Here is a 115,343-nt window from a genome sequence, read left to right as displayed (position 1 = left end):
TTAGCCAGAAAGTTAGGCGCATCTGTGACCTGTTTCCTGATTTCTTCTTTAAACTGCTCCAATTTGGGCGGCACACTCGTTCCAGGTGGTAAATTCCACATTTTGATAAATTGCTGATTGTAATATTCCAGCCGATTTTCCAAATCAACAACCAAAATCCCGTCTGCGGTTGACTCGAGTGTCGACTTGGTAAGCGCCAATGATTTTTCCAATGCCCCGGTTCGTTCAGTCACGCGCTGTTCCAGCAATTGGTTTAACAGATCCAGGTTGATGTTTTTATAACTTAAAGAGAGTGATGTGGTTAAAAACTGATTGGAATAATAACAACTGGCCAAAGCCACCAGAATATAAACAATGGCGCAGAAGCCCAGTAAGGTATATATATCCCCCTGAATGAACATCCAGATGGTTAGAGGAATAAACGAACCTAAAAGATAAAGGGCATAGACAGTCAGAACAGGTGAAAAGAAGGGAATCGCGCCTGCAGTCATGCCGATTTCAATAATAATCACAAAAGCCTGATGGATTATGCTTTGCGCAGGCATTAACATACTGGTCGCATAACCCCATTCCAGACCAGATAAAAAAGTCATTGCTGCTGTTGCAATAAGCCAGCCGCGGTCAGTCAACAGTGATTTTTTGCTACGGTGTAAATACCAGCACATTAGCCAGGCAAGAATGCTGCCGATGACGATCAGGAGCCAGATTACCAGTTTTTGATTATCTGAGACGTTCCATAGTCCGTATACCAGACAGCTCGCAACAATCAATTGGGCGCTCACACCGACTGGAATCTGGTCATATAATAACCGAACCTTATCGGAGAAGATTTTCTGAGTCAGACTGTTATCATCGTTGTCCGCTGGCAAATCAGGCTGAGAGCGATGGTTATGTATATCCATATTCATATTGCGAATGCTTATTTTTAATCCCCATCTAAAGTATAGTGCATATATAAGCTTTCCAAACATAACATAGCATTCCTAACTTTATTAAGTATATGATTGGAAATATAAATGACTGACAAGGTAGTTATGTTTAAAAAAATACTGATAGCCAACCGCGGTGAAATTTCACTGCGTATCGTGCGGGCCTGCAAGGAAATGGGTATTGCCGCAGTCACTATCCATAGCGAGGCAGATCGCTACGCTTTACATGTCAAACGTGCTTCCCACTCGCATTGCCTGAGCAAAAAACCGCTTGAAGCGTACCTGAACGTCCATAGAATCATCGAATGCGCCAGGGCTGCCCGCTGTGAAGCCATACATCCTGGTTATGGTTTTCTTTCGGAAAATCCTGACTTTGCCGCAGCATGTGAGCAGGCTGGTATCGTTTTTATTGGCCCTTCAGCTGCTGTAATTGCGACCATGGGCTCCAAGATTGCGGCCAGAACGGCAATGCAAAAAGCCGGTATCCCGGTTATTCCAGGCAGTGCTAGCAGTATCGCAAGCATTGATGCAGCAATAAGCTGTGCAGAAAAAATTGGCTACCCTGTGATGCTGAAGGCAACTTTTGGCGGCGGCGGGCGCGGTATCCGGATTTGCCATAACAGCGCACAAGTCCGCCAACAATTCGCCCGGGTCAGGTCAGAGGCAGAAAAATCATTTGGCAACAGTGAATTATTTATTGAAAAAATGATAGTTAACCCGCGCCATATCGAAGTGCAGATCATGGCTGACAACTATGGCAATATTCTTCATTTGTTCGAGCGTGACTGCTCGATACAAAGACGCCATCAGAAGCTGGTGGAAATTGCCCCGGCAGTTCATCTCGATCAATCGGTGCGTGAGAGGCTGTATCAGTACGCTATAAAGGCAGCACAGACAGTGGGTTATACCAATGCAGGAACAGTCGAGTTTATTGTTGATGAATATAACCAGCCTTATTTCCTGGAAATGAATACCCGGCTCCAGGTAGAGCATCCGGTAACCGAGGAAATTACCGGCATTGATATTGTACAGCAGCAGATCCGTATTGCTGCCGGTGAAAAATTGACATTAAAACAGAAAGATATCACTCAGCGTGGGGTTGCGGTTGAGTTTCGCATTAATGCCGAAGATCCGCAGAATGATTTTTTACCAAGTTTTGGCCGCATCACCCGCTATTACGCACCCGGAGGCCCCGGAGTCAGAACAGACAGCGCAATTTATACTGGCTATACCATTCCGCCTGACTATGATTCGCTCTGCGCCAAAGTAACGGTATGGAATCTCGATTGGCCATCAGTATTACCTCGAGCCCGACGAGTGCTGGAGGAAATGCGGGTGTTCGGCATAAAAACCACCATTCCTTACTATCTTGAGATGCTGAAATCGGAGGCTTTTCAGGCCGGTGAATTTAACACGTCATTGATTGAAAAACACCCGGAGTGGCTGCGTTACTCCAATAAATCACTGCCGCAACATAAAGCAGCTGTAATCGCCGCCGCATTAGCACTGACAAAAGAATGGACTGAAACTATTTAAACAACGTTGGGCTGTAAACCCAATTTTTTGTATTGCGTGTAGATTGGGTCGTTTTGACCCAACATTACTAATCTTCAATCACTTTCTCAGGCCTGGGCGCTTGATTAAAAAGCTTGTTGGGTCAAACGACCCAACAAAAATTGTCCGGTACAAAGAAAGCAGACCTGTATTAAACCAATCTCTTAATCTTTTCTTAAGAATTCTCCCCTAAAATATTAGTAACTCCAAAATTTTCTATAGTTGCTTTATGACAATCCACAAGCTTTACAATGAAATCCAAAAAAAAGAAATTACAGTACTAAAAACGTTTGTCGAATTTTACCGGGAAAGTGTAAAAATAATCAGTGAATTAAAAGCTAAAAACAAGCTCGATCAAGCGCAACAATGGGAGCGTTATATAGACCCCTATCAAAAAATTTATTCATTAATTGGCGATGAGATAGAAGAAGCTGTTTTCAACATCCCCGGTGTAACATTTGCTCCTGATGACTCTGAAGATAAGTTAGCCGGAAAACTGCTTAGGTATGTTGCCTCCGATGTTTATCTGCAGGTACGTAAAGCGGCGGCCATTGCCTCAAATCAATATGAAGAGGCTAATAAACTCTCTGTGCAAATATCTGAAACACTGCATTGGTCTGAAGTGAAATTTAACCGTTTTCAGGCTATACATATTGTCTATGTACAAATGTTTATGCAATTTGATCTCCAGGGAAAAGAGTTGAAAAAACTCAATAATAATGGTGAGCTTATTGATGCAATTGAATCTGTCAGCAAGATCCTTACAGCCGCGGCGAATTATGCAAATGCTGTAAAGGCTTTAGATCGTACCCATATCCGGATGATTGAGACTATGAATTCGCTGAGGGACGAACATGAGGCTGAGAGAGCAAAACTCGAACGAGAAAAGCCAACGCCTGAAAACCTGGCTAAAACGAGTGAATTACTAAATAAAATAAACAGTATCGATGACACAATGGCCAGGAAAATGCCTGAGACGACAACGGCATTTATTGCCTTAAGCGATGCGCAACGGAACGCAAGAGAGCTGCTTCAAACGCAATTTAGGCAGGCTCCGGTAAACATAACGCCAAAGTTTATTCCTGCCGATCATGCAGAAGGCTCCCAAAGCCCCAGTTCGCCCAAAGAAGGTATCATGAAGCGAGTCAGAAGCCTGAGTAATCTTCGTGGTAAAATAGTACAGTCTGGTTCCAAGGATGAATTAAAACCGAAATCAGAAGGAACAGAAGGCAAGATTATTGCCAGCTCCAGTAAGGAATCTGTCACTTTGTCTCCACGACAACGAACTGCTGCGTCAGCAAAAAAAACCGGCAAAGAAGCAGAGAGCCCAAGACCTAAATTTTTTGACAGCACAACAAGCCCTACGCTTGAGGAACGAAAAAAACGCCTTACAGAAACAGGCCATTTTCATCCCGGGATGGGTAAAAAATAAATTGTATGGTGGAAAGTGCAGCGTCGGGAATTAAAAGTCATATCCGTTCGGCCTGAGGAAAATGCGGAGCATTTGTCTCGAAGGCTTGGTACTGTACCACAGGCTTCGAGACAGCGCTAAAGCGCTTCCTCAGCCCGAACGATGTTGTGAAATGTAGAAATTTAATTCCTTAATTTGAGGGCTATGGGAATTAAAAGCCCAACATTCCTTTGATTGAAGAAATCTATTGCAAATTCTTGCCTGATTAACGGATACTGTGTTAATAAATATAACAAATATTCGTTAAAGGTAAATGGATTTCATGATCAGGCTGTTTAAACGATTTATCTGGCTAGCCATAGCTGTCACAGGCGCTGCCTTACTCGGCGGCATCGCCGTCAATCGCGGTGAAACAATTAATGCCATGTGGTTTATTGTAGCGGCGCTCTGCGTTTATACCTTGGCCTATCGTTTTTACGCCGCCTGGATTGCGGCCAAAGTCTTGGTCATTGACAGCAACAGGGCAACGCCGGCCGTGCGCTTTGATAATGGCCGTGATTTTGTGCCGACCAATAAATGGGTTGTTTTTGGCCATCATTTTGCTGCGATAGCAGGGCCTGGCCCATTAGTTGGACCAACACTGGCAGCGCAATTTGGCTACCTGCCCGGAACCTTATGGATCCTGTTTGGCGCAGTCTTGGGCGGCTGCGTCCAGGATATGGTGACGCTTTTTCTCTCAACTCGCCACGATGGCAAAAGCCTGGGGCAGATTGCCCGGGAGCAGTTAGGACGTCTCGGCGGCGCCGCTGCGATGATTGCCACCTTTGCCATTATGATCATCCTCATTGCCGTACTGGGATTGGTCGTGGTTAATGCGATGAAACATAGTCCTTGGGGAGCCTCGACGGTTGCGGCAACTATTCCAATTGCCATGATTATCGGCATTTATATGCGTCATATCCGGCCCGGAAGAGTACTGGAAGCGTCGACAATCGGCGTAGTCCTGCTGGTTCTTTCGGTTATCGGCGGTAGCTGGATTAGCAACAATCCGGCGCTTAAAGGATTTTTTAACCATGACGGACTGACTTTGGCATATTCCGTCATTGCCTATGGTCTGGCAGCAGCGATTTTACCAGTCTGGCTATTACTCGCCCCACGGGATTATTTATCCACCTTTGTTAAACTGGGAACAATTGCTCTACTCGCAATCGCCATCCTTATTTTAAATCCTCCGCTTAAAATGCCGGCGTTAACGCCGTTTATTAATGGCGCAGGCCCAATATTTGGCGGTAAATTATTTCCTTTCGTTTTTATTACTATCGCCTGCGGTGCGATATCAGGTTTCCATGCACTAATCGCATCTGGCACTACCCCCAAGCTGCTCACCAATGAGCGTGATATCCGCATGATTGGTTATGGCAGTATGCTGCTGGAGTCTTTTGTCGCATTGATGGCAATGATTGCGGCAACCGTACTGGAGCCAGGTGTATTTTTTGCCATAAATACCCCTGCAGGCGTTCTCCCTCCTGAAACGGCAATGGTTCTTGCAAAGCTGTTTCCAGTCTCAGCCGAACATATGCAGGCTCTTGCCCGGCAAATGGGTGAAGCAAGTCTCTATGCCCGCACTGGCGGAGCGCCTTCATTGGCAGTTGGGATGGCAAGCATTCTTGGCAGTGCATTTGGTGAACATTTACTGGCTTTGTGGTATCACTTTGCCATCATGTTCGAGGCGATTTTTATTTTGACAACGCTTGATGCCGGAACCCGGGTAGGCCGTTTCATGCTGCAGGATATTTTGGGTAATATCTGGCCGAAAATGGGCCAGACCTCATGGATGCCATCCGTCGTTCTTACCAGCAGTCTGGTTGTCGCCGGCTGGGGCTACTTCCTTTACATCGGTGTGATTGATCCGCATGGCGGCGTTAATATTCTGTGGCCTATGTTTGGTATTGCCAATCAAATGCTGGCAGCCATTGCATTGAGCGTTGCAACCGGTGTGCTGGTAAAAACAAACAAGCTTAAATATGCCTGGGTAACCGGATTACCCTTATTATGGCTGTTGATTATTACAACGACAGCCGCTTGGGAGAAGGTAACCAGTGATGATATCCGTATCGGTTTTTTAGCGGCAGCCAATGATTTATCCGGCAAGCTTGCAGTAGGTATGTTGAGCCCGGAAAAATCAAGCATAGCCTCCCAGTTAATTTTTAATCTCAAGCTTGATGCCTGTCTGACAATCGCTTTTATCGCATTGTTATGGATGATCGTATTCGATATGCTTCGTATCTCTGCACTTCATATCTGGCGCTCATACAATCTCCCGACAGTCTCCTCCTGCAGGGCAGGATGAAGCGATGTTCACAATGCTATGGCGGTTTATCCGACAAGTATCCGGTGATGATGCCTATGAGCGCTACCTGGATCATCATAAGCGCGCACATCCCGATATCAGGCCGCTCGATAGAAAACTGTTTTTCAAGCGCGAGCAGGAAAAGAAATGGAGTGGTATTAACCGCTGTTGCTGAGATAATGTGTCATCCCCGCTTCGTGGAATGACATCCGTAACTTAACAGCAATGAATTGTAGCCTGGGTGAAACGAAGTGAAACCCGGGTTTCGGCCCTGCGGACCATTACCCAGGTTACATTGGCTTAAAAGTAGAAGCTACAAAGGATAATTATCAATCAACCTGACATCACCAATAGTCACCGCAATAAACCGCCGGCCCTGATGTTCCTCCAGGTATTCAACTGCAATTCCCGCTTGTTCCAGTTCAGTCTGGATGGCAGCACAGGGTTTTGCTTGCTGGAATATACCAGCAAACTGCTCAGCGATTAATCGCTGCTCAGGCGTTAATCGATTATTACGAGAGCTATACGCTAGCCCGCTTGATTCACGAATGGTCGGGCAGGGAATCACCTGAATATCCATGAAAAAGGCAGAAACCATATCCCGAATCAATAAAAACTGTTGATAATCTTTTTCTCCAAAATAAGCTTTATCAGGTTTGGTCAGATTCAGCAGTTTCATGACAACAGTCAGTACGCCGTTAAAATGGCCGGGCCGATGTTTGCCCTCCATTTGCTGGCACAGTTCTGTTTCCTGCAGTTGATATCGATAGCTATCAGGATACATAGCCTGCTCATCCGGCAGCAGGCAATAATTGACTCCAAGATTTCGCAATAAAGTCAGATCCGCTTCCAGCGTCCTGGGATAATTTTGATAATCATCACTGCGATTAAACTGAGTAGGATTAACAAACAGGCTGGCAATCGTTATATCATTTTCCTGTCGGCAGCGTTGGTAAAGAAATGCATGCCCCGCATGCAAATTCCCCATGGTGGGTACAAAACCAATGGTTGATTGAGAAGGAATTGATTTTCTGACCTGTTGCCATTCCTGCATATTATGAAAAATCTGCATAGTCGTCTCCCTTAAAATGCATGTTCTTCTTCAGGAAAATGAGCGGCCCGAACCTGTTCGACATACGCATTAACGGCAGCAGCCATATGCTCTTTCAGCTGTGCGTATTGTTTAACAAAGCGCGGCCTGAACTCATTTTGGATGCCAAGCATATCGTGCCAGACCAATACTTGACCGTCAGTATGAACACCTGCTCCGATGCCTATAGTCGGTATCGTCAGGCTGACGGTAATCATTTCCGCAACAGACTGTGGAACGCACTCAATCACTACCGCGCAGCAACCGGCCTGTTCAAGCTGGTGAGCCTGTTGCAATAACTGCTCGGCCTGCTCCTTATCCTTACCTTGTATTTTAAAACCGCCTAATTGATGCACCGATTGCGGTGTCAGGCCTATATGCCCGATTACCGGTACGCCCGACGCTACCAGATGCTGAATCGTCTGGCACGTATCAGGATCGCCGCCTTCAATTTTTACTGCATGGGCGCCTGCTTGCAGCAGCCGTTTTACGTTATTAACCGTTTCAGCCTGTGATGCGCGATGGCCAAGAAAGGGCAGGTCAGCTATCAGAAATTGCTGGGTTAATCCGCGGGCAACAGCCTGAGTGTGCATCGCCATCATTTCCATCGAGGCCATAATGGTATTATCGTAACCATGTACCGCCATTGCTACCGAATCGCCAACCAGAACGCAATCAATGCCGGTTTCAGAAATGATGCGTGCAGATGGATAATCATAGCAGGTTAATACGCAGATTTTTTCCTGCAGCTGCTTTTTGCGTTTGAAATCAGTTGCTTTCATGCCGCCTCTCCTGTAGTGAAAGACGGAAAAACAGGTACCTGTCTCATCGATCAAGTCCTCCAGATGTGAATGTTAGATTGTAAGTCGCCGCTGCCAGAAGCAGTCGGCGCACTTCTGATCTTATAAAGGACGGGCATTAAATTGCAAGATCGGTTATTATTTTTGTTTATCCTGAATTAGTGAAAATCATTATGTTACCTATTGAGCAATTGACCAGCCCGGGTGAGCATGGTTTTGTGTTTCAAGGCGTAGTTGGCCAGCTTGAAGCAATACTGACCGTTCCGGACGCTATTACCAGCCAGACCATTGCATTGTTAGGGCACCCGCACTCGCTACAAGGCGGAACGATGAATAATAAAGTGGTCACCACAATGGCCAGAGCGTTCCGGGATGCCGGTATTCCCTCTGTTCGTTTTAATTTCCGCGGCGTGGGAAACTCAGAAGGTCAATACGATGAAGGGATAGGCGAGAGTAAGGACATGCTGCAATTAATGACGCTCTGGAAAGAGCGTCAGCCTGATAGTGAATTTGTGTTTGCCGGTTTCTCATTTGGCTCTTATGTCGCCTGGCGCTCTGCGGCTCAGGCTGGTACCAGGCTGTTGCTAACGATAGCGCCGCCAGTACATCATTATGACTATCAGGAATTTGAGCCGGTACCGTCCTGGTTCATTATCCAGGGTGATGACGATGATGTGGTGCCCTTGTCGTTAGTGCAGGCATTTAGCGAGAAATTTTCACCGCCGTTGCCGATTACCCGCTTTGCCGGTACTGGTCATTTTTTTCATGGCAAATTACTGGAATTAAAAGAAGCGATAGCGGCAATAATCAGGCAGGCAGGTTTTTCTCAATGACATTGTTTGATCAATATGATGCCGCCGTAGCAAACGCCGAAATTGAAAATGATCCGGTCCAGCGTGAGCAGCTTTCCTCATTACAACGACTGGCGGTGCAATTAACCGCACCGAAAAAACGCTGGCTGCCCTGGCTGCGTCAGGAGGAAATCAAAGGGGTTTATCTGTATGGTCAGGTCGGTGTCGGCAAGACTTTTCTGATGGATTTGTTTTTTGATTATGTGGCCATTGAGCAGAAAAAACGCTTTCACTTCCATCACTTCATGCAGCAAATAGATGCCCGGCTCCGGCGCTTACAAGGCCAGAAAAACCCGCTGCAACGTATTGCGGAAGAGCTGGCTGCCTCAACCCGCTTGCTCTGTTTTGATGAGTTTTTGGTGGAAGATGTCGCCTATGCCATGATCCTGGCAGAACTGCTGCAAGCCATATTTGACAAAGGCGTTGTTCTGGTTGCGACCTCCAATACGCTCCCGGATAATCTCTATCTGAAAGGCGTGCAGCGCGCGCGGTTTCTGCCTGCTATTGCTGCTATTAAAGCACATTGCGAAGTATTAAATTTGGGCGAAAAGCGTGATTACCGTCTGGGACGGGAAATTTTACTGGAAACGTATCTCACTCCGCTCGATGAAGAAGCGGCGTTGACTATGGACAGGCAGTTTGTATTAGTGACCAAAGGGGAGGCAGTACAGCATGATGGTTTAATCACTGTCCAGAATCGTGAGATTGTTTATAATCAATGCAGCGGGCGTTCGATCTGGTTTGAGTTTACTATCATTTGCAACAAGCCTCGCAGCCAGCTGGATTATCTCGAAATTGCCGATCGTTTTGATACGGTCTTTGTGAGTAATATCCCTGCGTTGGGAAAAAATGACACAATGGCCGCGATTTTATTAATTCATTTTATCGACGTAATGTATGATCGCGGCATTCGTTTAGTGATTTCTGCAGCTGTACCTGTGGAGGAGCTTTATACGGATGGTGAAATGCTGCAGACTTTTCAACGAACTTATAGCCGTTTGAAAGAAATGCAGTCTGTAGATTATCAACGCCGCCATCCGAGAAGGATTTCACAGAGCTTGTAGAAAATTTAAATACCCTCTCCCCAACCCTCTCCCGGTACGGGAGAGGGGGCTTTAGTGGCGGTGGGGGTAAATTCCCTCTCCTCAACCCTCTCCCGGTACGGGAGAGGGGGCTTTAGTGGCGGTGGGGGTTTAAATTCCCTCTCCCCAACCCTCTCCCGATACGGGAGAGGGAACTTCAGTGGCGGTGGGGGGGTAAATTCCCTCTCCTCAACCCTCTCCCGGTACGGGAGAGAGGGCTTTAATGACGGTGGGGGGTAAACTCCCTCTCCCCAACCCTCTCCCGATACGGGAGAGGGAGCTTTAGTGACGGTGGGGTTTTAAATCCCTCTCCCGTATCGGGAGAGGGGTAGGGGAGAGGGAAAAACAGGTTAGAAAGCCAGATCCAAAATAACCTGCAGAAACCACTTCCAAATGAGAATGATTCTTGATATCATTTATAATATTTCCGTTTTGCTTTTGTGATTCAACCATGCGCATTAATGAATTAGTGAAAGGCGACCGTGTCCGTCTGATAGACTTCGGGGCTACCGATATACTTTATCGGAAGCGTCTGTTGTCGTTAGGTATTACCCGCGGTGTAGAGTTTTCAGTAATTCGCCTTGCCCCTCTTGGTTGCCCGCTGCAAATCGAAGTGCGGGGCACAGCACTGACTCTGCGTAAGGAAGAAGCTGAAAATCTTGAGCTGGAGCGAGTATGACCCATATATTACTTGCAGGCAATCCTAACTGCGGCAAAACAACCTTGTTCAATGCCTTGACTGGCGATAACCAACGGGTAGGAAACTGGCCCGGGGTTACGGTTGAAAAGAAAACCGGCAGATTCAGCATTGGCCATCAGCATATCCTGGTAACTGATTTACCGGGTGTTTATTCCCTGACCGCAATTGGCCAGGGCTCAAGCCAGGATGAGCGGATTGCTGCCAGCGCAGTCAAGGATTTGCCGGCTGATATGATTATTAATGTTATTGATGCCTGCCATCTTGAGCGCCATTTATACCTGACCAGCCAATTGCTGGAGTTAGGCAAGCCGGTTGTTATTGCATTGAATATGATCGATATCGCCGAACAGCGCGGAATTTCTATAGATGTCAATCGATTATCGCGACAGTTGAATTGCCCGGTTATTCCTATCCAGGCCCATAAAAAAACCGGTATTTCAGCCTTGCTGAAAAGCATCGCCAGCCATCAGGATGTTGCTGAGCCAATGCCTCTTGCCGTTTCTGAGCAAATTAGCCGGATTCAATCGCTATTACAGACCTATCTGGTTAATAATCAATCCGCCTTGCCGGCAGTTGCCGATTATACCAGCTGGCGGGCGATTGAAGGCGATACGGCGCTGCTGGATGATGGCGCTGCAGAATACCTCTCAGCGCTGGACTGTCCGGCTGATGCTGATATCAGTATTGCGGATGCCCGTTATGGTTATATACACCAGCTGGTCAGTGCAGTACAAAAGAAAAACAGTGATGCCAGCGAGCATTTTACCGCTCGTGTTGATCGTATTGTGTTGCACCGTTATTGGGCATTGCCGATCTTTTTGGGCGTGATGTATTTAATGTTTTTATTTGCCATTAACATAGGCGGCGCATTCCAGGATTTTTTTGATATCGCCACCGATGCCGTCTTTGTACAAGGCAGCGCCTGGTTATTGTCTCAAATCCATACCCCACAGTGGATTATTGCCATCGTTGCAAATGGTATAGGGGTTGGAATTAATACCACGCTGACCTTTATTCCGGTCATTGCCGCCATGTTTTTCTTCTTATCGCTGCTTGAAGCATCGGGATATATGGCGCGGGCGGCGTTTGTTGTGGATAAGATTATGCGGGTGCTCGGCTTACCCGGTAAGTCTTTTGTACCTATGATCGTTGGGTTTGGCTGCAATGTACCTGCGATTATGGCAGCGCGTACGCTGGATTCCGAGCGTGATCGCCTGTTAACAGTATTGATGGCGCCGTTTATGTCATGCAGTGCGCGTCTGGCCATTTATGCGGTTTTTGTTGCGGCATTTTTCCCGGTCGGCGGCCAGAATATTGTTTTTTCGCTTTATTTAATTGGCATAGCCATGGCAGTACTAACCGGTTTTCTGTTACGAAAAACCTCAATGCGCGGTCAGACTTCGCCGTTAATCCTGGAGTTGCCAGCCTACCACCGACCCTCTTTAAAACGCCTGTGCCGGGAAACTGGCTTAAGGCTACGTCACTTTATTATTCGCGCCGGGCGATTAATTATTCCAATTTGTGTTTTGTTAGGCGGTCTTAACGCACTGACTATTGATGGCGGTTTCAGCGCTGATAAGGCGAATACGCATTCAGTTCTATCTCTTGCAGGACAGTGGCTGACTCCGATTTTTTCTCCGATGGGGTTACATCAGGATAATTGGCCGGCAACCGTTGGTTTGTTAACCGGGATGCTCGCCAAGGAAGTTGTCGTTGGCACGTTGAATTCCCTGTATGCCCAGTTAGGGCATTTAAGTCACGCGCAAGCGGTTGCCTTTGATTTCTGGGGTTCGCTTAAAGAGGCTTGCTGGTCGGTGCCGCACAATTTTGCCGAGTTAGGGCAGGCTTTAATTAATCCCATTCAGGCCAGTGCGCCTGACAGTGAGGTGTCGAAATCAGTCTATGGCATGATGGCTGCGCGCTTTGATGGTAAAATCGGCGCTTATGCCTATATGCTGTTTATCTTATTGTATATTCCCTGTGTATCAACTATGGCAGTGATTCGACAGGAAGCGAGCCGCCGGTTAATGTGGTTTTCAGTGGCCTGGTCGCTGCTGCTTGCCTATGCCTGTGCGGTAATTTTCTACCAAATCGGCACCTTCAGCCAGCACCCGGAACAATCATTACTATGGTGCGGGCTAATGATTACAGGGGTTGTGTTATTTATCGCATGGCTCCGTAATCGCAGCGCACCTGATGGAGGGCCTTATGCTATATCGCATCCGTGATTATCTGGTACGTGAAAAAGTGGCCAGTAACCAGCAATTGGCCCGGGAATTAGCCATTGATATCCAAACCCTGCAGCCCATGCTTGATCTCTGGATGCGAAAAGGGGTGATTGCCAAATGCGATGAAAAAAATAGTTGCCGCAGCAGCTGTTTTAAATGTGCGGCTTTGCCGCCGGTTTTTTATCGCATAATTTCTCCTGCGTAGGCTATATATCCAACCCCAGCTACTCATTTTACAATTTTTTCCTTATAATACCTTGAAATAACAATCAATTTGCATGGAATAGCTTTGTCTGCATTGTATAAAACAAGGATCGCTTTATTGCTCGCAGGGTTGCTTTCCCATAGCTGTGCCCAGAGTTGGGTATTAAATAACCCCTATCCCGCAGAAGATGCCGATAAAAAAATTTATTATTCTTCCTTCACCGAACAACCTAAAACCCTGGATCCGGCGCGTTCTTACTCATCGAATGAATACCAGTTTATTGCCCAGATTTATGAACCGGTTTTGCAATATGATTATTATATCAGGCCTTATAAACTCGTTCCTTCAACCGCCGCCGCAATGCCGGAAATCCGCTATCTGAATAAACTCCATCAGCCTGTCGCTGCCTCAGACGATCCCAATGTCGCTTATAGCGTATATACCATTCACATTAAACCAGGACTTTATTATCAACCGCACCCGGCGCTGGCAAAAGATGAACAGGGGCAATACCGCTATCTGGATTTGAATGAGGATTATCTGGAAGAAAACGATATTTCCCAGTTAGCTGATTTTAAATATACCGGAACCCGTGAGGTTGTGGCGGATGACTATATTTATGAAATCAAACGTCTGGCAAGCCCGGCAGTTAATTCATCAATCTATGGCCTGATGAGTGAGCATATTACCGGTTTTCGCGAGTTTGCCGCCAGCCTGCCTGAAGCCAGAGAAGGCGAATACCTCGATCTTAAGCGCTATTCTCTGGCTGGCGTGTTTAAAATTGATGATTATACCTTTGAAATTACCCTCAAGGGCGTCTATCCCCAGTTTATGTTTTGGCTGGCCATGCCATTTTTTTCACCAATCCCTTGGGAGGCTGACAAGTTTTATTCTCAGCCCGGCATGGAAGATAAAAATTTAACTTTTGACTGGTATCCTATTGGCACAGGGCCTTTCATGCTGACCGAAAATAATCCTAACCGGCGCATGGTATTACATAAAAATCCCAATTTCCGTCAGGAATTTTTTCCCGGACATGGCTCCAGTGATGATATCAGTAAGGGATACCAGCATCAGGTTGGCGAACGTTTGCCTTTGATTGAGCAGGCAGTTTATACCCTTGAAAAAGAATCAATCCCGCGCTGGAACAAGTTTTTACAGGGTTATTATGATTTGTCGGGTATTTCTGCTGAAAGCTTTGATCAGGCTATACGTATTAATCAGGCTGGCAAGCCGGTACTGACCCCTGAAATGCGGGCAATGAATATCCGCCTGACCCAGACAACCGATCCAACCGTGTATTATCTGGGATTTAATATGCTTGATCCAGTGGTCGGCGGCCGCAGTGAACGAGCCAGAAAATTACGTCAGGCGATTTCCATTGCTGTTAATTACGATGAAAACATCACTATTTTTTTTAATGGCCGCGGTTTACCTGCTCAGGGACCAGTGCCTCCCGGCATTTTCGGTTATAAGGAAGGGAAAGCGGGTATAAACCCCTATGTCTATCGTTGGGCGGACGGCAAGCGCAAGCGGCGCTCAATTAATGACGCCCGTCAGTTAATGAAAGCAGCAGGCTATCCGGGCGGACATGACCCTAAAACCGGACGGGCGTTAATTTTACATTATGATGTTCCGGTGACAGGCGGCCCTGATGATAAAACCCAGTTAGACTGGATGCGTAAACAATTTGCAAAAATCGGAATTGATTTAAATATTCGCGGCACTCAATACAATCGCTTTCAGGAAAAAATGCGCAATGGCAATGCTCAGATTTTCAGTTGGGGCTGGAATGCTGATTACCCTGATCCGGAGAATTTTCTGTTTACCTTGTATGGCCTGAACGGCAAAGTCAAACACGGTGGGGAAAACGCAGCCAATTATGACAATCCTGCTTATAACAAATTATTCGATCTGATGAAAAACAGGCCTAATGATCCGCAGCGGCAGCAGCTGATTGACCAAATGGTAGAGATTGCGCGCCATGATGCGCCCTGGGTATGGGGTATTAATACCCAGAGCTTTATCTTAAGTCAACAATGGATCTCAGCCGTTAAGCCCAACACGATCAGTTTAAATACTCTGAAATATATCTCTGTTGATGTGGAAGAACGTAATCGCTTGCGGGCATTATGGAATAAGCCGGTGCTATGGCCGATTGGCGTGTTTGTGTTGCTGCTTCTGGTTTTGCTATTGCCGTTATTTTTTGCCTGGCGCTCACGCCAGAATCAGCCGGCGTTAAGGAGTAAGTCATGATCTACTACCTGTTAAAGCGGATTATTTATGCTATCCCGATTTTGTTCGGAATTAATATCATTACCTTTGCTCTTTTCTTCATGGTGAATTCACCTGATGATATGGCGCGTATGCAATTAGGGCAAAAACATGTCAAACCTGCAGCGATTATGCAATGGAAAAGCCAGCATGGATACGATCTGCCGTTATTTTATAATCCGGCAAAGAGAGGTTCCGAGCAATGGACGCAAACCCTGTTTTATCAAAAATCGTTAAAATTGTTTGCGTTTGATTTTGGCGTTTCTGATGGCGGCCGCGATATTGGATTTGATATTTCGCATCGCATGTGGCCAAGCCTTGCTATCGCCGTTCCGGTACTGATATTCAGTATCTTCGCCAATATTATTTTTGCGATGGTTATGGCGTTTTTTCGAACCAGCTATATTGATTTGACCGGTGTGTTTTTTTGTATCGTTCTGATGTCTATCTCAAGCCTGTTCTATATTATCGGCGGTCAGTATATTTTTGGCAAAATCCTGAAACTGGTTCCAATTTCCGGTTATGATGATGGTCTGGACAGTCTGAAATTCGTTTTTCTGCCAGTATTGGTCGCGATCCTTGGCGGCCTGGGCGCGGGTTCACGCTGGTACCGGACATTGTTTCTGGAGGAAATTAACAAGGATTATGTTAAAACCGCCCGTGCTAAAGGCTTAAGCGAATGGCGGGTGTTATTTTCTCACGTATTGAAAAATACCATGTTGCCAATCCTGACCGGTGTGGTGGTTATTATTCCTTCTTTGTTTATGGGTAGTCTGGTGCTGGAGTCATTTTTTGGCGTGCCCGGATTGGGTAGCTATATTATTGACGCAATCCAGCAGCAGGATTTTGCGATTGTCAGGGCAATGGTTTATCTGGGTTCAGTTTTATATATTGTCGGATTGATTTTGACGGATATTTCCTATACCTGGGTTGACCCGCGAGTGAGGTTTAGCTGATATGGAATTGTTGTGGACTGATAAATGCTTTCTTGTCATGCTGCTGGCTGGCTTGATTGTGCTGCTCGCCGGTTTGCGCAAAGAGCCTTTTCGGGTAGCGCTGCAACAGTTATTACATAAACCGCTTGCACTGAATTCCGGCATAATCCTGATGTTTTTTCTGGTAATCGGGGTAGTCGATTCAATTCATTTCAGGACTAATGACAGCACGCTGGAATCGCTGCTGGACAGGATGGTTGCACCGATTGGCGATTTTTATGAAAAAACCTATTCGGCTCCATTAGCGCTTACCTTATACAGTACAGAAACCGTAGTCATTAATGATAAGGTGCAGCAGGTTTATCCCCGTCTTAAATATCCGCCGGCACATTATAATACTGGGGAAAGAAACCGGCAGATTGCTAAAATAGCTGGTTATGCCCTGGCATGGGCATTGGCTGGCACATTACTGCTTTGCCTCGCAATCATGGCGTTTAAGCATTTTTATTTGCGGCAGAGGCTAAGGTTAAGCGGTGTTACGGTAAGCGGGCTGGTTACATTTGGCATTTGTCTGTTTGTGCTGGCGGCCAGTTACTGGTTATCACGGGATTTTCACTTGTTAGGAACGGGTAAAATCGGACAGGATATTTTTTTCTACACCATAAAAAGCATCCGAACCGGTTTGGTTATTGGAACATTGACTACACTTTTTATGTTGCCGCTGGCTTTGCTGTTCGGGATTGCGGCGGGTTATTTCGGTGGGGTGATTGATGATATTATCCAGTATATTTATACCACGTTAAGTTCAATCCCTGGCGTTTTGTTGATTACCGCGTCAGTGCTATCGATGCAAACATATATCGCAAGCCATCCGGATCAGTTTACCTCACTTGATCAAAATGCCGATGCCCGCTTATTTGCCTTGTGCTTGATACTTGGCGTTACCAGTTGGACCAGCCTGTGTCGTTTACTGCGTGCCGAGGCCTTAAAATTGCGTGAAATGGATTATGTGCTTGCTGCCAAAGCGTTGGGCAGTAGTTCATTACGAATTATCCGCAAGCACTTGCTGCCAAATGTGATGCCGATTGTATTAATCACCCTGGTGCTTGATTTCAGCTTTTTGGTGCTGGCAGAGGCTGTTTTATCCTATGTCGGCGTTGGCGTCTCGCCAATGACGATTAGCTGGGGTAATATGATTAATGGCGCCCGGCTTGAACTGGCGCAGGAGCCTATCGTATGGTGGCCGATGACTGCCGCCTTTATTTTTATGTTTATCCTGGTTTTGGCCAGCAATCTGTTTTCCGATGCCGTGCGGGATGTGTTTGATCCCTATCATGCGGAGTATTAATTTTTCGTTTTTTTAACAAGTAAGGCAGTGTTCATTGCCTTTATTTAAGCTAATATAAGTGTATAAACAGTGAAAGGGTAGTGATTATGGCTGATAGTGCGTCGGATTCTGAGAGTGAATTACAAAGAATTGCGGAAGAGGCACGGCAGAAAATATTGATTGATGATTTGTCTGATCCGTTAGCTCTGGTTCAGAAAGTCTATCAGCTCTGGTGGCATTGGGCTGATTTTTCACTTTACATTCTTACGCCGGACATTGAGCCCATCATACCGCCTGTGGTGATTGAGCCTGAAATTATTCCGGGCACAAGCGACTATGAACCGGTCTATACGATTTACGATCACGGTAATAAATTATCAACTTCCAAAGCAGAGGAAATGTTTATTGCCGGAATGTCGATGTGCAAGTTGTATTACACCATTGAAAAAATGATTTACATCCTGGTGGAGCGATTAAAATCAGGCGGCATTGCAACCGAAACTGAAGTACAGGTCGCATTTGGCGGCCATGAGCTTGCCCAACGCAAGGCATTCGAGAGTATTATTAACCTGAGTTATAACGTTGTAGTGACCAATTTTGACCCTGGCCGTTGGGGCGAAGCTTATTTACAGAATGTCAAACGAATTGCTGAGAAATACGGTTATCCGCCAGAGGCGCCGCGCGAGATTTTTCGCCAGTCACGCGGTTCATCTGTAAAAATGTCGCGCTCACGATAATGCAGCTTGGGCTGTAAAAGCCCAACACGTTATTTCGCTTGCAAAGTGCTCTCTAAAACTGCATCAGGCTCAGCAAGATTAATCTCAAAACACCCTTGAGTCACAAAACAAACTTTATTAAATACCCGCCAATCAATCTTGCATTGCTGGCCGCTAAGCTCAATTGCAAAGTAACTATTAAAGCCGTCTTTAGTGCGTTGACATAACAACGAACCAGCATGCAAAACCAGACACACCTGCCGGTCGGTTTTTTCCACCAGATTAACATGGGCATAATGAAGGTGGCCGGTACAGACGATATTTACCGGGCTGGTTTTCAGAAAGCGCAGGAATTGCTCATCGTTGGTTAACGGTTTATGCAGGCCATCCAAATAATCAAAATTATGATGGAAAAATAATAAATTAACGTTGTTTTCATGTTCAGCAAATGAGCGCTTGATTAAATCCATGGTGCTGCGGGTTAATCTGCCGTTTTTTATTTGCCAGGGATTAACACTGTTAACACCCAAAATATTAACCGCATCGCTAAAAAACTCACTGAGGGTTTTATTGCCTAAATAATACTCATAATTGTCAAATGGGTTTAGTAGCCGGGCAAAGGGATTATGTAATGGAATGTCATGGTTGCCGGGTACGGTTAAAATCGGGCAGGAGATCTGGTTCAGAAAACGTTGTAATTGTTGGTATTGGGCTGATGTGGCGCGATGCGTTAAATCACCCGATATGATAATGATATCAGGGGCAAAGGCCGCTATCTCTGCCAGAAAAGGCATGATAATTTCCTCTTTATGCATACCAAAATGTAAATCGGAAATATGAAAAAATTTCATGGTTTATTCGTCAGCAGGATTAAAGCGTCAGGGTGTATTGTGTAGTGTAATGGCGTTTCAGTGTCAAATGTGTCTCCGTCCAGGGAAATGGCAATTTTAGAATGGTTAGTAATTGAAACGCTTACTGGCATAGTAGTTTCGAGGATTTCAAAATTTTTTTTACGATTAAATAAACTGCGGATAATTTTCATCAACCGTAGCCTTCCATGCTTGAAAAAATAAAGTCCTAGCCGTTTGGCATTAAAATTTTCCCGGGCTATAGTGAGCGGGAACTGATAGGAATATAAATTATTGCTAATCATAAAAAACGAGGTTCGCAGCTTAAAGTCGAGCTCAGCGCTTTTAACGGATAATGAGTAGGTTTCATGGTTGCGGAATGTTTCAAAAAAGCTGGGAATATAGCTTAACCACTTATTATAGAATCGTGAATAGTAATCCCGTTTCCTGGCCAGTTTTGGATAAAATCCCAGCGATGAATTATTAACAAAAATTTTGCCGTTTACTTCAGCCAAATCAATGGTAGTCGTTGTTTTGTGCTTAATCGCGGCAATCAATTCGGTTAAAGTTGTCGGCAGCATGAGTTCTTTTGCAAAATGATTGAGAGTGCCAAGGGGAAGTATGCCCAGTATAATATGATTATGAGCGCACCAGTGGGCAGCGCTACGCACAGTACCATCTCCGCCGCCGGCCAGAATCATGTCGTACTCGTCAACACAGCGTTTCAGGGTGTTTTCCAGATCGGCGCTATCCACCTTATAAAGATGATAATCAACCCCTCGCTCAGTAAAGCCCGTGAGATACGCTTCAGCGTTCCCGGCATTTTTTGCATGGTTGTTAATCACAATGGCAATTGATTTACTCAATCTTTGTTTTAAAAAATTAAGGGGTTGTTTGATAGTTTTAGCATGGAACGCTTGTTAGCGCCAGATTTGAAAAGAAAAACCTCGATTACACTTGTGCCTGCCTTGCCCCCTCTCCCGTATCGGGAGAGGGTTGGGGAGAGGGATAAAATAACTCATCTACATCCTGGGCGCTGGAGCAGAATCCGCATGAGTACGATGCAGTGTTTCCAGTGCCGCATCATAATATTGCTCGCAGAAATCAACTGTCATTTTTTTAAATGAACTCCGGGTGCTTAATGAGGCAACAAGTTTTCTGATTTCTGTTACCACCAAATTTTTATTGCTGCCCTCAAGCTCGGCCAACATGTAGTTAATTGCGCTTGTAAAGAGCTCCATGCCGCTTCGTGCTGGTGCAAGTACAGGTGCTGGAGGTGCAGCCATTCGTGCGAGGGCTTTTGCGGAACGTGGTGCTCGATCTACCCGGTTTCGTACTGGTGTTCGTGCCGATGCTGAAACTGGCGGCGATCCTGGAGCTGGTGTCGATGCTGGAGCTGGTAGAATTGCTTTTGCCCGCATGAAATAATCGGGGTTGCTAGTAAATTCGCTATGACTCGCACACATGTCTCTAAGGGATTTATTCTTAAAAAGCTCACCCATCTTTCCTTTTACATGACTCTGATGAGGTGCTAATCGAAAGGCCGTAGAATACAGTTTTATATTCAGAAGAGGGAACTCTTTTTCTCTATTTTGAAAATGGAAGGCAATACAAGCAAGTATGTCTCCTAAAAACTCTTCATGTTTAATCTGTGGTTTATGTTCTTCAATAAAAGAGTGTATGGCTTTATTAAATGCCATTAAACTCAAGTCTTCGGTAGAATATCCCTCTGCGTTTTCACTATCTGTTGGTGCCAATGCAGGTAAAGAAGTTACGGGATAGACTTGAATCTTGTCTTGAGTGAAAAACAAAAAGCGTACTGTTTTTAAGTTTGGGCTTTTGTTTGGATCTTTGAGACAGCCTTTTTCTGGCCTTGGTTTGATTAGGATAGGGGTGTTCTCTGGCGCCATAGCTTGCTCTGGATGATTCACAATGCCTACAGGCGGTTCTAAGTACTCGTTTGCTTGCGGCGTTGGCAAAGCTGGTTGAACAATTGACTGAATATCTGATTCTGCTGGCGGCGCTACAGTTTGTAGTTGAGTTGAAGTTGTCAAATCACGGGATGCCGTACTCTCTTCTTGATTATCAGAACGGGTTAAAGCGCTTCTCTTGGATGACGGCTCTACAGATTCCGCATCATCTGAGGCAGAGGATAAAGTCTCCTCACGGCTTCTTTTATGGCTTTGGGGCATATCATTATTGGGTTGCTGCTCTGATTCCAATTCGGAGTCGTTGGACTCAAATGCCACCGTCTCTACTACTACTTCAGAATCTAATTCCTCTTCAAAGTCCAATTCTTCATCAGTATCTGAGTCAAAATCAACAATATTCATGTCGCTAGCATCTGCAGACTCTCCTGGCTCACGGCAATTAATGAGTTCCTTGATATATGTTACAATGTCATTTTGAAGCTCATCTTCCGACAGGGTTGGTATAATACTGTTAATCTGCGCGAGCAAATCCTGCTTTGGTTGGCCCAGCACGTCAGACGCTTTAACGGCAATGCCGAGAATATCCAGCTTTTCCAAAGCGTCGCATTCAATCAGCAATAAATTATATTTTTCAATGTGTTGCTTAGCACAAACCATAGAGTTTATGTCGTTGGTATGCAAAAATTCCTTATGGAGTAAGGTCAGGAAACCTCTATGGATATTAACTGTTTCCTGGAGTTCTTCTTCGGTATGTGAATTTTTAGCAATTTTGCTGCCAGCTCTCTCGTAATATTCAATAGCCCGCTTCATCCATTGGCTGGCTTTTAATTCATATTCCTGCAATTTATCTGGCGATTCATTCGAATCAATCCGAGCTTCTTTCAGATCGAGATAGGTATCGCTGATTCTTTCGAATGCGGTTCCAAGTGCATTATAAGCATCCACGATTCCTTTGAAGAGCGTGGTTTTTTTGTGGATATTCTTCAAAGAGCTTTTGGTCTCATGAAGTTGCTGGCATTTTGGCTCTAAGTCTCCACGCCAGATCGTTTCAAATTTATCCAGATCATCACAATTGCGCTTTTTTTCAAGAACATAAAGCACGGTATTACAACTTTCGTACAGTATATCAGTCAGAGCAGCAACAAGATTTTCCTCGTATACCCCAGACTTATAGTCGTCTTTATTCGCTGCATTGATTTTGCGCAAGCCTGCTTGATACTGTCTGAGTGCCTGCTTGGCTTTGTTTAGATTAAAAACTTGTTCAACTGCTTGATTATGAAGGCTGTTGCCTTTTATTCGTTCATCTGAGTTAATATAATCATAATACATGGTTTGGTCCGCATGAATGTAATATTTCATGTATTATAAACAACAAATATTAACGCAGCCTTAAAATTGTACAATAAGGAAAGAAATGGGTTGATCAGGCGAAAACCTGTCTTCCTATCGATGCATGTTCAGTGCAATCAATATACACCTTACTTAAATCAAGACCATAGTATTCAGTGCTGGTCAGGTTGTGCCAGTTGCCCTGTTCATAATTAATGACTAAATACAACAATTCGCCAAGTTCGCCGGTTTGATAAAGCAATGCTTCAGAGATTTCGTGAGTCAAGGTAATTTTTTCCATTAATACACCCATGGGGCAATCAAGAAGGCTGTCAAGTACGGATAAAAGCCCGCCGACATACGCGCTCTGAGGAGATAAACCTGAATTGGCGCTAGCCAGCATTTGTGCCATATTAGCCCGAATCAGTCCTGCTTCGACAATTTCTACCGGCTTACAGGATACATTTTTCATCGATAACACCATGACCCAGTTTTTCAAATGCAATAATCCCAGGCGTTGTACCGCCTGCTCAATGGAGTTAACAGCACGATAGCCGGAAAATGCTGCCGAATTAGCGACTTTAAGCAATTGAAACGATAACAGGGGATCGGCTTTTATCAATTGAAAGACAATATCCAGATTAGTATTAGGGTTCTGTAATGCACTGATTAACTGAATTAAATTCAGCTTATTGCTGGCAATGTCAATGTTTTTTTCATGTAATTGCGGCTCAAACAGGAAACCGCCGCAGTAATAATCTATGGTAATGGCCCGGCACTGGTCAAAATCCAGAAGATGGGCAATATTATAAGCGATAACCTTGCAACGTTTAGCCTGAATAAATCGGACTACCTTGACGATATCAGCAACAGCCATTACTTGCTCGCTTAAGGCAATATATTGCGCATAGTTTATCCAGACTAACTGTTCGGGGTTGTCTATCATTAAGGCAATTGAATAAGGAGAATTTTCCAGATCGTTTTCGGAATAAAGCACATTGATATCTGCAGTATGCAGTTTTAATATAATGGGGTTTTCGAGTGGCGGATCTATATTTTCAACCAGAGGTTTTAGGGCATAAGGTACAAAAACTGGCAAAATAGAGTTAATATTCTGAATTAAAGTAGTAAAATCATTAACTAACTCGCCGGGTTCGCTGGCTTGCTCATTGGCAAGAATTTCGATAGCCATGCATCTGAGTTGTTGATCATACACAGGGCGTTTGACTAACATGCTGTCCTCCCATCACAATAATATAATAATAGTATGAAGTTGACAGAATCGCTAATATTACAAAGGGTGTTGTTGAATAAATACAGTGTAGTTTGGGCTGCAAAGCCCAACACTCAATTTTTAATCTAGTATTATAGCACGCAGGAGATCAGTTAATGCCAGGAAAAATACGGATAAATGACATCGATATATATTACGAAATACACGGCAAAGGAAACGGAAATCCACTGGTATTAATAGCCGGCTTTTCCTGTGATCATACGTTCTGGACTGGCGTTCTGGGCGATCTGAGCCGATCGCATGAAGTCATTTTGTTTGATAATCGGGGAATAGGACAGACTGATGCGCCAGATACCCCTTATTCAATTGATCTCATGGCGGATGATGTCATGGCGCTAATCACACGGTTTGAACTGGATAAACCTGTGATCGTCGGGCAATCAATGGGCAGTGCCATTGCGCAAAATATGGCTAGGAGGTTTGGCCGTGATTTAAGTAAAATTGTCCTGATTAATACCTTCCACTCTATTAATAAAGCACCCGAGATGGCGTTTGAGTTTGCCGGTGAATTACAGCGCAGCAATGCCTCATTAAATTTTCGAGTGCAGTCAATCGCGCCCTGGGTTTTTTCAAGCGAATTTCTCGCCCGTCCTGGTCAGTTCGATAATTTAATCAAATTGACACGGGATAACCCTTATCCACAGACCTATGTCGGATATTGCCGCCAGCTTGATGCCTTAAAAGGATTTAATTCCAGGGACTGGTTACATGAAATCGAGGTGCCGGCATTAGTCATTGCTGCTGAAGAGGATATCGTTTCGCCGGTGGCGGGCGCACGTGAAGTGGTAAACGGTATTGGAAACCAGACCAGGCTGGCCATTATCCCGGGAGGACATGCAAGCCCGGTAGAACAGCCGCAAAAAGTGTCGCAGACTATCCTTAATTTTGTTCATGGAGCCTAAAAAAACTTGGGTTGGGCTGTAAAACCCGACATTTCAATCCTGATACAAAATTGTAATGCGCTTTTTAAAGGAAATTGGGCATATCACCTTTCCGCCATAAAAACACAGTGGTATACTGCGCTGGTTTTTTTATCTATGTTATAATTTTTATACCATTTTTTTAGAAGGGATGATTGTTATTGTGAATCAGAAAAGACCCGTTAATCTTGATTTGGGAACGATGAAATTTCCCCCCATGGCAATTGCATCCATTCTACACCGGGTTTCCGGTGTGGTTATGTTTTTGCTGCTGCCGTTAATGATTTATTTTCTTGACCTGTCGCTGAAAGGCCGTGAGTCATATGATGCCGTTCTGGTCATGCTGGCCAACCCGGTTTACAAACTGGCTGTATGGGCATTTATGGCTGCCCTGGGATATCACTTGCTGGCTGGTATACGCCACCTGGCAATGGATCTCGGTTTCGGGGAAGAGCTCAGTGCTGGCCGGCGCAGCGCAATACTTGTCATTGTACTGTCTGTTATCGTAACAATTATTCTAGGATTCTGGATATGGTAAATAATGTCACCAGTCTGACCGGCAATGGTTTGAAAGATTGGATAATACAACGGATTACAGCCGTTTATTTCGCTTATTACGCGGTTTTTCTATTAGGATTTATTATCCTGCATCCACACATGCAATATGAGCAGTGGCAAATGTTATTTCACCTGCCGCTATTCAAAATAGCAACCGTGGCAGCCTTGGGTGCGTTGGCACTGCATTCATGGGTGGGAATCTGGACAGTAACAACTGATTACCTCAAATGTACCGTAGTGCGTTTATCCGTACAAATGCTGGTGTTTGCTTGGTTAGTTGGTCAGTTTATCTGGGGTTTAATGATTGTCTGGGGGCAATAAGGCATGGCATTTCCACGAAACAAATTTGATGCTGTAATTATCGGTGCCGGCGGTGCGGGAATGCGCGCTGCCTTGCAAATGGCGAATTCAGGCCTGAAAACAGCATTAATATCTAAAGTGTTTCCAACTCGTTCACATACAGTATCTGCACAAGGCGGAATTACCGCCGCCTTAGGGAATGCGGATGAAGATGATTGGCGCTGGCATATGTATGACACTGTAAAAGGCGCTGACTATATCGGTGACCAGGATTGTATTGAGTACCTCTGCAAAACCGGTCCGGAAGCCGTCTATGAACTGGAGCATATGGGATTGCCCTTTTCCAGAATGGATAATGGTAAAATCTATCAGCGTCAGTTTGGCGGACAGTCGAAAAATTTTGGCGGCGAACAGGCTGCGCGTACTTGCGCTGCTGCTGACCGTACGGGTCATGCTCTGCTGCATACACTTTATCAGCAGAATTTAAAAGCTAACACCCACGTGTTCAGTGAGTGGTATGCGCTTGATATCGTTAAAGACGCTCATGGGCGAGTTGCTGGCGTTACTGCTTTATGTATCGAAACCGGTGAAGTTGTTTTTTACCAGTCAAGAGTGTGTATTCTTGCAACTGGCGGTGCTGGCCGTATTTATCAGTCTACAACGAACGCGTACATTAATACTGGCGATGGTTTCGGGATGGCATTACGGGCAGGTATTCCGGTGCAGGATATGGAAATGTGGCAATTCCATCCTACCGGAATAGCGGGTGCCGGCACTCTGGTCACAGAAGGCTGCCGCGGCGAAGGCGGTTATTTGATTAACAAGGACGGCGAGCGTTTTATGGAGCGTTACGCACCGCGTGTTAAAGATTTGGCGTCACGCGACGTGGTAGCCCGTTCCATGGCGCTGGAAATCCGTGCTGGTAAAGGTTTTGATCCCAAAGGCGTTGACCATGTGAAACTGAAACTGGATCACCTGGGTGCCGATCTGATTAAATCAAGGCTGCCAGGTATCCGTGAACTGTCAATAAAATTTGCCGGTGTTGATCCTATTGTTGAGCCGATTCCAGTCGTACCGACCTGCCATTACAGTATGGGCGGAATTCCAACCAATATCCACGGTCAGGTAATTACCCATAAAAACGGCCAGGATTCTATTGTCGAAGGTCTGTATGCAGTTGGAGAGTGTGCTTGCGTATCTGTGCATGGCGCAAATCGTCTTGGCGGTAATTCGTTGCTTGATTTGGTTGTATTCGGCCGTGCCGCGGGCCTGCATGTCGAAGAACTCTGGCAGTCCAATCAGCTGCCTGATATGGCTTACATCAGTGATGATGATCTTGAGCAGGCAATGGCGCGCTATAATCGTTGGCAAACAGCCACAGACGGTGAAAGTCCGGCAGTTATCCGCGATGAAATGCAACGTGTAATGCAGGAAGACTTCGGTGTTTTCCGTACTGGCCAGGTTATGGAGCAGGGGTTACATCGACTCCAGGCTCTGCGTGACCGTTTGGCAAATGCTGCGATCCAGGATAAGAGCCAGGTATTTAATACGGAACGCATCAGCGCACTTGAGCTTGATAACCTGATGGCTACCGCTTATGCAACAGCCGTGTCTGCTCTGGCTCGAACCGAGAGCCGCGGCGCACATAGCCGGGAAGACTTCCCTGAGCGGGATGATGCGAACTGGATTAAGCATACGCTTTACTTTGAAGAAGGGAACAGCGTTGATTATCGTCCGGTGAATGCTTCACCCAAATACATCAAGCCGTTCGAACCTAAAGAACGAGTTTATTAAGAGGATATGCCATGGCTGATAGTAGAATTCTGAGCCTGTCCATTTATCGTTATAATCCTGAGGCGGATCAAAAGCCCTATATGAAGGATTATCAAATTTCTATTCCTGCCAAAAGCGATCCTATGCTTTTGACTCTGCTTGAGCGATTGAAAGCAGAGCAGGATGAAACCATTTCTTACCGCCGCTCTTGCCGCGAAGGGGTTTGCGGTTCTGATGGCATGAATATTAATGGTACTAATGGTTTGGCTTGTGTGACATCCTTGTCGCAATTAAAAACCGATAAAATTGTGATTCGCCCTTTACCAGGTTTCCCGGTTATTCGTGATCTGGTTGTGGATATGTCGCAGTTTTATCAACAATATGAGCGTGTTGAGCCTTATCTGCAGAATAATCAGGTTGCACCGGCACGGGAGCGGCTGCAATCGCCGGAAGACCGTGCCAAGCTGGATGGGCTGTATGAGTGCATCTTATGCGCTTGCTGCACAAGTTCCTGTCCCTCATTCTGGTGGAATCCGGATAAATTCATCGGTCCGGCAGGATTATTACAGGCGAGACGTTTTCTGGCCGATAGCCGTGATACGGCAACAGTGGAAAGGCTGGATAACTTAAATGATGCATTCAAGGTATTCCGTTGCCGCACAATTATGAATTGTGCAAATGTTTGTCCGAAAGGATTAAACCCAACGAAAGCAATCGCTGAAATTCGTACGCAAATGTTAGAGCAGGAAACCTGATAGGGATATTCTGGTAGCTGTTTTGTGGTAAATTACTATCGAGATTCAGGGAGCGCGGATTTCGATAGTGACCCTCCTTGGAGAAACAAGAAATGAGCAGTAATGACCTGCAAAAAGAATGGGCTTCATCCTATTTGTCCGGCGGCAGCATGGCTTATGTTGATGGCCTGTATGAAGATTTTCTGGCTGATCCCGAGTCAGTTCCTGCTGACTGGCGAGCTGCATTCGAAGCGTTGCCGAAAAATGGCTCAACCAGGGAAGTCGCACACCGTGAGATTCGGGATTATTTTCTCGAAAACGCTAATGCCAGACGTGCACAGACCATTATCTCAGAAGATAGCAAACAATATCAGGTCGCCAATCTGATTAATGCGTATCGTTCATATGGCCACCATGCTGCCCGCCTGGATCCATTAGAGATGGCTGAACGTGTTCAGGTTCCAAGCCTTGAGCTGTCTTCTCATCAATTACATGATTCTGATCTGAATCGCAGTTTCTATGCTGGAAAGTATTTTGATAAAAAAGAAATGACGCTCCAGGAAATCTATCAGGCTTTGCGTGATACCTATTGCGGAAGCATTGGTATTGAGTACATGCATATTTCAGATATGGCTGAAACAGAATGGTTACAGCAAAAGATGGAATCAGTACGCGGTCGCGCCTCGTTTGATCCAGCTACCAAAAAAAGTATATTAAACGCTTTGATTGCCGCCGATGGCCTTGAGCGCTATCTGGGTACCCGCTATGTTGGCCAAAAACGTTTCTCCCTCGAAGGCGGCGACGCATTAATTCCGATGATGAAAGAAATCATCAGAAAAGGCGGTTCTGAAGGGGTGAAGGAAATTATTATTGGTATGGCGCACCGCGGCCGTCTGAATGTACTGGTCAATGTGCTGGGTAAAGAACCGGATCGCCTGTTCCAGGAATTTGAAGGTAAAATCAAGTCTGAATTATCAGGCGATGTGAAATATCACATGGGTTTTTCATCTGATTTACGTACTGATGACGGTAATATCGTCCATCTGGCGCTTGCGTTCAACCCGTCTCATCTCGAAATTATCGGTCCGGTAGTTGAAGGTTCTGTGCGCACACGTCTGGAAAGACGGCATGATCTGGGTAAGAAAGAAAAAGTTGTACCGGTAGTTATCCACGGTGATGCGGCATTTGCCGGCCAGGGCGTGGTTATGGAGACATTTAACCTGTCTCAGGCCCGAGGTTACAGTACTGGCGGTACAGTCCATATCGTTATCAACAACCAAATCGGATTTACCACCAGTAATCCGTTGGATGCCCGCTCCACGTTATACTGCACTGATGTCGCAAAAATGGTTCAGGCGCCTGTTATTCATGTTAATGGCGATGATCCGGAGGCGGTTGTTTTTGCTACCCAAATTGCGTTCGATTTCCGAATGAAATTCAAGCGCGATGTGGTTCTTGATTTGGTGTGTTACCGCCGTCATGGCCATAACGAAGCCGATGAGCCGGCAGTAACTCAACCGACGATGTACAAGAAAATCAAATCAATGCGCCCGCTGCGCGAAATTTATGCCGAGCAGTTGGTGAAGCAAGGTTTGATTTCACAGCAGGAGGTTGATCAAAAAGTCGAAGAATACCGTGCTACACTTGATAAAGGCCACGCAGTAGTCAACGTGGTGCATGAGAACTTCGAGGGCAAGATATCAATTGACTGGTCACCCTATGTCAATAGTAAATGGACTGATAAAGCCAACACGACAATCAGCGCCGAAACGATCAAGGCTCTGTCAGAAAAATTATTGACTTTGCCGGAAGGATTCGAATTGCATCCGGTCGTTAAAAAATTATTGGCGGACCGCGCCAGCATGACGAGCGGCGAACAGTTAATGAACTGGGGCTATGCTGAAACTATGGCTTATGCCAGCTTGTTAAATGACGGTTATGGTGTACGTTTATCAGGGCAGGATTGCGGCCGTGGTACTTTTGCCCACCGCCATGCCGTACTGCATGATTCTCAAAATGGCGATGTGTTTATACCACTGGAAAAAACAATAACCAATCCGGATAAAAGCTTTGCTGTAATTGACTCAGTGCTGTCAGAAGAAGCGGTGCTGGCATTCGAATACGGATATGCGTCCTCTGATCCGACAACGCTCGTACTCTGGGAAGCGCAATTTGGCGACTTCGCTAACGGTGCACAAGTTGTTATTGATCAGTTCATCAGCTCAGGCGAGCAGAAATGGGGCCGGTTATGCGGGTTAGTCATGTTACTGCCTCATGGTTATGAAGGACAGGGACCTGAACACTCTTCAGCTCGGCTGGAACGTTATATGCAGCTTTGTGCACAGCGTAATATTCAGGTTTGTACGCCAACAACGCCTGCGCAAATGTTCCACATGTTGCGCCGCCAGATGCTGCGTAATTTCCGCAAGCCGCTGATTGTCATGACGCCCAAGAGCCTGTTACGCCATAAGTTGGCTGTTTCGCCGATAAGCGATTTGACAAATGGTAAATTCCATACCGTCATCCCGGAAATTGATGCGATTGATCCGGCAAAAGTCACCAGAGTGGTGTTATGCTGTGGAAAAGTTTACTATGATCTGTTGCAGAAACGGCGTGACGATAACCTTGAACATGTCGCTATTGTGCGGATTGAACAGCTATACCCGTTCCCTAAACAGCGGCTGGCAAAAGAGCTTGCACGTTTCCCGCAGGCAAAAGATATAGTCTGGTGCCAGGAAGAACCGCAAAACCAGGGCGTTTGGTTCTCCTCTCAGCACAATATTATCAGCTGTCTGCGTGCTGATCAGACGTTACGTTATGCTGGAAGAGGTTTTGCCGCAGCTCCGGCAGCCGGTAGCCCGATACTCCACGCTGCCCAGCAGCAGGCGTTGGTCAATCAGGCCTTAATTGATTAACAAATTAAACAAAAGAAGGACTAACCATGTCTATTGAAGTTAAAGTACCGACGCTGCCTGAATCAGTGGCAGATGCAACCATCGCCACCTGGCACATAAAAGTTGGCGATACGGTGACCCGTGATCAAAATCTCCTGGATCTGGAGACTGATAAAGTTGTTTTGGAAGTACCGGCACCTGCTGATGGCGTAATAAAAGCAATCCACTTTCAGGAAGGTTCTACTGTTCAGGCACATCAGGTTCTGGCTGAGATTGAAGCAGGCGCTGCAAGCACTCCTGCTAAAGAAGAGCCTGCCGCAGCCAAAGCAGAAACGTCTGCTCCCGCAGCGGCTGGTTCCGATGATGATAAAGCAGCGGGTCCAGCTGTTCGACGCCTGCTCGCTGAAAATAATCTGCAGGAAAGTCAGATTAAAGGCAGTGGTAAAGATGGTCGTCTGACTAAAGAAGATGTGTTGGCGTTTATTGCTGCTAACCGTGAAAAGCCGGCAAAAACAGAGAGCCGCAGCACCGCAGCCGCACCAGCTATGGGTGCACGCGAAGAGCGCAGAGTTCCAATGACCCGTCTGCGGGCAAAAATTGCAGAGCGGCTGGTACAGGCTCAGCATAATGCCGCCATGTTAACAACGTTTAATGAGGTTAACTTGAAAGCAGTAATGGATTTAAGAGCGCAATATAAAGATATTTTTGAGAAAAAGCATGGCGTGAAGTTAGGTTTCATGTCCTTTTTCACTAAAGCAATTGTTGAGGCGCTGAAACGATTCCCGGCGGTGAATGCTTCTATTGATGGTCAGGATATTGTGTACCATGGTTATTACGATATCGGTATTGCCGTATCTACTGAGCGTGGTCTGGTGGTTCCGGTTGTCCGCGATGCCGATCAAATGAGTCTGGCTGACATTGAGAAATCAATCAATGATTCAGCGACCCGAGCGCGTCAAGGCAAATTGGCAATGGAAGAAATGCAGGGCGGAACCTTTACTATCACCAATGGCGGCGTATTTGGTTCACTGCTGGCTACACCGATTATCAATCCACCGCAAACCGGAATTCTTGGAATGCATAAAATTGAAGATCGGCCGGTTGTTGAAAATGGACAGATTGTTATTCGACCAATGATGTACGTGGCGCTGTCTTACGATCACCGCTTAATCGATGGTAAAGAATCAGTGCAGTTTCTGGTAACCGTGAAAGAGTTGCTGGAAGATCCGGCACGTCTCTTGTTAAATATTTAGTGATTACGTTTAACCGCAAAACCCGCCTTGCCGGGTTTTACTTTTTAAAAGGTAGCAACAATGAATCTACATGAATATCAAGCCAAGCAATTATTTGCCAGTTATGGCTTACCTGTACCTGTCGGGTATACAGCCGATAGCGTTGCAGCAGCACTGGAGGCCGCTTCCAGGCTGGGCACTCCGCGCTCAGTTGTCAAAGCCCAGGTACATGCCGGCGGACGAGGAAAAGCAGGTGGGGTGAAACTGGTTTCCAGCAATGAAGAGTTAGCTGCCGTTGCCGAATCATTATTGGGTACCAACCTGGTTACTTATCAGACTGATGCTAATGGCCAGCCTGTTAACACACTGCTGATTGAAGAAACCTGCGATATCGGCCGTGAATTATACCTTGGCGCTGTTGTTGACCGCGCAACCCGTCGTGTCGTTATTATGGCATCCACAGAGGGCGGCGTTGAGATTGAGAAAGTTGCTCACGAAACACCTGAGAAAATTTTTAAAGTAGCGGTTGACCCTCTGGTTGGCGTTATGCCTTACCAATGCCGGGAAATTGCTTTCAAATTAGGTTTGCAGGATGAGCAAATCAAGCAATTTACCCAATTAATGATGGGACTTGGCAAAATGTTTGTGGAGTGCGACTTAAGCCTGCTTGAAATTAATCCGTTGGTTGTTACCAAGGCGGGGCAATTACTGTGTCTGGACGGTAAAATCAATATTGACGGCAATGCGCTTTATCGCCAGCCTAAATTAAAAGCCATGCGCGATACCTCACAGGAAAACGAGCGTGAAAATCGTGCGACTGACTGGGAGTTAAACTATATTCCGTTAGATGGCGAAATTGGTTGTATGGTTAACGGCGCGGGTCTAGCTATGGCAACGATGGACGTTATCAAGCTACACGGCGGCGAACCGGCAAACTTCCTGGATGTTGGTGGCGGCGCAACTAAAGAGCGTGTCAGCGAAGCATTCAAGATTATTCTGTCTGATGAGCATGTCAAAGGTATTTTAGTGAATATTTTTGGCGGTATCGTCCGTTGCGACCTGATTGCTGATGGTATATTGGCAGCCGTGAAGGAAGTGGACGTTAAAATTCCAGTTGTTGTTCGCCTGGAAGGCAATAATGCCCAATTAGGCGCTGAGATTCTGAATAACAGCGATTTGAATGTAATTGCAGCAACAAGTTTAACTGACGCTGCTAAGAAAATTGTGGCGGCAGTAGCTTAATCACATTACAAATTTGAGGCTAGCAATGAGCGTATTAGTAAATAAAGATACAAAAGTAATTTGCCAGGGATTTACTGGTAAACAGGGTACTTTCCATTCTGAACAGGCGATTGCCTATGGCACCAAAATGGTTGGCGGAGTAACGCCTGGAAAAGGCGGTCAAACCCATGTGGGGCTGCCAGTGTTTAATACCGTAAGGGAAGCGGTGGATGAAACCGGCGCTGATGCCAGTGTGATCTACGTGCCAGCGCCTTTCTGCATGGATTCCATTCTGGAAGCGGCTGATGCGGGCATCAAGCTGATTGTGTGCATCACTGAAGGTGTGCCTGTGCTTGATATGCTGAAAGTAAAAGTATATCTTGAAAACAATACTCAGGCTCGTTTAATCGGTCCTAACTGCCCAGGTATTATCACTCCGGGCGAATGTAAAATCGGTATTATGCCGGGTTCTATCCACCTGCCAGGCAAAGTAGGTATTGTTTCCCGTTCAGGAACACTGACATATGAAGCGGTAAAGCAAACCACTGATAAAGGCTTTGGCCAAAGTACCTGTATCGGTATCGGCGGGGATCCCATTCCGGGAACAAACTTTATCGATGCGCTGGCATTATTCGAAAAAGATCCGCAAACCGAAGCCATTATTATGGTTGGTGAAATCGGCGGCTCTGCAGAAGAAGAAGCAGCTGAATATATTAAGGCTCATGTTAAAAAGCCTGTTGTATCTTACATTGCCGGTGTAACTGCGCCTGCAGGTAAGCGTATGGGGCATGCTGGCGCGATTATTTCCGGCGGTAAAGGTACTGCTGCTGAAAAATTCGCTGCTCTGGAAGCTGCAGGCGTTAAAACAGTGCGTTCACCTGCTGATCTGGGCGATGCTATCGCTGAAGTTACTGGCTGGTAAATGTGTGTTGGGCTTTACAGCCCAACATCCCCTTCCTCGAAGATTGTTGATATTTTTATTATCGCCGCAGATGGGAAAACAAGGCCGAAAAACGGTCAGACAGCCTTTTTTCCGTGATTAAAAAATAGGGCCAGAACAGGGTTTTTAAAATCAAATAACGAAGTAAATCCGGTCTGACTTTGAAAATATCAATATTCAACTGTTTTTTCATGCCTAACAGGTTGATATAGCTTCGTATTGAAAAAGCCAAGGCAAGCAACAGCCCTGACAGGTAAAATATGACAAGCCAATCCGTTACTGATTCCATCATGAAATCCTTTCCACACATTTTCGGAAACGATTAGTTTAAACAATTTATTGACGATAGCCAATGAAATCTCGAGATTAGTAAACGGAGTGTTGGGCTGTAAAGCCAACACTCCTTCATAGCAGTTCAGATCAGCCTTAAAACTATTCCTTTCTAATCCGCTGCGATTCAATCACCAGGGTTCTGAAATAATCATAAGACATGTAGAAATTCCCTGCGTCGCCAAGGTTACTGCCCCAGGAATTGCGCAGAGTCAACAAGCCTTTGTAAGTGCGGCCTTTTTCATCGACTGCCTCAGCATTGTCATCGTAACCGGTAATTACCATCTCATGAGCGCCAATATTGTCATAAGAAAAGACCCAGAACAGATCACGCATGATTTCAGGAGTCAGAACCCAACTGTCATTATTGGCTTTGTATTTTCCTTCCGCGCCAGCCAGGCCACGGTTAATATCATACAACAGGACGCCAAAAGTCACTCGGTCACCCAGAACAAGGGATTGCTTGACTTTGGTCAGAACCAGATCAGTATCCAGTGTTTCATCACTCAGTTCATTTACATCAAGAATAGATGACCAGCTGATAGTCATGGGATCGAGCTGTTCACTTAACTGATGATATTCTTCCGGGGTCATAGATTCACTATTGCCAGCAGAATAAACAGGGTATTCAGCCATTCCGGCACAGCCAGCTTCGCGTTGTTTTGCTTTGCTGATAACGCCAAACTGATCAATCTGATTTAATGCAATACGTCCTAAACTGCCATCCCACCCGCTTGGCGCATAACCATTAGTCTGGAGATAGTTGCCTAACTGCAATTGACAAACCTGACTGAGATAATCGCCCTGATTTAACAACGCATCGTAAGCTGCGGTAACAGCAAAGGTAACACAAGTGCCATGCACTCCTTGATCAAGGACTGGCACATCGTTCATACCCAGTTGCACCTGTTCCGGCAATTCATAACGCACAGCGTTGCTTTTCAGAAGCATGCGATTGCTATTGATTGCTTTGGCCTGGTTGATAAAGTGTTGCTTGGCTTTTTCTGAAACGTTGACTTTTAACAAGCTGATAGTTTTTGTACTATTTTGAGGGCTTTTATTTTTTAGAGTACTATTCGTTTGCTGGGCAGGTACCTGAATAGTGCGGGTAATCGTACCGGTTACTTCCACATCTTGCGCATAGACACTGCTACAGATAAAGACGGCTAACAAGCTTTGGGTTATTTTTGTCATCACAAATCTCAAATATTATTTAATTTGGTCGCAAACTATAACATTGGTGAAAAAATAACTCAAATATTTGTACTACGTTACTGTTCGCATTGCAGGTATTGGTTGCTCACGTTCACGCTGCGGCGCCCGTGGGGCATTATAATTCCGTTCCTGTTCAATAAAGAACCCAAAACGACTCTTATTCGGTTTTAATTTTGGACTATCTGAAACAGCGTCTTTGAGATTATTAAATAATTTAACATGCCTTGGGGTATAGAGATGCAATGCGCTTAATAAAGACAGGATGCACCGTAAAAGCCAGGAAGCGTCAAATCGGTTTAAGGACTTTTTGGCTAACAGGGCAGTTCTGAATCTCATCGACATGACTTCGGTTTTGATTGTATTCAGGCGGGCATTAATATCAATTGATTTATCCTTTGCCAAATCATGTAATGGGCGAATACAATTGGCTTTTATGGCACGTGTCTCTTCATTTTCATAAGGAGATGACTTCGCTTTTCTGAAATAGACATTAAATTGTTCTAGGGCGGCAATAACATTTTCAAGTTGGACATATTTCTTGATATTCTGCTGTTGGAATAACTTAATCTTTGCGTCCAGCGCTTGATTAATCACTGCTTTGATGTCAGCCTGAGAAGAAGCCAGGTCATCACAAATAATTTCATTTTTACATTCCTGCAGGAAAGCACACAGATTATCGCTATAATCATTATTAACATGGATAAAATCAGTAATCCGGCTCGTAATTGCCTGCAAGCGTTTATCAAAAAAGCGGCTGGCATAATCCATAACATATTTCTTATTCTGATCAACCTGTTTACCCTTGGCTTCCTGAAGGTAGTTTTGCCTTTGCTCCGCTATTTGTAATTTGAGATCCTGCGTTTTTCCCTTTCCACGATAAGCTGCTGCTGTTAACGTAGCCAGCTGCCTGATGTTATGGACGGGCAGGGTTTCAGCAATATGTTTTTGGATAGTCTCATCGAGCTTTGGATCAGGCGTTTCAATTTTTACCCCATTAAGCAAGTTTTTTTGCTCAACCAACATCGGGAGCGCTTTGCTATAAGCCTCCACTAATTGCTTGACAGCCTGTTCCTGGGCGTTTTGGGTCGTAAACCAGGTACTAGGTGCAAAAAGGCTTATGTTGTGTTTTTTATCATAGTTGTTAATGGCTGCTTCCAAATTGGCTAATATAACGGTTTTTTCAGCAATTTCGTCTTTTTCCCGCTTTGCCTCACTATGACGTATGTTACTGGCTTCTTCACGCTTGTGCAGATGAGTCAGGTCGGTAATTAAACCCACATGAATGGCAGAACTTAAATCAAGCGGCTCAAGCAATCCCTGATACATTGAATCCAGAATTAACTTCATTGGGTCAGATAAAAGTCCTGTCTGAAGGCCAACCTGCTCTTCCCAGCGATCTGTTTCCAGCAAAATCCGGGTGAACAGGTTCTTTTTGATATCATGTAAATGAGCTTTAACGGCCTTATTAGACGTTGTACTGAATTCGCCGATTTTGGCCTTTAGTTCCAGAAACAGTTTGTACATCTTTGGCGATTTAAGCAATAACAGGAAAGATGAGTCAGATTTACGGATTATATCCTCGATATCCAGAACCGTTTTCTTACTGCGATCGCGAATTTGCTGCAGTTTTTCTTCCGGTATTGGTTTTTGTTCATTTAATGCAGCGATATGCTCTGGCACCAGCATTAATGCCTGCAGTGAATACCAGATTGCAGAATATTGCACTGCTCCTGCTCTTGAACTGACTTCGCTTGAATCAACGGTATACGCTTCACTTTGGTCTACTACCGTATTTTTAAACCGCAGGGCTTTGTCTATTAAATCACTGACTAATGACCTGCTATGAGGATCCTGGTATAGCGCTCTACACAGGTCAATCAGGTTATCGACATTGGCATAAACATTAAACAGGCGCCATACATATCCGGTTTGCGAATAGTTTGCAATCAGGCCTCTATGTAATGCTTCAAAGTTATCAACTGCCTGTTCGATATTATATAAGGCATTAAAAAGCCGTTTGATATTAATAACCTGTTCCGGTTGCTCAAGCGCTTTGGCATTATTACTCAATTCAGGATAGGGTATACCCTGGTCTGCCGTTGCTAAAAGTGCCTGCATTTGCGGGGTTAGCGCATTTGTCAGGTTTTGCAGGGACTGACGGAATTCTTTAATTGATTTTGCGTAATGCGATTCAGTCATGGCGGTACTTTGTTCAGAAATTAACGGGCGCTGAGTCACTGATGCAATATATTTGTTAGTTTTTAGTGCTGAAAACAAACGCTCTCTATGTTGTGAGAAATGTCGTGCTACTTTGAGCGTTTGGGCCAGATTTATCGTTGGGCGGCTGTACCTGTCTGCTGGCGCTATATCAGCATTAATCCAGGACAGGACTTCACTGGCTGTTATCTGCGTGCGGTAAGGCAGCCTGGTCTGGCCAGGCTCATGGATAAGATTGTCTCTGATCCTTTGATCCAGTGCTTCCCGCTCAGGGTTTTTCAGCACTGACAGATAAGGCTGAATAATTTTATATTGCTCAAGCAGGCGTTTTTTTTGAGCATTGTCAGCACGATAAAGGGAGCCGCTGAGTGATGTCAATTCGCCCACAAAGGCCGCGAGGACTTTTTCTGCTTCTGCCAGCGTTGCTGTTCTGCCTTGATACCAGCTGAATAAAGCCGATGCTTGTTCATAAGTTAATTCATCATGAGTCACTACCAGAGCAGATGCTTTCAGCGTGGGGTTGATTTGAACATTGGTTGTGATAATTTGGCAAAAATCTTTCTCGGGATCGCGTTTTTTCAGTATTTCTTCTTCATTGAAATCCAAAGAATAGGCACAGGTATTTATCGGGTTAATGGACAGTTCTGCATTCTGATAAATATTGTTTATTAAGTTTTGTTCAATCTTAATGTGGAAATCGCAAGTTGCTATTTCGCTGGCAAGAGTATTTTCTATACTGGGAATCGGCTTTTCTCTCAAGGCGGGGGGAAGGTGATGTGCCTGTTCCTGAATCTTTTGCAAAAGCAATTTCTGATAAGCCTCCAGTGTTAAACTGTGTTGGGAGGCCTTTTGATTATAGTGCTGCAGTTTGACCTGGTCCTCGCTTTTAATTGCTTTTTCCACTTCGTCAAGTTCAAGAATAAGAGCAACAAACTGCTTCAGCGCTTTCTGACTGACTTTCCATTCGTGCTTGCGGATGGTGTAGTGGGCAATGCGTTCACGGATTTTTGCGATACGCAAATCAAGGAATTTTCTATCCTCAATGGTCGTAAGTTCTATCCCTTTTTTATCAAACTCGACAAATTTACCAGTATAATGAATCAATAGCTTATAAAGCGAGCGCATTTGATGCATTATGGGTTCAGAAACCATTCCCGGTTTTAATAGTGCTTCATCTTCAATTTTGTCCAGTATTTCAAATAATTGGGGCAGCAGACTATATTTTATTTCAGCAAGTTGTGCGCGTACCGCATCCTGCGTGGCATCAGTCAGAAAATTGGTCTGTTGCAGGATACTGGTCGATAGAATAACGGTATTGCGGATAATATCGATATAATTACCGAATTTATAAGAATTAAAAAAATTAATGGTTTTTATTTCATTCAGCGCAACTGACAGCTTAAGCGCTGCATTGCGCAGTTCTTCCTGTCTTTCTGCGCCAAGAACGGCAGTCAGTTCATTTTCTCTGGGTTGTCCAGCCGTATTATTTTCGTTAGCCTGGGTGCCGGATAGAGCACTTTGTTGAGAGTTTTCATCCTGTTTTTTGCGTCCGGTGTACTCATCTACAATATCTGTAGCCTGCTTAATATAATTACTTAACTCACCACAGAAAGAGGCAAGAAAATCATAATCGACATTTCCACTACTGGGTCGCATTTGATCAACCGTAATTCCGGCTATTGTACCAGCCTGGTGGCTATATTCTTTTAATCGATCTTCCAGTTTTTTTGCTGGTTCCAGGTTGGTGGGGGTCGGTGCGGGTTCATTTGCTAATTGTGGCGCATTTGCCGGGGCTGAAGCAGTGACTGTTTCGGACGCTTTTTTATCTTTTTGGGTATATCGCTTGATAAATTCCAGCGCTTTTTTCAATTGCGAACCGTCTTTAGCTGTTTGATCTTTCTGGCTCTTCCCATACTCAATCGCCATTTCCTGTATTACCTTGAAAAACTGGGTCAGGGCTGCTGCTTCAGTATTGAATATTGCCATTAAATCAATATCAAGATTAGCGAGCAGATGGCTGGCAGTGTAGGCTTGCTCAATCACTTCAGACCAGATTTTCTTTGCACTTTGCCATTTACCGCTCAGTGAGTTTAATTCAAGGCCTTCAAGTTTTTGAAACGTTAATTCGGCGTGGTAGAGTGCATTAACAAACTGTTTGATTTGAATAACCTGTTTGGGTTCGCATTCGAAATTTTTAAACGGGCCGTGCTGGTCAGGGATTTGACCCCGTTTGGCAATCAGGCGCAAAATGTCTGTTGTATAAGGCGTCAGCTGTATTAGTGTTAACGGGGCAATCGTAGTACAGCCTAATTCTTCCTGTTCAATTACACCTTGATCGCAGGAATTTACAATTTGTATAATTTCGGATTTGGTCGTTTCGGAGTGCAAGATAAGCGTGTATTCTTCTACTTGCAATACGTCCTTATCTGCTTCCTCCTGTTCAGGCTCTATACCCTGATTATTTTCGTCATTATCGGATTCTTCGCTTTCGGGGGCCGAATCGGTTTCAGTTGCTGCATCAGTAAGGACGGTATCAGTTCTTGCCGGAATTGGTTCTTCTGCAACAGAGTGTTCTCCGGTGGGCGTGCTATTTTTTGATTTCGATTCTTCAACCACTGGTCTATAAATCGTATAAAACAGTTTTCCCTCTTTAAGTTCAAAAAGAATTTTTTTGGGCCCTGGTTCCATGGTGCCTTCTACGCCGATTTCATAATTATATGCATTGAAATAAGGCTTGATCTCGGCGGTGAGATAATCATCAATAATACTGGTAGTTACACTCTCACGGATTCCTCTCAGGAAAACAGATATCTGATGTTCTTTAAAGGATTTTAATATTTCAATATATTGACCAAGCATAGTGATTAACCTACCCATATAAAGCTATCGGCTGCATGCTGATATAAATCAATCATACAAGCTTTTTATTAAGCAAATATTAACTTTTTGACTGTTATACAGGAATTTCTTATACAGGACAAACGTAGAGCCGTAACTCGGATTGCAATGACAGGTTTCCCTGGCTCTGCAGAATGGTTTTTGAGTATACTTGCCGGATATTTTCCTGATCTGGGAGCAATAAATGTCAAAATGGCACACCATAGCAGATGTCAGACGTGAATATGGCGACTTAACATTGAGCGAGGAGCAGGCGGACGCCGATCCCTTTATGCAATTCAGGCAGTGGTTCGAAGAGATTCTTGCGGTGGATAAATTTGATCCGACAGCCATGGTGCTATCTACCGTTGATGAGCGCGGTTTCCCGGATTCCAGGGTTGTGTTGTTAAAGGGAATGGAAAATGAAAGTTTTGTCTTTTATACCAATTATGAAAGTACCAAAGCAATTCAATTACGTCATACGCCCTATGCGGCGGTAAATTTTTACTGGCCGGAAATGTCTCGCCAGATAAGAATACGCGGCCGGGTAAAGAAAGCCAGCGCCCGGCAATCTGATGCCTATTTTATGAGCCGGCCTCTGGAAAGCCAAATCAGTGCAATTGCTTCTCCCCAGTCTCGTCAGATTGAAAGCCGGGTAGCGTTGGAACAGGCATTTAATGAGTTGGTAAAAGAATATGGCCAAAAAGCAATCGTGCGGCCAAAAACGTGGGGCGGTTACCAGATTTTGCCGGATGAAATTGAATTCTGGCAGGGCCGAAATAACCGCTTGCATGACCGTATCCACTACTTCAAACAGGGCGGCAAATGGACTCACCGCAGGTTGGCACCTTAATTGCAAATAAGTTTTTATCATCAAATGAAAACAAAGATATCAGATTCTGTGAACAAATTTAAATCTTTGCGAACGAGGTGAAGCCGCCCGCAAAGTCATGTAGCAGTGCTAAAAGTTTTCATTTTGATTTTAAATCTTTCTTTTTAACTATTTTGTCAAGAAATAGTAAAAAATTGATTCAGGCAAGCACAAGCCCTGACACAGGCGTAAAATGGAAGCTGTAGAAGTATTAAACAGCTCCTTTTTCGAGTCAGATGCTTCTTAAATGGGTCATAAATTATTTCATTTACAGGCGCTAGAAGAGGATACGATCATGAACGACACAACTGAAATTTTATCACATTTAAAATTACGTTTAAATATTGAACACCCTGATTTGGAAGATTGTTACATAGACGGTTATGAGAGTGCAGTGGCAGAGCTGGATGAAGAAGCGAATCCTTTTTCTGCAGGTACTAGTGAATATAATCAATGGCAAGAAGGCTGGTGGGCTGGCTTCTATGGTGAAGAACCACTGTTTACGCTGGCTGGAAAAGAAACCATGGCGGAAACGTCAGAGGCAGAAGCGGACGCGAGCGGCGCGGCAAATGACAGTGATTACCATTCTGTCTTCTATGGCAATTTTTTCACTACCTTTTTGAAAATTACCGGTGCACTGGCCGCAACGGCGGTGGTGGGGTACCAGGTTCTGGATTTGGTAGCCTAGTATCTAAAACCGCTAGCGTTCTGTAATGATATGGTAAGTTGGGTCGTTTAGACCCAACTCCTTATTTAAAAATCTTTAACACCATACTACGCATTCGCGCCAATTCCTGCGGATTAAATTCCTTATAAACGGTGCTTCCAATATTAAGGCAAACCGTCACTTGTTCGCCAATCCCTTTGAGTAAATCAACCCCGGTAAGACGCAGAATATCTATAGATTGGGAAATGTCGCGCGCCCATTGATCAAGATGCGGCATTTCAGTAAAAACCGGTAAGAAATAGTGGCCATTCTCGTGTAAATATAAAACCTCCGGATCAGCGGGATCAGAATTTTTATCTACCGGGATAATAAAATTGGCTTTGATAAATTCCAGATAGGCTTTATTTGCCTCCTGATTACTGCCTGATAAATCAAGTGCTTGCTTTACCGCGTGTTCAAGACTATTCATACATAAATACCAGTGTTAAATAGCAATTATACTCAAGGACGCTGCCCGGCTACAATCTTTCGCGAAGTCTTTTTTGAGAAAAATTTGAACAAACAAGAGTAATTATGATTAAAATATCCGCAGTTAGAGGTATACAGCTCAAAAGAAAAGTGCTAAGTTCTGATTTTGCAGGTAAACGCACCCGGGTTCTTCTTAGGGGCACTGCCATTAAGTTAAGAAAATGCGTCATCCCCGCGAAGGCGGGGATCCATCCATCAAACAAGGTAAAGAACCAACTTGAGAAATGGATTCCCGCCTTCGCGGGAATGACAGAATCCTTAACTTAATGGCAGTGCTTCTTAGGGGCTCCAGGGATGTTTATTTAAATACAAAGAGAGATGCATAGTGATAAGCAGTGAACTTATGAAAAATAAAATCGTTACGTCAGAAAATGACGAAAATAGCAAAACACAACGATTGGCTTTTGCATGGTTGGTCTGGGGATTGGCTACTGCCTTCTATTTTTCTGATTACCTTGCCCGTGTTGCTCCTGGCGTCATGCATCGCAGTTTGCAAATCGATTTTGGCATTAATGAAGTTGGCTTTGGCATTCTGACTGCTTCATTTTATGTTCCGTATATTATTATGCAGATTCCTGTCGGTCTGACTGTTGATCGTTTAAGTATTCGGGCAATTCTTACCGTCATGTCGCTGGTTACTGCTTTTGGCTGCGTCGTTTTTGGACTGGCTGACGGCTTGCTTATGGCCTCAGTAGGCCGGATGCTGATTGGGTTCAGTGCGGCGTTTGCCTTTGTCAGTTCATTGCGTCTGGCTACGTCATGGTTCCCGCCAGCCATGCTCGGCTTGCTTGCCGGCTTGACACAAGCTCTGGGTATGTTGGGCGCTGCGGCAGGTGAAGCGCCGGTATCTTTCCTGGTCGCGAAAGTTGGCTGGCGGCACAGTATGTTGATTATCGCATTTTTGTTTATCGCACTGGCAGGCTTATTATATCAGTTTGTTCAGGATAAACCCGGAAGCAAACGGCGGGAAATCCATACCGAAAACCATGTCAGTATCCTGCGCAGCCTCCGCATTGTTCTCTCTCATCGCCAGACCTGGATAAATGCGTTATATGCCGGCTTTCTATTTGGCCCAACAGCAGTAATTGGTGAAGCAATCGGTCCTGCTTATTTGCAATTTGGCCGTGGTTTATCAGCTCATAGCGCTGCTTGCGCCACTGGATTGATTTTTATAGGCTGGGGAATTAGCGGCCCTTTATCTGGCTGGCTTTCTGATCGCATGGGCTACCGTAAGCCATTGATGATCGTTTCTGCGCTTTGCGGGGTTCTGCTGACCAGTATTTTCGTCTTTTACCCTTCTTTTGGCACATGGACAGCGTATTGCATATTTTTTATGTTTGGCCTGACCAATACCGGAGTCGGTATTGCTTATGCGGTTTCAACCGAAATTCATCCCAGGAATGTGATTGGAACATCAATTGCATTCACCAATATGCTTTCAATTCTTATCGGCGCGTCATTGCAACCAATAGTTGGCTGGTTAGTTGACCTGACTGCGGGGGGACGGGCCTATAATGTCGAATCATTGCTGCTTGGCGACTTTCAGGCCGGCCTGAAGCTTCTGCCGCTATGCTCACTGATTGCTTTAATCCTGGCCTTAGCCGTTAAAGAAACTCACTGCAAGCCATTAAATGAGGCACAATAACAGACATGGAGCCTTGATGCCGCGCAGCGTAATCAAGGTTCCATTTTCTATTACCTCTATGAATTTTTTATAATTCTTTGCCAGTTTGCCAATCTCATGCTTTAATAAATGCAATATCTTTCTGTCTCTGTATGCCAGTGCGGAAAGATGAGACTAAACTGGAGAGAATAATGAAAAAATTTGTAGGGTTAGTAGTCATTCTGGCTGCGTTGATCCTGGGCAGCTATTATGGAATGGGGATTGCCACTGAACGCACAGTGAAAGCAAACCTGGACAGAGTTAATCAATCAAAAGGCGTTTTTGTCAATGTGACTGATTATAAACGAGGCTGGTTTACCTCTACCGCAACGCTTGATTGGAAATTTCAGGTTCCAGAGCATGTTGTGAAAACAGCTAATGGCCAATCACAGACTGTGCCTGCTCAAGAATATCAAATGCCAATGGCTTTAACGATTTATCATGGCCCCGTAATTTTCGCGAATAATACCGTGAAATTTGGTATGGGTTATGCTCACACCGATCTCGCATTGCCAGCACAATACAATCAACAGTTTGGCGAGCATTTTAGCCCTGATTCAACCAAGCCTGAGCTGGATTTAAGCCTGTTCGTAAGCTATTTGAATAACAGTACTATTGAGACAGCGATACCGGCATTTAAACTGATTGCCAAAGAGGGCAACGGCCAGTTTGAATGGTTAGGATTTAATAGTAATGTCAGCGTATCTTCAAACCAGGACAAGATCAAAGGCGATGCACTTATTGATGGCATTCAGTTTTCCAAAGACACCGTAAAAGGTGTGGTTGGCGAAATTACAACGGAATACGATATGCATCGTGTTGCCGATAATATGTATCTCGGTGATTTTAACCTGAGCTTCCCGTCACTTGTTATCAACGACAAAGATCAAAAAGTCTTTGAGCTGGATAATCTTGCAATGCAAACCAGCAGCGATATCGAAAACGGCTTGTTTAATTCCCATTTCCAAATGAGTCTGGACACAGTCTTTGCTCACGGCAAAACGTATGGACCCGGTTCTGTTGAGATGGCATTACGTAATCTGGATGGCGATGTATTAATCAGCATCAATAATCAGGCTCAACAATTACAGGGCAGCGAGCAGCAACAACAGCAGGCGATTCTGGCTCTTATCCCTGAAATTCCCAAACTGTTTAGCAAGGGAGCTGAGTTTGAAATATCAACGTTAACTTTCAAAATGCCGCAAGGTACAATTGAAGGCAATATGTTGGTTTCCTTACCACAAGGCGATAATTCCAATCCATTCGAAATGCTTCAGAAGATTCACGGTAATGGAAAATTACAGATTCCTGCTGAAGTGGTTAAACAAGTATTGGATACAACCAATCAGCAACGAATTACAGCCCAGCAAGCGCAGCAGGCTCAGCAAGCACCTGCCGATGGCAGCAGTGCGGCTACCCCTGATTCTGCACCGCAAGTAAGTCAGATGACCAGCGCACAATTGGCTGCAATGACTCAGTCAGGACTTATTGTGCAACAGGGTAGTGATTATGTGATTGAGCTTAACCTTGACCAGGGTAAACTGTCAGTTAATGGTCAACCGTTTAACCCTGCAATGGTTAAATTTTAATTTTCTACGTACCGCGGCTTGCCCGCGGTATCGATAATTCATAATATTTGTCACCGAATCTGACAAGTAAAATTTTAAAAAAGTTTACTTGTCAGGAATTGTCCAATTGGGTAAGATGCTTGTTTTTAAAGGAGGAGTTAACAAGAATGGCAACAATTAATGAAGCTGGCGATACTACTGCATCACTGGCAGCCAGTGTAACACAGGCAGTACAAAAGTATTTTGCTGAGCTAAAAGGGGCTGATCCTGTTGATCTTTACCAGTTTGTTCTTGAAGAGATCGAAACACCCTTATTCCGTGCGGTAATGGAACACTGCAAATACAATCAATCACGTGCAGCAGTTATGCTTGGCATTAGCCGTGGCACATTACGAACCAAACTGCGCCGTTATTTTGATGATAAATACGTAGGTTCACGCGATTAAGATTAAAGTAGGTTGGGTCGGTACGACCCAACACGCTTTTTTTCACATCCCACAGTTAACGTGGAAAACACTGTCCCGCAGCATAATTATACGAATTTCCGCCTTCTGCAAAATGATTCATACATAACCATTCCAGAGCTGTTCTTCTAGTCGAATAACATTGTTTCGATAACAATGCCAAGCGGTCATCGCCAGGATAGAATTTGGAAAAAGTACTGAAAGCAATGACACATGCTGAGTTAGCGGTAATTCCCCTGGTATTAACATGCTGTTGCTGCATAATTCGTGCTGCGGGCGCCGTACGAAAACAACGCTTCATAGCCTGTTGCTCAGGAACATGCAATTTTAATTGTTGTTGCTCCATACACAGCCACTCCTGAGCATTATGGTTCATTAGTTTGCAGTCAATTGGGTGGCCATGTACGTGCCGGTTACCCAGTTGCTGAATATAATGCTGGCATTGTTGAAAGGCTTTGGTTTCATCATTAATATGACTGCTTGTCACTGACGCAGTCGTCACCGCATAAAGCGCTACATTCCATAAGCTTGCGCAGATAAGTAAAATTTTTTTATTCATTATAATTCCCCCTTAACTTCAGGAGCTATCAGTGTAAAATAAAAAAACACTATTTACAAATTATCTTCTAGGAATGCTGTCATTCCCGTGAAGTCGGGAATCCATGTCTCAAATTAGTTGAGTAGCCTTGATGCAGCGAAGCGTAATCAAGGTTTCAATCGCGCGTTTAGTCACTGATGCCTTGCAAGTTCAGAGCGGGTAAGCCCTTTCCTTTAAAGGAAAGGGCTTACCGGAGAGATGTTAATGGTTCTTACTCTTTTATTCAACAAAACCTATCGAGAGAGTTTGGAGAGAGTAAGAATGGAAAGTTATAAGGCATCAAAACGTGCTGTGGCTGGCTCTTCAATGGACTCTTCCAGATTATGTGGCGCAGGGGTGTCGGGTCCATTCGATAATGAAAACAAGGCACAGCGATTTCGCCCGGGCTGTGATGCAGGATCATCAAATATAACAAGCTCGCCGCATATGTCGTCAGTATTAAAATCCGTACTCATACAAAAATCAGGTTTAGGAAACATCGTTATAGCGCTTTCGAACAGGAAGGGAGCAGCAGGAGGTAAATTCCAGTTAAAATCTACCGGCGATGTTATGGCAGACATCTGTTCAGACTGTACTTGCCTGGCTGGATTTGGATAGCTTTTCCCCATTAATTCGAAAGCGGGCTTGTCAAAATCAGTGCCAAAAATTTTTTCAGCATCGCCAATTGATAATTGATGTATTTTGGCGAATTTTAAATTGTGCGTACTACTCCCTTGCTGAAAACTAATGCCAAGTAAATTAATATAGTAGATTAATGTTTCACCGGATATCGATAATTTTTGACCGGCTACACGGGCATTATGGTTGTTTCGGATGGTGCTATGTAATTTTCTTAATGAAACCTTTTTTAAAGATTCTGGTACGTATTTTTCGGTTCTTCGAGTCTTCTTTGGCATTTAATTTCTCTCTGCGTACAAAATTATTTCGCATATTATAACGAACTCAACTTAAGAAAAAATTAAATGGCAGGACAGGCCGTCCTGTACGCTTTGTGCAGGACATTTTCTGTAGGTTGGGTCGTTTTGACCCAACATCAGCGCCGAAATCAAGGCGATTATTTTAATAAATACTCAAAAACCCCAATCAATGTCTCTTTAGCATTAACCGGCTTTTGGCAGGAACGCCAGGCTACATGGCCGTCTGGTCTGACGAGTACAGCGCCGTGTTGATCAATTTCATACATTGCCAGCCAATTGCCTTGCGGGTCTTGCAACTCCCCGTTGGGGCCGATGCGATAGCAGGTCAGCGGGCAGTTTGTTAATGCGGCTGCTGCCTCTTGCCAATCGCGGTCTTGATCGCTGCAAAGTAAAACAAACTCCTTGTCAAACAAGTCCAGGGTAGACAGATTTTGACCATCCTTTTGCAGGGTATAGTGAGGTGCGCGGCTTCCAGGATAGGTTGATGGCTGGTAACGGTCGGTATTTTCTTCTGGTGCCTGCGTGTTTTCCGGCAATAAAGCGCCTTGCTCATAACGAAAGCCAATATCCCGGCCAATTTGATTTAAGTGCTCGTTTTGTTCTTCCAACGCTTCAGTAAGCGTTCGATAATCCTGTTCATAAATGGCAGTGAAAATACGATTAAACCGCATGGCGTTTTTTGTGCTCCACTGAATATTGGAAAAGGCGACTGGCGCCCGTTCGCTAAAATAGCTATCCAGCAGCTTTTCATCTGCATAACCGTGAATAACTGCAGCCAGCTTCCAGGCCAGATTATGGGCATCCTGAATACCGGTATTCATTCCCAGGCCGCCTGTAGGCGGCAAGCGATGAGCCGCATCGCCTGCTAACAGGATGCGATTATGGCGGTATTCGCTGGCAATTAAGGCGGCCATAGTCCAGAATGCCTTGTTAATCAGCTTCACATCGATGCTGTCATCAGCAATTAGCTTTTTAACATAATTAATGCAGAACTCGTCAGTAAAACTCTCTTTTGTCAAACCGTCATCGCCATCAAAACGCACACCAACCAGCCATCTGCGCTGACCGTCTTTGGTCAGCATGGAAGTGCCTGTAATATCAGAGCGGGTAAACATAAAACCAACGCTTGGACGGTCAGCAAGGTATTTTGATAAATCCATTTCGCAATAAATATTGCAGAACTTACCCAAATTATCCTTTCCTTCCATCGTGATATTCAGCGCCTGGCGAATGGAGCTCGACGCTCCATCAGCGGCGATTAAATAATCTGATTCAATGACGCATTCCTGCTTATTTTCTGGATTGATAACATGAGTAATAACCGATTGCCCTTTGTCTTCAAAACGGCTCATTTTGGTATTGAAATGACAACTTATCTGCGGATATTGCCGAGCTGCTTCAAGCAATTCCTGTTCAACCCAATCCTGTGAAATCATTGCCATCGTTGTCGGGCTGATATTTTCAGGTTGTGGTTTGGCAATAACCCGGGTTAATTCCTTTCCTTGTAAAGACTCCAACCAGATAAAGCGGTGAGCTTCTGCGGGCAGTTGATATTGCCGTACGGCTTTTTCCACGCCCCAGGCGCGCAATATTTCCATAGTACGGATGTTAATGCCGCGCGCTTTGGGATGATTGGTCGTAGAGGGATGTTTTTCAACAATAATGCATTCAATTCCCTGTCTTGCTAGGCCGATAGCCATGCTTAAACCTACAGGGCCCGCGCCAACAATCATTACCTGCGTTCTGGTTTTGATCGACATTTTATTGTTTTTTGTGTTTAGGTTGGTCATTACGTTCCTTGTATGGATACCGCGGACAAGCCGCGGCACGTAGGTTATAGCGCGTTTAAGTATCTACTATTCTTCAAACATTGAACTGACTGATTCTTCCACATTAACCCGTTTAATAGCCTGCGCAAGCATTTCCGCGAGACTGACAACTCTGATTTTTTGACATTTTTTCGCTGCTTCCGAAAGCGGGATCGTATCAGTAACAACGACTTCATCCAGCGCTGAATGAATTATATTGTCTACAGCCGGGCCTGAAAGAACCGGATGAGTGATATAGGCGCGGACGCTGGCGGCGCCTTTGAGCTTTAGTTGTTGTGCAGCCGAGCATAATGTGCCAGCGGTATCAACGATATCATCAACTATCAGGCAGTGCCGGCCGGCAGGTTCGCCAATAATATGCATAACCTCGGATTTATTCGGGCCGCTGCGGCGTTTATCGATAATTGATAATTCGGCGTCATTTAAACGTTTCGCCATTGCCCGCGCCCGTACGACGCCGCCTACATCAGGCGATACCACCATCAGATTAGGCAGATTCTGTAAAATAATATCTTCCAGCAGGATAGGGGTTGAATAAACGTTATCAACCGGCATATAGAAAAAACCCTGGATTTGATCTGCATGCAGATCCACAGTCAACACCCGGCAGATCCCGACAGAAGCCATCATATCGGCAACAACTTTTGCGGTGATTGGCACACGTGCAGAGCGGACTCGCCTATCCTGGCGAGCATAACCAAAGTAGGGAACTACGGCGGTGATCCGGCCAGCAGATGAGCGGCGCAAGGCATCAGCCATAGTTAATAATTCCATCAGATTGTCATTGGTTGGCGCGCAGGTTGATTGTGTAATGAATACGTCTTTTCCACGTACATTTTCAAGGATTTCAACCATCGTTTCACCGTCGCTGAATTTACCGACAGTCGCCTGGCCAATAGGCAGTTCAAGATGAGAAGCAATATTAAGAGCAAGTTCCGGATTAGCATTACCGGTAAAGATCATCATTGTTGACATGTGTAAAAAGCCTTTGATTTGGGTTAATCACCTTAAACACATAGCAGAAGACAGCTAGAAAGATATAATTATTATTTGAGCGATCCGTACAACGCATCCTTCCCAGATATCTTCTGCCGTCTGTTTACTTGAATCAACAAGAAAATGGCTGGGGTGCTAGGATTCGAACCTAGGTATGCAGGGATCAAAACCCTGTGCCTTACCACTTGGCGACACCCCAATAAGCTGTAGATTCTCTATTATTAATCATCCTTGAAAAACATCGCTGAATCACGCTGCAATGTGCTGCGTATTTTGCAGATAAATGGGCTTGATGTCAACGATGTTTTTAATTTTTTTTATACTTTCCAGCGTTTGATAACTAACTTGATAAATACGCCATTGCCCTGCAGCCGTATTTGCGCCGGTAAAACAAAGCCGGCGTATTGGTTGTAGCTTAAATATTCAATGGTATAACCCGATTGTCTTAATATTTTAAGATTGTTATTGGCATCGCGCTGGGCTGACTGGACTGAACCAGGAGCCGGAATCCCGCGAACCCAATAATAGAGGTTACTGACTGGTAAACGGATACCGCCTTCTTTTTGCAGGATGGCATCGGCGCTTTTTGAACTGGCTGTTTTAGGACCGTCACGATAAGTTACAACCCCACCGCTTTTTGCGACCATAACGGTCCCGCTGCCCAAGGGGCCAAATAATCGGATCTGATAATTGTTTGCACCTTGTTGCAGCCAGTTAATAGAAGCGCTCCAGGCTTTGTTTTTGCTGCGGCCTGCAATGGCGCCTGATAAATCCCAGGAACCAGGGGTTCTAGCGGACGCTTTCGCGCTAGCGGTCTGCGCCTGCTTTTGTTTTTGATCTTTAGTATCTGGTGTCGCTTCAGAAGCAGCAGTAACGCTGGTAATCTGTTGTTTGGGCGGCGCAATATCGGCAGGCTCAACAGGGGGTTTAGGTGCGCACGCAGTTAATAAAACGACGGAAGAAAGGCAAAATGATTTTATTAAATTCATTACACTATCCTTGTTTGGCATGTTGTATTTTGATCATTCCTGTGGCCTTGACTTCCTATTGTAATATCAAGGTTGATTTTTCATGAGAATAGTTTTTTTTATTACAATACGCTAGACTCGAACAACTTGCAATCATCAGAATATATTATGAAACATCGAGCAGTTTACCCTGGTACTTTTGACCCAGTGACCAATGGCCATGTTGATATAATCACCCGTGCGGCCAAAATATTTCCTGAACTGATTATCGCAGTTGCGAGTAATGAAATGAAGCAGCCCTATTTTCCATTGGAAACCCGAATTGAATTAATCAGGAAAGCGATTGGCGATCTGCCGGGCGTCACTGTGCTTGGGTTTAATACCTTATTGATGGATTTTGTGAAGCAGCAGAACGCAGGTATTATTCTTCGTGGTTTAAGGGCAGTGAATGATTTTGAGTATGAATTCCAACTCGCGGGAATGAATCGGAAATTGTCTAAAGACATTGAAACACTGTTTCTGACGCCTTCTGAAGATTTAATGTTTATCTCTTCCTCTCTGGTACGGGAAATTGCCAGTTTCAATGGTAGTGTTAGTCAGTTCGTACCAGCTTGTGTTGCTGAAGCATTGCTACAGAGGAAGGGGGGTTATGTTGCGTAAAGCCGCGTTACTTGCCTTAATTTGTCTTATCAGTTCTATGGGTTATGCCCAATCAGCTGTTCTGGCGGAAAAGCCGCCCGGCTATGCTGTCGCCAGCGCGCATCCTCTGGCTACCCAGGCAGGGCTTGAGATCCTTGCTGCCGGCGGCAATGCGTTTGATGCCGCAGTTGCTGTGAGCGCGGCTCTGGCTGTTGTCGAACCTTACCACTCCGGTTTGGGCGGCGGTGGTTTTTGGTTACTGCATAATGCTGGAACTAAAGAGAATATCGTAGTTGATGGCCGGGAAGTTGCACCTCTGGCAGCAAGCCAGGATATGTTTCTGGATAAAAACGGTGATCCGGTTCCTGGTTTGTCGCTTAATGGCGGCCTGGCAGCGGGAATTCCGGGTGAGCCGGCAGCGCTGGTTTATATTGCCGGCCATTATGGCCGATTACCGCTTTCCGCTTCTCTGGCACCGGCAATCCGGCTTGCAGAGCAGGGCTTTTTGGTGGATGAGCAATTCATTTATTTTTGTCAGATGATGGATAGGCTCGAGATCCTCAAACGCTATCCCGCAAGCAGCGCCTCCTATTTGAATAACGGCAAGGTTTATAAACCTGGTGAGCGTTTACGCCAGCCTGATTTGGCAAAGACGCTAAAACGTCTGGCAGAACAAGGGCAGAAGGGTTTTTATCAGGGAGAAACGGCACAGCAACTGGTGAAAGGAAACCGTGATGCCGGAGGGATCTGGACCTTAAACGATTTGGCTCGTTATCAGGTCAAAATCAGAGAGCCGCTGCAAGGCGCATACCATAATATGCTGATCATTACTGTACCACCGCCGTCCGCGGGCGGTACCATGCTGATTATGATGTTAAATATGCTGGCGAATTATCCGTTAACAACTTTTTCCCGAGTGCAATATGTTCATTATCTGGTAGAGGTGATGCGCCTTGCTTTCTGGCAAAGCAATCAAACAATGGCTGATCCCGGTTTTGTCAAGATCCCATTGTCCAAGTTATTGTCTGCTGGTTATGCCAAAGGATTAACGCATTTGATTAATCCTGATAAAGCGACGCCAAGCAGCAAACTGAGTACTGCGCCTATGCCGGCTGGTGCTGGCAATACCACTCATATAGCCATTCTGGATCAGGAAGGCAACCGGGTATCAGCAACTATGAGCGTCAATTATATTTTTGGTTCTGGCGTTGTGGCAGCAGGTACAGGGGTGTTGCTCAATGATCATATGGATGATTTTGCGGTTAAACCAGGCGTTAAAAACGTATTCGGTGTTGTCGGCAGTCAATTGAATGCGATTGCCCCTGGCAAACGGCCGTTATCTAATATGACACCGACATTTCTGGAAATGCCAGGCCGGCTTGCTATTGTCGGTACGCCGGGCGGTAGCCGAATTCCGACCATGGTTTTACTCGCCAGCTTATGGTTTAACGATTATTCGGGGGCGATTACCATGGTATCCGGTATGCGTTTTCATCATCAGTATCTGCCCGATGTAATTCAGTTTGAGCCTGATACTTTTTCTGACGGGTTGCAGACTCAACTGCGGGCTATGGGATATCAGCTAATGGCCTTAAAGCAGTATTATGGCGATATGCAGGCTATCAGCTGGGATAAAAAACTGAATGTGATTACCGCTGCTTCTGATCCGCGCCGCATGGGGCTTGCTACGGTTGTTTCCGTTAACCCGGAAGGGTATGGGGTAAATCATTAACTGGTAATGGATTACCCTCTGCCAGCTCTTTTATAACCTGATGGACCCGGTTAACCAGTTCTTCTTTGTTTTCCAGAGTGTACTGCGAAGCATCGATTGGTTGACCGATATGAAGTTCAGCGACCTGATTCAGGTTTAATTGCATGGTGCGGGCGGGAAGAATCTCATAGGCGCCGCGGATTCCCAGCGGGATAATAGTTGCCTTGGCTTGAATGGCGGTAATAAATCCTCCCTTTTTAAATGGAGCCAGTTTGCCGTCTTTGGAGCGGGTTCCTTCGGGAGCTATCCATAAAATAATACCGCTTTCCATCAACTTTCGGGCATATTCAAGATCTTTAATGGCCTGTATTCGGTTTCTGCGATCAATAAATGCAAATTCCGCTGCTGTCATGCCTTTCCCCATCAACGGGATACGGGACAGTTCTTTTTTGGCAAGCATACGGATAGAGTGATTTGGAAATGCTTTAAAGCTGAGCGGAATATCATAAAGGCTGGCATGGTTACACATAATAATAGTTGCCTGGCCAGGTTGCGGTTGGACATTATAGGGGTTCACCACTTTGCAGGTAACGCCAATTAAATTCAGCAGCCGATCGACCCAACGATGGATAGTTTTATCAACCCACTTACGGTTTGTTTTACCAGTATATCCTCGAATAATCGATTGAATACACGAATTGGCAGTGTATAGCACTGATATCAATGTAATTAAACGAGTACGGGATCGGCTTATTTTCATAATTGTTCACAACACAAAACAAAATTAAATCAGGATCATACTCCATGCAGTTAACTTTGGACAGTATTCGTGGATCTTTCTTAAATTAATGGCAAGAATGGCTGGCAAGTCGGGCAGTATGCCGAAGCACGGCCGGTTATTCGGGTCATTTCAATTACAGATGCGCATTGAAAACAGGGCTGGTTGTTTCGGCCATATACTTGCAGGCTTTGGGCAAAGTAACCCGGTTTTCCATCCAGCACATAGAAGTCTTTTAAGGTGGTACCTCCTGCTTTAATCGCTTCCTTAAGTACCTGCCGGATGATAGTAACCAGCCGTTGCAGCTCATTACTCGTCAATGTCGAAGCGGCGCGCAGGGGATGGATGCCTGCCCGGTAAAGGCTTTCGGTTGCGTAAATATTCCCGACTCCCACCACAATGTGATTATTCATAATGAATGATTTGACGTTGGTTTTTTTTCGTACAGCCTGCCGGGATAAATAGTCGTCATTAAATTCATCTGACAAAGGTTCAGGGCCAAGATTTTTTATTAACGGGTGCAAATCAGGGTTGTCTTGCAGATAAAGCCATAAGCCAAAACGTCTGGGATCATTATAGCGAAGGATTTTCCCGTTGGATAATATCATATCAATATGATCATGTTTGCCAGGGGCAACCGGATTGGATAACAATCTTAAGTGGCCTGACATCCCCAAATGAATTAATACACAACCTTGAGTCAGATAAATCAACAGGTATTTCGAACGGCGCGAGATGTGCCTGATTTGCTGCCCCGGCGCAGACAGGCTCAAGTCATCGGGTACAGGCTGGCGTAATCCGGCATTGCGGACAATAATCTGTTTAATAGTCTGCTTCAGCAAGCAGGGAGCGACAGCAAGACGGGTCGTTTCAACTTCAGGTAATTCAGGCATAAGGCAACATCTTATTTTTTATCATGATCTTTGTGTTCAATCACACGGCCTTCGTGTTTCTCTTCGGGAGGAGGAGGAAACAGGTAATCCTTGATAAGAGCGGCAAACCAAAGCACGCCGCCAATAAAAATACCCCAGATTAACACGTAGGAAAACATAATGAACAAACCAATTAGCATGGCAATAGCAATACCCATGATTAAAAAGGGAACTAAACTCTGGATTATCTGCTGCAATTTGCCATTCATATGATCACGTCCTGGTAACAAATTCAAATTTATCTCACTATATAAAAATTATTGCCTACAATAAGCCGGTATGCAATGTTTTTATGTACGATAAAACTCGAGATAAACCACAAACCTTGTATAAAATGTGATATCATATAAAAGTAATGATTAATAAAGGGGAACAGTCCATGCTTTTTGGCATTTTAAACCTGTCATTTTGGGGATATGTGATTGCAACAGTCATTTTAACCCAAATTACTATTGCTGCGGTAACAATCTATTTGCATCGCTGCCAAACTCACAGGGCATTGACGCTACATCCTCTGATCAGCCATTTTTTTCGTTTCTGGTTATGGTTAACTACTGGTATGGTGACTGCGGAATGGGTTGCAATTCACCGAAAACATCATGCCACTACTGATATTGAAGGCGACCCGCATAGCCCCAAAGTTCTGGGGATAAAAAAAGTTTTCTGGCAAGGCGCCGAATTATATCGCGATGCTGCAAAAGACCGGGAGATGATCGCCAAATATTCCCATGGAACACCGAATGACTGGCTTGAGCGCAATGTTTATTCCCGCTTTAGCTCCAAGGGCATTTTGATCATGTTCCTGCTTAATCTGGTCTTGTTTGGTATTCCTGGCATCTCTATCTGGGCAATTCAAATGTTATGGATCCCGCTGCATGCAGCAGGCGTTATCAATGGTATCGGCCATCATTGGGGCTATCGTAATTTTGAATGCCATGACGCTGCGACCAACATTATTCCATGGGCATTCTGGATTGGCGGCGAAGAGTTGCATAATAACCACCATACATTTGCCTCATCAGCCAAATTTTCTGTGAAATGGTGGGAGTTTGATATAGGCTGGCTGTATATCCGCTGTTTATCTTTTCTCGGTCTTGCCAAGGTCAAAAAATTACCGCCCAAACTTGCTATGGAAGAAGGCAAGCTGCATGTTGATATCGATACCGTTAAAGCGGTGATCAGCAATCGTTTTCAGGTAATGTCCTTTTATTACAAACGAGTAATCCGCCCTATTCTGAAGCGTGAAAAACAGGTAGTAACCGATGTTGGCGATAAGGCTGAGCGAAAATTGTTTCAACGTGCAGGCCGCTTGTTACGTTTGCAGGATAATTTGCTTTCACCGCGTGCGCGTACTCGTCTGCAGGCATTACTGGATTGCCGCGAGCAGTTACGCATCGTATATAATTATCGGCAATCACTGCAAAATATCTGGCTTAAAACAGCTTCATCGCAAAAAGAACTGGTAGAAGCCCTGCAGCAATGGTGCCGCCAGGCTGAAGAATCCGGTCTGGATGTGCTGCATCAGTTTGCTCAACAGATTAAAGGCTTTGTTCCAAAACCTGTTAAAGTGTAATTCATATCTACATGCCGCGGCTTGTCTGCGGCATTCATAAATTCCCCTGACAAAGTTTCTGCAAATTCTCCAGGCAAAAATCCCAAGGCAATGCTATATTAAATCGGTTGTAGTGAATTTAATTGACTTTATTCAATTTTTGCTTTGTAGTAAGACTACCGGTAACAGAACAACGAGGTTAATTTTATGGATAGAATGACCGCTGTAGTGACAGGAGGTACTGGGGGAATTGGCACAGCTATTTGCCGCCGTCTGGCTGGACAATATCAGGTTGTAGCATGTTATTTCAAAGATGGTAATCATGACGAGGCAAAACGTTGGCAGGCAGAACAACGTGCTGCTGGTTATGATATTGATATTGTTTATGCTGATATCTCCAAATTTGAAGATTGTGAAAAAATGACCGCTTTAGTATTAGAGCGCTATGGTCATATTGATATTCTGGTTAATAATGCCGGCATAACTGCGGATACCAGTCTCAGAAAGATGACTTCGCAGCAATGGCAGCAGGTAATCGATGCCAATTTAACCAGCGCGTTTAACGTAACCCGCAATATTTTATCTACCATGATTGACAGAAATTACGGCCGTATTATCAGTATTTCCTCAATCAATGGCCGCAAGGGGCAGTTTGGTCAATGTAATTATGCTTCAACCAAGGCCGCGCTCTATGGATTTACCAAAAGCCTTGCTCTGGAAGTGGCAAATAAGGGAATTACCGTCAATACGATCTCTCCCGGTTATATTGAAACGCCTATGCTGGCTGCTGTAAAAGAAGACGTATTAAAAGGGATCATCGCAAATATACCTGTCGGACGGTTAGGACGGCCTGAAGAAGTGGCTGATGTAGTCGCTTTTCTGGCAGCGCCGGATGCCGGGTTTATTACTGGTGCCAATATTGACATTAACGGCGGCCAATACATGTAATTGACCGTTTACTCAGGATAAAATCATGCCAAATGATAAAATTGCGTTAATTACAGGCGGTACAGGCGATATCGGCACCGCGGTCGCTAAACAGTTAAGCCCATTGTATGGCCATGTAATCGCTCTTGATGTGGTTGCCGGCAATCAGGGAAACTTATGGCAATCAGAGCTTAATGAGCAAGGTTATGCCAATGTCAGATTCCAGCATATGGATGTGACCAACTTTGATGAGTGCGAGCGGGTTGTTAAAACCATATTGAACGAGTTTGGCCGCATTGATACATTGATTAATAATGCCGGTATAACCCGCGATGCGGTGTTTAACAAGATGACCAAGCAGCAATGGGATGAAGTGCTGAGGGTAAATCTTGACGGAATGTTTAATGTAACCAGGCAGGTTGTTGAAGCAATGCGTAACCAGCAGCATGGCCGCATTGTCAATGTCTCATCGGTGAATGCTCAGAAAGGCCAGTTTTCGCAAGCCAATTATGCTGCTTCAAAAGCAGGCGTATACGGTTTTACCAAAAGCCTTGCGCAAGAGTTGATGGCAAAAAATATTACAGTAAACAGTATATCGCCGGGTTATGTAAACACTCGCCTGATGAAAGGAATAAGGCCAGATATCCTGCAATCGATTATTGAACTGATACCTGCCAAGCGTTTGGCAGAGCCAGAAGAAATTGCCTGGGCAATTGAGTTTTTAATAAGCGATAAAAGCCGTTACCTTACTGGCGCTAACCTGAGTATTAACGGCGGTTTGCATATGTATTAAATCGCTGTATTATTTCCCTACATACCGCGGCTTGTCCGCGGTACTTGCAGGCATAACCTGAGAGTTTTATGAAACCACGATTAATAAAAAAATATAAGAATCGCCGCTTGTACGATACTGAAATTAGCCAATACATTACGGTTGAAGAATTACAGCGCTATGTGCTTGAGCAAATACCATTCCGTGTGGAAGATGCTGCAACTGAGGCTGATATCACGTCAGCTACGCTGCTGCAGATTTTTGTTGATATGGAAAATGGTCCAAGTAAATTTTTTACTGCCGATATGTTAAGGCAGTTGATTATTGCCGCTCATCATCCCATGCACCAGGCATTTAAAAGCGGTCTGGAAGGGTTATTTAATATGATGGAAAAATCAACTCATACTAATCCGTATAAACAGGCAACCGACGCCTGGCAGCAACAAATGGATACGATTACCAAACAATGGCAGAACCTTTTTAAGTTCAAATAATGGTGCACTGCAAAAAAAATATTATAAACGCTTGACAAACAGGTACGGAACGGCCTAATCTAATATTGTGCAATGCAACATTACGCGGAGACTGCCATGGACCACATTAATTTTGAAAAACTGACTGAGATGGGTAAAAAAGCGCAAGAACCTTTTCAAGAGCTTGCCGCCCTGGGTGTTCAAACATTACAAAATATTAATTACGTTAAACCCGGCGATGTCAAAAGCCCGGAAGAGCTGGTGGAGCAACAAATTAAAGTTGCGGTAGAGAATGGCCATCTGGCGCTTGATTATCTGCAAAAATCTTTCCGTATTGTGGAAAAAGCGATGCTATCTGCAGTTCAGGACGTTAAGAAAAAAACTGAAGCCAAGCATTAAAAACGAAGGTTGGGCCGGAAACGGCCCAACCTGTTTTCAGGATATCGCATTTCTCATTTATTAAGTATAATTGCTGCTCGAATCATCTAACGAGTTAACCAATGCAGGCAATTGAACAATCACAACCCCAATGGACTTCAGCAAAGCTGGTTCCCATTCTTTTACCATTGTTATTTTTTGTAACGCCATTAAGCTCAAGTGGAAAAAGTATTTTAATGGTGTTATCAATTCTGGCAATTATCGCTGCACCTGATTATCGTCGCCAGATTGTCAGTTTATTTTCACAGTCCTGGTGCAAGGCTGCTATTGCCTTGTTTGCTTTGGCTCTTGTCGGTTGCTTATGGGGGCCTGCTACGATAAAGGAAAAAATGCTGGTGCTAGAGAAATATGCCAAACTCCTGTTTCTGCCAATTCTGGTAGTAGGCTTGCAAAATCGGAAAACGCGGGAAAGTGCGATCCTGGCTTACATTGCGGCGATGGCGCTAACGGCGGTGCTCTCGGTTCTGGTCGCCAAAGGGGTACTGATAACAGTAAAAGTAAATGCTGATAGCGTATTCCGAAACCATATTATGACCGGCATCATGATGTCATTTGCGGCTTATTTGAGTGCTCTGTTATTTTTCAGGCGGCGAGGGGTAGTGCGTATCGCTTATCTTTTACTGTTTACTTTATTCAGCTACCAAAATCTGTTTGTCAGCGTTGGACGTACAGGGTATGTGATTTATCTGCTTTTATTGGGCTTGCTGGTTCTGCAGACATTCAGCTGGAAGCAGGCTCTGGCCGGTTTTGCAGTGATTGCCGCAGTTTTTTTGGGATGCTACAGTACTAGCGACTATATGCAGCTTGGAGTCAAAACGGCAGTGTATGAGTTTCAGCACTATAAACAAAATAAAGATACTTCGATTGGCTACAGGATACAATTTCATAACTATGCCCAACAGCTTTTTATACAGCATCCGCTATTTGGGAATGGAACCGCCAGTTTTACTGCCTCATTCCGGATTGATAAGCCTGTTCCCTCATGGGATAGAACTTTGCTTGAGCCGCATAGCCAATATTGGTTAGTCCTGGTTGAGTTCGGTTTATTTGGGTTTGCGATATTAGCCTGGCTAGCCATTAGTTTGTTACGGGCTACCTGGCGGCTATCCGCCATGCGGCCTATAGGACTAGCGCTGCTTGCTGCGATTGGGCTGGCTAACTTCACGGACTCACTGCTTTTTTATTCCGGATCGGGTTATTTTTTCCTGCTCTGGATGGCTGCTTGTCTTGGTGAGAAAGCCAGAAGTGTTTAAATACTGTAAATATTGATTAAAGTTTGTTAATTGCCCGCCGATTGTTAAAGTACACCCTCCTCGATCGGCGGTTATCATGCGAATTGAATCAGGTAATGTCCAACTCTCAAGCAATAATTCATCTTATACTCGTTATGTGAAAAATGAGAGCTTACAAGCAGGCTCCATGTCATATAATCCCGCTACCGGCGAAAGCTCTGTCAACATGATAAAAATGCAGAATACGACCGTCATCGAAAGTTATTCGGCGCTTAGCTACAATCAGATACACGAGAAAGCTGCTGATAGCGGAATGCAGAAGCATGCAGAGCAGATAGCTGACGCTAATCAAAAGCAATTGCAGCTAATGAGAGCACAACAGGCGGCGCAAAATTCCAATCCCGAGGTTGAGTTAACAATGGAGGATAGCCTGGAATCATGGTTATTAAAATTACTTCTGGAAGCGCTCACTGGTGAAAAATTTACTGACAGTTTACTGGAAAAATTTGTAAATGAGCAAAAAGGTAAAGCAGACCCAGAGGCAGCTGCTCCAGAAGCGGCACAAGCAGCGCAGGCAGCTCCCGCAGCATTAGAGGTCCATTACCAGTCTAATGAGTTTTTTTACCAACGCCAAAGCAGTTCTTTTCAGGCACAGGCTCAGGTAAAAACCGCTGATGGCCAGACTATTCAGGTTAATCTGCAATTGAATATGAGCAGCGAGTTCATGCAATATGAAGGCTTTGAAATGAGGTTGAGCGCTGCTTTAAAAGATCCGCTGGTGCTAAATTTTGGCGGCAATGCTGCACAGCTTGATAAAAGAACTTTTGAATTTGATCTGACTATGGATGGCGTGCTTGATAAAGTTCCCATGCTGATGGGCAACAGCGCATTCCTCGCGCTTGATAAAAATGAGGATGGCAAGATCAATGATGGAAATGAGCTGTTCGGCGCTAATACCGGAGATGGCTTTGCTGAACTGGCTGGTTATGACGAAGATAACAATGGCTGGATTGATGAAAATGATTCAATTTACGAACAATTAATGCTCTGGTTTAACGCCGGGGAACAAGGCGAACAGCAATTAAAATCATTAAAAGAAGCCAATGTCGGAGCCATTTACCTTGGCAAGGCTGCCACCCCGTTTTCAGTAAATAACCCGGATCAGGAACAAGCCGGCGTTATCCGGTCAACTGGGTTATTTTTAACTGAACAAGGTGAAGCCGGAACAGTACAGCACGTTGATCTGGCTGTTTAATCGCTAGTGTAATAACGATTTTGCTCAAAGTAAGGAGTGTTGAGCTTTACAGCCCAACACTCCTTACGCTAACAAGCTGGCATTGAAACATGGCCCTGAAGAAGGGCAGAATAATCAATCTCAGCCGGTTTACCGCATCTTAAATACTCGGTAAGAAGCTGCTTAGACCACAGGAACAATTGCTGATTGAGCGGCCCAATTTCCTGCAGATATCTTTTTTCCAGCTGTTTATTATAAAATATGAACTTCCTGGATGCGCTAGAAGTATATGGCGCAGCTGCTTCATCATAGTTGTGCAAAAATCGATTCCAAAAAGAAAAATAGTCATTGTACTTTTTCAGTTGAGCAATATGAACCTCGAGCGCTATTTTAAATATTCCCTGATTCTTGCAACCAGATTCGATCGCTCCACACAGAAACTCAAGAGCCCATTTAAGTAGAGCAGGTTGCTGGGGAGAGATTCGGCTTGCCAACAGCATTAAGATATGACTTTGTAACAGGTAATATTCTTGCAGCTTGTGGCCGCCCATAAAACCTCGATTACAGGCCGACTCTGCCGAGGTAATTAAGTCTTCAAGATCTGCACAGGCTTCAATAAAGCTACTAAAGTAACTGGTTTCAGTAAATTGCCGGAGTTTGTTTTTGATTCCGGCATACCATTCTGTGAACTCTGCCGGGTGTAATCTATTATGAGTTTGTCGTGGTTGTTGCGCATGTTTGAGATAATTAATAATCAGTTGACTTAATTGATGTTCCGTAAGATGTTCCATCATTATTTCCTTTCTCTTTATAGCGTTTGCTAGTGGTTAAATTTCCATGGGCCAGGCTTCAAACAGTATACCTGAAATTAATCAAAATTTGAATAGTTTGCTTTTAATTTGAATATTCCATTAATTTTTAAGACAAATTAACATAATAGTTATGTAAAATAGAGAGTAGCCTTGATGCAGCGAAGCGTAATCAAGGTTTCAATCGCGCTTTTAGTCAATGATGCCTTGCAAGTTCAGAGCGGGTAATCCCTTACCTTTAAAGGCTTTTTACAAACACGCATGAAGTCATCCTGGCTCCCAGATGCCATCCCTGGCATCTGAGGGTTTGCAAAAAGCCTTTAAAGGTAAGGGGTTACTGGAGAGACGGGTAATGGTTCATATTCTGATTCTAACCCATGGATAAAATTTAACCCCCTTCCTGCAGGTTTTGCCATATTTTGAATTATCCTACAAAGCCTGCATCAGGGCTACGTACTTCTCTTGAAATTTACTCTACAGACACTTGAGCCAAAGTTTGCGGACGTAAAATGGTAAAATAAAACGACAAAACCAGGAGTAGGCTTGAGAGTAACAATACGGTCAACAGGGGCGTTATACTGCCATTATGCACTCTCTGTAAGATTACCCCACATAAAAAGCCAAATAACATTTGAATAAAAAAGAACAATCCAGAGGCAGTACCTGCGTTATGGGAGAAGGGTTGTATTACAGCAGCCTGTGTCCCGGGAATTATTATACCGACACCAAATAAAATAATTATCATTGGCGTGATTAATGTAAACCAATGTAAATCAAGCGCTTGGTTTAAAAAAGTCATTAATACTGCGCCAGCCAGGCAACATAATGTTCCTGTAAAAATTAATTTATCCCAGCCTATCTGATTGGCATATCTTTTGGTAAAACCGGTTCCCGCCAAATAACCTAATATTGTAATAGCATAAAGCACGCTGAATTTAAACGAGGTATAACCGAGCTTTTCCTGCAATAAAAAAGGCGACTCAATTGTAAAAGCAAAATAACAGGACCATGCCAGGCCAATTGCAAGACTATAACCGATAAATACTTGATTGGATAGAATTTTTTTAAAATCATAACATAGCTTCCTGATCGACGGTTTACTAATCAAACGCTGAGTTTCATGCAATTGTTTTTTGCAAACAAGAATAAGAATAAGCGCCAGAATCAGAAGGAAGAAAAAGACGGAACGCCATCCGGAATAAGTTTGAATAACCCCGCCCAGTATCGGTATCAATAAAGGACAAATGGCCATAGCCGCAGACAACTGAGCAAGAATTTTGATTTGATCTTTACTGCTATAGGAGTCTTTCACAAAAAGACGAGCAATCACAGTACCGCTGCATCCGCCCAAGGCCTGAAAAAATCTCGCGGCTACCAGTACCATGAAAGTATTTGCAACCATACAAAGGATAGTTGCGCTTGCATACAGAGTAAGACTTAGCAAAAGCACGGGCTTTTTACCAAAATAATCACATAACGGCCCAACAATCAGCATTGAAAGAGCATACCCCAACATAAAAAAAGTAAGCGTCATCTGCAGGGTTGCACTATCAGTATGAAATTTTTTTCCGATATTCAGAAGCGAAGGTAAATATAAGTCAATTGATAAACGAGGCAATATGACCAAAAGGATCAACACGGGCATCATTAACCATCTTGTTTTTATCATAATTGGTTTCCTGTATTAAATTAGCTAAATTAATAGCGATGATTTGAGCTTTTTTTGTGATCATTTCTAATGAGCTTGTATAGCCATAAGTACCAGTAGTATTATGGCCTAATAATCTTAAGTTATTATCCTTATTGCCTTCACTATCCAGAAGAGAAGCTGTTTCAAAATCAACATCTAACCCTCCAAATGCATTCTCTCGCGCCAAGCCCTCCTCTAATAAACTATTCATTAAAAAATCACAGCTGTGTATATAGCGTGAAGGTCCTGTAGCATTGATAACCGTTTCACATAGATACGTTGCATTATTTTCTGTTCTTATTGAATATTTCTGAAGTCTGCTATCGTATACAATAGAATTTATCCTGGGAATAAACTCAAGTTGTCCTATTTTTATAATTTTGATTAATTTTTTTGCATTGCTTAGGGGGATAGGCGTACGGTTATTTAACCACACCCTGGAATATTTTTTTAGAAATTGTATTTTGGCCGTGTTGGTTAAAATACTCCATGATAACTCAATAATTTCATTTGTTGCGCATAATATGGATTGCCAACTACGGTGCAAATTGGCCTGTGTAACTTCATTTTCAAGCACTGCAAGTGCACTTTGATTTTCCAGGTTTTCCTTAAAAAGCATTTTCCAATCTGTGCCGGATGTCTTCAGTTCTTTCCTGAGCAAGCGTAGCAGATCTCTAAGTGAAATTTTGGTTTTTGTTTGTTTAATATTTGTTAGGGCACAATTTGTAAGAAATTTTAACTTATAGGGTCTAATAGGCCCCCGTACTTTAGGATAATTAGGACTTCGAGAGAACAAAATTATTTTCCCCTTATATCCCTTATTAGATAGAGCAAGAGCAATATCGATGGCAGTGAGGCTATTACCTAAAACAGCTATTGTTTTTTTATGCTGGATACTATTGATTTTGGGATAAAGAGGGTAAGGGTTATTTATATAAGAAGGAGTTTCATTAAGTGAGTATATGTCATGAGGTTGGTTATTCCCAGTACAAAATATTATATAATTAGAATGTAACACTTCGTTATCTGCTGTGATAATTTTATATGATTCTGTTTTTAATACCTTTATAGCAGTCTTGCGTACAATTCTGATTTGTATGTGGTTTTGGAGTGCTTTGAGTAAAACTTTTTCAAGTGTATCACTTAAGTATTTACCGAATAGCGGTCTTGATGAATAAGTAGTGTGTCCATCAGTAATTATATCTTTTGAAGATATATGATGTTTATCCATCCAATGTTTAAAGTCAGAAGATATATTTACATTGACAGACATACTTTCAAGTGGTCTGTTGATAATTAAATTGTCGGTATCAGTTTGATAGGCTAAGCCAGAACCCAATTCAGAAGATGGTTCAAAAATAATAAAATCCAGGTAATCTATTTGGTTATCTATGCATATATCTACAAAAGAGTGTAAAAAAGCTACGGCGGAGGCTCCACAGCCTATGACTGCGACCGTTTTTCGAGGTTCCATTAAAATCTTCCTTATACTACAAATCAAAAATATTGCGTGTTGAACTTCTAGCACAGTTAAAAAAGCTAGTTAGTAACCTTTTCCATTTATGGCTGTTACAGGCGCGATACTAATTAGTAAAACTTCTGTTTGTCAATAAGCCAATTCTCTAATTCTAACAACCGATTACAACTATCCCCATATAGGCCCAAGATAGCTGAACGAGTTCTCTTGCCAGTTAAATTTAATAACTTAAGTGGTTTCTCATAGTGTTACGCCTAATTAAAATTGTTTATGCCACTAATTATGGGGTGTTTACATGTTCACTGGCATAGATATATCCTACAAGCTTAATGTCTTGCGGACTCATGTCACTTAGCATTTCATTGTTTCGAAAGGCGAGCCCTGGTGAGATATGCATGATGATATTGTCTTGCTGGTCTCGAATTGCCAACAAACATTTACCATTAGGTAAAACAAATTTTTGGGCAATAATTTTGTATCGATATTGGGTGCTATGTGAGCCCTCAGTTACTTCCATTTTTTCTCCCTGTTGTTTTTAGTTGATTATTTGATGTTATCAATCTAGTTTTTTGCTTCCATAACTTCCCGTTTCGCATTGTTAAGTGTTTTAGGAAAGCAATTTTGTTGTTTATAGTAAACATAAATATATTTTATGTAAAATTATTTTTTACTGAAAATAAAGTTTATTGTTAAATTGCCATATTTTTAGAGTTATGATAGATTTTGGTTATAATTTGATACTATATGACAGGTTTTTTTCATGAGTAAAGGTGATATTACCAAGAAATTTTCGGAGCGATTGACGCAGGCTATGTGTGAGAGGGGCTATGCCTCGCGACGAGCAAGAGGAGGGATTGATATCAGCTCTTTGGCATCTATCGCAGGGTGTTCATATCAAATGGCCAGAAAATATGCTCTTGGTCAGGTTTTGCCAGAGGTTTCAGTAATTATGAAAATTGCTAACCATTTACACTGTCATCCTGCTAATTTGTTGTTTGGAGATGAGCCAAATAAGTATAAATCCTCCGAAATTAAATCATCTGACTTAATTGAAATAGATAAATTTATATTAAAGTATATTCTAAATAAAAGTTTAATGTTGTTGCCTTTTTCCTATGATACTGAAGATGTAGTCAATTTTATTATTGAAACAGTTTATGATGCTGCTCACCTGAATGTAGATCGAGATACACTCTATAAAATCATCGATATGATGATATCATCAGCGATGCTACTTAATAAATCTGAGCAAGATATAAAATTATGCGGCAATTAGACTTAATGTCCTCAGTCATTACTAGCATCCATCCTAATATTATTGATATTTTATTTAAGCACAAAAAAGAAATATCCAGGAAGTTAGCTGATTTAAAAGGTTTGTATTTCATTGATCATGTTTCACTAGTTTTGATTAATCCAGGTGATGAAATGGTTATTTTTTCAATGACCCCCTCTGTAGAATTCAATTTACTTGTTCAAGGGCTATGGCAACACGATCTATCCTTTAGGCCGCAGACCTATGTTAATCAAGAAATATTATTTTGGGAAAAGGCATATACTGCTGGATACCAAAATGAAATAAAACGAGTTAAAGAGACAGAACATCATTTCTCTTTAGGGTTAAGTGTGATGCGGAAAATAAATAGCTTTCATTTTATATATAATTTCGCTACAAGACATACTGGAGTTGATATGCGCTCATATTATCAGGAGCTAGTACCGGCATTATATGCTTTAGGAGATTATGGTTATAAACAATTACAACCTATTTACCAACAATATTGCCAATATGCTTCCCCTTTGATAGAAGAGCCTTATAAGAAAAAACACCTAAAACTTATTATTAATAATTCATAGAGTTTGCTATGTTGAATGTATTGAAGCAAATTTCCCATACTAATAAGCGAATTATTGCAAGTGGTGTAATTGGAAATTTGTTAGAAAATTTTGATGTTATGATTTGTGCTTTTTTTGCTCAAATAATTGCTGTTACTTTTTTTCCAACTGATTCTATTCAAAATAATCTTATAAATACTTTTTGTATTTTTTTTATAGGTTATTTATCTCGTCCTGCAGGAAGTTTGATTATAGGGTTGTTTGCTGATCAAATTGGCAGAAAAAAAACGCTTATTTTTTCTATTATTATGGTTGGTGTCTGTACAGCGATTATTGGAGTTATTCCTTCATATCAAGCAATTGGCTTAACATCAACGCTATTATTTTCGCTTTTTAGAGTACTGCAAAATATTTCTGTAGGTGGAGAATATATCAGTTCAATTGCGTATTTAATAGAGAGTGCTAAAAAAGATGAGCGTGGGTTTTATGGGAGTTGGGTCTCTGTAGGATTCAATTTAGGTAGTCTATTGGCTTCGCTTTTAGCTTTTTTATTGATTTATTGTATTGAAAAAAATATCTTACCTTACTGGAGTTGGCGTGTAATTTTTATCTTGGCTATTTTGGGTACTTTTATTGGGTTTTGGATTAGGCGTTCTTTGCCAGAAAGTTTGGAGTTTATTTTAGAAAATTCTAATACAAACGAAAGCAAAAAGAGAGATATACTATATTCATCATTTGGGCTAATTAAGTCTTATCCTATACGTTGTTTTGCAATTATTACTATTACATGGCTGGGTGTAGGAGAAACTGTTGCTCTTTTTGTTTATTCTCCTATTCATATGACTATTATTAATCATTTTTCACAGTATCAAGCATTAGGAATGAACACAATCTGCCTAATCTTTCTTATCCCACTCATCCCTATATTTGGATTATTCTCTGATTATTATAACAAGATTAAATTATTAACCTACTCCACAATTGCATTTTTAATACTTGCAGTGCCTTATTTCGCTCTGTTAAGTACGGGGAATTATATGCAAATTTTATTAATTAAATTATTATTTTGCATTCCATCTGCTTGTTATTACTCCATTGCTCCTGTTTTAATTACTGAGAGTTTCCCAATTCGATTACGATGTACTAGCCTCGCACTTATATATCAAATTACTGCTAGTATTGCTGCGGGAATTACACCACTTGGAATGTTATATATAGTAAAACATGTATCCGGTATTGCTTATTCACCAGCATATTATCTAATTGGCTCCTGTATTTTTTGCCTGGTAGGGCTTCGACTTTTAATATTAAATAAAACTAATCAAAGTAAACAAGCTAGTAAATTTTTCTCAACAGAATCGCTGTAAGGTAATATTATATGAAAATATCAGCACAAAATATTTTTAAAGCATTTGAAGACAAAGTTCTTGATTTAACCTATTACCCTACGCAACCACTCGAAACCCTAAAAGTCAGGCTTACAGCTGTTTGGTTGTTACAACAACCCGATCTTGCGCTTATTGAGTATGCAGAGGCATTAATTAACAGAACTTCTCATAGCAAAGAAGTCGATTTATTGTGGATGAAAGAATTTTCATCACAGATAAAATCCTGGGGAAATCTTAATATCTGTAGTACTTATAACAATCCTGCCGGAACTTTTTTAGAGTATAAATTATCATTTACGGCATTGGATGGTAATAAAAAATCATTACATTTCCATGCGCTGTATGAAATACGTGATAAGCGTTGCTATTTTGTTTCTCAAGCCCAGCCTGTAATCCGAGTGATAGGGGATCCCATTTTACATCAGCCTGGTATTCCCTTCCCTGAAGATGCAACAGCTGAGCAGCATCTTGAATTATCCGGGCAGATTGAGCATGCGAAATCGGTGCTTATTCAGGCAGGCGGGGCGGGTATCGCGGCGAATCAATGTGCGGCTATTGCACGGCCGTTTCGTTTTGCTATCGTCGGTGTGTTTTATGATAGTCCTGAGCACGTTTCTGGCGTGGAAAAACGCTATCCTGGTACAACGTTTCCGGCAGCAGTCATTATGGTCAATCCCATTATTATCTCTGTAAGTCAGGAAACACAGAATTTCAACCATGCCTGCTTGAGTGTTCCTTGTCCCAATCGTTGTGCCGTAAAAAGTCCGGTAGAAATCAGTGTTGCTTATCAAGATCCTGCCAAAAATATGCAATCACAGCAGGTTACTCTAAAGGGCGTAGATGCAGTGGTTTTGTGGCATGAATTAACTCACATACTGGATGGAAAAACCTATATGGATGTGACATTTGAGAACTTGCCATTAGATGATCTGGCACAATTTCAAAAAATGGTAGATGAGGAACTTTATAAACGTCAGAAGGAAGAGTTTACTTATTTACCTCAATTGACTGTTCCTCCGTTTTATTTTAGTGTTAAAATGGAACAAAACGGCACGACAAAATTAGATATTAATGAATTAGCCAATGTGCTTCCGCGGATGGCTGAGGAAACCTTAGACGGCTTACGTACACAGGCTAACCGATTGCTAAAAAATGAAAAAAAACAGGAGGGAGCCTTAAAGGGGTTATTGCGCTTGTCTATTCATGCCAACTCTCAATCAATCCCTGAGAGCAATGTTCAGATTGTATCTGATATTAGGGCGTGTTTTTAAAGTTATTTCTGGGCTCCAAAAGCAATAAAATGGTCTGAATTTATGCTCGATTTCGTTAAATAGAGCCGGCTATTCGCCTCAATCGACCAAAAATTCAGCCTCATTTTCTTGCTTTTTTGCTTCCAGAAAAACTTTAAAAGCACGCCCTAGCTTAATCTAATAAAGTCTATAACTGCCGATCATCACAAATAGTCGCAGTAAATTTATTTTTTACGCAAACTGTTCAAGACCGTGGCAGTTCGGCTGGATGCGTGGTCATCGGCGTATTTTTCAATTTCTGTCATATCCATTTCTCTGTCTTGCCGCAGGCGCCTTTTCATTGCACTTAATGGGTTAGTGAAAATTTCAGATCTATATTGTTTTTCATAAGCGTCGCGAAATTGTTGGAAAGTGATTTGTTCACTTTTGCTAGCCAGATCAATTTCTAATCTATCCTTTTTATCTGATCTATGGCTTCCATCAAAAGACGCATTTTGATTTCTTAATTCTTGCTCCAAATCGCGAATCCGAAATCCTGCTTTCAAAAGTTTGCAGGCTACATTCATTTGTGCTGTGGTTAGTTCTAGGAAATATTCCCGAGGTTTATCAGAATTTTGGGGTAAAAACGTTGGTTGATTCTCTTCCCAAATCCGTTTATTGTGCAGTTTAAATCGGCGCTTAATCGCTACTAATAAATCTTTATCTTCTGAATAAATTAAATAGTTAGGGTGCCTGCCGCCGCTAAGTTTAACCTGTAATTTCCCGGCCTGCTTGCCCGGAAGGGCTTTTTCAAAGAATCTATTTATTAATGACATATTATTTAGCTTAAATTTATCGGATATGTATTAATTATAGACGAATGGTTATGATTTTTTATCAGACAGCAATTTCTGAATTCCATCCAGCCTGCAACGTTGTTTAATATTGTCTCATTGTATATAATTCAATCTGTTGTAATGGCCTTTGTACTGCTTTAAATATCTTGCCAAAAGGTACGAAGTTATTTCTATTAATTATAGGAACCCTTATGTCGCCCTCAAAATTTCAACAATTTTTAGAAAAACTTCGAAAAAATCCAAACGAAGCTTTATCATGGCTTAGAGCGACTGAAATTAGTGATGATGAAGCTCTTGCAGCCGCCTGTAAAACTAAAGATTCATCTATAGTAGGTAAAGTTGCAGGGATTGAAGGGATTGCAGTAGGATGGCGGGCGGTAATTGCTGCTTGCGAAACTAAAGATTCATCTATAGTAAGTAAAGTTGCATCAAAAGCACTTATTACTCAACCTGAAGACGGTGATAAAGCCTTTATAGCCGCTTGTAAAACTAAAGATCCATCTATAGTAAGTAAAGTTGAGTGGATTGAAGGGATTACAGCAGGATGGCAGGCGGTAATTGCTGCTTGCGAAACTAAAGATTCATCTATAGTAAGTAAAGTTACATCAAAAGCACGTATTACTCAACCTGAAGACGGTGATAAAGCCTTTATAGCCGCTTGTAAAACCAACGATTCATTTATAGTAAGTAAAGTTGAGTGGATTGAAGGGATTACAGCAGGATGGCAGGCGGTAATTGCTGCTTGCGAAACTAAAGATTCATCTATAGTAAGTAAAGTTGCATCAAAAGCACGTATTACTCAACCTGAAGACGGTGATAAAGCCTTTATAGCCGCTTGTAAAACCAACGATTCATTTATAGTAAGTAAAGTTGAGTGGATTGAAGGGATTACAGCAGGATGGCGGGCGGTAATTGCTGCTTGCGAAACTAAAAATTCATCTATAGTAAGTAAAGTTGCATCAAAAGCACGTATTACTCAACCTGAAGACGGTGATAAAGCCTTTATAGCCGCTTGTAAAACTAAAGATCCATCTATAGTAAGTAAAGTTGAGGGGATTGAAGGGATTACAGCAGGCTCGCAGGCGGTCATTGCTGCTTGCGAAACTAAAGATTCATCTATAGTAAGTAAAATTGCATCAAAAGCATGTATTACTCAACCTGGAGAGGGTGATAAAGCCCTTGCAGCCGCTTATAAAACTAATGATTCATCTATAGTAGGTAAAGTCGCTGAAATTGAAGGTTTAAAGATTACAGAACAAGGATTGTTAGTAGCATGTAAGATTGCCAAGTTGAATATTATTATCAATGCGTATAAAGCTTTCAAATCTTCTGGCGGTCAACTTAGCGATGGAAATAAGGCATTAGTTAATAGCACAGTCTTAAAGTTATTGAAAAGTGCTAAAGAAGCATTTCTTAGATATGAATATCGTTTAGATCCAGATAAAAACCTTAAAGATAACTTAACAACCCTTATAAAAGCTCGATTGTTAAATGGGGAGGTTAACTTTGATCTTTTATTATTGAGCAATGATGAGTACTCCCAAATTATTTACCATGGAGTGCCCTATACAGAAGCGTATATGGATTTGCACTGTCAAGATGAGAATTTTTTAGCGAGGGCAGAAGAGGCTGGTATTTTTGGTCAGCAAGTTGTTACCGATATATACTTTGCCAGAATAAACAAGCTTTATTCGATAATGGAACAAAAAATAAAGTCTGGTGAACTTAAAGATTGGAGTAAGACCGAAGATTATTCTAAATTGATTGATTATTTAAAATTAAAACCTAACAAGGAAAAATTAAATGCCGTATATTTAGCCATGCTATCAAATGACTGTGATGATGATAAGATCATGGCGCTAATAGAATTTGGCGCCCAACATCCTAAAGATGCTGCATTAGCATTTGAAAAAGATAGACCTTCTGTTTTAAGGACGATAATTAACACTCAAGAAAAAAGCACGGTTTATAAAAAGTTAAACAATGTCAACCAATCGTTATCAACACCAGCTGAGCATTCTAATTGCCAGGAAATCACCGAAATTAAAGACACCTTTTTAAGTGAATATGCTGATTTTCTTGCAAAGCAAGAAGCGCAGGCAAAAGCCGAAGCACAGGCAAAGGCAGAAGCGAAGGCAAGAGCAAGAGCCGAAGCACAGGCAAAGGCAGAAGCGAAGGCAAGAGCAAGAGTAGAAGCAGAGGCACGGGCAAGAGCAGAAGCAGAGGCGCGGGCAAGAGCAGAAGCGCAGGTAAAAGCAGAGGCACAAGCTAAAGCTGAAGCGCGGGCAATTGCTGAGGCACAGGCAAAATTAAAAGCAAAAAAAGAACGTGTTGAAAATTTTTTAAATCGCTTCACTAATCTTTATTTGGAAAATAGACATTCTGGCTGCTTTGGCAGCTTCTTTACACGAAGCGCTTTTGATCATACGCAATCTGGAATAACTACTGATAATATTTTTAGAAATGCCCAAGGACAGATAGCAAACTACTCAGGAGCCAGAACTAGAGCTGTTCTCCAAAAAATGATTGACCTGGGGTGGTTAGAAAAGGGGGATTTTAATATGTTCAGCAATGTCCATCAACTAAAGTGGAAATCTGTCACTGCAAATGGTCAAAATGTTGAAATTAGAAACGAGCAGTTAAACTATTCGAAAATATAATAACAAGTGAAGCTGTGCCATCAATCAGAGAGGATAAAAATGAATAATACCTCAATTAAAAAAGCTGTTTTGTATCGTATGGTGATGGGGCATCATGTTTGTCCTTATGGTCTTAAAGCTAGAGATTTATTGAGACGTCAAGGCTATGAGGTAGAAGATAATTGGTTAACAACCCGTGAACAGGTCGATACGTTTAAGGATAAACACAATGTAAAAACCACCCCTCAAATTTTTATCAATGATGAGCGAGTAGGTGGTTATGACGATTTACGACTTTACCTCGGAAAGAAAGTAAGAGATCCAAAAGAAAAAAGTTATCGCCCCGTCATGGTGCTGTTCGCGATTACAGGTTTAATGGCAATGGCAGTTAGTTATGCTAGCTTTGGTAACCCGTTTACATCACATGTTTTAAGCTGGTTTATTGCTTTTAGCATGGCAGTTCTTGCTTTATTAAAACTACAGAATATCGAAAGTTTTTCAACCATGTTTTTAAACTATGACCTCCTGGCCAAACGCTGGGTTCCTTACAGCTATATTTACCCATTTGCTGAAGGTTTAGCAGGAATATTAATGATTGCAGGAGCGTTAAATTGGCTTTCTATTCCAATTGCCTTATTTATTGGAACTGTAGGTGCACTTTCAGTATTTAAAGCTGTTTATATCGACAAACGTGAACTTAAATGTGCCTGTGTGGGAGGCGACAGTAACGTACCTTTAGGATTTATTTCACTCACTGAAAATTTAATGATGATTGGAATGGCTTTATTCATGTTGATTATGTAATTCAACTAATTTATTAGAAACAACACCCCTTGTTCCTCACGATACATAAATCTTGACAGTGATAATTTATGATCGTATATTGCTCAAATTGTTGATATTTAGCCTTTATCTGGCGGGAAGATATAAATATGAGTAATTTGCTTCGCGAATACGATAACATTATGATAAAAATTCGCTCGCAATTCGAGCAATTGGGCTGGTTTTCTCGTCTTTTTTTTCCGTCAGAGATGAAACGCTTTTTATTGCAATTCTACATCTCAAAAATGGACCGATCTGGAAGCTCTGCAGCGTATCAAGCCCAATACGGAACGGATGCGGTCTTTGGATTTTGCAAAAACTACCATCATTTCATTACCGATAACTCGCTTAGCGGGCGATTTAGACGTTGGCTGCTTGATTTTTTTCTAGCCTTTAATTCTGCAAGGCTCATGAACATGTGGCGATTCACGAATGAACAGCAACTGGGAAAAGAAGAGTTTGCTGTGCTTGTCAGTTATCCGAACGCTGCAGCATTTCAAAACGGCATTCTGGTTTTTAAACGGGCGCTGGCAAATGATGGCTCTCAGACACTCCAGGAAACTTATAAGAAATATTTAAAGGATTTAGCGAACCGAGCTCCCCTGTTTTCTTCTCCGGAAGGCTTTGCGGCGCTGCTGATTACTTCCTGTAACAGAGGTCTTGCCTATAACCAGGGAAATGATTATTTTGGAGAAATACATGATGCACGCGAAAAGATGCTTGACGTTTTTAGAGATAATTTATCGGCCTTCGCAAGCATCAACACATCGTTGCAAAGACTGAGCGCAGGCATACATTTTGCAAATTTAATATCGCTTGAGCAGGTTGTCAAATTGTTTAAAGATAATAAGCTGAATAAATGGGTGGATAGCCTTAATGCACTGCATTTACAAACGATGAATTCCAATACCAGCAAGTCTGCGCTGCATGAAAATCCTGGTCTCATCAAGCTGCTTATGAAACACCCTGAGCCAGAAAATTTGGGGCATGGACTGGTGAAACTTTGGCAGCTTGGTTTATGCATCAAAACAAATCTTCTGAAAGCGGGGCAGGCAGAACTTAGTGTGTTTGAGAAGAATCAAATAAAGCGTAGGGCCGTAGAGACAACCCACAATAACATCAGTGCCAATATTGATTTTTATACAAGAGGTTATACAACAGAAGCAGACTTAACACGTGCCTTTGAGAAAATTATGTCTGAGCAAGCAGAAATTGCAGTAAAGGCAGCGCAAAAAAAGAAAAAATTTGATGTAAGATTCGCTAAATTTAACAAATTAAGTCGTAAATATCAGTTACCCGCGTCGCTTCATATGTCGGATTTGGAAACTTCAGGTCTTAATGTGCTGCGCCTCGCACATCATCCTTACCCAGAGCGGGTTGTTAACGCACTGGGTAAGTTTCGTTTCCGCGATGCAGCCTCTTATGCTGATGAGCGGGCATGCAGAGAGGGTAGCGCTAACGGCTGGGGATTTGCACTGGGAGATATGTCGCTTGATTTTTTCAATTATATTAAATCAGAAGGTCTTAATGTCATATATGACCAGTTGCTGAATTATTCTCAGATTTTCCTGCATGAAGACGTTATGCCCTATTGGGAAAAGATTCAGAATAATGAGCTCAGCCCTGTGCATTTCTTGAATATCTACTGGTTGTGCGTCCAAGGTCTGAGTGAAGGGGCGGCGAAGGAAGGGTCGGCTATAGCGCGGAAAGGCGTGATTGATTATCTGCAAAATATCTCAGATAAACAGAACAATTATTCTCTAATGACTGAAACGGCTTTGATGCTTATGTTTATGCATGGAGCGAAAATACAGGATGAGAAATTGAATGACATGATTGCCGGGCTGATGGTTGAGGTAGGTAACGCACCCCAAAGCATTGACTGTATAAAGCGACTTAATCGTGAGCAGTTTGTTGATGCGGAGACAGATATTTCAGCTTCACAGTTACTGGTTCTAACCTGGATAGCCTTACAAAAAATGTTCGCCAAAAATAAAATTACGTCTTTAAAATCTTCAACCATTATAGATTTGCAATTAAGCGCCTTTCAGGATGCCCATACAGCAGGACGCTTTGCGGGCAAAAGTAATGCATTATCCCATGCTAGCACGAGCGAGGTCAGGCCAAGTCTTTTCTAGGGTCTGTTGACAACTCACATAGGCAACCCACAGGAGAGCGCAAACCATAGCGACACAGACACATAATTGCGCTTTAGTTTGTCAAATCTTGTAGTAAGTCCTCTAAAATGCTTTATTATCGCAAACAAATTTTCCACTAGGTGTCTTGCATTTATACAAGCCCTAATCCATATCAGCGTTGCCAATAAATGGGGCTTGTCATAAATCCCTTGTTCGCGCATTATTGTTCGTAGCTTTGACCAGTGCTCATCACAGAGCATATGTCTAGCCATTGCAAACTCGTTTTGGTCTTGTGTAAGAACCCTGGCTTACTCGATGAAATTATTCCTGATTATAAGATAAAATACTATCCTGGATTAAAAGGGCATATTTTTATGTTATCCATATTAGGTTGAGATTTACTCTTTAGTTGGTTATTTAATAAATGTGAGAATAACGCGTCCTTGCAAGCGCTTATTCGGTTTGACACTGCTTTTATTGGGCATAATGTTGGAAGTACCTTAGGAGCATATTCGCCTAATATATCTTTGTTCATGGCATTATGATCTCCCAGTATGATTTTTCCAATTTGCTCATTAAATTGTTGCTTCTTTAAGAACGTGATTAACTCATGAGTTGTTACAGTTGTTAATTGTTCTGGCAACATTTCCACACAAATAATATTATTTTCCCAATCTCCAATACCCTGTTGTGAGTAAAGCCACTGCATATATTGTTTTTCAATCAATTTTTCTCTTGGGCCTTTAGCACAAGAAATAAGCACGCGTGTTCTGTTGAGCTGAAGGTTATTTTCAACAACCCAGGTGGATATTATTTGGTGTATACCTTCAAGCTGTAGTTTGGTTGCTCTATGAGCAAGTCTTTCATGAGAGGGCGTTATCTCTGACAAATATTGAACGTGAAAATCCTTGATTTTCGAAAGAGAGGTTTCCACACTTAACTTATGCCAATGCTCGGTCATCTGTTTAATAATTATAAGGTATTCCGACTTTTCCCCGCTTATGTTTTCTAATCTGGCTAATTGCTGGGCTACCAGCTCTAAATCTTTTATATGCTGGGCTGATTTTTTTTCATTTTTAATGATGTCTTGAATAATTAACATAAAAGTAACAGAAACATGGGTTAATGATTTAGCTATTTTGTAATCCTCTTCAAGCGCGGGTGTTGCAAGGGTTTGATGTTCTTCCATAACCTTATCTGTCTTTTTAACCCATAGCGATAAATGTCCATTAGCATAAGTAATAATGGTGTCGATATGTTCTAATGGTTGAGATTCAGCATAACGAGTATGTAAATCAAGGAATTGTTTTGTAATTACATCACATTCTTTTAGGATTTGCTGATTAGGCTGCGTTTGGTAAAAACGGTGCGAAGTTTGGGGTGATGAATGTTTAGCCTTTAAAAAGATACCCCCATTCCTTCTTATTTGATAACGTAGTCAGCAAGTTGTCTGTACGAAGCAGTGTTCTTAGAGCATAACGGTGCAACATAATAATTCTCCAGTATGATTGATTATTGGTCAATAAACACGTTAACACAGCTGAATAAAAATTGTCAACAAATAACTCTAATTGTTGATATAAAATTTTCGCAACTGAAGTTTATCTTTTAAATGTCGCCCGTGGCTTATTTGCCAGACGGCGAGAGGCATCTGTGCTGCCTCAAAAAAGATAAAAAACTTTAAGGAGTAAAAGCCCGGACACATCTAACCCGAAGAAGGCTGCCTCACATATATAGGGGTAGACATAGACTATAATTCAATCAATACCTAATAATGATAGATGAATCATGTTTAATTTTTTTAAAACTAAATCATTAAAAGACGAGTTTGAAAATTGCTTGAAAAGTTATGCACCCTATAAAAGCAGCAACCTTTTGACCCTACGCTCACATATCCCTAGCCACGAAATTTGGCGCTTGTTTGTCGATGGCCGCCTACAGTCAGGCCGAGGATTAGTTAACTGTCCTATATTTAATAAAAAACTGGCCAATGGTTATAGCGCTCTAGACTACCCTAATTTAACAATAAAAAAATACATTACAGAAATTGAAAAAAGCGAAAAATTAAAGCAAAGTTATTTATATAGCGCAGTAGGCTTCACTTTATCTTGGCGCTTATCTGAAGAAGAAATGAATGATTTAACTATTGGCGATTTACTTAAACTCGATAAAGGCTGGTTCATTTTTGAATTAAATGAACCAGGCTATTTGAAAGCTATGTATCGGGCATATGATGAGCTTTTTAGAGAAGGGCGAGAATTAAACGTTGAGACTATAAAGTTGATACACCAATTAGCAACCGACAACGTGGCTAACTTAAATTATGATTATAAAGGCAATAATGATATAAAAGGCGAGTTTAGGACAACCGATTCTGGTAGCACAGGTATAAGTATATCTGAACAAGGAGTAAAGGAATTTATTGAAGCCTTGCTCTCTGATCCGAGTAAACATGATATTGGCTTAAATGTCGGTTATGGTGGAAAATTAGAAATTGATTTTACTCGCGAGTTTTTCATGGATGTTGTTGGTATCATAAAAAATCATCGGGCTATAGACATACAGAAATTTAGAAAGTATTGTCACGGTGAAAATGAGCGAGAAATCGATGAAGCGTTAAATATCTTAACTCCCTATTTTAACGAATTGATTTCCTGTCATTCAATTGAAGAGGTAGCAAAAATCATTTGTAAATGTTTACAAAAAGCGCCTTTCGCTTACCTTAAAAGTTATCAGCCCGACAGGCCAAAGATAACTTTAGAAAATAGAATAAAAGAATTGATTTTTAAGTATGAGGATTCATTAAGCCAATCAACAACACCGCTTCAAAAATTAGAAACAATAATTAATTTTATTCAATCGTGCGAACAGCTACACCCATTTGCTGACGCAAATACGCGCTCCTTTTCCATGTTACTCATGAATTTTTTACTGGCCATGAATGGCTTGCCTTTAACAATATTAAGTAATCCAAATAAAATTGCGCTAGGAAGCAAAGAGGATAATATTCAAGATGTTATCAAAGGTATGAGCGATTTTATTTCTCTACTAAATCATCACAGCCTCTATGGGTTTAGCTCAAATGAGGTGATCGATTTTATGTCACGTAAACCAAGTTTATTACCACATTTACAGTATTTTCTTGATATTACACAACAAGAAAATTCATTTAAAACCCAAGTCAAGTACATTGCCGGCTAACAAACTATCAAATCCCATAAGTGATGTTTTTGAGCTAAATATCGTAGTACTTTATCTAGTTGCTCTATGAGTTTGGGGTGATGAATGTTTAGCCTTTAAAAAGATACCCCCATTCCTTCTTATTTGATAACGTAGTCAGCAAGTGTCGTACACATTAATTGACTTTATCACGGAATCTCGACCCACATTAAATGACGCTATCAATTTTCTGGCCCACCTGAAAAACCCAAGCTTTATTTACAAATATTAATTAATATTAACAGTACACCAAAATAGGTGTACTGTTAAAATAAAAAGAGAAATAATGTGATAACTGAAGTCCAAATAACAAAGAGCGCTTTAAAGGATTTAAAACGGACTCCATTATATCTTCAGGAAAAATTTAGAGCTTGGTTAGTGGCAGTAAATAAATCAGGTTTAGAAGAAACAAGGAAGCGGCATGATGAGCTACTTTTAGGCGATCGAAAAGGGCAGCGTTCAATTCGATTAAATAAACAATGGCGTGCGATATATATAATTAAAAGTAACGGAACAATTGAATTTGTAGAGGTTACGGAGGTAAATCCCCATGAATACTAAATCAACAGATACGTTAAATGCTTTAGATGTAACTAAGGATGTTTGGAATGATATGACTTTTGGTGGATTGGTTCATTCTTTGCGTATAAGCGATGAAATAACACAAGTTGAATTGGCTAAGAGAATAGGAGTTTCTAAGCAATTTCTAAGTGATGTAGAGCACAATAGAAAAGATGTTGGAATTGCCTTCGCTAAAAAGATCGCGGATGCATTAGGATATTCTATCGAACCATTAATAGAGCTTTTAATAAGAGATCAATTAAGACGACAGCATCTTAATTATATCGTAGAGCTTAAGCACGCTTCTTAATTTATAGTAATTAAGTAATAGAATCTTCAACCATTATAGATTTGCAATTAAGCGCCTTTCAGGATGCCCATACAGCAGGACGCTTTGCAGGCAAAAGTAATGCATTATTCCATGCTAGCACGAGCGAGGTCAGGCCAAGTCTTTTCTAGGGGCTACAATAATCTATTTCTGGCGGATTTGTTTGCTGATTTATTGAGGTAATTATGCTGCCAATAAAATCAACTAAATTAATTAATGGACTTGCTAACGCTGTAATCAGAACCATAGGAGCAGCTTCTAAAGAAGAAAATCCCCATGCACTATTTTCTGCTAATTCTGAAAAATTAAAAGTGAGTAAATTGCCTATAGCTTTTAATAGTTCCCAGCCGGCTAATGCAATAAGTGCAATTGATTCCCCTGTTAGGAGGGCAGGCGCTACAATAATTGAAGAGCCTCGGCAAGCAACATCACCGGCTGACTCAAAAGGCTTAAAAAAAAGAGATTTGCTCTTTCCGGGCTTAAGAATCATCCCGGCAGTTCCTTCAAGCTCAACAAAAAGTGACATGCTAACCACCAAAAAATAAATATTGAGCGTATTTTATGCGATCTGCTTATGTTTGTACATACGTATTTATACTGGTTTACTAAATTTTTTATTTATTGTTTCAGACTAGGGCGTGTTTTTAAAGTTTTTCTGGAAGCGAAAAAGCAAGAAAATGAGGCTGAATTTTTGGCCGATTGAGGCGAATAGCCGGCTCTATTTAACGAAATCGAGCATAAATTCAGACCATTTTATTGCTTTTGGAGCCCAGAAATAACTTTAAAAACACGCCCTAGAACCCTGATTGCATTCTTGTTTAGACGTGATCCGTCTATTTTAAGATTGGTAGAATAGGGTTTGCCTTACAACTGCTTGCTTATAGCACTTTGAAGACCCGGCTCCAAACATTTAAATTATGCACTACGTTGTAAATTGCAGCATTTTTGAAAGCAGGCTATCAACAAAAAGATATAGCAAAGGAACTTAAGGTTTCTCCTTCCACAATATCAAGGGAATTAAAAAGAAATACTCGATTGAATGGCGTTTATTGTCCTGATCAGGCCGCATCTTCCTATCAATTACGTCGAAAAAATTCCAAAAGACCTAAAAAATTCACTCACGAGGTAAAAACCATTAAAGAGAAGCTGCTCTTGAGTGGAGTCCTGAACAGTTCAAAAAAACAATGAGCAATTAAATCACTTATCCCCTATCGATTTGCTGAGCCAAATTGATTACCTGCTGGATAAAGTCCTTTGAAAAGGCTTTATTAATACAGCTTAAGGTATACATATTTAACTCTTCAAACCACGCTACCTTATAATCAAATCCTTCATTTTCCTTACCTGTGACTTCAACATACGTGTATTTGCCATTAACATCGCGGCGATCATTGTCTTTAGATAAGGAATAAGCACCATTACCGGCTTTCAAATCAAAATGTGAAAATTGGCAGATACCGATATCATTTGATTTAAAAATTTCAGTGATCCCAGTCCATCCGGCATTCGGGTCAAAGGTGCCCACCGGAGCAAATCCTAAGGTCGTTTTTTTAACCGTCGAGGGAACAGTTTTTAATGAGGGAACAGCAAATATTTCTGCTAAACTTTTCCGAAGATGGGTGCTTTTAACCTTCCCTTGTGCTTCATAATTAATCCGGCTTTCAATTCCATTTAAATATTCATATTTAAGGCTATTTCTTTCAATATAACCCTTTTCCTGGATTTCTTGCATTTGTTCAGTAATTAAGCTTTTATCGATTTGCGGTCGTGCTTCTTCAGGTATATTGACCGATGACAGGTCATAGGATGCAAAAGAGAGTTGGGTTAATGAAAGACCGAGACTTGCTAAAAGTAATTTAATATTCATGTTGTTTTCCCATCTTTCAGCTAAGGCAGGATTAGAGTCCGCAGATTTTGCCTGTAGCTATGAACCAATATATATGAATGTCTATCAATTTATAAATTAATAGACAATATGCTTTTAACATCAGTTATTTTTCGGGGGATTAACAAGTGGGTGAGCTATTCAGGTCTAATTAAATCATTGTCGTCGCCATACCTGTAATGGCATCCTCATTTTGCACGGCAAGTTGGTCTTTAAAGATGTGTTTCTGTTGATGTTTTTTGAAAATTAGAAATCGATCACCAGTAGTATCAAAACCATAAATCGGACCAATAAAAAGGCTATCAGCTAAAACTTCCCGCTTATTTTTCGAAAGCTCGCACATCCCAAGTTGTACCAGTTTTTCAAGTTCAGCTTGTTTATCTTGCTGAGGGGAGTTAAGAATTTTCCGGTTTAGATATTCTATTCCAGACTCATCACATAACTCTGATATATGATAAAATCCGTCTTTTACCAGAAAAGTAGGCATTTTTAATTTGTTTTGAAGCAGCCAATTGTGAAATCTATATCCTTTTTCATCGATACCATCATGACATATAAAATCTCGAATTGCGTAAGGATTATATTGTAATAATTCAATTATAGAAAAAGGAGGATTGTCTCGGTAGTATTGAATCAGACGTTTTCCGCCAAATATTTCAATCATTTGTAAAGCAAATGAATATGTTTTAAACGGATCGCCTACATCAATTGCCTGTTGTAACAATTCTATTGATAATCCCTTTTCGGTGTTAAAAAGCTCCCATACTGTTTCAGGAATATGCGTCCTTTTATATATTTTCATAAAGTCCCTTTAAGTTGCGATTAGATAATAACTATACGTTAAATGTAGTGGTCAAGTAAATTTACACTATTGCCCATAAGTGAGTAAGGTATATAATACTTCTTAATTTAATTAAGAAAATTCAAGAAGAAGTAATGTCCAAACCAAATGACTGGCATTTTGCCCGCCCCCTATTAGCTAAAAAATATTTAGATCTTTTTGAAATCGGCTTAACTTCTGCCCGCGGCTTATTTGCGAGACGGCGAATGGGGAAAACTGAATTTCTAAAAAAAGATTTTATACCAGCCGCTGAGAAGGCAGGTTATTTGGTTGTTTATATCAGCCTTTGGGAGCTGGAGATGGATCCGGCTACGGCATTTGTTGCTGAATTTTACAAAGTATTAGAGCCTAAAGGTTTTTCACGAATTTGGGCAAGCTTAAATAAACCAATCACGATTAAGCGGCTTAAAGCATCTGGAAAAATCCCAGGGATTGGCGAAGGCCAGCTAGAAGCTGACTTATCTGACTCAAAGCGTATAGCTGGAATATTATTAATGGAAGCAATGAATGCCTATGATCAAAAAAAATATAAATTAGTTTTGGTTATTGATGAAGCTCAAGTCCTTGCTTATGAAGAAAATGCGTCGTTTGCCCATGCGCTACGGGCTGCCTTGGATGTAAGAAAAGAAAGCATTAAAGTCATTTTTGCGGGAAGTTCTGAAAATACATTACGAAGGATGTTTGGGGTTGCTTCTGAGCCTTTTTATAATTGGGCACCGTTAGAACCCTTCGAATTATTAGGCAACGATTTTGTTGAGGCAATGGTCAATAGAGTCAATAACATATCTAAATTCCCCCTTAAGTTAGATGAAGCATTGCAGGCTTTTGAACAACTTAAAAATACCCCAGAGTTTCTCAGGCGATACATCGAATATTATTTAAGTAACCCAGAACAAGGTTCTTCATCTGCCTTAGCTTATACCAAAGAAAAGGTCTTTAGTGATAAGCATTTTAAACGGCAGTGGGATGCTTTGCTTCCGGCCGATAAAGTGATTTTATCAATGATAGCGGATGGTGTTAGCGACTTACATGGTCAATCGGCCCTGAAAAAGATAGGTGAGTCTCTTGGGATTGGTAATAATGTCAATAAAAACACGGCTCAAAATGCGTTAAGACGTTTATCCAATAAAAATTTAATAACGAAAGTTAATTATGGAATTTATCAATTTGAGGATGAAGCGTTTGAAGACTGGGTTAAGCATTTAGACAATGATAGTGACTAAAATATACATTTGATAATTAGGGTACACCAAAGAGGGAAGAGGAAAAAGTGGCGGATCAAGAACTATTCTTGCCTATAAAGCTAATGATAAAATAATTTGGCTACATTTGTTCTCAAAAAATGAAAAAGGTAACATTACTGCAGGTGAACTAAAAAAAATTAAAATCATTGTCCGCTATTTTGCTAAACCTTTCTGAACTTGATATTCAGAGAATGATAACTATTGGCGAGCTGTGGGAGGTAGATAAAAATGTCTAATTTACAAGATACCATTAATTCGATTGCCGAAGGATTACACCGGGCTGAGCTTATTGATAAAAAAACATTGCGGCAATTGACCGTTAATGACTTACCAGAATTGATAGAGTACACAGGTGAAGAAATTCAGGAACTACGTAAACGACAAAAAGTAAGCCAAGCTGTTTTTGCCAAGTACCTTAATGTAAGCGCAGCCATGGTTCGTAGTCTGGAACAAGGTAAGCGTCATGCCCATGGGGCTATTTTGAAATTACTCAATATTGCTGATCGACACGGAATTGAAGCATTAATTTAACATTGGCTGGTGCTGGACAATACTGAAAAATTATCAGAGGCTATTGCTGCTGCAGAAGATGAGGAAATCTAGTGGTAACTATATTAGAAATAAGTTTGATAAGTGGATTAACCAGACTTAAATTTAATACGGCTTTTACTCAGCTAAGCGACATCGTTGCGCTTGTCTCAAACCTTTCCACCTCATTATAAAAGGTATCTGTAATCGCTTGAATTAAGAAAGGAATGTTTTTAACGATTTCCTCCATATTTCCCTGGTTTTCTTTTGCAACAGCACTATGTGCTGCTACACATGAAGCCAGCTCTAATAATAATGGTTTAGGATTGAGAGGTGTATTTGCAGCTGTCTGATAATGTGAGTGGTGGTATAAGTATGTAAGGCAATTTTCTAAATTTGCTAATACTTCATCAGGAATTTTCAGGGTTTCAACATAGAAACAGCATGAATTAAAAGTTAAAGTGAGCTCAGAGGCCTCATTAATACTCATGGAAAACATATGTTTCTGTAGACACGAATTCTCTTCTTTACAAAAAGTGGATGATAGGCTAACTAATTTGCCAATAGGGTTAAATCCAACGAGCAAATCAGCATGAAAATCTTTCGGATTGTAATTTGATATGCATAAAACGCCATTAAATGCTGTATATTGTCTAATTTCACTACTAGAAAAGCCATTGGGATAAAATCTGAACATAAATAAAGCCCCATATTTTCAAACAAAGTGTATCCTATCAATCCAATATGTTAAAAGCAATTCTGCTGTATGTAACTCATATCTATCACTTTTTGTTCCATTAATTTGTTCCAGACAGCAATTTCTGAATTCCATCCAGCCCCAGTTGACGTAGACAGGCGATATTATTATCCGGGATAGCTGATGTGTCGCCATAGTAGGCAATAGCTTTATCCAGGCTTGCTTCGCGTAAAAGGTGCAGCATGGGGAAAGGAGAGCGGTTGGTGTAATTTGCAGGATCGTCAGGAGCGCTATCTGCAAAACAATAATCAGGGTGAAAAGTGGCTAGTTGGTAAACGCCTTCATAATTATTCAAATGTAAATGGGATTCAGCCAAATCAGCAAAATCCAGGTAATCATAAAAATCACTGACGAAAGAGGGAAAAACCAGCAATGTCGTTTCAATATCTGCTGTTTCATCCAATAATTTTGCTTCTGTAATCACGGCGTCCAGTGCCGGTTCAATTTCGGTTGCGTCACAGACCTGAATACGTATCGTATTGCGATCCATTTCCCGGCGGGCAAAAGGACATAGATTTAATTTAATTACAAAAGAAGCGACCCAGTTACGGGTCTGTTGTTCAATCGTCACGTGCAGGTACCTTACTTTATTTGGAGCGGCGATCATACCGTTCTTTTAGCTAAACCAAAAGTCTGCCAGCGGCGTGTCGCGGTAATGAGACAAGTGTTTTTGAAAAAAGTTCCATGCCTGATCTTTTTTCTTTAATGCAAGCAGGCAAGCCAGACAGGTTTGAGTATACAGTTCAGTCTGTGCGTCGCTGCCACCCATTTCAGGGCAACGTGTAATAATCGGCTCAAGCAAATCGCAGGCAGTCTGAAAATCATGGTTAACGTAACTGACAATAGCCTGACAGGCAGGCAAAATAACCGATAACCATAAATCACGCTGATAACCGGGCGTCATCTGTTCTGCGCCGTTGTATATAGCCTTCAGGACTGGTTCGGCGGTTGAGGTTCTTGCCAGGCAATAAACAAAATGGGTAGTATTAAAGCCAGTAACCAGTTGTAAAGGATTGTCGCCCAGTTTTGCCGCAATTTTATTTAGCAGTTCATTTTGCGGCAGTCCCGCCATATCCATACGCCACAATAATGCAATCGCGTCCACCTGTTCTACCGGTAACTCAGGCAACGTGCCAGAAATAGCGCTAAAAAGATCGAGTATGGTATGTTCATCACGCAGCGCAAGATAAAAAAGCGCCAAATGCCAGTGATTATGTCCACGCATTAACGAATGAATAGCATCCCAAGTGGGTTGTAATGTGCGTAAACAGCGGATTCCCTCTTCAATCTGATTACTTCTTAGATGAGCGTGAGCCAGGGTGTGATGAGCCCAGGGCGTCATTTTTTCCATAGCGATTGCCTGCTCCGCAAGCTTCTTGGCTTGGGGCAGTAGGTCACAAAGCTCATAGGCAAAAGAGTGCATGGCAATAAAATGCGGGTTATCCTGATTAACTAAAGCAATCTGATCACACAACGCCAGATAATCTTTGGCGCGATAAGCTTGACCCGCACAATAAAAAATCCACTCGGCCAGTTTCGCTGCCATGATATCGCGAGGATAAAGGGCGGTTAAGCCGGTAAAAATGGTGATTGCAGCGTTATAATCAAAGCGATACCAGGCTTTTACTGCCTCGAAAGTCATTTTTTCCCGTAAATTGCCTTTGCCAAGTAATTTTTCCGCGGCAAGCAAGTGAGGCTCTGCCAGTTGCCGGAGTTCAAGCTGTTGAGCATACAGATAAAATACCGCGCTATAGGTTTGTAATAACAAATTATCCGGATGGTTTTGTACCTGCTCCAGAATGAGTTGCCCTGATTGGCCAGAAGCAAGAATTTGCTCCTGAAAATGGTTAATACTATCGATAACTGCTGATGAGTTTGTGGTAACAGCAAGGCCGCGATTGTTTTCCATAGAGTTCTCAAACTGACATTCTTAGTTTTAAGTATAAGCATAGACAATCACAGTTATGAAATCAGTATAGAGAGAGCTGTTAAATTTTATCCATGCATGCGTGACTATACGCGCGAAAAAAACCTTGATTACGCTTTGCTGCATCAAGGCTACTCTCTGTTTAGTCGACAAAGCCTACCCGGGAAAGGGCGCTATTACTTTTCTGTAGTTTGACAACCGGGATGGCAAGAAATATTAGCAGCAGCCAATAGGCGATTAATGCGTGTTGGGGAATATGAGCATAACAGACGGCATTGTATGTGGTGGCGATACTGGCTGCGCAGAACAGCCATAAGGGCCTTTGAGCTAACAGCAAAGCATAACCGGCCATAATAATAGCGGCGAACGCAACCCCGCCAAGGACATCAGTTAAATTATGATAGCCAAAATGAATAAGCCCTAGCGCGATACCAGACAGCAAAAAGCCAATAATAATCCTGAGCAGACGGTTGTTTATCTGCCAGGCCAGCCAGCCATAAAGTACCGTACTCAGCTGCATGTGACCACTGGGAAAAGCGAAGCCGGTTAATGTCGGGTTAAGCGGAATATGAAAGACATTTTTCAGCGCGACATTCATTGTGATGCTGAACAGGGTTAGGCAGGCTAAACTGTAAAATAGCCGGTACCTGAATGTCAGTCCAATCAGTACCAGCGTAATTATGAAAGGAAAATTGCTGAAAAAAAGAAAAAATTCTGCCAATGTATCGTTGTTCATAGCAAACCAGTCTTTAATTTCTCTCGATCATAACATAATAAATAAAGAAATGAGTTATACTATAAAGACTACCAAAATGGAGATTTAATTGTGAAAAATGAGCAAACTTTGCTGATCGATGCAGTAGATAAAAAAACTCAGGAAAGTATTTTATTACTTAATGCGAAGCTCAGAAAATTACTTGAAGAAATTAACCTGAAAAAAGACGAAGCCGCGAGCGGCGATCCGGAACGCGCCAGCCAGTTAGAATCGCTTATCAGTGAAATTGCTATGGCAATCGGCGGTATTGAAGGCATTGTTAATGTGGTTGTAAGCGAGGATTTAAGCCTGAACGAATTCATTGAGCTAAACCAGGCCGAGCTTGAAGAGTTCCGCAATATGATCCTGGAAGGCAACAAGAAAATTGCCCAGCTGGAAGAGAAATTTGCTGAGCTATAAAGTATATTAACAGCAGGTTGAGAGCATGAAAAAGCAATACGATGTAGGACAGTAAAGCCCGACACTCCTTAGGACAAGCTCTAAAACAAAGCCTTAACCTGCTGATCAATAAGCGCCAATTGCCGCGTTGTTTCCAATCCCAGCGTTATCGCTTCCTGAGTCGCCTTGGCAATCAATTTATGGTTGGTTGAAAACGAAGTGCGATCGCCGACAATTGCAAGTATAGCGCCAGCCAGAATGTTTGTTTTAAGCCGATATCCCATCAATGAACACAGGGTAAATAATTGCGCACACTCCATTTCAGAAGCAAGGACGCCAGCCTGGCGCATGGAATTCATATACTGTTCATTTTCAGGCAAAAGGGATAACTGATATTCTCTGGCGTAGAGTGAGCTTTTGGAATGAACAAGTCCGAAGTAATTTTTTAATTCCGGCTGCTGGTTCGCTGCCCGTCCTGCGGCAATAACATATTCAAGGGACGCCATAGCAGGATATTCCGGATAAATGTAGTCCCAGGATGCTTTATCATCACGCACAGCGCCAGTCGCCGTTACGACTTGCCCGGCTTTAATCTGATTTGGCTGCAGAGAACCGGCTGTGCCAATGCGTAATAGCCGCCGCGCGCCTGATAAAATCAATTCATTAATAATGATATCCGCACTTGCACCGCCCATTCCGGTAGAAATGCTGGCAACATCAATCGTCTGCCCGGACATGGCTAGCGTGCCAAGATAAAGATTATGCTGGCGCGGATGGTGTTTAACTACGGCATTATTAAAGTGTTCACTGATATTTCGCGCCCGCTCGTCAGAACCGGCAAGGATCACATAACGTCCAACGCCATTATTCCCAGCCATATCCTCATTTGTGATGTTAATATGCTGAGGTATTATTTTGGTCATCGTTTCTCCACAGTCCTTTTGGAAATACTTATATATTGAAGTTAGTAATAATAGAGAGAAAAATCAAGAAATTACCTGGGCAGGTTGGGTCGTTTCGAGCCTGCAATTCATCACTCAAGGGTGAAAATGTCTGATAGATGCAATCGTCAAATCAATAATTTGTAATGACTGATCTTCCGTAGCATTAATCTGACTGATGTCTTTGACCAAATCCAGTAAAAAATTGGCAACTTCATGGTCTGCCAGCGGGCTATGGTAGAGTTCAGCCGCACGGGTGAATATATAATGCATCAGCGTTTTACTGATTGCTATATCCTGAACAGGTGCCGTATCGGGAGCAGGGTTGTCGCCAAATAACAACCATCCCGGCGATATATCCAATCGCTTGGCAATTTCCGCCAGTTTTGCCGGTTCAGGGATGGCCTCACCGCGCAGATAACGCCGGCAAATCTGTACAGAATGACCTGTGATTTCGGCAAGTTTATGAATACAGACTCCGGATGTTGAACGTTCCGAATGCAAACCGGCATCAAGCATGGCATCCCGCAGGCGCTGAGCGAATTGTCTGGTCAAATCAATTTTTTCCATAGAGGTAATATACTAGTGGCTGAATAGCATTCCCGCTAGTTTATCAAACAAGTACATTCGTTGCAAATTTCAAACGTTTGGAAACTTTTGGTTTCCTTTAGAAATTAATTGTTGACTATAAGGGGATCTGTTATATAATGCCCACGAAACCCACGGAAAGTTTCAAGAAAGTCCAAAAAGCAAATGCTGGATATGCTGCAGTAAGAGCGCATCCTGGCCAGAAAAAAAAGGAAGCAGTGGTTGAACCATAGCCTCCAATCTCGTAGTGTAAAGGCTTGAAGTAATCCATTCAGGCCTTTTTTTATTGAACTTGTTTACTTGCGATGTTTTTTCCCACCTTTATCTTGTTTATTGACAGTTCGCCACGCTCTTTCTTCAGATTCTTTTTTAGAGACACCCTTTTTTTCATAAGATTCTTCGATATGCTGAGCCTGACGTTTTTGTTTGTCTGTATAACTTGATTTATCACCTCGTGGCATGATTCTCTCCTGGGACGTGGTTGAACTTTAATTATACACTATTGTACTACTCTATTTTGAACCCCTCTCCCGGAGAGGGTTGGGGCACTGCCATTAAGGATGTGTCATTCCCGCGAAGGCGGGAATCCATTTCTCAAGTTGGCACCTTACCTTGTTTGAGGGATGGATCCCCGCCTTCGCGGGGATGACAAATTTTCTTAACTTAATAACAATCAGGGTTGGGGAGGGGGAAATAGTTTTTTATTTTTCTAACGCCCTTAAAGCCTCATGAAAATTACCGAAAAAATTTTCTTTTCCAACCAATTCAATAATTCCCGCTCTTGCCAGCTTCATAGTGACCGGCTCATTAGCCCCTGAAAGCATGACATTAACGCCGCGCTTTTGCAGATCCACAATTGCCTCTTCAAGCGCATTCAGGCCTGTGATGTCAATAAAAGGCACCCATTTTAACCGGATAATTAACTGCTTGGGATCAGTATGGGTATTTGCGAGTGCATGCTCAAAATTTTCTATCGCCCCAAAAAAGAATGGCCCCTCAACAGTAAATACCAAAACATCAGGCGGCAGGGTAACAGGTTCCTGATTGGGAAACTCCTGCATAATCTCCTGAGCGGTGGCTTGTCTGATTTCAACACTCGTGGCCATCTTGCGCAGGAAATTAAGCATTGCCAGAATTACCCCGATGTTTACTGCTACAACCAGATCAGCGAAAACGGTCAAGATAAAGGTAATTAATAAAATCGCTACGTCTGCCTTGGGCGCCCGCTGTACCATCTTGATAAAGTGTTTTGCCTCACTCATATTCCAGGCGACAACGAACAGAATTGCAGCCAGTACGGCCAGTGGGATGTGGGCAGCCAAGGGTGCAAGCAACAGGAGAATTATCAGCAGGGTAATCGAATGAACAATGCCTGACAGTGGGCTTGTCCCGCCATTACGGATATTGGTCGCTGTACGGGCAATCGCACCGGTCGCGGCAAAACCGCCAAATAAAGGCGTCAGGATATTGGCAAGCCCCTGGCCTATCAATTCCTGATTGGAATCATGACGGGTTCCCGCCATGCCATCTGCAACAACAGCTGATAACAACGATTCAATAGCTCCCAGCATGGCAATAGTAAAAGCAGGTCCTATTAATTCAATAACTCTTGCAACACTTAGTTCGGGAATCGTAAATTTCGGCAGGCTTTGTGGAATGCCGCCAAATGCGGTTCCAATGGTCTTCACGCCTTTAAACTGAAAAAATACCTGAAGCACCGTTGCTGCAACCAACGCGACAAGAGGGCCTGGAACGCGCTTGAAACCGGGAATTCTGGCACTGAAAATGACCGCCAACAGCGAAAATAAAGCTAGTAAAGTAGTTGTCAGATGAAGCTGGGGTAAAGCCTGAATCAGATGAAACAATTTGGTATAAAAATGCTGGCCCGAGATCTCCGGCAGACCAAAAAAATCTTTCCACTGGCCTACCCAGATGACCACGCCAATTCCTGAGGTAAAGCCTACAATGACCGGGTCAGGAATAAATTTAATAATAGAGCCCATTCTGGTAATGCCGAGAAATAGTAGAATGAGGCCGGCCATTAAGGTTGCGATCTGTAAACCATCAATACCATATTGTACGGTTATAGCCGCTAATACAACGATAAAAGCCCCGGTTGGCCCGGCAATCTGGAGCCTGCTGCCGCCAAATACTGACACGATAAATCCTGCTACGATTGCAGTATATAAACCCTGTTCCGGTTTTGCGCCAGAGGCAATTGCAAATGCCATAGACAGCGGCAAGGCAACAACACCTACAATCACCCCGGAAATGATATTACGTAGCCAGTATTGACGTTGTAACAGTCCTGCCTGTTTAGCTTCCCACAATGCGAGCATAAATGACATCCCGTGTTTACTGCTAAATGGACACATTATACGGTGTCGATACATTCGTTAACAACATACCTCTTTAAAAACTTAATAAAAAGTTATTGCTTTGTGTAGTTCGGTTTTATATAATCACGCCACTCCATTATGGAGAACGAATTTCAGGCACGTAGCTCAGTGGTAGAGCACCACCTTGACATGGTGGTGGTCGGTGGTTCGATCCCACTCGTGCCTACCAAAATTTCAAACCCTGCCAGGCAGGGTTTTCGTGTTGAATGGGCTTGTAAACGCGTAATAACCGGTAGGGAGCATACTATGCCAAACATTAAATTGCCTGATGGACAAATAAAACATTATGAGCAACCCGTGACGGTATACGATGTTGCCCATGCTATCAGCCCGGGTTTGGCCAAAGCGGCGCTGGCCGGTTCTATTGATGGCCGGATGGTTGATACCAGTTTCCGCATCGAAAACGATTGCAATTTATTAATTATTACCGACAAGCAGGAAGAAGGGCTTGAGGTGATACGCCATTCTACCGCCCATTTGCTGGCCCAGGCAGTCAAACAGCTTTTTCCATCCGCACAGGTAACAATTGGTCCTGTGATTGAAGACGGTTTTTATTACGATTTTGCGTTTGAACGCCCTTTTACGCCAGACGACCTGGAGCGTATCGAAGCCAAAATGTATGAGCTTGCCAAAGCCGATATGAAAGTGACTCGCCGCGAGTTGCCGCGTGATGAGGCGATTGCCTATTTCCGTGGCCTGGGCGAAGAATACAAGGCTAAAATTATTGCTGATATTCCCGCCGGTGAAACCCTTTCGCTCTACAAGCAAGGCGATTTTGAAGATTTATGCCGTGGTCCGCACGTGCCGTCAACCGGCCGGTTGAAAGCGTTTAAACTGACCAAGCTGGCAGGCGCCTACTGGCGCGGCGACTCCAATAATGAAATGCTGCAACGGGTATACGGTACTGCCTGGGCTGATAAAAAAGCGTTGGAAACCTACCTGCACCGAATTGAAGAAGCAGAAAAGCGGGATCACCGCAAACTGGGTAAAGCGCTTGATCTGTTTCATTTCCAGGATATCGCACCCGGTATGGTATTTTGGCATCCTAAAGGGTGGACTATTTACCAGCAACTGGAACAATACATGCGTTCGCAGCTTGCAGATTTTGGTTACCAGGAAATTCGCACTCCGCAGGTTGTTGATCGGGTGCTGTGGGAAAAGTCCGGACACTGGGCTAATTTCCGTGATGATATGTTTGTTACTGAAACAGAAAACCGCACTTATGTTGTGAAACCAATGAGTTGTCCTTGCCATGTGCAGGTTTTTAATAGCGGCTTGAAAAGTTATCGCGATCTGCCGCTGCGTTTATCTGAGTTTGGCAACTGCCATCGCTGCGAACCGTCTGGTTCTCTGCACGGTTTGATGCGAGTACGTAATATGGTGCAGGATGATGCCCATATTTTTTGTACCGAAGATGATATCCAATCTGAAGTAACCATGCTTCTTAAATTGGTTCAGTCGGTATATGCTGATTTTGGTTTCCCTGAAATTAAATACCGTCTGGCGCTGCGTCCGGAAAAACGGGTTGGTGATGATACAGTGTGGGATAAGGCTGAAGACGCACTCAAACAAGCTATGCGTAGCTGGAATATTGAGTGGGTGGATGCGCCGGGCGAAGGCGCCTTTTACGGACCTAAAATAGAATGCTCGCTGGCAGATAGCCTTGGCCGTATCTGGCAATGCGGTACTGTTCAGGTGGATTTCTCGACTCCAGAGCGGCTGGATGCCAGTTATGTTGCTGAAGACGGCAGTAAAAAAGTACCTGTGATGATTCATCGCGCCATTTTGGGATCTTTCGAGCGTTTCATGGGAATTCTGATTGAACATTATGCCGGCCGTTTCCCTTTATGGCTTGCTCCTGTTCAGGTTGCAGTATTAACCATCAGCGAAAAACAGAATGATTTTGCTGGAAAAATAACGCAAATTTTGCAAAAACAGGGGTTGCGTGCAAATTTTGACTTGAGAAATGAGAAGATTGGCTTTAAAATCCGTGAGCACACTTTACAGAAGATCCCTTATTTATTGGTAATTGGCGATAAAGAAGTTGAGTCGGGTTCAGTTGCTGTCCGTACTCGCGAAGGCCAGGATCTCGGTGTAATGAGTGTTGAGTCGGTATGCGGCCTGTTAAAGCAGGAAATTGCAAATAAAGGTCGTGTTTAAAATTATCTGGAGGAATTAACCATTACCGCACCAAATAAACGCGATAAAGATCGCGCCAGAATTAATGAGGGCATTACCGTACCTGAGGTGCGCTTGATTGACGCTGAAGGTAACCAGCTTGGGGTTGTTACCATCGGGTATGCCTTAAAAGCGGCTGAGGAGAGTGGATTCGATTTGGTTGAGATTTCAGCCAACGCCAAGCCGCCTGTATGCCGTTTAATGGACCACGGCAAGTATCTCTTTGAGATGAGGAAAAAAGAGGCGGAAGCCAAAAAGAATCAGAAAGTTACTCATGTCAAAGAATTGAAATTCCGTCCTACGACGGAAGATGGAGATTATCAGGTCAAGCTACGCAACCTGATCCGTTTCCTGAATCACGGTGATAAAGTCAAGGTAACGCTGCGGTTTCGCGGCCGCGAAATGGCACATCAGGAAATCGGTATGCGTATCATGGATCGTCTGATTCAGGATACCGCCGAATTTGCTGTTGTCGAGCAGCAGGCAAAACGTGAAGGACGCCAGTTAGTGATGATTTTATCGCCTAAGAAAAAGTAGGCAACGCAATGCGGTTGCCAGTGTTAAAGTTGCATAACGAATGCGGAGTATTTTATGCCAAAATTAAAGTCACATCGTGGAGCGGGAAAGCGCTTCCGTAAGACGGCAAGTGGTGCTATCAAGCGTCGCCGTGCTTATAGAAACCATATTCTTACCCACAAATCAACCAAGCAAAAGCGTCATTTACGTGTGTCTAACGGCACATTAAAAAGATGTGATGCGCGTCTGGCTGAGCGTATGTTGCACGGTAGTTAAGGGGAGAATAGAAAATGCCAAGAGTTAAACGTGGTGTGACGGCTAAAGCACGTCATAAGAAAATTTTAGATCAAGCCAAAGGTTATTATGGTGCCCGTAGCCGTACCTACCGTGTTGCCAAACAAGCGGTAATTAAAGCCGGTCAATATGCATACCGTGATCGCCGTCAGAAAAAACGTCAATTCCGCGCGCTTTGGATTACTCGTATCAACGCGCAGGCCCGTGAGTGCGGTTTGTCATACAGCCGTCTGATTGATGGTCTGAAAAAGGCGTCAATTGAGCTTGATAGAAAAGTATTGGCTGATATGGCTGTGCACGATAAAGTTGCATTTGCTGCAATTGCTGAACAGGCTAAAGCTGCCTTGGCTTCCTGATTCAATTATCGCGCTGATTAACAAGGAGGCATTTGCCTCCTTTTTTACGTTTGGACCAGAAATCATGCAAGATATCATCACACTGCAGCAGCAGGCTGCAACTGCCATTAAAGACGCACAAGATGTCAATACGCTTGAGGCCGTTCGTGTCGAATACCTGGGTAAAAAAGGTCATTTAACTGAAATTATGAAAAACCTTGCCCAGTTGAGCGCCGAAGAAAAACCTAAAGTCGGTCAGTTTATTAATCAGGCAAAACGCGAAATTAGCGCCTTGATTGAAGAAAAAATGCATGAACTTAAAGAATTGAAGCTGCAGGAAAAACTTGCTGCTGAACGTATTGATGTAACTTTGCCTGGCCGTAAAGTCAAACATGGTTCAAGCCATCCTGTTACACAGGTTAAACAATTTATTTGTAATTATTTCAATCGACTGGGGTTTGATATTGTTGACGGTCCGGAAGTTGAAACAGAATTTTATAATTTTGAAGCATTAAATATCCCAGGGCATCATCCTGCACGTGCCATGCATGATACCTTTTATTTCGGTGACGGACGTCTGTTACGTACACACACCTCACCTGTACAGGTAAGGACAATGGAGCAGAAAGAGCCGCCATTACGCCTTATTGCACCGGGCCGGGTATACCGCTGCGACTCTGATTTGACCCATACGCCTATGTTCCATCAGGTTGAAGGACTGATGATTGATCGCGAGGCGACTCTGACCAATCTGCGTGGTTTGCTCAGTGATTTCTTTGCGGCATTCTTCGGCCGCCAGTTGGCATTGCGTTTTCGACCATCCTATTTCCCCTTTACTGAACCTTCTGCAGAGGTGGATATCGAGTGCACCCAATGTTCTGGTCAAGGATGCCGTTCGTGTAAATTTACCGGTTGGCTGGAAGTCTTAGGTTGTGGAATGGTACACCCAAATGTATTGAAAGCAGTGAATATTTCTCCGGATGATTATCAGGGCTGGGCTTTTGGTATGGGAATGGATCGTTTGGCAATGCTCTATTTCGGCATCGATGATTTACGCATGATGTTTGAGAATGATCTGACATTTTTAAAACAATTTTAGTGCGGTTGACGGGGCGGTATTAACAATGAAAGTAAGTGAAAATTGGTTGAGGGAATGGGTAAATCCTGCGCTTGCAGGACAACAGTTGGCTGATTTACTGACTATGGCTGGGCTTGAGGTTGACTCGGTAAGTCCGGTTGCCGGGCCTTTTGAGCAGGTAATTGTCGCTGAAGTTACTGCAACCAGCGCTCATCCGCAAGCAGATAAATTAACCGTGTGTGAAGTCAATACTGGTAGCGAACGTTTACAGGTTGTATGCGGCGCTTCCAATGTTCGTGCCGGCCTTAAAGTGGCTTTAGCCAAAATCGGAGCCCAGTTGCCCGGTGGACTGGAAATCAAAGAAGCCCGGTTACGTGGTGAATTATCTCAGGGGATGTTGTGTTCGGCGACTGAGCTTGGTTTAACGGACAGCTCAGAGGGTATCCTGGAGCTTGATGAAGATGCGCCAGTTGGTATGGAGCTGCGCCAGTACTTGCTGTTAGATGATAATGTGTTCGATGTTGATCTTACGCCTAACCGCGCTGACTGTTTAAGCGTGCTCGGTATCGCGCGTGAAATTTCAGCATTAACTCATACGCCGCTTACTGCAACAGCCATTAATGCTATTTCACCGGTAATCGATGATAAAAAAACAGTCACAGTTCAGGCTGTTGAGGCGTGTCCACAATATTGCGGTCGGATAATCCGCCAGGTTAATCCCCAGGGTGTAACACCGTTATGGATGCGGGAGCGTTTACGTCGTTCGGGTGTTCGTTCAATTAATGCCATTGTTGATATTACCAATTATGTCATGCTCGAGCTTGGCCAGCCTTTGCATGCGTTTGATTTTGATACTCTTCAGGGGGGAATCACCGTCCGTTACGGCGGTAATAATGAAGAACTTGAGTTGCTGGACGGTCAGACAATAACCTTGAAAGAAAACGTATTGGTCATTGCGGATGATAACCAACCGCTTGCTCTTGCTGGTGTTATGGGTGGATTGGCAAGTGCAGTTACTGAGAAAACAACAACTATATTCCTTGAAAGCGCCTATTTTGCGCCGCCTGCAATAGCTGGTGTCGCGCGCAGTTATGGCTTATTTACTGATTCATCCCAGCGTTTTGAGCGCGGCGTTGATTCTGAACTGGCTGTCAAGGCAATTGAGCGGGCGGCAGAATTGATTCTGCAGATAGCAGGGGGGCAGGCTGGTCCTGTTACAACCGCCACTGCAGTTGAACATATGCCTGAAAAAACAGTTGTTTCATTTAAACCGGAGAAAGTCAGGCAACTGACCGGACTGGAAATTACTTCCGATGTCATGATCACCATGTTGAGCGGCCTGGGAATGACTGTGGATGCATCTGCGCCCATCTGGCAGGTACAAGTACCCAGCCATCGTTTTGATATCCGTCTCGATGTCGATTTAATTGAAGAAATCATTCGACTGTTCGGCTATGACAAAATTCCTGGTGATATCATGATCACCCAACTGCAAGCGGGCGTTATTAACCCGGTTGAACAGCTGGCAATGCGCCTTAATCAATTTTTTACCGCACGTGCTTATCATGAAACGATCAGTTATAGTTTTGTGGATCCGCAATTACAACAGGCGCTTTATCCAGACAGTGACGCATTGACATTATTAAATCCGATTTCGTCAGAGTTATCACAAATGCGAACCGGTATGTGGCCCGGATTAATTGCCTCGATGATTCACAATATTCATCGGCAACAGACCGCAATCCGCTTTTTTGAAAACGGTGTAGTGTTTGAGATGCAGCAGGGTCAACTGGTGGAGCATCCTGCGATAGCTGGTTTGCTGGCTGGTGAATGTAATGGGTTAAGCTGGAATGAAAATACCCGTAAGTACGATTTTTACGATGCCAAAGGTGATTTACAAGCGCTTTTCCATGCCTTGAAACTGGAGCAGGTTGAATTTGTCAGCCAGTCTCATCCTGCGCTGCACCCTGGAAAATCGGCACAGATTCTGGTTGCTGGCCAATTTGCCGGTTGGTGCGGCGTGCTGCATCCCCGCATTGCGGAGATGCTGGATTTAACGGATGAGGTTGTGCTTTTTGAGCTGCGTATGAAGAGCCTGCTTGAACAGCCAAATCTGCGTTATCAACCAATCTCCCGCTTCCCGCAAATCAGGCGTGATTTGTCTTTCCTGGTTGACAATACTGTCAGTTTTGCCCAAATTGAGCAAGCGGTTCGTTCTGTTGTGGTGCCGGAGTGGTTGAAATCGTTTGAAGTATTCGATGTTTATACCGGCGTTAATATTCCTGATGGCAGGAAAAGCCTGGCGGTGGCGCTTACTTTACAAGATGCCAGACGCACATTAATTGACAATGAGATCAATGACGTAATTAGTGCTATAATCAAAGTACTGGAAGAACAGTTTTCCATAACATTGAGGGAATAATCGTGAATGCACTGAGTAAAGCTATGATTGCTGAAAGTCTGTTTGCAGAGTTGGGTATCGGAAAAGCTGATTCAAAGGAAATGGTTGAGCAGTTTTTTGAGGCCATCCGTTACGCCCTTGAAAATGGCGAAAACGTCAAACTGTCAGGTTTTGGTAATTTTACTTTACGCGACAAGGGCCAGCGTCCTGGACGTAACCCCAAGACCGGCGAAGAAATTCCGGTAGTAGCGCGAAGAGTAGTGACCTTCAAGCCAGGTTTAAAATTAAAAACCCGGATTGAAGATAAAAAATAGCAGGTTGGTAATTTGAAAGCTCTCTTTGAAAGCACCCTCTCCCGTATCGGGAGAGGGTTGGGGAGAGGGCGATAAAATATAATAAAAATTTACACAGGAAATCGAGTCGTTGAATCAGCATTACCAAAAACACATCTTTCTCTGTACCAATCAGAAAGCGCCCGGCAAAACCTGTTGCGCCAATTCAGGCGGTACAGAATACTTTGATTATCTGAAAACCAGGCTGCTTGAGCTCGATATGCATGGGCCGGGAAAAATCAGAATTAGCAAATCAGGTTGTCTTGGGCGTTGCAGTTTGGGGCCATGTATAGTAATTTACCCGGAGCAAATCTGGTACACCTATTCTTCAACCACTGATATTGATGAAATTATAACCAGTCATTTGATTAATAATCAGCTTGTTAAGCATTTACTGTTGGAAAATTAAATGTTAATTTTCAGTAAATTATAAATTTCCCTGCAAGTTTTATTGCAATTTACTTGTAGGTTGTCGCAGTTTTGGTTAAAATCGCCCGTCCAAGATTGAAGATTACCAAATTTTAAGAGGCGGTACGGAGTTAATTAATGAAAACATTTAGCGCCAAAGCTCACGAAGTTAAACGTGACTGGTACATAGTTGATGCTAGCGACAAAGTGTTAGGTCGACTTGCTACTGAAATTGCCCGACGTTTACGCGGCAAGCATAAAGCGGAATATACCCCGCACGTGGATACCGGTGATTACATCGTTGTTATCAACGCGGAGAAAGTAACTGTTACTGGTCGTAAAACCAAAGCGAAGATGTATCACAGTCACTCTGGTTTCCCTGGCGGGATCAAATCTGTTTCTTTTGAGAAATTACAGAAAAAGCACCCTGCACGTATCATTGAGTTGGCAGTGAAAGGCATGCTCCCCAAAAATCCATTGGGTAGAGAGATGTATCGCAAGCTGAAAATTTACACTGGCAGCGAGCATCCACATGCAGCACAGCAACCCAAGCAACTTGAGATTGAGGAATAAGTATTATGGCTGAAATACAGCAATACTATGGCACTGGCCGCAGAAAAAGCTCATCTGCCCGTGTGTTTATGCGCCCTGGCAAAGGCGAAATTAAAGTTAACAACCGTGGATTGGCAGAATACTTCGGCCGTGAAACATCGTGCATGATTGTGCGTCAGCCTCTCGAAACGGTTGATATGGTTGGTAAATTTGATATTTACGTTACTGTTACTGGTGGTGGTATTTCTGGCCAGGCTGGTGCTGTACGTTTAGGTATCGCACGCGCACTGGTTGAATATGATGAGCATGATTTGGCAGAAGATGCTGAACCAGCTGCTGATTCTTTCCGCAGAAAATTACGTGCACGCGGTCTGCTGACTCGTGACTCACGTCGTGTTGAAAGAAAGAAAGTCGGTCTGCACAAAGCACGTCGCGCTACTCAGTACTCAAAACGTTAATCTGTTCTATTATATGTTGGGTCGCCCGACCCAACATTATCTAATTTTAGTTGTCTAATACCAGTCTACGAATCGGCATATGAAAACCTTGATTACGCTTCGCTGCATCAAGGCTACGTTTGCAAAGCGAGTAGGTTGTTTGACCCCACTTAGTATTTACCAGGTATTACAAAACCACATTTAATTTTTTCACTGAATCTGGTGAAGTGAAGCTTGAGTAAGTTTATAATCAGTTTTTATGCCGAGTAAATTATTGTGACCGATAAACTTGAGAATAACTCTCCGGAACCATTATCTGATGATCCCATTGATGAGCAAAGGCGGAAGTTTTTACTGGCTTCGACCACCATTGCGGCGGGCGTCGGAATTGCCTGTGCCTTAACGCCTTTTGTTTCCTCCTGGTTACCCAGTGCGAAAGCACAGGCCGCAGGCGCGCCGGTTGAAGTGGATTTAACTAATATCGAACCTGGCCAGCAAGTAACGGTAGAATGGCGAGGCAAACCGGTATGGATAATTCGCCGTACCCCGGAAATGTTGCTGCAACTGAAGAGCAGTGAAGAGCAATTGCGTGATCCGGAGTCGTTAGTTGCGCAGCAGCCAGAATATGCCCGCAACCAATATCGTTCGATTAACCCGGAATATCTGGTATTAGTCGGTATATGCACCCATCTTGGCTGTTCGCCCAAATACACCCCAAAAGTCAATGAAATCGGCCCGCACTGGCCTGGCGGTTTTTACTGCCCTTGCCATGGCTCCACCTTTGATCTGGCTGGGCGAGTATTTAAAGGCGTACCGGCTCCAATTAATCTCGAAGTGCCGCCTTACCATTTTGTCAGCGAAAAAGTAATCGTTATCGGCCAGAATCAACAAGGACAAGCAGTATGAGGACTTTGATAAAATGGCTGGATCAGCGTTTTCCATTAATCAGTACCTGGAAGAATCATTTTAGCGAATATTACGTTCCAAAAAACCTGAATTTTTTATATCTGTTTGGAGCATTCGCCATGTTTGTCCTGTTCAACCAGCTGATTACCGGGCTATGGTTGACCATGTTTTATACCCCGTCTACCAAAGAGGCGTTTTCATCGGTTGAATACATCATGCGTGATGTCAATTATGGCTGGCTGTTTCGTTATATGCATTCAACGGGCGCCTCGGCATTTTTTATTGTGATTTATCTCCATATGTTCCGTGGCCTGCTATATGGCTCTTACCAAAAGCCCAGGGAACTGGTCTGGTTGTTAGGGATGGCGCTCTTTATTTTACTGATTGCGGAGGCGTTTTGCGGCTATCTGTTGCCTTGGGGGCAAATGTCTTACTGGGGCGCTCAGGTTATCACATCCTTATTCAGCGCAATTCCTGTGGTTGGCGACACGCTTGTCGCCTGGGTTCGAGGCGACTATAACGTCGGCAATCCAACCTTGCAGCGCTTTTTTGCCTTGCATGTGATTGGTATCCCCATTCTGATTATGATTCTGGTTTTTTTACATATTGTCGCTTTACGGAAAGTCGGCTCTAATAATCCTGAAGGCATTGAGATTAATAATCAGCTTGACAGTAACGGCAAACCGCTCGATGGCATTCCTTTTCATCCTTATTATACAGTCAAGGATCTGGTCGGCCTGGCTGTATTTCTAATCGCGTTTTTTGCTGTAGTTTTTTTCGCTCCCGAAATGAACGGTTATTTTCTGGAACATGCCAATTTTATTCCGGCAAATCCCATGGTAACCCCTGATTTAATCAAGCCAGTATGGTATATGGCGCCTTTTTACAGCATGTTGCGGGCTATACCAGGCAAATTTTCTGGTATCACAACCATGGGCGCTGCAATCGTAATTTTGCTGCTATTGCCGTGGTTTGACCGCAGTCCGGTAAAATCCATTCGTTATAAAGGAAATTTGTCTAAAATTGCCCTGGCAGTGATGATCATCTGCTTCATGGTTCTGGGATATCTGGGCACAGTCGCCATGACGCCTGCCAGATTGATAATCGCACAATTCTGTACTTTTGGTTACTTCGGTTATTTTTTACTTATGCCCGTCTATAGCCGGATTGAAGCGCATAAAATCGTACCGGCAAGGATAACACGATGAAGGTAAGGCAATTGCTGACTGCATTAATCCTGACCTTTGTCAGTACGATACTTAGTGCTTCTGGTGCGGGTTCGGTTTCACTATTGCCAGTTAAAATCAATGTCAATGATAAAGCGGCATTACAACGCGGCGCGCAGTTTTTTATGAATTATTGCTCTGGCTGTCATTCGCTGCGTTATTTGCGTTATAATCGCATGGCTCGCGATTTGGGCCTGACTACCTTTACTGGTGAAGTAGATGACGATTTGCTGGTTAACAACCTGATCTTCACCAGCGCAAAAATTGCTGATCCCATCCAGATCAGCATGCCCGCTTCAGAGGCCAGAAAATGGTTTGGCGTGGCGCCGCCTGATTTATCACTGATAGCCAGAGTCAGAAGCGCTTCCTGGCTGTATACCTATTTGAAGAGTTTTTATGGCGATCAATCGCGGCCATTTGGGGCGAATAATCACTTGATTCCCGATGTGGCCATGCCCAATATTTTGCAACCATTAATTGATCCGGGCAGTAGGGAAAAGATGTCAGCTGAGGCGTTTGATCGCACTTTACAGGATTTGGTGACTTTTCTGGTTTATACCAGCGAGCCTGATCAATTGATACGTTATCGCCTGGGCGGCTGGGTGCTTGGGTTTTTATGTTTCTTCCTGATTTTGTGTTATGGATTGAAAAAAATATACTGGCAGAAGAACAGTCTCTGTCATCCCCGCGAAGGCGGGGATCCATCCATCAAACAAGGTAAAGCGCCAATTTGAGAGATGGATTCCCGCCTTCGCGGGAATGACAGTATCCTTAACTTAGGTCAGTACCCCTGGCTTGATACAAAAAAATATTTTTTGATTACGAAATCCGGATTAAAATTGTGGTAGACTACGTCATTTTGGCATGCTGATTAGTATGTGGCTTAACGATTATGAGGAGTAGCTGATGGCTATTGTTGCGAAGCGAACTATAATGTCATTGTATTCTGATAGCGATGATGTTTATAGTCACCAGGTTCGTATAGTGCTTGCGGAGAAAGGAGTCAATGTTGAGATTCTGCCAGCCCGCCAAGGGGAAGCGAGCGATGAACTGTTGGCCATTAATCCTTATGGCAGCATACCTACCTTAATTGATCGCGAACTGGTTCTCTACGAAGCGCGGATCATTATGGAATATCTTGATGAGCGTTTCCCTCATCCGCCTTTACTGCCTGTTTATCCGGTCGCACGCGCTGAAGCCCGCAAGATGATGCACCGTATTGAAAAAGACTGGTACGAATTAATGCTGCAAATTAAAGCCGGTAATGATGTTGAGCTGGCTCGCCAATATCTTCAGGAAAGCCTGATTAGCCTTGAGCCGGTATTTGCAGACAAACCCTATTTTCTGAGCGAAGAGTTTTCGCTGCTGGATTGTGCGCTTGCTCCTTTATTGTGGCGCTTGCCCCAACTGGGGATTGAAATTCCGGCAAAGGCAAAAGCGCTGAATGCGTATATGCAACGGCTGTTCAAGCGGGATTCTTTCCAAACAAGCCTGACTGAGGCTGAGAGACAATTACGAGCTGCCTGATCATGACAATGACTTCTAACAAACCTTATCTGATAAGAGCGATCTATGACTGGGTAGTCGATAATAATATGACGCCTTATATTCTGGTCAATGCGGAGTATCCTGGCGTTCAGGTTCCGCAGGAGCACGTTCATGGCGGTAAAATCGTATTAAACATTTCACCGCTGGCTTGTCGCGGTTTGCATCTTGAAAACGATCGTATAGTATTTACGGCCCGCTTTTCAGGAATTGTTATCCAGATTTTTGTAGTACCTGCTGCCGTATTGGCGATTTATGCGAAAGAGAATGGCCGAGGCATGGAGTTTGGCGATGAATATAACGAGCCGACGCCGCCGCCGACAACGCAACCGCCAAAAACCAAATTACGCCCAGCGCTGACTTTGGTAAAAAAAGAAGATTAGCAGGTTGGCCGTTCCGACCCGGCAAAAATGGTTAGGCCAGATGGCCTAACCTGCACTCTGCTTATAAATGCAATTGAGGATATGCCCCAATATGACATTAACCGTTCCTGTTTGTACTACCAGCCAGATACGTTCCCTGGAGCGCTATGCAATTAGCCAGATTGGGATGTCTGAACAGGAGTTAATGTATGAAGCTGGATTAGCGGCATTTAATAATTTAAAACAGCTGTATCCTTCCGCCCAAAAAATAACTGTTTTCTGTGGCGGCGGTAATAATGCCGGTGATGGTTATGTTCTCGCACGTCTGGCGTTTAAAGCGGGTTATGATGTCACCATCAACTATTACAAACCACTCGAAGCTTTGCCAGAAGCGGCTAGTACTGAGGCTCAGGCCGCAATCAGCGCCGGTATTCCCTGTGTTCCGATTGAGCAATGGGAGGATATTGATGCTGATGTCATCATTGATGCCTTACTGGGTATAGGCTTGACTGGCAATGTTCGCGACCCGCTGGCGGCAGCTATTAATCTGATTAACAGCAGTAATACGCCTGTAATCGCGCTTGATATTCCCTCCGGTCTGAATGCCGATACCGGACAAGTCATGGGTACCTGTGTGATTGCGGACGTCACATCAACATTTGTTGCGTATAAAGCCGGCCTTGTCACACTCGATGGCCCGGATTATTGCGGGCAAATAATATGCAATGATTTGGGAATCGATTTACAGACAGCCAGAAATTTTCAGCCAATCGCAACCCTGATTGACGATCAGATTGCTGAAAAAAATCTGCAGCCAAGAAAGCGAAACTGCCATAAGGGCGACTTTGGCCATGTGCTGATTATTGGCGGTGGTCCGGGCATGCCAGGGGCCGTATGTCTTGCTGCCAATGCCGCATTACGGACAGGAGCCGGTCTGGTCAGTATTGCAACCATAGAAGCCCATGCAAATCATATTGTACCTGGACTGCCGGAAGCGATTATTCACGGTTTGACAGACGCCAGTCAAATTCTGCCCTTGCTGGAAAAAGCAACTGTATGCGTCCTTGGCCCCGGACTTGGTATCGATCAATGGGCTATTGATCTTTTCAGTCAGGTGATTAGCTGCCAGCTGCCCATGGTTATTGATGCTTCAGCGTTGCGTCTGTTAGCAGGAATGCCACAACATGATGATAATTGGGTACTGACGCCGCATCCAGGAGAAGCGGCCAGTTTGTTAAGTTGCGCAACTCAAGATATTCAAAGTGACCGTTATGCTGCTGCCGCGGAAATTCAGCATCGTTATGGGGGCAATGTCGTATTAAAGGGTGCCGGTACGCTCATCGCCTGTGACGATGACTCGCTGCATGTTTGTACTATTGGCAATCCAGGTATGGCTAGTGCGGGCATGGGCGACGTGCTAAGCGGAGTGATTGCGGGGCTGATAGCACAGGGGATGCAATTGAATCAGGCTGCAAAACTTGGTGTGTGGCTGCATGCTCGTGCCGGGGATTTGGCGAGCCATAAAGGCGGGGAGCGCGGACTGATTGCCAGTGATCTGATGCCTTACTTACGTACGTTGGTGAATCCATGACTCTGGAAATTGAATTGCCGGATGAAGACGCATCTAACCAATTGGCAACCGTTCTGGCTGCCTGCCTGCAGGCGCCGGCAGTGATAACGTTTGCCGGTGAAATCGGTGCTGGTAAAACAACACTTATCCGAGCCATGCTGCGGGCGCTGGGTGTGACCAGCGCGATAAAAAGCCCTACCTTTTCATTAGTAGAGAGCTACCAAATAAAAAACTTGCATATACATCATTTTGATTTGTATCGTATACAAGATGAAGCCGAACTGGAATACATTGGATTCAGGGATTATTTTAATGACAGTGCAGTTTGCTGTCTGGAATGGCCGGAGCGGGCAGTTTACTCTCTGGCAGAAACGGACTTGCGTTTAGCGTTAACAATGCAGGGTAATGGACGACTACTAAAAATTGACGCCGCGTCTGCGATTGGCGAAAAAATTTTGGCATGCCTGGTGAGTAAACAATGAATTTACGAACACTCTTCTTTTGGCTCTTGATATTGTTATCAGCTACTACTACAGTGGCTGCTGCCCGGCTTGAGGCAGTCCAGATTAAACAGGATAGCGGCAAGATTTCGCTTTATTTTGATTTTGATACTGCAGTTGCTCATAAAGCGTTTACTCTGACAAATCCTGATCGTGTTGTGGTTGATTTTGAAAATACTAATCTGGCTTTTGATCTGCATCGCTTAAAGCTGAATAACAAATTGATTAAAAATATCCGCAGTGGTTATCCCAATGATCATACTTTACGCCTGGTTTTTGAAGTCACAGACGCCGTGATGGTTCGACCCGGCAATTCAGCAAGAAATAACGCCGGACACGCATTTGCGCTTGACCTGTCAGCTTCGGCAGGTTTCAAGGCGGCAGCTGCTCCAGTAAAGTTGGCGGGTAAAGCGGATAAAAGAACCGCGCCGCCAGCGATACCTGAGCGCCGCATCCCGGTAAAAGCGTTAAGGGATGTGGTGATTGTCCTTGACCCTGGCCACGGCGGTAAAGACCCTGGCGCAACCGGTCCCCGTAAATCGCTGGAAAAAAACGTAACGCTTGCGATAGCGCTTAAATTAAAGCAAATCATTGATCGGCAGCCAGGCATGAAAGCGGTATTGACTCGAAATAGCGATTACTATGTTGGTCTGCGCGACCGGTTGAATATTGCCCGTAAGTATGGCGGTGATATTTTTATCTCGATTCATGCGGATGCTTTCATTAACCAGCAATCGAATGGCGCTTCAGTGTTTGCCTTATCGCAACGCGGCGCGACCAGTGAAGCTGCACGCTGGCTTGCGGAAAAAGAAAACTATTCCGAGCTGGGCGGTGTGAATCTGTCTGGCCTCGACGATGACAGCGGCCTGGTTCGCACGGTTCTTATCGATTTGTCGCAAACTGCAACCATCGGCGCCAGTCTGCGAATGGGTGACAGGGTATTACGTAATCTTGATACCATTACCAGCCTGCATAATAACAAAGTTGAACAAGCGCGGTTTATGGTGCTGAAATCGCCTGATATCCCGTCAATTCTTATCGAAACCGGGTTTATTTCCAATCCGCGTGAAGAAAGCAACCTGACCAGTCCTTATTATCAGGTTAAGCTAACGCAAGCAGTATTCCAGGGTGTGAAAAACTATTTTTGGGAATATCCGCCGCATGGTACCTACATTGAGGCAATGGTAAACAAAACTACCCGGGTAGCCAATGCGAATTAAAAGGCTTCCTGATTCAGTCGCTAACCAGATTGCTGCCGGCGAAGTGATTGAGCGGCCTGCTTCAATTGTCAAAGAATTACTTGAAAATGCGCTTGACGCTCAGGCTGATGCCATAATTATTGAGCTGGGATATGGCGGGTTGAATCAGATTCGCATCAGCGACAACGGCCATGGCATTATGGCGGAAGATTTACCACTGGCGATAGCCGCCCATGCAACCAGCAAAATCTCAAACCTGATGGATTTGTATTCAATAAGCAGCATGGGGTTTCGCGGCGAAGCGCTTGCGAGTATCGCATCAATTGCAAGGCTCACAATTACTTCGAAACCGGACTGTCAGCCTCACGGTATGATGCTTGAAAGCAAAAACGATGACATTATCCTTACACCCTGTGCCAGAAACCAGGGTACCACGATTGATGTGAAAGATATTTTTTATAATGCGCCGGTAAGAAAAAAATTTTTGAAAGGGGAGCGTGCTGAGTATTTGGCTATTGAGCATGTCGTCAAGCGTTTCGCGCTGAGTGCGTCCCGGATCGCGATAGAATTATCCCATAACGGCAAGCGGCAATTGCATTTGCCGGCGGCGCTTGATGACGCATCGCGAATACTCAGAATTACCCGTATCCTGGGAAAGCCGTTTATGGAGCAATCACATACAATTGATAGCGAACATGCTGGTATGAGGCTTGAAGGCTGGATCAGCAATATTGATTATCAACGTAGTCAGAACGACAAGCTGTGGGTGTATATCAATGGCCGGATGGTAAAAGACAAATTGATTAACCATGCGATTAAACAGGCGTACGAAGATTTGCTTTATCCGGGGCGGCATCCGGCTTGCCTGCTGTATTTAACGATCAATCCGGGCGAAGTGGATGTTAACGTGCACCCCACCAAACATGAAGTAAGATTCCAGCAGCCAAGGCTTATCCATGATTTTATCTGTTCGCGGCTCCGTGCTGTTATTGCTGGCGGCGACAAAGTACCTGAATATCAGCCGGTTGCTGAAAGACATTATGAAATCCGGGAGCCACGGCCTGCTGTAATGCCAAAATCAGCGGTCCAATATACCATGCCGATTGCGAGCAATAATGAATACGTTGACTGGCGGATATTGAATGAACGTTTTGCCCTGGTTTTTCTCGAGCAACAGCCATATCTGGTTGACGTACCGGCGGTGAAAAAACACTTATTGCAGGAAATGCTTGAAGCGACGGCTATCCCATTCACCAGGCGGCCATTGTTAGTTCCATTGCAGTTTGAATTGCCGGAGCATATTGCTGTGAATTATGCAAAATGGCAATGTGTATGGCAAAATATCGGCATTGATACCACCCTGAATGGCCATGCCCTGAAAATTATAACCTTGCCCGCATGTACGCCCAACCTGGCGTTAGCTGATTTTTTTGCTGCCTGTTATACAATACCAACGCCTGCCATTGACGATGTGCTCCTTTTACTGGTGCAATATAGTGTGAGCAGCAATCTGACGGCAGCTGAAAAACAGGAAGCGCTTGCTTATCTGCAGAGTTCAGGCCGATTGCCGTCCTTAATGAAACCATTGAATTTACAAGCCTGTATGGAAGTTTTTAATGCCTAAACCCGTTTTTTGTCTCCTGGGACCTACTGCCGCTGGAAAAACTGATCTTGCCTGCAGCCTGGTCGAGCATTTCCCATTTGAAATTATCAGCGTCGATTCCGCAATGATTTATCGTGAAATGGATATTGGAACCGCCAAGCCCAGTGAAGAGGAGTTAGCCAGGGCGCCCCACCATTTGCTCGATATTCTTGATCCGCCTGCAACCTATTCAGCAGCGCAGTTTTGCAAGGATACGCAGGCGCTTTGCCAGTCAATTGAGCAGCGCGGTAAAATCCCGCTGCTGGTTGGCGGAACGATGATGTATTTTAATGCGCTACAGCAGGGCTTGTCGCAACTGCCGGAGGCTGATGAACAATTACGCCGGCAACTGGCCGAAAAAATCGAGCGTCAGGGACTTTTGCAGCTGCATGCCGAGTTACAAAAGCTGGATCCGATTTCTGCCGCTCGCATTCATGCCAATGATAGCCAGCGCATTCAACGTGCGCTGGAAGTCTACTACCTGACTGAAAAGCCATTAAGCGCCTATTTGGCGGAGCAGAAAAAAAACAACCCAATGAAATTTATTAATTTTGCCCTGTTTCCTGAACAACGTTCCTGGTTGCACCAGCGAATTGCGATTCGGTTTCAGCAAATGATTAAGCAGGGTTTTGTGGCTGAAGTGGAGCATTTGCTTGCCAAATGGCAGTTGACGTCAGATTATCCCTCCATGCGCTGTGTGGGCTACCGTCAGGCTATAGAATACCTGCATGGCGATTATGATCACGCAACGTTTATGGAAAAAGGAATAGCGGCGACCCGGCAATTGGCAAAACGACAGCTAACCTGGTTGCGCCATTGGACCGATGTTCATTATATTGCCTGCGATCAGATGCAAAACCCGCGTGAAATCGTGGCGATTATTGCGAAAATGATCGATAATAGCGGACAGTTTTAACAGTAAAGGTTTATCCATGAGTAAAAGTGAGAAACAACTTGCCTGTGCTGAAAAAGTTTATATCGTTCAGCCACAGGATTTACCATTATGTTGTCCGACTGACGAGATGGCATTGTGGAATGCCCATCCCAAAGTATACCTGCCGCTTGGGAAAACTGATACCGAAGTTTGTCCTTATTGCGGCGCACGTTATATTTTGAAAAAAAATGATTAAATCGATTTGTGTTGTTCGTCTATCAGCCCTGGGCGATGTGCTGATGCTTGTTCCTCTGATCCGCACTTTGCAGGCAAGCTTTCCAGAAGCGGCGATTAGCTGGGTGATTTCGCGGCCGGCCTATGATTTGGTCGAAGGGATGGATGGCGTTGAATTTATTGTAATCAATAAACCGGACTCCCTGGCAGATTACTGGCGTTTTAAAAAACAAATGGCTGGTCGACACTATGATGTTTTACTGGCTCCCCAGGCAAGTTTCAGAGCCAATCTGCTTTATCCTCTTATCCGCGCCAGGCGCAAAATTGGTTATGATCGGCTACGGGCTAAAGATGGCCATGGCTGGTTTGTCAAAGAAACGATTGAGCCAGGTAATGATCATACTCTGGATGGGTTTTTACGGTTTGCCGATAAGCTCGGAATTGAAAATAAACAGATTCAATGGAATCTTCCTGTTTCTGAAACCGATCGCAACTGGGCTCGCAGCCATCTCGATGAAAAAAATGCTGTATTGCTGGTTAATCCGGCAGCCAGTAAGCCAGAGCGTAGCTGGCCAGTAGAGCGCTATGTCGAAGTTATTCAGCATGCCCAGACAAAATTAGGCATGGATGTGGTATTAACTGGCGGTCCTGGTGATTACGATCGGGAATTGGCAAATGCCATTCTTTCCCAGGTCAGTTGTAAGGATTTGGTTGGCAAAACCAAACCAAAGCAATTATTAGCCTTAATCAGTGAAGCATCCGTGATGCTCTGCCCGGATACAGGTCCCTCTCATATGGCAACCGCAGTCGGCACTCCGGTTGTCGCGTTGCATGCAGTAACCAGTGCAAATGTCTCAGGTCCATATCTTTATCGACACCTGGCTGTAGATTATTATCCCCAGGCAGTAGAAACCGTGTTAAACAAAACTGAAACAACAAACGTGTGGGGCACGCACGCTCACGGCCCTGATACAATGAAACTGGTGCCGGTTGATGAGGTCATTGCCAAACTCGAAATGGCCCTTAAAGTTGGGGTTGTTTGACCTGGCATTACCGATTTTAAATTGTGAATTGGTCTTGACTTGAGGGAGCGTATTGTTGGGTCAACGACCCAACCTACTTAAGGCGAAACACTTGTAAATTCGATTAGTTTATGAGCAGACTCTTCATCCTCTGCGTCAAGCACCGGGGCTTTAAACATACGCGGACTATGAGGCGATTTTTTCTCTTCTATTGCTTTTTGACGTTGTTCCAGAAGAGCTTCTTTTTGACTTAATTCCTGTTCTTTTGCTTTTTGATCCGCTTGTGTTTTAACTACTTCTTTCAGGAGTTGAATAAGCCGTTGATTTTCCTGTTTTAATTCAGCTTCTTTTTGACTTAGTTTCTGTTCTTTTTCTTTTTGATCCGCTTGTATTTTAACTACTTCTGACAGATTTAGAATAAGCTGCTGATTTACCTGTTCCAGTTCAGCTTCTTTTCGACTTAATTCCTGTTCTTTTGTCGTTTGGTTTGCAAGCGTTTGAGCCAGAGTTTCCTGCTGTTGAGTAAGTTGCTGCAGGAGCTGATTGAGTGTTTGTGATTGTCTTTGTAGCTCAGCTTCTTTTTGAGCCAATGCGCGTTCGCGATCTCTAATAACTGATTGGTATTCTATCAAATTATGAGCAAAAATTGTTGTCTGCGTGAGCATCAACGCATCTCGGTCCTGCGAAGCGCTCTGGTATTGATTCGTCGAGAGGCTCCTATTCCCCGGTGTGACTTGCATCGGTTGCATTTCGGTACTAGCAGGACACGAAGGCGCTGTTGTTCTGGTTATTTTCCATACTGGGCCAGCGGGTTCGCTTTCAAGATCTTTTCTTTTGGCAGTTTGAGAGGATGGCGTGGATACAGGCGACGGACTCGTACTTGAGTTTGTACTGATGGGTGGGGTTGTGCGACTCACTTGCACCGGTGGTTTGTCCAAATTAATAGAACCTTTGGGAAGTGTTGTGCGAGGTCTAAACACAAACTCAGGCATATCAGAGAGCAACCAGCTATCCTTATCCTCAATTTTTGCAAGCTCCTGAACACCTGCAATTCTTTCCTGTTCACTTATTGTCACTGATTTACAGCGAATATTTAGTTTAGGGTACCAATGTTTGGTAACATTTCTCAGCAAGTTATAATAGCTATCATTGCCTTCGGTGACACTCAGTGTATCCGTCTTGATATCTTTTCTACATGGAATCGAAGGAACGATTACGTTTATTCCACCCTGTTTTTTTATATACGCATTAATTATTCGTAATGAAATTTCTTTTGTGTCCTCACCTTTTCTGTTTTTACTCCTATCCACAATAAGAGCCGAATATAACATTATTTTTTTGGGGCAAACAGATTTAAATAAATGCTGTATTTTTTGTTTGGATTGTTCATCAATATAGTAATCCAACATATTAATTGAATTAAGATTTTGTAGTTTCATAACAGCCCTGGGTTTAGAAGGTTTGGATTGCTTGGGTTTATTATAGCACTATTGGGTTTTTATTTAAACAGTTTGTTGTTGAGAAACAATTCGTAGCCTTGATGCAGCGTAGCGTAATCAAGGTTTATTGAGGTAGAAAAATAGAGTGTTGGGCTTTACAGCCCAATGGCGCTGCCTTAAGCTGCTTGATTATTAACCATTGATTTGGCTCTTTG

At 43.3% G+C, this 115,343-nt stretch carries 109 protein-coding genes, 2 tRNA genes and 2 pseudogenes (1 of these 113 running past the window's edge); 74 read left to right on the top strand and 39 right to left on the bottom strand.

What is annotated here, in order from left to right; genetic code table 11:
- Positions 1-908 carry the 5' end (the start) of a sensor domain-containing protein gene (locus ACFORL_RS07350; protein WP_382342602.1) on the bottom strand. The gene continues 1,459 nt to the left of window position 1, outside the view, so the window shows 908 of its 2,367 coding nt (coding positions 1-908); it begins with the start codon at positions 906-908; its stop codon lies beyond the left edge, outside the window.
- Positions 909-1,034: 126 nt separating this feature from the next.
- Between ACFORL_RS07350 and ACFORL_RS07345 the strand changes: the two genes are divergently transcribed.
- The 4 genes from ACFORL_RS07345 to ACFORL_RS07330 all read left to right on the top strand — a co-directional run bounded on the left by ACFORL_RS07345 (position 1,035) and on the right by ACFORL_RS07330 (position 6,419).
- Positions 1,035-2,465: an acetyl-CoA carboxylase biotin carboxylase subunit gene (locus tag ACFORL_RS07345; RefSeq protein WP_382342691.1), complete on the top strand. Its 1,431-nt coding sequence runs from the start codon at positions 1,035-1,037 to the stop codon at positions 2,463-2,465.
- Between the two features lie 247 nt (positions 2,466-2,712).
- Complete coding sequence (locus ACFORL_RS07340) at positions 2,713-3,915, top strand: hypothetical protein (RefSeq protein WP_382342600.1); 1,203 nt, start codon at positions 2,713-2,715, stop codon at positions 3,913-3,915.
- A gap of 301 nt (positions 3,916-4,216) precedes the next feature.
- Positions 4,217-6,244 carry a carbon starvation CstA family protein gene (locus tag ACFORL_RS07335; RefSeq protein WP_382342598.1) on the top strand — a complete coding sequence of 676 codons (2,028 nt, stop codon included), beginning with the start codon at positions 4,217-4,219 and terminating at the stop codon, positions 6,242-6,244.
- A 4-nt stretch (positions 6,245-6,248) separates the two neighbouring features.
- Complete coding sequence (locus ACFORL_RS07330; protein WP_382342596.1) at positions 6,249-6,419, top strand: YbdD/YjiX family protein; 171 nt, start codon at positions 6,249-6,251, stop codon at positions 6,417-6,419.
- Positions 6,420-6,557: 138 nt separating this feature from the next.
- Here ACFORL_RS07330 and panC read toward each other — a convergent pair whose 3' ends face one another.
- Together panC and panB are read right to left on the bottom strand one after the other, a co-directional pair.
- Entirely contained in the window at positions 6,558-7,316 is a 759-nt protein-coding gene (panC, locus tag ACFORL_RS07325; RefSeq protein ID WP_382342594.1) for a pantoate--beta-alanine ligase, read from the bottom strand.
- Between the two features lie 11 nt (positions 7,317-7,327).
- The gene (gene panB / locus ACFORL_RS07320; protein ID WP_382342592.1) at positions 7,328-8,116 is read right to left on the bottom strand and encodes a 3-methyl-2-oxobutanoate hydroxymethyltransferase; all 789 of its coding nucleotides are present in this window, start codon (positions 8,114-8,116) and stop codon (positions 7,328-7,330) included.
- Positions 8,117-8,307: 191 nt separating this feature from the next.
- Between panB and ACFORL_RS07315 the strand changes: the two genes are divergently transcribed.
- From ACFORL_RS07315 to ACFORL_RS07275, 9 genes are all read left to right on the top strand, one after another.
- The gene (locus ACFORL_RS07315; protein ID WP_382342590.1) at positions 8,308-8,967 is read left to right on the top strand and encodes an alpha/beta hydrolase; all 660 of its coding nucleotides are present in this window, start codon (positions 8,308-8,310) and stop codon (positions 8,965-8,967) included.
- Complete coding sequence (zapE, locus tag ACFORL_RS07310; protein ID WP_382342588.1) at positions 8,964-10,049, top strand: cell division protein ZapE; 1,086 nt, start codon at positions 8,964-8,966, stop codon at positions 10,047-10,049. Before ACFORL_RS07315 ends, zapE begins: the two co-directional genes overlap by 4 nt.
- A 469-nt stretch (positions 10,050-10,518) precedes the next feature.
- Positions 10,519-10,746 (top strand): FeoA family protein, encoded by a 228-nt coding sequence (locus tag ACFORL_RS07305; protein ID WP_382342586.1) that lies wholly within the window; start codon positions 10,519-10,521, stop codon positions 10,744-10,746.
- Positions 10,743-12,995, top strand: coding sequence for a Fe(2+) transporter permease subunit FeoB (feoB, locus tag ACFORL_RS07300; protein ID WP_382342584.1), 2,253 nt, complete (start codon positions 10,743-10,745; stop codon positions 12,993-12,995). The genes ACFORL_RS07305 and feoB overlap by 4 nt, the downstream gene beginning before the upstream one ends.
- Positions 12,976-13,200 (top strand): FeoC-like transcriptional regulator, encoded by a 225-nt coding sequence (locus ACFORL_RS07295; protein WP_382342582.1) that lies wholly within the window; start codon positions 12,976-12,978, stop codon positions 13,198-13,200. The genes feoB and ACFORL_RS07295 overlap by 20 nt, the downstream gene beginning before the upstream one ends.
- Before the next feature lie 93 nt (positions 13,201-13,293).
- Complete coding sequence (locus tag ACFORL_RS07290) at positions 13,294-15,456, top strand: ABC transporter substrate-binding protein (protein WP_382342690.1); 2,163 nt, start codon at positions 13,294-13,296, stop codon at positions 15,454-15,456.
- Positions 15,453-16,430 (top strand): ABC transporter permease, encoded by a 978-nt coding sequence (locus ACFORL_RS07285; protein WP_382342580.1) that lies wholly within the window; start codon positions 15,453-15,455, stop codon positions 16,428-16,430. The genes ACFORL_RS07290 and ACFORL_RS07285 overlap by 4 nt, the downstream gene beginning before the upstream one ends.
- A gap of 1 nt (position 16,431) precedes the next feature.
- Positions 16,432-17,757 carry an ABC transporter permease gene (locus ACFORL_RS07280; RefSeq protein WP_382342578.1) on the top strand — a complete coding sequence of 442 codons (1,326 nt, stop codon included), beginning with the start codon at positions 16,432-16,434 and terminating at the stop codon, positions 17,755-17,757.
- 86 nt (positions 17,758-17,843) lie between these two features.
- On the top strand, positions 17,844-18,473 hold the full coding sequence (locus tag ACFORL_RS07275) for a virulence factor (RefSeq protein WP_382342576.1): 630 nt from the start codon (positions 17,844-17,846) through the stop codon (positions 18,471-18,473).
- 29 nt (positions 18,474-18,502) lie between these two features.
- On the opposite strand, the gene ACFORL_RS07270 is transcribed toward ACFORL_RS07275, so the two are convergent.
- The 4 genes from ACFORL_RS07270 to ACFORL_RS07255 form a co-directional block, all read right to left on the bottom strand.
- Positions 18,503-19,303: a metallophosphoesterase family protein gene (locus ACFORL_RS07270; RefSeq protein WP_382342574.1), complete on the bottom strand. Its 801-nt coding sequence runs from the start codon at positions 19,301-19,303 to the stop codon at positions 18,503-18,505.
- Positions 19,300-20,166, bottom strand: a complete 867-nt coding sequence (locus ACFORL_RS07265) for a diacylglycerol/lipid kinase family protein (RefSeq protein ID WP_382342572.1) — start codon at positions 20,164-20,166, stop codon at positions 19,300-19,302. Before ACFORL_RS07265 ends, ACFORL_RS07270 begins: the two co-directional genes overlap by 4 nt.
- Before the next feature lie 156 nt (positions 20,167-20,322).
- The gene (locus tag ACFORL_RS07260; RefSeq protein WP_382342570.1) at positions 20,323-22,560 is read right to left on the bottom strand and encodes a hypothetical protein; all 2,238 of its coding nucleotides are present in this window, start codon (positions 22,558-22,560) and stop codon (positions 20,323-20,325) included.
- A 94-nt stretch (positions 22,561-22,654) separates the two neighbouring features.
- Positions 22,655-23,794, bottom strand: a complete 1,140-nt coding sequence (locus ACFORL_RS07255) for an EAL and HDOD domain-containing protein (protein WP_382342568.1) — start codon at positions 23,792-23,794, stop codon at positions 22,655-22,657.
- 155 nt (positions 23,795-23,949) lie between these two features.
- On the opposite strand from ACFORL_RS07255, the gene ACFORL_RS07250 reads away from it, so the two are divergent.
- From ACFORL_RS07250 to sucD, 9 genes are all read left to right on the top strand, one after another.
- Positions 23,950-24,756, top strand: coding sequence for an alpha/beta fold hydrolase (locus ACFORL_RS07250; RefSeq protein ID WP_382342566.1), 807 nt, complete (start codon positions 23,950-23,952; stop codon positions 24,754-24,756).
- A 181-nt stretch (positions 24,757-24,937) separates the two neighbouring features.
- Entirely contained in the window at positions 24,938-25,312 is a 375-nt protein-coding gene (sdhC, locus tag ACFORL_RS07245; RefSeq protein ID WP_382342563.1) for a succinate dehydrogenase, cytochrome b556 subunit, read from the top strand.
- Positions 25,306-25,653 (top strand): succinate dehydrogenase, hydrophobic membrane anchor protein, encoded by a 348-nt coding sequence (gene sdhD / locus ACFORL_RS07240; protein ID WP_382342561.1) that lies wholly within the window; start codon positions 25,306-25,308, stop codon positions 25,651-25,653. Before sdhC ends, sdhD begins: the two co-directional genes overlap by 7 nt.
- A gap of 3 nt (positions 25,654-25,656) precedes the next feature.
- Entirely contained in the window at positions 25,657-27,426 is a 1,770-nt protein-coding gene (gene sdhA, locus ACFORL_RS07235) for a succinate dehydrogenase flavoprotein subunit (protein WP_382342559.1), read from the top strand.
- An 11-nt stretch (positions 27,427-27,437) separates the two neighbouring features.
- On the top strand, positions 27,438-28,160 hold the full coding sequence (locus ACFORL_RS07230; protein WP_382342557.1) for a succinate dehydrogenase iron-sulfur subunit: 723 nt from the start codon (positions 27,438-27,440) through the stop codon (positions 28,158-28,160).
- Between the two features lie 92 nt (positions 28,161-28,252).
- Positions 28,253-31,054 (top strand): 2-oxoglutarate dehydrogenase E1 component, encoded by a 2,802-nt coding sequence (locus ACFORL_RS07225; RefSeq protein ID WP_382342555.1) that lies wholly within the window; start codon positions 28,253-28,255, stop codon positions 31,052-31,054.
- 26 nt (positions 31,055-31,080) lie between these two features.
- Positions 31,081-32,286 (top strand): 2-oxoglutarate dehydrogenase complex dihydrolipoyllysine-residue succinyltransferase, encoded by a 1,206-nt coding sequence (odhB, locus tag ACFORL_RS07220; protein WP_382342553.1) that lies wholly within the window; start codon positions 31,081-31,083, stop codon positions 32,284-32,286.
- 60 nt (positions 32,287-32,346) lie between these two features.
- Complete coding sequence (sucC, locus tag ACFORL_RS07215; protein WP_382342551.1) at positions 32,347-33,507, top strand: ADP-forming succinate--CoA ligase subunit beta; 1,161 nt, start codon at positions 32,347-32,349, stop codon at positions 33,505-33,507.
- Positions 33,508-33,532: 25 nt separating this feature from the next.
- The gene (sucD, locus tag ACFORL_RS07210) at positions 33,533-34,408 is read left to right on the top strand and encodes a succinate--CoA ligase subunit alpha (RefSeq protein WP_382342549.1); all 876 of its coding nucleotides are present in this window, start codon (positions 33,533-33,535) and stop codon (positions 34,406-34,408) included.
- Between the two features lie 58 nt (positions 34,409-34,466).
- Here the strand turns inward: sucD and ACFORL_RS07205 are convergent, their stop codons facing one another.
- From ACFORL_RS07205 to ACFORL_RS07195, 3 genes are all read right to left on the bottom strand, one after another.
- Positions 34,467-34,718, bottom strand: a complete 252-nt coding sequence (locus tag ACFORL_RS07205) for a hypothetical protein (RefSeq protein WP_382342547.1) — start codon at positions 34,716-34,718, stop codon at positions 34,467-34,469.
- Positions 34,719-34,858: 140 nt separating this feature from the next.
- Positions 34,859-35,950, bottom strand: a complete 1,092-nt coding sequence (locus ACFORL_RS07200; RefSeq protein WP_382342546.1) for a peptidase C1 — start codon at positions 35,948-35,950, stop codon at positions 34,859-34,861.
- A 72-nt stretch (positions 35,951-36,022) separates the two neighbouring features.
- Positions 36,023-41,047, bottom strand: coding sequence for a hypothetical protein (locus tag ACFORL_RS07195; RefSeq protein ID WP_382342544.1), 5,025 nt, complete (start codon positions 41,045-41,047; stop codon positions 36,023-36,025).
- Positions 41,048-41,270: 223 nt separating this feature from the next.
- On the opposite strand from ACFORL_RS07195, the gene pdxH reads away from it, so the two are divergent.
- Together pdxH and ACFORL_RS07185 are read left to right on the top strand one after the other, a co-directional pair.
- A complete protein-coding gene (gene pdxH, locus ACFORL_RS07190; protein WP_382342542.1) occupies positions 41,271-41,918 on the top strand; it encodes a pyridoxamine 5'-phosphate oxidase in 648 nt (215 codons plus the stop codon).
- A gap of 313 nt (positions 41,919-42,231) precedes the next feature.
- Positions 42,232-42,624, top strand: a complete 393-nt coding sequence (locus tag ACFORL_RS07185; protein WP_382342540.1) for a transmission trait enhancer LetE — start codon at positions 42,232-42,234, stop codon at positions 42,622-42,624.
- A gap of 61 nt (positions 42,625-42,685) precedes the next feature.
- Here ACFORL_RS07185 and ACFORL_RS07180 read toward each other — a convergent pair whose 3' ends face one another.
- Complete coding sequence (locus tag ACFORL_RS07180; RefSeq protein WP_382342538.1) at positions 42,686-43,072, bottom strand: SseB family protein; 387 nt, start codon at positions 43,070-43,072, stop codon at positions 42,686-42,688.
- Between the two features lie 402 nt (positions 43,073-43,474).
- Between ACFORL_RS07180 and ACFORL_RS07175 the strand changes: the two genes are divergently transcribed.
- The 3 genes from ACFORL_RS07175 to ACFORL_RS07165 all read left to right on the top strand — a co-directional run bounded on the left by ACFORL_RS07175 (position 43,475) and on the right by ACFORL_RS07165 (position 46,808).
- The gene (locus tag ACFORL_RS07175; protein WP_382342536.1) at positions 43,475-44,776 is read left to right on the top strand and encodes an MFS transporter; all 1,302 of its coding nucleotides are present in this window, start codon (positions 43,475-43,477) and stop codon (positions 44,774-44,776) included.
- 170 nt (positions 44,777-44,946) lie between these two features.
- A complete protein-coding gene (locus tag ACFORL_RS07170) occupies positions 44,947-46,383 on the top strand; it encodes a YdgA family protein (protein WP_382342534.1) in 1,437 nt (478 codons plus the stop codon).
- A gap of 146 nt (positions 46,384-46,529) precedes the next feature.
- Positions 46,530-46,808 (top strand): helix-turn-helix domain-containing protein, encoded by a 279-nt coding sequence (locus ACFORL_RS07165; protein ID WP_382342532.1) that lies wholly within the window; start codon positions 46,530-46,532, stop codon positions 46,806-46,808.
- Between the two features lie 55 nt (positions 46,809-46,863).
- Here ACFORL_RS07165 and ACFORL_RS07160 read toward each other — a convergent pair whose 3' ends face one another.
- The 6 genes from ACFORL_RS07160 to lolB form a co-directional block, all read right to left on the bottom strand.
- The gene (locus tag ACFORL_RS07160; protein ID WP_382342530.1) at positions 46,864-47,385 is read right to left on the bottom strand and encodes a hypothetical protein; all 522 of its coding nucleotides are present in this window, start codon (positions 47,383-47,385) and stop codon (positions 46,864-46,866) included.
- Between the two features lie 308 nt (positions 47,386-47,693).
- Positions 47,694-48,320: a hypothetical protein gene (locus ACFORL_RS07155; RefSeq protein ID WP_382342528.1), complete on the bottom strand. Its 627-nt coding sequence runs from the start codon at positions 48,318-48,320 to the stop codon at positions 47,694-47,696.
- A 158-nt stretch (positions 48,321-48,478) separates the two neighbouring features.
- The gene (locus ACFORL_RS07150) at positions 48,479-50,131 is read right to left on the bottom strand and encodes an FAD-dependent monooxygenase (RefSeq protein ID WP_382342526.1); all 1,653 of its coding nucleotides are present in this window, start codon (positions 50,129-50,131) and stop codon (positions 48,479-48,481) included.
- A 66-nt stretch (positions 50,132-50,197) separates the two neighbouring features.
- Complete coding sequence (locus ACFORL_RS07145) at positions 50,198-51,145, bottom strand: ribose-phosphate pyrophosphokinase (RefSeq protein WP_382342524.1); 948 nt, start codon at positions 51,143-51,145, stop codon at positions 50,198-50,200.
- Between the two features lie 145 nt (positions 51,146-51,290).
- Positions 51,291-51,365 (bottom strand) — tRNA-Gln (locus ACFORL_RS07140).
- A gap of 118 nt (positions 51,366-51,483) precedes the next feature.
- Entirely contained in the window at positions 51,484-52,155 is a 672-nt protein-coding gene (lolB, locus tag ACFORL_RS07135; RefSeq protein WP_382342522.1) for a lipoprotein insertase outer membrane protein LolB, read from the bottom strand.
- Between the two features lie 147 nt (positions 52,156-52,302).
- On the opposite strand from lolB, the gene coaD reads away from it, so the two are divergent.
- Together coaD and ggt are read left to right on the top strand one after the other, a co-directional pair.
- Positions 52,303-52,794: a pantetheine-phosphate adenylyltransferase gene (gene coaD, locus ACFORL_RS07130; protein ID WP_382342520.1), complete on the top strand. Its 492-nt coding sequence runs from the start codon at positions 52,303-52,305 to the stop codon at positions 52,792-52,794.
- Positions 52,784-54,505, top strand: coding sequence for a gamma-glutamyltransferase (gene ggt, locus ACFORL_RS07125; RefSeq protein ID WP_382342518.1), 1,722 nt, complete (start codon positions 52,784-52,786; stop codon positions 54,503-54,505). Before coaD ends, ggt begins: the two co-directional genes overlap by 11 nt.
- On the opposite strand, the gene ACFORL_RS07120 is transcribed toward ggt, so the two are convergent.
- The 3 genes from ACFORL_RS07120 to ACFORL_RS07110 all read right to left on the bottom strand — a co-directional run bounded on the left by ACFORL_RS07120 (position 54,474) and on the right by ACFORL_RS07110 (position 56,403).
- The gene (locus ACFORL_RS07120) at positions 54,474-55,244 is read right to left on the bottom strand and encodes a lysophospholipid acyltransferase family protein (protein WP_382342516.1); all 771 of its coding nucleotides are present in this window, start codon (positions 55,242-55,244) and stop codon (positions 54,474-54,476) included. The genes ggt and ACFORL_RS07120 overlap by 32 nt on opposite strands.
- An 80-nt stretch (positions 55,245-55,324) precedes the next feature.
- Positions 55,325-56,155: a bifunctional DNA-formamidopyrimidine glycosylase/DNA-(apurinic or apyrimidinic site) lyase gene (mutM, locus tag ACFORL_RS07115; protein ID WP_382342514.1), complete on the bottom strand. Its 831-nt coding sequence runs from the start codon at positions 56,153-56,155 to the stop codon at positions 55,325-55,327.
- Between the two features lie 11 nt (positions 56,156-56,166).
- Complete coding sequence (locus ACFORL_RS07110; protein WP_382342512.1) at positions 56,167-56,403, bottom strand: hypothetical protein; 237 nt, start codon at positions 56,401-56,403, stop codon at positions 56,167-56,169.
- 170 nt (positions 56,404-56,573) lie between these two features.
- On the opposite strand from ACFORL_RS07110, the gene ACFORL_RS07105 reads away from it, so the two are divergent.
- The 7 genes from ACFORL_RS07105 (at position 56,574) to ACFORL_RS07075 (ending at position 62,843) form a co-directional block, all read left to right on the top strand.
- Positions 56,574-57,767, top strand: coding sequence for a DesA family fatty acid desaturase (locus tag ACFORL_RS07105; RefSeq protein ID WP_382342510.1), 1,194 nt, complete (start codon positions 56,574-56,576; stop codon positions 57,765-57,767).
- A gap of 186 nt (positions 57,768-57,953) precedes the next feature.
- Entirely contained in the window at positions 57,954-58,694 is a 741-nt protein-coding gene (gene phbB / locus ACFORL_RS07100) for an acetoacetyl-CoA reductase (protein WP_382342509.1), read from the top strand.
- Positions 58,695-58,719: 25 nt separating this feature from the next.
- Positions 58,720-59,466 (top strand): acetoacetyl-CoA reductase, encoded by a 747-nt coding sequence (gene phbB / locus ACFORL_RS07095; RefSeq protein WP_382342507.1) that lies wholly within the window; start codon positions 58,720-58,722, stop codon positions 59,464-59,466.
- A gap of 68 nt (positions 59,467-59,534) precedes the next feature.
- A complete protein-coding gene (locus ACFORL_RS07090; protein WP_382342505.1) occupies positions 59,535-59,939 on the top strand; it encodes a polyhydroxyalkanoate synthesis regulator DNA-binding domain-containing protein in 405 nt (134 codons plus the stop codon).
- A gap of 96 nt (positions 59,940-60,035) precedes the next feature.
- Positions 60,036-60,317 (top strand): phasin family protein, encoded by a 282-nt coding sequence (locus ACFORL_RS07085; protein WP_382342503.1) that lies wholly within the window; start codon positions 60,036-60,038, stop codon positions 60,315-60,317.
- Between the two features lie 101 nt (positions 60,318-60,418).
- Positions 60,419-61,609 carry an O-antigen ligase family protein gene (locus ACFORL_RS07080; RefSeq protein WP_382342502.1) on the top strand — a complete coding sequence of 397 codons (1,191 nt, stop codon included), beginning with the start codon at positions 60,419-60,421 and terminating at the stop codon, positions 61,607-61,609.
- Positions 61,610-61,685: 76 nt separating this feature from the next.
- Complete coding sequence (locus tag ACFORL_RS07075) at positions 61,686-62,843, top strand: hypothetical protein (RefSeq protein WP_382342500.1); 1,158 nt, start codon at positions 61,686-61,688, stop codon at positions 62,841-62,843.
- A 68-nt stretch (positions 62,844-62,911) separates the two neighbouring features.
- Here ACFORL_RS07075 and ACFORL_RS07070 read toward each other — a convergent pair whose 3' ends face one another.
- The 4 genes from ACFORL_RS07070 to ACFORL_RS07055 form a co-directional block, all read right to left on the bottom strand.
- Complete coding sequence (locus tag ACFORL_RS07070; protein WP_382342498.1) at positions 62,912-63,616, bottom strand: hypothetical protein; 705 nt, start codon at positions 63,614-63,616, stop codon at positions 62,912-62,914.
- A gap of 484 nt (positions 63,617-64,100) precedes the next feature.
- Entirely contained in the window at positions 64,101-65,300 is a 1,200-nt protein-coding gene (locus ACFORL_RS07065) for a multidrug effflux MFS transporter (protein ID WP_382342496.1), read from the bottom strand.
- Entirely contained in the window at positions 65,230-66,795 is a 1,566-nt protein-coding gene (locus ACFORL_RS07060) for an FAD/NAD(P)-binding protein (RefSeq protein WP_382342494.1), read from the bottom strand. Before ACFORL_RS07060 ends, ACFORL_RS07065 begins: the two co-directional genes overlap by 71 nt.
- Positions 66,796-67,078: 283 nt before the next feature.
- Positions 67,079-67,315 (bottom strand): hypothetical protein, encoded by a 237-nt coding sequence (locus ACFORL_RS07055; protein WP_382342492.1) that lies wholly within the window; start codon positions 67,313-67,315, stop codon positions 67,079-67,081.
- Positions 67,316-67,558: 243 nt separating this feature from the next.
- Between ACFORL_RS07055 and ACFORL_RS07050 the strand changes: the two genes are divergently transcribed.
- The 4 genes from ACFORL_RS07050 to ACFORL_RS07035 are packed head-to-tail and all read left to right on the top strand — an operon-like array spanning position 67,559 to position 71,293.
- Complete coding sequence (locus ACFORL_RS07050) at positions 67,559-68,074, top strand: helix-turn-helix domain-containing protein (RefSeq protein ID WP_382342490.1); 516 nt, start codon at positions 67,559-67,561, stop codon at positions 68,072-68,074.
- Entirely contained in the window at positions 68,062-68,655 is a 594-nt protein-coding gene (locus ACFORL_RS07045; RefSeq protein ID WP_382342488.1) for a hypothetical protein, read from the top strand. Before ACFORL_RS07050 ends, ACFORL_RS07045 begins: the two co-directional genes overlap by 13 nt.
- An 8-nt stretch (positions 68,656-68,663) precedes the next feature.
- On the top strand, positions 68,664-70,001 hold the full coding sequence (locus ACFORL_RS07040; protein WP_382342486.1) for an MFS transporter: 1,338 nt from the start codon (positions 68,664-68,666) through the stop codon (positions 69,999-70,001).
- A gap of 11 nt (positions 70,002-70,012) precedes the next feature.
- Positions 70,013-71,293, top strand: coding sequence for a peptide deformylase (locus ACFORL_RS07035; RefSeq protein ID WP_382342484.1), 1,281 nt, complete (start codon positions 70,013-70,015; stop codon positions 71,291-71,293).
- Positions 71,294-71,496: 203 nt separating this feature from the next.
- Here ACFORL_RS07035 and ACFORL_RS07030 read toward each other — a convergent pair whose 3' ends face one another.
- Complete coding sequence (locus tag ACFORL_RS07030; RefSeq protein WP_382342482.1) at positions 71,497-72,087, bottom strand: hypothetical protein; 591 nt, start codon at positions 72,085-72,087, stop codon at positions 71,497-71,499.
- A 212-nt stretch (positions 72,088-72,299) separates the two neighbouring features.
- Here ACFORL_RS07030 and ACFORL_RS07025 point away from each other — a divergent pair, with 212 nt between their 5' ends.
- The 3 genes from ACFORL_RS07025 to ACFORL_RS07015 all read left to right on the top strand — a co-directional run bounded on the left by ACFORL_RS07025 (position 72,300) and on the right by ACFORL_RS07015 (position 77,707).
- Entirely contained in the window at positions 72,300-74,768 is a 2,469-nt protein-coding gene (locus ACFORL_RS07025) for a hypothetical protein (protein ID WP_382342480.1), read from the top strand.
- A gap of 39 nt (positions 74,769-74,807) precedes the next feature.
- The gene (locus ACFORL_RS07020; RefSeq protein WP_382342478.1) at positions 74,808-75,551 is read left to right on the top strand and encodes a MauE/DoxX family redox-associated membrane protein; all 744 of its coding nucleotides are present in this window, start codon (positions 74,808-74,810) and stop codon (positions 75,549-75,551) included.
- A gap of 128 nt (positions 75,552-75,679) precedes the next feature.
- Positions 75,680-77,707 carry a hypothetical protein gene (locus tag ACFORL_RS07015; protein WP_382342476.1) on the top strand — a complete coding sequence of 676 codons (2,028 nt, stop codon included), beginning with the start codon at positions 75,680-75,682 and terminating at the stop codon, positions 77,705-77,707.
- A gap of 24 nt (positions 77,708-77,731) precedes the next feature.
- Here ACFORL_RS07015 and ACFORL_RS07010 read toward each other — a convergent pair.
- Together ACFORL_RS07010 and ACFORL_RS07005 are read right to left on the bottom strand one after the other, a co-directional pair.
- Positions 77,732-77,853: pseudogene (locus ACFORL_RS07010) on the bottom strand (IS5/IS1182 family transposase); the annotation flags it as partial.
- Positions 77,854-78,053: 200 nt separating this feature from the next.
- Entirely contained in the window at positions 78,054-78,896 is an 843-nt protein-coding gene (locus ACFORL_RS07005) for a hypothetical protein (RefSeq protein WP_382342474.1), read from the bottom strand.
- A 599-nt stretch (positions 78,897-79,495) separates the two neighbouring features.
- On the opposite strand from ACFORL_RS07005, the gene ACFORL_RS07000 reads away from it, so the two are divergent.
- The 3 genes from ACFORL_RS07000 to ACFORL_RS06990 all read left to right on the top strand — a co-directional run bounded on the left by ACFORL_RS07000 (position 79,496) and on the right by ACFORL_RS06990 (position 81,797).
- Positions 79,496-80,908, top strand: a complete 1,413-nt coding sequence (locus ACFORL_RS07000) for a hypothetical protein (protein WP_382342467.1) — start codon at positions 79,496-79,498, stop codon at positions 80,906-80,908.
- A gap of 306 nt (positions 80,909-81,214) precedes the next feature.
- On the top strand, positions 81,215-81,487 hold the full coding sequence (locus tag ACFORL_RS06995) for a type II toxin-antitoxin system RelE/ParE family toxin (protein WP_382342462.1): 273 nt from the start codon (positions 81,215-81,217) through the stop codon (positions 81,485-81,487).
- Complete coding sequence (locus tag ACFORL_RS06990) at positions 81,477-81,797, top strand: helix-turn-helix transcriptional regulator (protein WP_382342459.1); 321 nt, start codon at positions 81,477-81,479, stop codon at positions 81,795-81,797. The genes ACFORL_RS06995 and ACFORL_RS06990 overlap by 11 nt, the downstream gene beginning before the upstream one ends.
- A 145-nt stretch (positions 81,798-81,942) precedes the next feature.
- Here the strand turns inward: ACFORL_RS06990 and ACFORL_RS06985 are convergent, their stop codons facing one another.
- Positions 81,943-82,341: a hypothetical protein gene (locus ACFORL_RS06985; protein WP_382342456.1), complete on the bottom strand. Its 399-nt coding sequence runs from the start codon at positions 82,339-82,341 to the stop codon at positions 81,943-81,945.
- A gap of 419 nt (positions 82,342-82,760) precedes the next feature.
- Here ACFORL_RS06985 and ACFORL_RS06980 point away from each other — a divergent pair, with 419 nt between their 5' ends.
- The gene (locus ACFORL_RS06980; RefSeq protein ID WP_382342453.1) at positions 82,761-83,003 is read left to right on the top strand and encodes a helix-turn-helix domain-containing protein; all 243 of its coding nucleotides are present in this window, start codon (positions 82,761-82,763) and stop codon (positions 83,001-83,003) included.
- 13 nt (positions 83,004-83,016) lie between these two features.
- On the opposite strand, the gene ACFORL_RS06975 is transcribed toward ACFORL_RS06980, so the two are convergent.
- Together ACFORL_RS06975 and ACFORL_RS06970 are read right to left on the bottom strand one after the other, a co-directional pair.
- Positions 83,017-83,682 carry a hypothetical protein gene (locus ACFORL_RS06975; RefSeq protein ID WP_382342451.1) on the bottom strand — a complete coding sequence of 222 codons (666 nt, stop codon included), beginning with the start codon at positions 83,680-83,682 and terminating at the stop codon, positions 83,017-83,019.
- A 169-nt stretch (positions 83,683-83,851) separates the two neighbouring features.
- Entirely contained in the window at positions 83,852-84,502 is a 651-nt protein-coding gene (locus ACFORL_RS06970; protein ID WP_382342448.1) for a hypothetical protein, read from the bottom strand.
- A gap of 134 nt (positions 84,503-84,636) precedes the next feature.
- Between ACFORL_RS06970 and ACFORL_RS06965 the strand changes: the two genes are divergently transcribed.
- The 3 genes and pseudogenes from ACFORL_RS06965 to ACFORL_RS06955 all read left to right on the top strand — a co-directional run bounded on the left by ACFORL_RS06965 (position 84,637) and on the right by ACFORL_RS06955 (position 86,316).
- Complete coding sequence (locus ACFORL_RS06965; protein ID WP_382342447.1) at positions 84,637-85,764, top strand: hypothetical protein; 1,128 nt, start codon at positions 84,637-84,639, stop codon at positions 85,762-85,764.
- 40 nt (positions 85,765-85,804) lie between these two features.
- A pseudogene (locus ACFORL_RS06960) lies at positions 85,805-85,960 on the top strand (type II toxin-antitoxin system RelE/ParE family toxin); the annotation flags it as partial.
- Between the two features lie 53 nt (positions 85,961-86,013).
- Positions 86,014-86,316: a helix-turn-helix domain-containing protein gene (locus ACFORL_RS06955; protein ID WP_382342445.1), complete on the top strand. Its 303-nt coding sequence runs from the start codon at positions 86,014-86,016 to the stop codon at positions 86,314-86,316.
- A gap of 139 nt (positions 86,317-86,455) precedes the next feature.
- On the opposite strand, the gene ACFORL_RS06950 is transcribed toward ACFORL_RS06955, so the two are convergent.
- The 4 genes from ACFORL_RS06950 to ACFORL_RS06935 all read right to left on the bottom strand — a co-directional run bounded on the left by ACFORL_RS06950 (position 86,456) and on the right by ACFORL_RS06935 (position 89,733).
- Positions 86,456-87,010, bottom strand: coding sequence for a hypothetical protein (locus tag ACFORL_RS06950; RefSeq protein ID WP_382342443.1), 555 nt, complete (start codon positions 87,008-87,010; stop codon positions 86,456-86,458).
- 100 nt (positions 87,011-87,110) lie between these two features.
- Positions 87,111-87,677 (bottom strand): DUF1415 domain-containing protein, encoded by a 567-nt coding sequence (locus ACFORL_RS06945; RefSeq protein ID WP_382342442.1) that lies wholly within the window; start codon positions 87,675-87,677, stop codon positions 87,111-87,113.
- Positions 87,678-87,686: 9 nt separating this feature from the next.
- Positions 87,687-88,979, bottom strand: coding sequence for a tetratricopeptide repeat protein (locus tag ACFORL_RS06940; RefSeq protein ID WP_382342440.1), 1,293 nt, complete (start codon positions 88,977-88,979; stop codon positions 87,687-87,689).
- Between the two features lie 160 nt (positions 88,980-89,139).
- Positions 89,140-89,733, bottom strand: a complete 594-nt coding sequence (locus ACFORL_RS06935) for a phosphatase PAP2 family protein (protein ID WP_382342438.1) — start codon at positions 89,731-89,733, stop codon at positions 89,140-89,142.
- A 90-nt stretch (positions 89,734-89,823) separates the two neighbouring features.
- Here ACFORL_RS06935 and ACFORL_RS06930 point away from each other — a divergent pair, with 90 nt between their 5' ends.
- Positions 89,824-90,171, top strand: coding sequence for a hypothetical protein (locus ACFORL_RS06930; RefSeq protein ID WP_382342436.1), 348 nt, complete (start codon positions 89,824-89,826; stop codon positions 90,169-90,171).
- A gap of 80 nt (positions 90,172-90,251) precedes the next feature.
- On the opposite strand, the gene ACFORL_RS06925 is transcribed toward ACFORL_RS06930, so the two are convergent.
- From ACFORL_RS06925 to ACFORL_RS06910, 4 genes are all read right to left on the bottom strand, one after another.
- On the bottom strand, positions 90,252-91,073 hold the full coding sequence (locus ACFORL_RS06925) for a nucleoside phosphorylase (RefSeq protein WP_382342434.1): 822 nt from the start codon (positions 91,071-91,073) through the stop codon (positions 90,252-90,254).
- A gap of 114 nt (positions 91,074-91,187) precedes the next feature.
- On the bottom strand, positions 91,188-91,661 hold the full coding sequence (locus tag ACFORL_RS06920) for a helix-turn-helix domain-containing protein (RefSeq protein WP_382342432.1): 474 nt from the start codon (positions 91,659-91,661) through the stop codon (positions 91,188-91,190).
- Between the two features lie 314 nt (positions 91,662-91,975).
- Positions 91,976-92,140 carry a hypothetical protein gene (locus ACFORL_RS06915; protein WP_382342430.1) on the bottom strand — a complete coding sequence of 55 codons (165 nt, stop codon included), beginning with the start codon at positions 92,138-92,140 and terminating at the stop codon, positions 91,976-91,978.
- 240 nt (positions 92,141-92,380) lie between these two features.
- Positions 92,381-94,018, bottom strand: coding sequence for a SulP family inorganic anion transporter (locus ACFORL_RS06910; protein ID WP_382342429.1), 1,638 nt, complete (start codon positions 94,016-94,018; stop codon positions 92,381-92,383).
- Positions 94,019-94,172: 154 nt separating this feature from the next.
- Between ACFORL_RS06910 and ACFORL_RS06905 the strand changes: the two genes are divergently transcribed.
- From ACFORL_RS06905 to ACFORL_RS06795, 23 genes are all read left to right on the top strand, one after another.
- Positions 94,173-94,247 (top strand) — tRNA-Val (locus ACFORL_RS06905).
- A gap of 77 nt (positions 94,248-94,324) precedes the next feature.
- Entirely contained in the window at positions 94,325-96,238 is a 1,914-nt protein-coding gene (thrS, locus tag ACFORL_RS06900) for a threonine--tRNA ligase (RefSeq protein WP_382342427.1), read from the top strand.
- A gap of 21 nt (positions 96,239-96,259) precedes the next feature.
- Complete coding sequence (gene infC, locus ACFORL_RS06895) at positions 96,260-96,793, top strand: translation initiation factor IF-3 (RefSeq protein WP_382342689.1); 534 nt, start codon at positions 96,260-96,262, stop codon at positions 96,791-96,793.
- A gap of 54 nt (positions 96,794-96,847) precedes the next feature.
- A complete protein-coding gene (gene rpmI / locus ACFORL_RS06890) occupies positions 96,848-97,048 on the top strand; it encodes a 50S ribosomal protein L35 (protein ID WP_382342425.1) in 201 nt (66 codons plus the stop codon).
- Positions 97,049-97,062: 14 nt separating this feature from the next.
- Entirely contained in the window at positions 97,063-97,422 is a 360-nt protein-coding gene (gene rplT, locus ACFORL_RS06885) for a 50S ribosomal protein L20 (protein WP_382342423.1), read from the top strand.
- A gap of 64 nt (positions 97,423-97,486) precedes the next feature.
- Positions 97,487-98,500, top strand: coding sequence for a phenylalanine--tRNA ligase subunit alpha (gene pheS, locus ACFORL_RS06880; protein ID WP_382342421.1), 1,014 nt, complete (start codon positions 97,487-97,489; stop codon positions 98,498-98,500).
- Positions 98,501-98,525: 25 nt separating this feature from the next.
- Entirely contained in the window at positions 98,526-100,901 is a 2,376-nt protein-coding gene (gene pheT / locus ACFORL_RS06875) for a phenylalanine--tRNA ligase subunit beta (protein ID WP_382342418.1), read from the top strand.
- A 2-nt stretch (positions 100,902-100,903) separates the two neighbouring features.
- The gene (locus ACFORL_RS06870) at positions 100,904-101,194 is read left to right on the top strand and encodes an integration host factor subunit alpha (RefSeq protein WP_382342416.1); all 291 of its coding nucleotides are present in this window, start codon (positions 100,904-100,906) and stop codon (positions 101,192-101,194) included.
- 109 nt (positions 101,195-101,303) lie between these two features.
- Positions 101,304-101,621 carry a (2Fe-2S) ferredoxin domain-containing protein gene (locus tag ACFORL_RS06865; protein ID WP_382342413.1) on the top strand — a complete coding sequence of 106 codons (318 nt, stop codon included), beginning with the start codon at positions 101,304-101,306 and terminating at the stop codon, positions 101,619-101,621.
- A 137-nt stretch (positions 101,622-101,758) separates the two neighbouring features.
- On the top strand, positions 101,759-102,193 hold the full coding sequence (gene rplM / locus ACFORL_RS06860; protein ID WP_382342411.1) for a 50S ribosomal protein L13: 435 nt from the start codon (positions 101,759-101,761) through the stop codon (positions 102,191-102,193).
- A 5-nt stretch (positions 102,194-102,198) separates the two neighbouring features.
- Complete coding sequence (gene rpsI / locus ACFORL_RS06855; RefSeq protein WP_382342409.1) at positions 102,199-102,630, top strand: 30S ribosomal protein S9; 432 nt, start codon at positions 102,199-102,201, stop codon at positions 102,628-102,630.
- Between the two features lie 255 nt (positions 102,631-102,885).
- The gene (gene petA, locus ACFORL_RS06850) at positions 102,886-103,515 is read left to right on the top strand and encodes a ubiquinol-cytochrome c reductase iron-sulfur subunit (protein ID WP_382342406.1); all 630 of its coding nucleotides are present in this window, start codon (positions 102,886-102,888) and stop codon (positions 103,513-103,515) included.
- Positions 103,512-104,723 (top strand): cytochrome b, encoded by a 1,212-nt coding sequence (locus tag ACFORL_RS06845; protein WP_382342404.1) that lies wholly within the window; start codon positions 103,512-103,514, stop codon positions 104,721-104,723. Before petA ends, ACFORL_RS06845 begins: the two co-directional genes overlap by 4 nt.
- Positions 104,720-105,475 carry a cytochrome c1 gene (locus tag ACFORL_RS06840; protein WP_382342402.1) on the top strand — a complete coding sequence of 252 codons (756 nt, stop codon included), beginning with the start codon at positions 104,720-104,722 and terminating at the stop codon, positions 105,473-105,475. Before ACFORL_RS06845 ends, ACFORL_RS06840 begins: the two co-directional genes overlap by 4 nt.
- 172 nt (positions 105,476-105,647) lie before the next feature.
- Positions 105,648-106,268, top strand: a complete 621-nt coding sequence (gene sspA, locus ACFORL_RS06835) for a stringent starvation protein SspA (RefSeq protein WP_382342399.1) — start codon at positions 105,648-105,650, stop codon at positions 106,266-106,268.
- Between the two features lie 2 nt (positions 106,269-106,270).
- On the top strand, positions 106,271-106,669 hold the full coding sequence (locus tag ACFORL_RS06830) for a ClpXP protease specificity-enhancing factor (protein ID WP_382342397.1): 399 nt from the start codon (positions 106,271-106,273) through the stop codon (positions 106,667-106,669).
- A gap of 91 nt (positions 106,670-106,760) precedes the next feature.
- Entirely contained in the window at positions 106,761-108,239 is a 1,479-nt protein-coding gene (locus ACFORL_RS06825; protein ID WP_382342395.1) for an NAD(P)H-hydrate dehydratase, read from the top strand.
- Positions 108,236-108,700 carry a tRNA (adenosine(37)-N6)-threonylcarbamoyltransferase complex ATPase subunit type 1 TsaE gene (gene tsaE, locus ACFORL_RS06820; RefSeq protein ID WP_382342393.1) on the top strand — a complete coding sequence of 155 codons (465 nt, stop codon included), beginning with the start codon at positions 108,236-108,238 and terminating at the stop codon, positions 108,698-108,700. Before ACFORL_RS06825 ends, tsaE begins: the two co-directional genes overlap by 4 nt.
- Positions 108,697-109,938, top strand: coding sequence for an N-acetylmuramoyl-L-alanine amidase (locus ACFORL_RS06815; protein ID WP_382342391.1), 1,242 nt, complete (start codon positions 108,697-108,699; stop codon positions 109,936-109,938). Before tsaE ends, ACFORL_RS06815 begins: the two co-directional genes overlap by 4 nt.
- On the top strand, positions 109,928-111,541 hold the full coding sequence (gene mutL, locus ACFORL_RS06810) for a DNA mismatch repair endonuclease MutL (RefSeq protein ID WP_382342389.1): 1,614 nt from the start codon (positions 109,928-109,930) through the stop codon (positions 111,539-111,541). Before ACFORL_RS06815 ends, mutL begins: the two co-directional genes overlap by 11 nt.
- The gene (gene miaA, locus ACFORL_RS06805; protein ID WP_382342387.1) at positions 111,534-112,475 is read left to right on the top strand and encodes a tRNA (adenosine(37)-N6)-dimethylallyltransferase MiaA; all 942 of its coding nucleotides are present in this window, start codon (positions 111,534-111,536) and stop codon (positions 112,473-112,475) included. Before mutL ends, miaA begins: the two co-directional genes overlap by 8 nt.
- A gap of 16 nt (positions 112,476-112,491) precedes the next feature.
- Positions 112,492-112,689: a zinc-finger domain-containing protein gene (locus ACFORL_RS06800; RefSeq protein WP_382342385.1), complete on the top strand. Its 198-nt coding sequence runs from the start codon at positions 112,492-112,494 to the stop codon at positions 112,687-112,689.
- Positions 112,682-113,710 (top strand): glycosyltransferase family 9 protein, encoded by a 1,029-nt coding sequence (locus tag ACFORL_RS06795; protein WP_382342383.1) that lies wholly within the window; start codon positions 112,682-112,684, stop codon positions 113,708-113,710. The genes ACFORL_RS06800 and ACFORL_RS06795 overlap by 8 nt, the downstream gene beginning before the upstream one ends.
- Before the next feature lie 77 nt (positions 113,711-113,787).
- On the opposite strand, the gene ACFORL_RS06790 is transcribed toward ACFORL_RS06795, so the two are convergent.
- Positions 113,788-115,128 (bottom strand): hypothetical protein, encoded by a 1,341-nt coding sequence (locus tag ACFORL_RS06790; protein ID WP_382342381.1) that lies wholly within the window; start codon positions 115,126-115,128, stop codon positions 113,788-113,790.
- Positions 115,129-115,343: the final 215 nt, after the last annotated feature.

Origin of the sequence: Legionella dresdenensis, assembly GCF_042649825.1 — a bacterium.
GTDB lineage: Bacteria > Pseudomonadota > Gammaproteobacteria > Legionellales > Legionellaceae > Legionella_C > Legionella_C dresdenensis.
Note: the sequence above shows the minus strand (reverse complement) of the source record. Positions and strands in the feature narration are given on the sequence as shown.

Bases quoted from the DNA above. Each gene is read 5' to 3' on its own strand.
- ACFORL_RS06970 (WP_382342448.1), bottom strand. From the start codon at position 84,502: ATGAAAATATATAAAAGGACGCATATTCCTGAAACAGTATGGGAGCTT.
- pheT (WP_382342418.1), top strand. From the start codon at position 98,526: ATGAAAGTAAGTGAAAATTGGTTGAGGGAATGGGTAAATCCTGCGCTT.
- ACFORL_RS07070 (WP_382342498.1), bottom strand. From the start codon at position 63,616: ATGATGGAACATCTTACGGAACATCAATTAAGTCAACTGATTATTAAT.
- ACFORL_RS07020 (WP_382342478.1), top strand. From the start codon at position 74,808: ATGAATAATACCTCAATTAAAAAAGCTGTTTTGTATCGTATGGTGATG.
- ACFORL_RS07345 (WP_382342691.1), top strand. From the start codon at position 1,035: ATGTTTAAAAAAATACTGATAGCCAACCGCGGTGAAATTTCACTGCGT.
- rpmI (WP_382342425.1), top strand. From the start codon at position 96,848: ATGCCAAAATTAAAGTCACATCGTGGAGCGGGAAAGCGCTTCCGTAAG.
- ACFORL_RS07055 (WP_382342492.1), bottom strand. From the start codon at position 67,315: ATGGAAGTAACTGAGGGCTCACATAGCACCCAATATCGATACAAAATT.
- ACFORL_RS07040 (WP_382342486.1), top strand. From the start codon at position 68,664: ATGTTGAATGTATTGAAGCAAATTTCCCATACTAATAAGCGAATTATT.
- ACFORL_RS07075 (WP_382342500.1), top strand. From the start codon at position 61,686: ATGCGAATTGAATCAGGTAATGTCCAACTCTCAAGCAATAATTCATCT.
- thrS (WP_382342427.1), top strand. From the start codon at position 94,325: ATGCCAAACATTAAATTGCCTGATGGACAAATAAAACATTATGAGCAA.
- odhB (WP_382342553.1), top strand. From the start codon at position 31,081: ATGTCTATTGAAGTTAAAGTACCGACGCTGCCTGAATCAGTGGCAGAT.
- ACFORL_RS07145 (WP_382342524.1), bottom strand. From the start codon at position 51,145: ATGTCAACAATGATGATCTTTACCGGTAATGCTAATCCGGAACTTGCT.
- ACFORL_RS07340 (WP_382342600.1), top strand. From the start codon at position 2,713: ATGACAATCCACAAGCTTTACAATGAAATCCAAAAAAAAGAAATTACA.
- ACFORL_RS07080 (WP_382342502.1), top strand. From the start codon at position 60,419: ATGCAGGCAATTGAACAATCACAACCCCAATGGACTTCAGCAAAGCTG.
- ACFORL_RS07110 (WP_382342512.1), bottom strand. From the start codon at position 56,403: ATGAATGGCAAATTGCAGCAGATAATCCAGAGTTTAGTTCCCTTTTTA.
- ACFORL_RS06910 (WP_382342429.1), bottom strand. From the start codon at position 94,018: ATGCTCGCATTGTGGGAAGCTAAACAGGCAGGACTGTTACAACGTCAA.
- ACFORL_RS07120 (WP_382342516.1), bottom strand. From the start codon at position 55,244: ATGAAAATAAGCCGATCCCGTACTCGTTTAATTACATTGATATCAGTG.
- ACFORL_RS06830 (WP_382342397.1), top strand. From the start codon at position 106,271: ATGACAATGACTTCTAACAAACCTTATCTGATAAGAGCGATCTATGAC.
- ACFORL_RS07275 (WP_382342576.1), top strand. From the start codon at position 17,844: ATGGCTGATAGTGCGTCGGATTCTGAGAGTGAATTACAAAGAATTGCG.
- ACFORL_RS06795 (WP_382342383.1), top strand. From the start codon at position 112,682: ATGATTAAATCGATTTGTGTTGTTCGTCTATCAGCCCTGGGCGATGTG.
- ACFORL_RS07330 (WP_382342596.1), top strand. From the start codon at position 6,249: ATGTTCACAATGCTATGGCGGTTTATCCGACAAGTATCCGGTGATGAT.
- sucD (WP_382342549.1), top strand. From the start codon at position 33,533: ATGAGCGTATTAGTAAATAAAGATACAAAAGTAATTTGCCAGGGATTT.
- ACFORL_RS06920 (WP_382342432.1), bottom strand. From the start codon at position 91,661: ATGGAAAAAATTGATTTGACCAGACAATTCGCTCAGCGCCTGCGGGAT.
- ACFORL_RS07065 (WP_382342496.1), bottom strand. From the start codon at position 65,300: ATGATAAAAACAAGATGGTTAATGATGCCCGTGTTGATCCTTTTGGTC.
- ACFORL_RS06955 (WP_382342445.1), top strand. From the start codon at position 86,014: ATGTCTAATTTACAAGATACCATTAATTCGATTGCCGAAGGATTACAC.
- ACFORL_RS07255 (WP_382342568.1), bottom strand. From the start codon at position 23,794: ATGTTAGTCAAACGCCCTGTGTATGATCAACAACTCAGATGCATGGCT.
- ACFORL_RS06840 (WP_382342402.1), top strand. From the start codon at position 104,720: ATGAAGGTAAGGCAATTGCTGACTGCATTAATCCTGACCTTTGTCAGT.
- ACFORL_RS07160 (WP_382342530.1), bottom strand. From the start codon at position 47,385: ATGAATAAAAAAATTTTACTTATCTGCGCAAGCTTATGGAATGTAGCG.
- rplM (WP_382342411.1), top strand. From the start codon at position 101,759: ATGAAAACATTTAGCGCCAAAGCTCACGAAGTTAAACGTGACTGGTAC.
- ACFORL_RS06845 (WP_382342404.1), top strand. From the start codon at position 103,512: ATGAGGACTTTGATAAAATGGCTGGATCAGCGTTTTCCATTAATCAGT.
- mutL (WP_382342389.1), top strand. From the start codon at position 109,928: ATGCGAATTAAAAGGCTTCCTGATTCAGTCGCTAACCAGATTGCTGCC.
- ACFORL_RS07045 (WP_382342488.1), top strand. From the start codon at position 68,062: ATGCGGCAATTAGACTTAATGTCCTCAGTCATTACTAGCATCCATCCT.
- sucC (WP_382342551.1), top strand. From the start codon at position 32,347: ATGAATCTACATGAATATCAAGCCAAGCAATTATTTGCCAGTTATGGC.
- ACFORL_RS06925 (WP_382342434.1), bottom strand. From the start codon at position 91,073: ATGACCAAAATAATACCTCAGCATATTAACATCACAAATGAGGATATG.
- ACFORL_RS07085 (WP_382342503.1), top strand. From the start codon at position 60,036: ATGGACCACATTAATTTTGAAAAACTGACTGAGATGGGTAAAAAAGCG.
- sdhA (WP_382342559.1), top strand. From the start codon at position 25,657: ATGGCATTTCCACGAAACAAATTTGATGCTGTAATTATCGGTGCCGGC.
- ACFORL_RS07090 (WP_382342505.1), top strand. From the start codon at position 59,535: ATGAAACCACGATTAATAAAAAAATATAAGAATCGCCGCTTGTACGAT.
- ACFORL_RS06965 (WP_382342447.1), top strand. From the start codon at position 84,637: ATGTCCAAACCAAATGACTGGCATTTTGCCCGCCCCCTATTAGCTAAA.
- phbB (WP_382342509.1), top strand. From the start codon at position 57,954: ATGGATAGAATGACCGCTGTAGTGACAGGAGGTACTGGGGGAATTGGC.
- ACFORL_RS07170 (WP_382342534.1), top strand. From the start codon at position 44,947: ATGAAAAAATTTGTAGGGTTAGTAGTCATTCTGGCTGCGTTGATCCTG.
- rplT (WP_382342423.1), top strand. From the start codon at position 97,063: ATGCCAAGAGTTAAACGTGGTGTGACGGCTAAAGCACGTCATAAGAAA.
- ACFORL_RS07200 (WP_382342546.1), bottom strand. From the start codon at position 35,950: ATGACAAAAATAACCCAAAGCTTGTTAGCCGTCTTTATCTGTAGCAGT.
- mutM (WP_382342514.1), bottom strand. From the start codon at position 56,155: ATGCCTGAATTACCTGAAGTTGAAACGACCCGTCTTGCTGTCGCTCCC.
- ACFORL_RS07060 (WP_382342494.1), bottom strand. From the start codon at position 66,795: ATGGAACCTCGAAAAACGGTCGCAGTCATAGGCTGTGGAGCCTCCGCC.
- ACFORL_RS07280 (WP_382342578.1), top strand. From the start codon at position 16,432: ATGGAATTGTTGTGGACTGATAAATGCTTTCTTGTCATGCTGCTGGCT.
- ACFORL_RS07185 (WP_382342540.1), top strand. From the start codon at position 42,232: ATGAACGACACAACTGAAATTTTATCACATTTAAAATTACGTTTAAAT.
- coaD (WP_382342520.1), top strand. From the start codon at position 52,303: ATGAAACATCGAGCAGTTTACCCTGGTACTTTTGACCCAGTGACCAAT.
- miaA (WP_382342387.1), top strand. From the start codon at position 111,534: ATGCCTAAACCCGTTTTTTGTCTCCTGGGACCTACTGCCGCTGGAAAA.
- ACFORL_RS07000 (WP_382342467.1), top strand. From the start codon at position 79,496: ATGTTTAATTTTTTTAAAACTAAATCATTAAAAGACGAGTTTGAAAAT.
- ACFORL_RS07230 (WP_382342557.1), top strand. From the start codon at position 27,438: ATGGCTGATAGTAGAATTCTGAGCCTGTCCATTTATCGTTATAATCCT.
- ACFORL_RS07285 (WP_382342580.1), top strand. From the start codon at position 15,453: ATGATCTACTACCTGTTAAAGCGGATTATTTATGCTATCCCGATTTTG.
- ACFORL_RS06985 (WP_382342456.1), bottom strand. From the start codon at position 82,341: ATGTCACTTTTTGTTGAGCTTGAAGGAACTGCCGGGATGATTCTTAAG.
- ACFORL_RS07155 (WP_382342528.1), bottom strand. From the start codon at position 48,320: ATGCCAAAGAAGACTCGAAGAACCGAAAAATACGTACCAGAATCTTTA.
- ACFORL_RS07030 (WP_382342482.1), bottom strand. From the start codon at position 72,087: ATGTCATTAATAAATAGATTCTTTGAAAAAGCCCTTCCGGGCAAGCAG.
- ACFORL_RS06935 (WP_382342438.1), bottom strand. From the start codon at position 89,733: ATGAACAACGATACATTGGCAGAATTTTTTCTTTTTTTCAGCAATTTT.
- ACFORL_RS06915 (WP_382342430.1), bottom strand. From the start codon at position 92,140: ATGCCACGAGGTGATAAATCAAGTTATACAGACAAACAAAAACGTCAG.
- ACFORL_RS07180 (WP_382342538.1), bottom strand. From the start codon at position 43,072: ATGAATAGTCTTGAACACGCGGTAAAGCAAGCACTTGATTTATCAGGC.
- ACFORL_RS07315 (WP_382342590.1), top strand. From the start codon at position 8,308: ATGTTACCTATTGAGCAATTGACCAGCCCGGGTGAGCATGGTTTTGTG.
- ACFORL_RS07105 (WP_382342510.1), top strand. From the start codon at position 56,574: ATGCTTTTTGGCATTTTAAACCTGTCATTTTGGGGATATGTGATTGCA.
- ACFORL_RS07015 (WP_382342476.1), top strand. From the start codon at position 75,680: ATGAGTAATTTGCTTCGCGAATACGATAACATTATGATAAAAATTCGC.
- ACFORL_RS07195 (WP_382342544.1), bottom strand. From the start codon at position 41,047: ATGCTTGGTCAATATATTGAAATATTAAAATCCTTTAAAGAACATCAG.
- ACFORL_RS07150 (WP_382342526.1), bottom strand. From the start codon at position 50,131: ATGACCAACCTAAACACAAAAAACAATAAAATGTCGATCAAAACCAGA.
- zapE (WP_382342588.1), top strand. From the start codon at position 8,964: ATGACATTGTTTGATCAATATGATGCCGCCGTAGCAAACGCCGAAATT.
- ACFORL_RS07050 (WP_382342490.1), top strand. From the start codon at position 67,559: ATGAGTAAAGGTGATATTACCAAGAAATTTTCGGAGCGATTGACGCAG.
- ACFORL_RS07270 (WP_382342574.1), bottom strand. From the start codon at position 19,303: ATGAAATTTTTTCATATTTCCGATTTACATTTTGGTATGCATAAAGAG.
- ACFORL_RS07205 (WP_382342547.1), bottom strand. From the start codon at position 34,718: ATGATGGAATCAGTAACGGATTGGCTTGTCATATTTTACCTGTCAGGG.
- rpsI (WP_382342409.1), top strand. From the start codon at position 102,199: ATGGCTGAAATACAGCAATACTATGGCACTGGCCGCAGAAAAAGCTCA.
- ACFORL_RS07165 (WP_382342532.1), top strand. From the start codon at position 46,530: ATGGCAACAATTAATGAAGCTGGCGATACTACTGCATCACTGGCAGCC.
- sdhD (WP_382342561.1), top strand. From the start codon at position 25,306: ATGGTAAATAATGTCACCAGTCTGACCGGCAATGGTTTGAAAGATTGG.
- ACFORL_RS06950 (WP_382342443.1), bottom strand. From the start codon at position 87,010: ATGTTCAGATTTTATCCCAATGGCTTTTCTAGTAGTGAAATTAGACAA.
- ACFORL_RS06815 (WP_382342391.1), top strand. From the start codon at position 108,697: ATGAATTTACGAACACTCTTCTTTTGGCTCTTGATATTGTTATCAGCT.
- ACFORL_RS06790 (WP_382342381.1), bottom strand. From the start codon at position 115,128: ATGAAACTACAAAATCTTAATTCAATTAATATGTTGGATTACTATATT.
- ACFORL_RS06825 (WP_382342395.1), top strand. From the start codon at position 106,761: ATGACATTAACCGTTCCTGTTTGTACTACCAGCCAGATACGTTCCCTG.
- ACFORL_RS07005 (WP_382342474.1), bottom strand. From the start codon at position 78,896: ATGGAAGAACATCAAACCCTTGCAACACCCGCGCTTGAAGAGGATTAC.
- panB (WP_382342592.1), bottom strand. From the start codon at position 8,116: ATGAAAGCAACTGATTTCAAACGCAAAAAGCAGCTGCAGGAAAAAATC.
- ACFORL_RS06940 (WP_382342440.1), bottom strand. From the start codon at position 88,979: ATGGAAAACAATCGCGGCCTTGCTGTTACCACAAACTCATCAGCAGTT.
- pheS (WP_382342421.1), top strand. From the start codon at position 97,487: ATGCAAGATATCATCACACTGCAGCAGCAGGCTGCAACTGCCATTAAA.
- phbB (WP_382342507.1), top strand. From the start codon at position 58,720: ATGCCAAATGATAAAATTGCGTTAATTACAGGCGGTACAGGCGATATC.
- sspA (WP_382342399.1), top strand. From the start codon at position 105,648: ATGGCTATTGTTGCGAAGCGAACTATAATGTCATTGTATTCTGATAGC.
- ACFORL_RS07260 (WP_382342570.1), bottom strand. From the start codon at position 22,560: ATGTATTATGATTATATTAACTCAGATGAACGAATAAAAGGCAACAGC.
- tsaE (WP_382342393.1), top strand. From the start codon at position 108,236: ATGACTCTGGAAATTGAATTGCCGGATGAAGACGCATCTAACCAATTG.
- ACFORL_RS07250 (WP_382342566.1), top strand. From the start codon at position 23,950: ATGCCAGGAAAAATACGGATAAATGACATCGATATATATTACGAAATA.
- ACFORL_RS07295 (WP_382342582.1), top strand. From the start codon at position 12,976: ATGCTATATCGCATCCGTGATTATCTGGTACGTGAAAAAGTGGCCAGT.
- ACFORL_RS07175 (WP_382342536.1), top strand. From the start codon at position 43,475: ATGAAAAATAAAATCGTTACGTCAGAAAATGACGAAAATAGCAAAACA.
- ggt (WP_382342518.1), top strand. From the start codon at position 52,784: ATGTTGCGTAAAGCCGCGTTACTTGCCTTAATTTGTCTTATCAGTTCT.
- ACFORL_RS06990 (WP_382342459.1), top strand. From the start codon at position 81,477: ATGAATACTAAATCAACAGATACGTTAAATGCTTTAGATGTAACTAAG.
- ACFORL_RS07305 (WP_382342586.1), top strand. From the start codon at position 10,519: ATGCGCATTAATGAATTAGTGAAAGGCGACCGTGTCCGTCTGATAGAC.
- ACFORL_RS07025 (WP_382342480.1), top strand. From the start codon at position 72,300: ATGTCGCCCTCAAAATTTCAACAATTTTTAGAAAAACTTCGAAAAAAT.
- ACFORL_RS07035 (WP_382342484.1), top strand. From the start codon at position 70,013: ATGAAAATATCAGCACAAAATATTTTTAAAGCATTTGAAGACAAAGTT.
- pdxH (WP_382342542.1), top strand. From the start codon at position 41,271: ATGTCAAAATGGCACACCATAGCAGATGTCAGACGTGAATATGGCGAC.
- ACFORL_RS07225 (WP_382342555.1), top strand. From the start codon at position 28,253: ATGAGCAGTAATGACCTGCAAAAAGAATGGGCTTCATCCTATTTGTCC.
- feoB (WP_382342584.1), top strand. From the start codon at position 10,743: ATGACCCATATATTACTTGCAGGCAATCCTAACTGCGGCAAAACAACC.
- ACFORL_RS06975 (WP_382342451.1), bottom strand. From the start codon at position 83,682: ATGAATATTAAATTACTTTTAGCAAGTCTCGGTCTTTCATTAACCCAA.
- ACFORL_RS07335 (WP_382342598.1), top strand. From the start codon at position 4,217: ATGATCAGGCTGTTTAAACGATTTATCTGGCTAGCCATAGCTGTCACA.
- panC (WP_382342594.1), bottom strand. From the start codon at position 7,316: ATGCAGATTTTTCATAATATGCAGGAATGGCAACAGGTCAGAAAATCA.
- ACFORL_RS06800 (WP_382342385.1), top strand. From the start codon at position 112,492: ATGAGTAAAAGTGAGAAACAACTTGCCTGTGCTGAAAAAGTTTATATC.
- ACFORL_RS06945 (WP_382342442.1), bottom strand. From the start codon at position 87,677: ATGATCGCCGCTCCAAATAAAGTAAGGTACCTGCACGTGACGATTGAA.
- lolB (WP_382342522.1), bottom strand. From the start codon at position 52,155: ATGAATTTAATAAAATCATTTTGCCTTTCTTCCGTCGTTTTATTAACT.